Annotated in this window: 76 protein-coding genes and 1 pseudogene (1 of these 77 only partly in view); 41 read left to right on the forward strand and 36 right to left on the reverse strand. The window is 52.5% G+C overall.

Annotated features, from left to right (window positions below; genetic code table 11):
• Positions 1-617: 617 nt before the first annotated feature.
• Entirely contained in the window at positions 618-1,079 is a 462-nt protein-coding gene (locus tag CCY01nite_RS21695; RefSeq protein ID WP_146866164.1) for a hypothetical protein, read from the forward strand.
• Between the two features lie 255 nt (positions 1,080-1,334).
• Positions 1,335-1,562, forward strand: a complete 228-nt coding sequence (locus tag CCY01nite_RS21700; RefSeq protein ID WP_146866166.1) for a hypothetical protein — start codon at positions 1,335-1,337, stop codon at positions 1,560-1,562.
• Positions 1,563-2,146: 584 nt separating this feature from the next.
• Here the strand turns inward: CCY01nite_RS21700 and CCY01nite_RS21705 are convergent.
• From CCY01nite_RS21705 to CCY01nite_RS21720, 4 genes are all read right to left on the reverse strand, one after another.
• A complete protein-coding gene (locus CCY01nite_RS21705; RefSeq protein ID WP_186831195.1) occupies positions 2,147-4,015 on the reverse strand; it encodes a RagB/SusD family nutrient uptake outer membrane protein in 1,869 nt (622 codons plus the stop codon).
• Positions 4,016-4,117: 102 nt separating this feature from the next.
• Positions 4,118-7,513 (reverse strand): TonB-dependent receptor, encoded by a 3,396-nt coding sequence (locus tag CCY01nite_RS21710; protein WP_186831196.1) that lies wholly within the window; start codon positions 7,511-7,513, stop codon positions 4,118-4,120.
• 100 nt (positions 7,514-7,613) lie between these two features.
• The gene (locus CCY01nite_RS21715) at positions 7,614-8,516 is read right to left on the reverse strand and encodes a FecR family protein (RefSeq protein WP_146866172.1); all 903 of its coding nucleotides are present in this window, start codon (positions 8,514-8,516) and stop codon (positions 7,614-7,616) included.
• Positions 8,517-8,579: 63 nt separating this feature from the next.
• Positions 8,580-9,140, reverse strand: coding sequence for an RNA polymerase sigma-70 factor (locus CCY01nite_RS21720; protein WP_146866174.1), 561 nt, complete (start codon positions 9,138-9,140; stop codon positions 8,580-8,582).
• Between the two features lie 136 nt (positions 9,141-9,276).
• Between CCY01nite_RS21720 and CCY01nite_RS21725 the strand changes: the two genes are divergently transcribed.
• The 3 genes from CCY01nite_RS21725 to CCY01nite_RS21735 all read left to right on the forward strand — a co-directional run bounded on the left by CCY01nite_RS21725 (position 9,277) and on the right by CCY01nite_RS21735 (position 12,138).
• Positions 9,277-9,660: a rhodanese-like domain-containing protein gene (locus CCY01nite_RS21725; protein WP_146866176.1), complete on the forward strand. Its 384-nt coding sequence runs from the start codon at positions 9,277-9,279 to the stop codon at positions 9,658-9,660.
• A gap of 94 nt (positions 9,661-9,754) precedes the next feature.
• Complete coding sequence (locus CCY01nite_RS21730) at positions 9,755-11,560, forward strand: glycoside hydrolase family 97 protein (RefSeq protein WP_146866178.1); 1,806 nt, start codon at positions 9,755-9,757, stop codon at positions 11,558-11,560.
• Between the two features lie 107 nt (positions 11,561-11,667).
• Positions 11,668-12,138, forward strand: coding sequence for an NUDIX hydrolase (locus CCY01nite_RS21735; protein WP_146866181.1), 471 nt, complete (start codon positions 11,668-11,670; stop codon positions 12,136-12,138).
• A 30-nt stretch (positions 12,139-12,168) separates the two neighbouring features.
• Here the strand turns inward: CCY01nite_RS21735 and CCY01nite_RS21740 are convergent, their stop codons facing one another.
• The 14 genes from CCY01nite_RS21740 to CCY01nite_RS21805 all read right to left on the reverse strand — a co-directional run bounded on the left by CCY01nite_RS21740 (position 12,169) and on the right by CCY01nite_RS21805 (position 35,397).
• Positions 12,169-13,131, reverse strand: coding sequence for a 3-keto-disaccharide hydrolase (locus tag CCY01nite_RS21740; RefSeq protein ID WP_146866183.1), 963 nt, complete (start codon positions 13,129-13,131; stop codon positions 12,169-12,171).
• A gap of 56 nt (positions 13,132-13,187) precedes the next feature.
• Positions 13,188-13,928, reverse strand: a complete 741-nt coding sequence (locus tag CCY01nite_RS21745) for a 3-keto-disaccharide hydrolase (protein WP_146866185.1) — start codon at positions 13,926-13,928, stop codon at positions 13,188-13,190.
• Between the two features lies 1 nt (position 13,929).
• On the reverse strand, positions 13,930-16,599 hold the full coding sequence (locus CCY01nite_RS21750; protein WP_146866187.1) for a c-type cytochrome: 2,670 nt from the start codon (positions 16,597-16,599) through the stop codon (positions 13,930-13,932).
• Positions 16,600-16,704: 105 nt separating this feature from the next.
• Positions 16,705-19,854 carry an error-prone DNA polymerase gene (locus CCY01nite_RS21755; protein WP_146866189.1) on the reverse strand — a complete coding sequence of 1,050 codons (3,150 nt, stop codon included), beginning with the start codon at positions 19,852-19,854 and terminating at the stop codon, positions 16,705-16,707.
• A 7-nt stretch (positions 19,855-19,861) separates the two neighbouring features.
• Positions 19,862-21,445: a Y-family DNA polymerase gene (locus CCY01nite_RS21760; RefSeq protein WP_146866191.1), complete on the reverse strand. Its 1,584-nt coding sequence runs from the start codon at positions 21,443-21,445 to the stop codon at positions 19,862-19,864.
• Position 21,446: 1 nt separating this feature from the next.
• Positions 21,447-22,190, reverse strand: coding sequence for an ImuA family protein (locus tag CCY01nite_RS21765; protein ID WP_246130000.1), 744 nt, complete (start codon positions 22,188-22,190; stop codon positions 21,447-21,449).
• A gap of 55 nt (positions 22,191-22,245) precedes the next feature.
• Positions 22,246-24,816: an alpha-amylase family glycosyl hydrolase gene (locus CCY01nite_RS21770; RefSeq protein ID WP_146866193.1), complete on the reverse strand. Its 2,571-nt coding sequence runs from the start codon at positions 24,814-24,816 to the stop codon at positions 22,246-22,248.
• Between the two features lie 28 nt (positions 24,817-24,844).
• Positions 24,845-26,224 carry an alpha-amylase family glycosyl hydrolase gene (locus tag CCY01nite_RS21775; protein ID WP_186831197.1) on the reverse strand — a complete coding sequence of 460 codons (1,380 nt, stop codon included), beginning with the start codon at positions 26,222-26,224 and terminating at the stop codon, positions 24,845-24,847.
• Positions 26,225-26,235: 11 nt separating this feature from the next.
• Positions 26,236-27,321: a SusE domain-containing protein gene (locus CCY01nite_RS21780; RefSeq protein ID WP_146866196.1), complete on the reverse strand. Its 1,086-nt coding sequence runs from the start codon at positions 27,319-27,321 to the stop codon at positions 26,236-26,238.
• A 23-nt stretch (positions 27,322-27,344) separates the two neighbouring features.
• A complete protein-coding gene (locus CCY01nite_RS21785) occupies positions 27,345-28,925 on the reverse strand; it encodes a RagB/SusD family nutrient uptake outer membrane protein (RefSeq protein ID WP_146866198.1) in 1,581 nt (526 codons plus the stop codon).
• 21 nt (positions 28,926-28,946) lie between these two features.
• A complete protein-coding gene (locus CCY01nite_RS21790; RefSeq protein WP_146866200.1) occupies positions 28,947-31,877 on the reverse strand; it encodes a SusC/RagA family TonB-linked outer membrane protein in 2,931 nt (976 codons plus the stop codon).
• 198 nt (positions 31,878-32,075) lie between these two features.
• A complete protein-coding gene (susR, locus tag CCY01nite_RS21795) occupies positions 32,076-33,740 on the reverse strand; it encodes a SusR family glycan utilization regulator (protein ID WP_146866202.1) in 1,665 nt (554 codons plus the stop codon).
• Positions 33,741-33,800: 60 nt separating this feature from the next.
• The gene (locus CCY01nite_RS21800) at positions 33,801-34,502 is read right to left on the reverse strand and encodes a hypothetical protein (protein ID WP_146866204.1); all 702 of its coding nucleotides are present in this window, start codon (positions 34,500-34,502) and stop codon (positions 33,801-33,803) included.
• A 49-nt stretch (positions 34,503-34,551) separates the two neighbouring features.
• The gene (locus tag CCY01nite_RS21805) at positions 34,552-35,397 is read right to left on the reverse strand and encodes a hypothetical protein (protein WP_146866206.1); all 846 of its coding nucleotides are present in this window, start codon (positions 35,395-35,397) and stop codon (positions 34,552-34,554) included.
• Between the two features lie 228 nt (positions 35,398-35,625).
• On the opposite strand from CCY01nite_RS21805, the gene CCY01nite_RS21810 reads away from it, so the two are divergent.
• The 4 genes from CCY01nite_RS21810 to CCY01nite_RS21825 are packed head-to-tail and all read left to right on the forward strand — an operon-like array spanning position 35,626 to position 39,127.
• Entirely contained in the window at positions 35,626-36,930 is a 1,305-nt protein-coding gene (locus tag CCY01nite_RS21810; protein ID WP_246130001.1) for a spondin domain-containing protein, read from the forward strand.
• Positions 36,931-36,978: 48 nt separating this feature from the next.
• A complete protein-coding gene (locus CCY01nite_RS21815; protein ID WP_146866208.1) occupies positions 36,979-37,836 on the forward strand; it encodes a helix-turn-helix domain-containing protein in 858 nt (285 codons plus the stop codon).
• A gap of 10 nt (positions 37,837-37,846) precedes the next feature.
• Positions 37,847-38,512 (forward strand): peroxiredoxin-like family protein, encoded by a 666-nt coding sequence (locus tag CCY01nite_RS21820; RefSeq protein ID WP_246130002.1) that lies wholly within the window; start codon positions 37,847-37,849, stop codon positions 38,510-38,512.
• A 48-nt stretch (positions 38,513-38,560) separates the two neighbouring features.
• Positions 38,561-39,127 carry a hypothetical protein gene (locus CCY01nite_RS21825; protein WP_146866212.1) on the forward strand — a complete coding sequence of 189 codons (567 nt, stop codon included), beginning with the start codon at positions 38,561-38,563 and terminating at the stop codon, positions 39,125-39,127.
• Between the two features lie 47 nt (positions 39,128-39,174).
• Here CCY01nite_RS21825 and CCY01nite_RS21830 read toward each other — a convergent pair whose 3' ends face one another.
• Positions 39,175-41,736 (reverse strand): TonB-dependent receptor, encoded by a 2,562-nt coding sequence (locus CCY01nite_RS21830; RefSeq protein ID WP_146866214.1) that lies wholly within the window; start codon positions 41,734-41,736, stop codon positions 39,175-39,177.
• Between the two features lie 162 nt (positions 41,737-41,898).
• On the opposite strand from CCY01nite_RS21830, the gene CCY01nite_RS21835 reads away from it, so the two are divergent.
• The 26 genes and pseudogenes from CCY01nite_RS21835 (at position 41,899) to CCY01nite_RS21955 (ending at position 81,210) form a co-directional block, all read left to right on the forward strand.
• Positions 41,899-43,131 carry an FAD-dependent oxidoreductase gene (locus CCY01nite_RS21835; protein WP_146866216.1) on the forward strand — a complete coding sequence of 411 codons (1,233 nt, stop codon included), beginning with the start codon at positions 41,899-41,901 and terminating at the stop codon, positions 43,129-43,131.
• 30 nt (positions 43,132-43,161) lie between these two features.
• A complete protein-coding gene (locus CCY01nite_RS21840) occupies positions 43,162-44,298 on the forward strand; it encodes a serine hydrolase domain-containing protein (protein ID WP_146866218.1) in 1,137 nt (378 codons plus the stop codon).
• 163 nt (positions 44,299-44,461) lie between these two features.
• The gene (locus tag CCY01nite_RS21845; protein WP_186831198.1) at positions 44,462-45,022 is read left to right on the forward strand and encodes an RNA polymerase sigma-70 factor; all 561 of its coding nucleotides are present in this window, start codon (positions 44,462-44,464) and stop codon (positions 45,020-45,022) included.
• A gap of 64 nt (positions 45,023-45,086) precedes the next feature.
• Positions 45,087-46,256 carry a FecR family protein gene (locus CCY01nite_RS21850; protein ID WP_146866222.1) on the forward strand — a complete coding sequence of 390 codons (1,170 nt, stop codon included), beginning with the start codon at positions 45,087-45,089 and terminating at the stop codon, positions 46,254-46,256.
• A 264-nt stretch (positions 46,257-46,520) separates the two neighbouring features.
• Positions 46,521-49,850, forward strand: a complete 3,330-nt coding sequence (locus CCY01nite_RS21855) for a SusC/RagA family TonB-linked outer membrane protein (RefSeq protein ID WP_186831199.1) — start codon at positions 46,521-46,523, stop codon at positions 49,848-49,850.
• 18 nt (positions 49,851-49,868) lie between these two features.
• Entirely contained in the window at positions 49,869-51,323 is a 1,455-nt protein-coding gene (locus CCY01nite_RS21860) for a RagB/SusD family nutrient uptake outer membrane protein (RefSeq protein ID WP_146866226.1), read from the forward strand.
• Positions 51,324-51,359: 36 nt separating this feature from the next.
• Positions 51,360-52,559: a serine hydrolase domain-containing protein gene (locus CCY01nite_RS21865; RefSeq protein ID WP_146866228.1), complete on the forward strand. Its 1,200-nt coding sequence runs from the start codon at positions 51,360-51,362 to the stop codon at positions 52,557-52,559.
• Between the two features lie 16 nt (positions 52,560-52,575).
• Positions 52,576-54,168 carry a serine hydrolase gene (locus CCY01nite_RS21870; RefSeq protein WP_146866230.1) on the forward strand — a complete coding sequence of 531 codons (1,593 nt, stop codon included), beginning with the start codon at positions 52,576-52,578 and terminating at the stop codon, positions 54,166-54,168.
• Between the two features lies 1 nt (position 54,169).
• Entirely contained in the window at positions 54,170-55,870 is a 1,701-nt protein-coding gene (locus tag CCY01nite_RS21875; RefSeq protein ID WP_146866232.1) for a serine hydrolase domain-containing protein, read from the forward strand.
• Between the two features lie 149 nt (positions 55,871-56,019).
• Complete coding sequence (locus CCY01nite_RS21880) at positions 56,020-57,039, forward strand: dipeptide epimerase (protein WP_146866234.1); 1,020 nt, start codon at positions 56,020-56,022, stop codon at positions 57,037-57,039.
• Between the two features lies 1 nt (position 57,040).
• Positions 57,041-58,303, forward strand: a complete 1,263-nt coding sequence (locus tag CCY01nite_RS21885; RefSeq protein WP_146866236.1) for a DUF819 family protein — start codon at positions 57,041-57,043, stop codon at positions 58,301-58,303.
• Between the two features lie 69 nt (positions 58,304-58,372).
• A complete protein-coding gene (locus tag CCY01nite_RS21890; protein WP_146866238.1) occupies positions 58,373-59,476 on the forward strand; it encodes a Fic family protein in 1,104 nt (367 codons plus the stop codon).
• 237 nt (positions 59,477-59,713) lie between these two features.
• Positions 59,714-60,895 (forward strand): acetate/propionate family kinase, encoded by a 1,182-nt coding sequence (locus CCY01nite_RS21895; protein WP_146866240.1) that lies wholly within the window; start codon positions 59,714-59,716, stop codon positions 60,893-60,895.
• Positions 60,896-60,903: 8 nt separating this feature from the next.
• Positions 60,904-62,595 (forward strand): annotated as a pseudogene (locus tag CCY01nite_RS21900) (phosphoketolase family protein); the annotation flags it as partial.
• Positions 62,587-63,255: a phosphoketolase family protein gene (locus CCY01nite_RS26940; protein ID WP_246130019.1), complete on the forward strand. Its 669-nt coding sequence runs from the start codon at positions 62,587-62,589 to the stop codon at positions 63,253-63,255. The pseudogene CCY01nite_RS21900 and the gene CCY01nite_RS26940, both read left to right, overlap by 9 nt.
• 102 nt (positions 63,256-63,357) lie before the next feature.
• Positions 63,358-63,948, forward strand: a complete 591-nt coding sequence (locus CCY01nite_RS21905) for an RNA polymerase sigma factor (protein WP_146866242.1) — start codon at positions 63,358-63,360, stop codon at positions 63,946-63,948.
• A gap of 148 nt (positions 63,949-64,096) precedes the next feature.
• Positions 64,097-65,290: a FecR family protein gene (locus CCY01nite_RS21910; protein WP_146866244.1), complete on the forward strand. Its 1,194-nt coding sequence runs from the start codon at positions 64,097-64,099 to the stop codon at positions 65,288-65,290.
• A gap of 208 nt (positions 65,291-65,498) precedes the next feature.
• Positions 65,499-69,038, forward strand: a complete 3,540-nt coding sequence (locus CCY01nite_RS21915; RefSeq protein ID WP_246130003.1) for a SusC/RagA family TonB-linked outer membrane protein — start codon at positions 65,499-65,501, stop codon at positions 69,036-69,038.
• An 11-nt stretch (positions 69,039-69,049) separates the two neighbouring features.
• Complete coding sequence (locus tag CCY01nite_RS21920) at positions 69,050-70,420, forward strand: RagB/SusD family nutrient uptake outer membrane protein (RefSeq protein ID WP_146866248.1); 1,371 nt, start codon at positions 69,050-69,052, stop codon at positions 70,418-70,420.
• 15 nt (positions 70,421-70,435) lie between these two features.
• Positions 70,436-71,374: a discoidin domain-containing protein gene (locus CCY01nite_RS21925; protein WP_222614464.1), complete on the forward strand. Its 939-nt coding sequence runs from the start codon at positions 70,436-70,438 to the stop codon at positions 71,372-71,374.
• A gap of 34 nt (positions 71,375-71,408) precedes the next feature.
• The gene (locus tag CCY01nite_RS21930) at positions 71,409-72,545 is read left to right on the forward strand and encodes a TlpA disulfide reductase family protein (protein ID WP_146866250.1); all 1,137 of its coding nucleotides are present in this window, start codon (positions 71,409-71,411) and stop codon (positions 72,543-72,545) included.
• A gap of 194 nt (positions 72,546-72,739) precedes the next feature.
• A complete protein-coding gene (locus CCY01nite_RS21935) occupies positions 72,740-73,339 on the forward strand; it encodes an RNA polymerase sigma factor (protein WP_146866252.1) in 600 nt (199 codons plus the stop codon).
• 96 nt (positions 73,340-73,435) lie between these two features.
• Entirely contained in the window at positions 73,436-74,632 is a 1,197-nt protein-coding gene (locus CCY01nite_RS21940) for a FecR family protein (protein ID WP_186831200.1), read from the forward strand.
• Between the two features lie 223 nt (positions 74,633-74,855).
• Positions 74,856-78,284, forward strand: coding sequence for a SusC/RagA family TonB-linked outer membrane protein (locus tag CCY01nite_RS21945; protein WP_186831201.1), 3,429 nt, complete (start codon positions 74,856-74,858; stop codon positions 78,282-78,284).
• An 11-nt stretch (positions 78,285-78,295) separates the two neighbouring features.
• A complete protein-coding gene (locus CCY01nite_RS21950; protein ID WP_146866258.1) occupies positions 78,296-79,663 on the forward strand; it encodes a RagB/SusD family nutrient uptake outer membrane protein in 1,368 nt (455 codons plus the stop codon).
• Entirely contained in the window at positions 79,663-81,210 is a 1,548-nt protein-coding gene (locus CCY01nite_RS21955) for a TlpA family protein disulfide reductase (RefSeq protein WP_146866259.1), read from the forward strand. The genes CCY01nite_RS21950 and CCY01nite_RS21955 overlap by 1 nt, the downstream gene beginning before the upstream one ends.
• Positions 81,211-81,286: 76 nt before the next feature.
• Here the strand turns inward: CCY01nite_RS21955 and CCY01nite_RS21960 are convergent, their stop codons facing one another.
• Positions 81,287-81,895 (reverse strand): RNA polymerase sigma-70 factor, encoded by a 609-nt coding sequence (locus CCY01nite_RS21960; protein WP_146866261.1) that lies wholly within the window; start codon positions 81,893-81,895, stop codon positions 81,287-81,289.
• A 193-nt stretch (positions 81,896-82,088) separates the two neighbouring features.
• Between CCY01nite_RS21960 and CCY01nite_RS21965 the strand changes: the two genes are divergently transcribed.
• From CCY01nite_RS21965 to CCY01nite_RS21980, 4 genes are all read left to right on the forward strand, one after another.
• On the forward strand, positions 82,089-83,255 hold the full coding sequence (locus CCY01nite_RS21965) for a FecR family protein (protein ID WP_186831202.1): 1,167 nt from the start codon (positions 82,089-82,091) through the stop codon (positions 83,253-83,255).
• Between the two features lie 323 nt (positions 83,256-83,578).
• Complete coding sequence (locus CCY01nite_RS21970; protein WP_186831203.1) at positions 83,579-86,863, forward strand: SusC/RagA family TonB-linked outer membrane protein; 3,285 nt, start codon at positions 83,579-83,581, stop codon at positions 86,861-86,863.
• Between the two features lie 16 nt (positions 86,864-86,879).
• Entirely contained in the window at positions 86,880-88,313 is a 1,434-nt protein-coding gene (locus tag CCY01nite_RS21975) for a RagB/SusD family nutrient uptake outer membrane protein (RefSeq protein ID WP_146866267.1), read from the forward strand.
• Positions 88,314-88,330: 17 nt separating this feature from the next.
• On the forward strand, positions 88,331-89,680 hold the full coding sequence (locus tag CCY01nite_RS21980; RefSeq protein ID WP_146866269.1) for a TlpA family protein disulfide reductase: 1,350 nt from the start codon (positions 88,331-88,333) through the stop codon (positions 89,678-89,680).
• 84 nt (positions 89,681-89,764) lie between these two features.
• Here CCY01nite_RS21980 and CCY01nite_RS21985 read toward each other — a convergent pair whose 3' ends face one another.
• From CCY01nite_RS21985 to CCY01nite_RS22010, 6 genes are all read right to left on the reverse strand, one after another.
• Entirely contained in the window at positions 89,765-91,114 is a 1,350-nt protein-coding gene (locus tag CCY01nite_RS21985) for a TlpA family protein disulfide reductase (RefSeq protein WP_146866276.1), read from the reverse strand.
• Positions 91,115-91,140: 26 nt separating this feature from the next.
• Complete coding sequence (locus CCY01nite_RS21990; protein ID WP_146866278.1) at positions 91,141-92,520, reverse strand: RagB/SusD family nutrient uptake outer membrane protein; 1,380 nt, start codon at positions 92,518-92,520, stop codon at positions 91,141-91,143.
• A 12-nt stretch (positions 92,521-92,532) separates the two neighbouring features.
• Complete coding sequence (locus CCY01nite_RS21995; protein WP_186831204.1) at positions 92,533-95,775, reverse strand: SusC/RagA family TonB-linked outer membrane protein; 3,243 nt, start codon at positions 95,773-95,775, stop codon at positions 92,533-92,535.
• A 261-nt stretch (positions 95,776-96,036) separates the two neighbouring features.
• Positions 96,037-97,203 (reverse strand): FecR family protein, encoded by a 1,167-nt coding sequence (locus CCY01nite_RS22000; protein ID WP_146866282.1) that lies wholly within the window; start codon positions 97,201-97,203, stop codon positions 96,037-96,039.
• Positions 97,204-97,257: 54 nt separating this feature from the next.
• Positions 97,258-97,833 (reverse strand): RNA polymerase sigma factor, encoded by a 576-nt coding sequence (locus CCY01nite_RS22005; RefSeq protein WP_146866284.1) that lies wholly within the window; start codon positions 97,831-97,833, stop codon positions 97,258-97,260.
• A 93-nt stretch (positions 97,834-97,926) separates the two neighbouring features.
• On the reverse strand, positions 97,927-98,913 hold the full coding sequence (locus tag CCY01nite_RS22010) for a GlxA family transcriptional regulator (protein WP_146866286.1): 987 nt from the start codon (positions 98,911-98,913) through the stop codon (positions 97,927-97,929).
• 126 nt (positions 98,914-99,039) lie between these two features.
• Between CCY01nite_RS22010 and CCY01nite_RS22015 the strand changes: the two genes are divergently transcribed.
• On the forward strand, positions 99,040-99,474 hold the full coding sequence (locus tag CCY01nite_RS22015; RefSeq protein ID WP_246130004.1) for an SRPBCC family protein: 435 nt from the start codon (positions 99,040-99,042) through the stop codon (positions 99,472-99,474).
• 102 nt (positions 99,475-99,576) lie between these two features.
• Here the strand turns inward: CCY01nite_RS22015 and CCY01nite_RS22020 are convergent, their stop codons facing one another.
• The 10 genes from CCY01nite_RS22020 to CCY01nite_RS22065 form a co-directional block, all read right to left on the reverse strand.
• Positions 99,577-101,019 carry a TolC family protein gene (locus tag CCY01nite_RS22020; RefSeq protein ID WP_146866290.1) on the reverse strand — a complete coding sequence of 481 codons (1,443 nt, stop codon included), beginning with the start codon at positions 101,017-101,019 and terminating at the stop codon, positions 99,577-99,579.
• Positions 101,016-104,081, reverse strand: coding sequence for an efflux RND transporter permease subunit (locus CCY01nite_RS22025; protein ID WP_146866292.1), 3,066 nt, complete (start codon positions 104,079-104,081; stop codon positions 101,016-101,018). Before CCY01nite_RS22025 ends, CCY01nite_RS22020 begins: the two co-directional genes overlap by 4 nt.
• A 46-nt stretch (positions 104,082-104,127) precedes the next feature.
• Positions 104,128-105,255 carry an efflux RND transporter periplasmic adaptor subunit gene (locus CCY01nite_RS22030; RefSeq protein WP_146866294.1) on the reverse strand — a complete coding sequence of 376 codons (1,128 nt, stop codon included), beginning with the start codon at positions 105,253-105,255 and terminating at the stop codon, positions 104,128-104,130.
• A complete protein-coding gene (locus CCY01nite_RS22035) occupies positions 105,245-106,735 on the reverse strand; it encodes a glycosyltransferase family protein (RefSeq protein WP_146866296.1) in 1,491 nt (496 codons plus the stop codon). Before CCY01nite_RS22035 ends, CCY01nite_RS22030 begins: the two co-directional genes overlap by 11 nt.
• Before the next feature lie 29 nt (positions 106,736-106,764).
• The gene (locus CCY01nite_RS22040) at positions 106,765-108,609 is read right to left on the reverse strand and encodes a hypothetical protein (RefSeq protein WP_146866298.1); all 1,845 of its coding nucleotides are present in this window, start codon (positions 108,607-108,609) and stop codon (positions 106,765-106,767) included.
• Positions 108,606-109,268: a hypothetical protein gene (locus CCY01nite_RS22045; RefSeq protein WP_146866300.1), complete on the reverse strand. Its 663-nt coding sequence runs from the start codon at positions 109,266-109,268 to the stop codon at positions 108,606-108,608. Before CCY01nite_RS22045 ends, CCY01nite_RS22040 begins: the two co-directional genes overlap by 4 nt.
• A gap of 4 nt (positions 109,269-109,272) precedes the next feature.
• On the reverse strand, positions 109,273-110,493 hold the full coding sequence (locus CCY01nite_RS22050) for a DUF4934 domain-containing protein (RefSeq protein WP_146866302.1): 1,221 nt from the start codon (positions 110,491-110,493) through the stop codon (positions 109,273-109,275).
• A gap of 136 nt (positions 110,494-110,629) precedes the next feature.
• Positions 110,630-111,118 (reverse strand): hypothetical protein, encoded by a 489-nt coding sequence (locus CCY01nite_RS22055; protein WP_146866304.1) that lies wholly within the window; start codon positions 111,116-111,118, stop codon positions 110,630-110,632.
• Between the two features lie 69 nt (positions 111,119-111,187).
• Positions 111,188-112,549 carry a glycosyltransferase family 39 protein gene (locus CCY01nite_RS22060; RefSeq protein WP_146866306.1) on the reverse strand — a complete coding sequence of 454 codons (1,362 nt, stop codon included), beginning with the start codon at positions 112,547-112,549 and terminating at the stop codon, positions 111,188-111,190.
• A gap of 166 nt (positions 112,550-112,715) precedes the next feature.
• The gene (locus CCY01nite_RS22065) at positions 112,716-112,958 is read right to left on the reverse strand and encodes an HTH domain-containing protein (protein ID WP_146866308.1); all 243 of its coding nucleotides are present in this window, start codon (positions 112,956-112,958) and stop codon (positions 112,716-112,718) included.
• 120 nt (positions 112,959-113,078) lie between these two features.
• On the opposite strand from CCY01nite_RS22065, the gene CCY01nite_RS22070 reads away from it, so the two are divergent.
• On the forward strand, positions 113,079-115,343 hold the 5' portion of the coding sequence (locus CCY01nite_RS22070; RefSeq protein WP_146866310.1) for an efflux RND transporter permease subunit. 891 nt of this gene lie beyond the right edge of the window; the window shows 2,265 of its 3,156 coding nt (coding positions 1-2,265); it begins with the start codon at positions 113,079-113,081; its stop codon lies off the right edge, out of view.

Raw genomic sequence — 115,343 nt, forward strand, 5'->3', positions numbered from 1 at the left:
GGAAAAAAAGTCATTGACTAAAAGGATAAGCTGGTCAAAACAGATTCAGAAAGCGATAAATCAAAAATTGATGGAAATGGAAACTAAAGCTATTGGTAAATATATTTTGATTGCATCGTTGTTAATAATATTTCTTTTCTTGTATTGGGGATAAAAGATGCAATAGTGATTAATGTATCAGTTGAGGATATTTTATTTTTAATTATTCTAGGTTTCCCCTCGGCTTTCATTCCTTCTTTTTTTATTTTCTTTTTGTATCTAGGGTTGAAAAGGCTAGTCAATAAGGTGAAAATAAGAAGCCTTTATATTTCTTTATTATGCATACTCTCGACAGGCTTTTTTCTATTGGTTGTTTCATTGAATTGGTATATTGTTAAGAATAGATACTTTAATTTTTTAGATTTTGTCACAAAAGACAATTTCTATTTCGTTTTTACAGCGATGTCTATGATAATAATACCGTTCGTTGATAAAAACACTGGCAGAGAACCAGTATAGTTTATACACTTATACCGGCTGGTTTTTAAAGATGGATAGCAGTATTGAGTTTTTAACAAGCTGTAGAATATGAAAAATCTCTAAATGTAAAGGTTCAATTAAACGTAGTTAAGCAGTTTATGAAATCTTGTATTATTTATAAAACATTTAAGGACGAATATAAAATAGTGGCTCAATGCGAGACTTCAGCCGGCTATTTATTGGCTGTTACACCTGTATTTATTATTCCTGTAAATTGCTCCGATGAGGACTTGTTTTCTACTATCTTGAAAGTGCTTAATAACAGCACTGAAAAGGTTAAAGCTCCTGCCAGGGATGATTTTCCAGAGCTTCAAAAAAAGATGCTCATTGATTTACAAGAAAAATCATTCACGAAATTATATACAGGTTCTACGAGTTGTGAAATCAGGGTGAAGGATAAGATACTGTGCATATACCCTAATACATTACTAACGGCAGGAAAACCCAGGGATGGCTTATCTTGGATAGAGGAAGACAAAGTTGTAATTGAAGAAAATGCGGTTAATGTTGATAACTTGGTTTTGCAAGTGAAAGAATTACTTGGCCGGAAATATTATTAATGAGGCTCTCGCAGTTATATCTACCATGAAACTGTTGGGAAGTAAAGCAGAACAGGAATTCAGGCAAGAATTTGCACGATCACATAAACATTTGTTTGAGTCCATGGGAGGAAAGTTCCTTTCAAGCGTGATACAAAAGATACTTTGCTAAAGATCGGCAAAGAAGAAGGTTGGAGTAAGGAAGCTATGAATGAAGTAAGAGCCGCGAAGGCAAGTTGGGAGCGACAATTGAAAAAGAAGGTAATTAATTAAGTTATGGAAGTAGTAAGGAAAATACGGGTGTTGAAAATGGACAAATATGAGCCTGTGGGAATTATTGCAACAATTTGTTTTCTTGATGGAGAGCCACCTAAAATAGGAGACATTGTAGAGTACAAGGACGACCGTTATAAGATTAATGGTGTGATTGTTTCTGGTAGTTCTGAAAAGATTAAAGATAATTGGTCGAATGGGTTCTATGATTGCAATATGGAAAAGGTTTAGTCCGGTCTTAAAGTCCAGATGTTCAATTTTATTATCCCTATCGAGTGCCTCGAGTTAATGTACTAAGAGTAGTATATAAAGATACGCTTGTCTTCGATATGATTCAGAAACATCTTACTCCTGTGGATGAGAAAGCTACTAGGCGGTTAGCTCTATTTTGTAAAAAAGGCAATTGAGAGTGTAGATTTGAGGTCGAGAATTATTTCACAGATTAGGTTACTCCGGTCTAAAGGCATACATTCATTTGTCAAGGAGAACGCTTATTGGGTTGCGACGACTACAAGTATTGATTCCTTTTATCAAGAGCTTAAATCAGTCCATCAAGATTATATTGAGTCTGATCTGGAAGAGTTAGATAAGAACACGGCTAAAGGTGCATTTTTGATTTCTGTTTTAAAGTTCAAAGTTGCGAGTCATCCTCCTGGTGATTTATTTAGATGGGTCATAATACATGTATTTGTGTCTTGTATACATTTTCTAATACATTTGGCAGTTGTAATATTCAGAAAAAGTAGAGGGACAATTTAACGCATAAAAAAGGGGCTGACCAACAATGGCCAGCCCCAAACATTTAAAAAACATCGCTACCGCTCCCACCCAAAATTCTGCACCAACACCCCGGGCGCTTTCGTGATCTCTACCGTAGGGATCGGCATCAGGTAATGATAGATATTGAACACCCTCGCCCCGCTGCGCACTGGCGTAGGCGTATAGAACGCTTCACCGCTGCCGTTGATGTTCAGCCCCATCAGTTCCGTGCATTCCGGTGTGTGGGCGATCAGCCAGCGGCGCGTGTCAAAGAAGCGGTGGCCTTCCATGGACAGCTCTATTTTCCTTTCATTGCGGATGCGCTGGCGCATGCCTTGCTTCGTGAGGTCGACGGCGCGGCCGGCGACAGGGAGTGGCGGCATTTTTACGCGGTTGCGCACTTCGTTGATGTAGTGATAAACTTCCGTGGTAGGGGATGGCAGGAACTCGTTCATGGCCTCCGCGTACCAGAGGTATACGTCAGCAAGACGGAAGATCGGGAAGTTGCGCATATTGGTGTTAGGCCGGTCGCGTGGGTTCTGGGTGGGGTCTACCCATTTCTGCACGTAGTACCCGGTGCGGGTGTTCTGGCCGGTCTTGTTGCCCCATCCGTCGTTGTTGCTGCCAACGTTCGTTACAAATTCGGTGATCACGTTGCGGTGCAGCAGCGGCATGCCGTTGAAGTATACGTCTGTGTAGAAGCGCGGGTCGCGGTGATGGTACATGCCGCGGATGCGTACATTGGCGGTTTTCCATGCTCTGTCGCGGAATACGCGCATGGTGGTGTCTACCCAGGTGTCGGGCGTATAGCCGGAGTTGGGATCGTCGATGGGGAGGCCATTGTCCATTTCATAGGAGTTGATCATGGCGTTGGTGAGGCTGAGGGAGCCGGAGCTGCCATAGTCGGTGCCGTTGGGCATCAGGTTCCGGTCCCACTGCTGGGCGTTGTAGGAGCCGCCTTGTTTGTGCCAGATCACTTCCGTGAGATTTCTTTTGTAGAACAGTTCCTGTTGCACGGGATGAAGATTGTAACGACCCAGGTTGATCACCTCCATGGCTGCGTCCGCGGCGAGCTTCCATTTATTGGCGTCGTATTGCTGGTTGAACAGGGCGGTGCCGTCGCTGTTCTTTACGGCCAGCAGGGTGCTTTTAACATTCTGGCCATTTACGCTGATAGGCTGACCGTCTACTTCTCCGCCGTTGAAAAGCGGGCTGGCGGCATATAACAGCGTTTTTGCTTTCAGCGCCAGTGCGGCGCCTCGTGTTACACGGCCGATCTCGTTGGGATCATCTTCATATGATAGCGGCAGGCCCGGTGCGGCTTCGTCGCAGAGGTGTACGATGAACTGCACCAGCTCGTTCACCGGCCGCCGGTCTTTTTTCAGCAGTTCGTCCATTTCCGATACCTGGTAATAGCGGTCTACGATCGGCACGGCGCCGTAGCGCTTGAACAGCTCGAAATAGTAAAACGCCAGCAGGAATTTTACTTCATTCTTGTAACGGGGGATGACGATGGTTTCATATTGCTCGCGGATGCTGGCTTCCAGCACCGGTACTTTGTCGATGTTTTCGAGGAAGTGGTACGCGATGCGGATGTTCTCGTACATGCCGTTATAGTTGCCGAGGGGATTGGATAACGGGTTCCAGGCGCCCTGTTCATAGAGGCGGGCATTGCTCTGGTCCCAGTTATGATAGGCTTCGTCGGAACCGGCGGAAAGCAGTGTGCCGTTGCTGCCGTCGCCGGCATTGAAGTCCCAGGGCAGGCGGCTGTACAGCACCGCGATCTCTTTTTCCGCCTGTTTGATATCCGTGAAAAGATCATCTTCCTGGTGAAACTCCCTCGGCACTACGTCGAGAAATTTGTTGCAGGCCGCAAACAATGAAGCGGACAGCAGCATCAGTATATAAATATTTAACTTTTTCATCCGTACAAAATGTTTCTTTAAAGGCCGGATGGAAACCCGCTGCCCAGCCCCCTGTATATTATATGTTATGCTCGTTTTCATACTGATTATTTTTCAAAACGATTAAAACCCTACGTTGATCCCGAAATTGTAGGTGGACATCAATGGATAGGAAGGAGAGCCATAGTTTTCTTCAGGATCAAAAAGCTTCACCTGATCCCAGGTGTACAGGTTATTGCCGTTGGCATAGATGCGTACATTCGCCATGCCCAGCCGTTTGATCAGGTGCACCGGCAGGGAATAGCCGATCTCCATGTTCTTGAGCCTTACGTAATTGCCATTGCGGAGATAATGTGTGCTGCGTTCAGTATTGTTAGGTGTTTTCTGGCTCATGGCGCGGGGAAATGCGGCATTGGTGTTTTCGGGCGTCCAGTAGTCTGTGCCTACAGCGTACATCACCTGCCTGAACTCATAGTTGGTGCCGAACATGGTAGAGCCGTCCGTGAAGAGCCATCTGCCGAAGCCGCCCTGGAAGAGAATGCTGAAGTCGAACCCGCGGTAGGAGAAGCCCGCGGAGGCGCCCATGATGGAGGTTGGTTCGGAATCCTTACCGATGTATGTTCTGTCGTAGGAATCGATGATGCCGTCGCCGTTTACGTCGAGGTAGCGCACGTCGCCGGGCTGTACCGTGCCGAAGAATGCCTGTGAGGGTGCTTTGTCGATCTCGTCCTGGCTCTGGAAATAGCCGGTGGCCACATAGGTCAGGATGTCGTTAAGCGAGCGGCCTTTGCGGGTCTGCCAGGGGCGGTCGGAGGTAGGTTCTTCGAGGTAGTCCAGTATCTTGTTGCGGGCGTAGGTATAGTTGCCGCGGATGAAATAGGAGAAATAGCGGCCGAGCTGCTTCTGATGTTTGAGGTCTACTTCAAACCCTTTGTTCTCCACCATACCGGCGTTGATGGTGGGCAGGTTGCCGGCGGGAATGCCCATCAGCGCGGAGGTGATACGGGAGGAGGTGGTGAAGATGCCCGTCCGTTTTTCATAGAACATGTCGGCGGTGAGTGACAGCAGGCTGTTCTTGATGTTGAAGTCAAGACCGAGATTGGTCATCCGTGCGGTTTCCCAGGATGTGAGCGGGTTGCCGGTCTTTCCTTCCAGCGCGCCGGGTTTGTTGTTCTGGTAGTCATATCCGAAGTTGTAGCCGCCGGCGGAAAGGTTCCACTGGCTTTGATAAGCGAAGCGGGTGCCGGGGTCCTGGTTGCCGACCATCCCGTGGGAAAGCCTGATCTTCAGCAGGTCTATCCATCTAACTTCTTCCATGAACGCCTCGCGGTTGATCACCCATCCCACGGAAAAAGAAGGGAAGAAACCAAACCGTCTGCCGGTCATGAAGTTTTCCGATCCGTTATAACCGAAGTTGGCTTCCGCGAAATATTTTTCATTATATCCGTAAGCGATGCGGCCTACCAGCCCCTGTTCGCGCCTTGGCAGCCCGTCTACGAAGTTCGTAGCGCGGCGGGATTCGTTCTTCAGCCGGTAGAGGACCATGCCGGAAACGTCGTGCTTGCCGAAGCGGCGGTCGTAGTTGATATAGAACTCGGGATTGATCTGCGTTTGCCAGTAGTCGTTCATCGTGGAGTAGTTCAAAAAGTCCTGGCCCTGCTTCACCTGCGTATATTCTCCATTTCCTTCATAGAGGAAAGACCAGTAGTTCTTCGAACGTTCAAAGCCGCCATTGCTCAGCGCATCGTAGGAGAATCGGGTGCGGGCGGTCAGTCCTTTTGTGATGAAACGCAGGTCCGCCGTGAAGCCTACGGTACCCTGCAGGTAAGAGTTCAGCATCCTTTTATAACCGCGCTGCGTCAGCTGCGCATAGGGATTGCTGTTGCCGCGGGCTGGTTCGGCAATGGAGCCGTCCGGGTTGAAGACCGGCATTTCGTAGGGCGCGGTGGTTTTCAGCGAAATGAAATATTCGCCGGCGGGAGGCGTGGGATAATTCCGGTAACGCACAATGGTGGAAAGGCCCAGCTCCGCTTTGAACCATTTGCTGATCTCCATGTCGATGTTGGAGCGGAAGTTGAACCTTTTTTCGTTCGCCTGGATGTTGTAATCCTTGATGGCATCGTCATGATTATAAATACCGTCTTCCGTGAAGTAGGAGCCGGATACGAAGTATTTGAACTTCTCCGCGCCGCCGCGCACGTTCACGTTGGCGGTGGTGCGCCAGGAGTGGTCTTTCAGCATGTAGTCCAGCCAGTCCACATTCGGATAGAGGTATTCATATTCCAGCTCCGCCGGCCAGTCGATGCTGCGGTCGTAGCGGGAGATGAATTCATCCGTATATTTCTCCGCTTCCGCCAGGCGGCCGTCGTTGATCAGCCCGGCGCGGTAATAGCGGAAGTACTCCACGGAGTTGAGGTATTCGGGCAGTCGGGTGGGGGTGTTCATGGCCGATTCCACGTTGAACTGCACGGAGGGCTTGCCCACCGTTCCTCTTTTGGTGGTGACGAGCACGACGCCGTTGGCGCCGCGTACGCCATATACTGCGGTGGAAGATGCGTCTTTGAGGATGGTGATGGATTCCACTTCGTTCGGGTCGATGAATTCGAACCCGTCACGCGGTACGCCGTCGATCATGATCAGCGGGCCGTTGCCGCCGGAGTAAGTGGATTGTCCGCGCAGCCATATGGAAGAGCCGTTGGCGCCGGGCTCGCCGCTGGACTGCCGGGCCATCAAACCGGGTAAGCGTCCTACCAGCGCGCTGGAAAGGTTCGATACGGCGGACTGCTTCAGCTCTTTGGTCTGAATGGAGGCGACCGAACCCGTGAGGGTGATCTTGCGCTGGGTGCCGAAGCCTACGACCACCACTTCGTTCAGTCCTGTTCTGTTTTCCAGCAGCGTGATACGCAGAGGCTGTTGCCCCCTGACGGCCACTTCCTGCGGCACAAAGCCGATCATCGACAATACCAGCGATGCGCCGGCGGGCACCTGCAAAGCGAAGGCGCCGTTTTCACTGGTGCTGGTGCCGGTAGAGGGACTGCCTTTCAGCATCACGGAAACACCGAAGAGGGGCGTGCCGGTTGAATCGGTGACAACGCCGCTGGCGGTGATCTTTTCCTGGCTGGTGTTGTCCGGCGCGGGTGTGGTCACGGCCTTTTTGATGACGATCATGCTGCCTACCACTTCGTACGTCAGTCCGCTGGGTTGCAGGATGTCGTTGAGTATCTGTTCCAGGCGCGCATCGTTGTAGCGCCGGGTGATCGTCGCCTGTTGCTTTACGAGTTTGTCCGGGTACGCGAACTTAACCTTGGATGCGGCGGAAATTTCCTGCAGCGCTTCATCCAGCGGTTTTTCTTTCAGCGTGATGGAAACCCCTTTCCGCAGCACGTCCTGCGCGAATCCGCCGGATGCGTGGAGGAGGGGAAGGACCAGCAATATCAATACTTTTGAGAAAGCCCTGCATCCTTTGGTAAAGGGCAATAGCGGGCATGCTCTACTCTTTGCAGATAGAGTTCTTTTCATAATTTTTAGCATTATAGTTGTACGATAGAAGGTTACCGGGTATTTCAGGTACGTGGAATATTACCCGGCTGGTGATCTGGATATCATAATTTCCCTTGGTTTAGTAGTTGCAGCCTTCCCCGGTGATGCGGTAGCTGTTGGCGGTGCGCACCGCTTTGCCATTGACAAGCTGCGCCAGCACGGCCATGACGCTGTCTACCGGTTCGCTTGTAAAGTCGGCGGATATGGTGCAGTCCGCCAGCTGTGCGTCGGGCCGTATCTCTACGCCATACCACCGTTCCAGCGATGCGGCTACCTGCGCCAGTCGTTTACCGTTGTAGACCACTTTATGATCTTTCCACAGAATAGCTTCCGCGGCATCGATCTGTTTGTTGAACGCCACCACAGCGCCGTTTTGCGTGCAGGCGGCCTGCTGCCCCTGTGTGAGTACGGTATTGCCGAGGCTAACCTTGCCGGTGAGCACGGTCACTTCCACCTGCCGGTCGCCCGGATAAGCGGTTATATTGAATGAGGTGCCCAGCACTTTTGTGACCACGTCCCCCGTATGCACTGAAAAAGGTCTTGCTGCATCCTGGCTCACTTCCAGGTATGCTTCGCCTTCAATGAATACCTCGCGTTTGTCCGCCGCAAAAGTGGCGGGGTAGCGCAGGGTACTGCCGGCGTTGAGCCATACGATGGTGCCGTCTTCCAGCTGCACCTGCAGCGTACGGCCGATGCCGGCGGATCTTTCCGTCATGGCGGCGACGGAACTATGGCCGGCCGGCCCTTGCTGCCAAAGGAAAAGTACGCCAAGCAGGGCTGCAATGCTGGCCGCCGCGGCCCAGCGCATCCATATGCGTCTTTTTTGTCCGGCTATGTTGCGGGAGATCCTGTGGAATACTTTTTCACCGTCAAATTCGCCGCTGTCTTCCACACCGGATGCTTCCGCCTTTTTAAAATACCGGCCAACCAGGTCGTCCAGCTTGCCGTCTTCTTTTCGCTTTATGGATCTTTTTCTTTTCATGGCCGATATACATTAAGATGCAGGAAAGGGTGGCATCCCCCAAAAGCGGAGGAAAATTTTTTTTCAGAGAAAGAAGGACATGAAGTCCCCAAGGGAAGACCGCAACCGTTTGAGCGCGATGGTCATCTGGTTTTCAACGGTTTTGGAGGAGATGTTGAGGTAGCTGGCGATCTCTTTATGGGAGAGCTTTTGCTCCCGGCTGAGGATGAAAATGGTGCGGCATTTCTGCGGAAGCTGCGCCACGTTCCGGTCGATGCATTGTAGCAGCTCTTTTTCCGTGACGGCGTCCGCGGCGGTGCTTTGTTCCACGAGCTGTTCCAGTTCGGAGATATTGACCTTTACTTTGCCGGAGCGGATGGTCATGAGCACGTTGTTGCGGGTGGCGGCGAAGAGGTAGGCTTTGAGGTTGTGAATAAGGAGGCGATGCCGTTTGCTCCAGAGGTCGGTGAACAGTTCCTGGATGATGTCTTCACAGGCTTCCCTGTCCTTCAGGATAGCATGGGCGGCGTGGAAGAGTTGCGCCGCATATTTATTATATACAGCCTCAAAGGCGCCGGCATCATCCTGCCTGATCATTTCGACCAGCGCATCGTCCGGATGGAATGCAGCTTCCCCTGTTTTCATAAATGTTGTTGGTATTTCATGCCGTGGCGCAAAACTGGTTGTCGTAGTCCTATGCGGGGTTAATTTATAATAATTTTTGGATATTCCCTACATTTGCATTGACACCCCAAATCGTTCAACCTCAAATATTCATTCCATGACAGCTAAATCTGCCGCTGACCTCGTGAAGGAAGCCAAACAGCACATTGAGAACCTGACGCCGCAACAGGTGCAGGAAGAATTATCCAACGGTCATGCCACATTGATAGACATCCGTGAAAGCGAAGAACTAGCGCAAAACGGCAAGATAGCCGGCGCCGTACATGCGCCGCGGGGCATGCTGGAATTTTATGCAGATGCTTCCCTGCCTTATCACAAACCGGCATTCGACAAAGGGAAACGGCTCATACTGCATTGCGCGTCCGGCGGCCGCTCCGCGCTGGCGGTGCAAACGCTGCAACAGATGGGTTATGAGAACGTCGCGCATATGGACGGCGGCATCAAAGCCTGGAAAGAAGCGTCTTTGCCGGTGGAAGAATAATATTTGGGAGCATTCCCGCAAAATGGGAACGCTCCCATGTCGTTTGTTTGCCGGTATATGCACAGGATATTTAGCGGTATTATTATTTTGAACGATGAGCCACAAGATAGTTCCCGTTATATTCCTGTTTCTGCTAAGCGCCTGCGCGCAAAACAACCTTCACTTTTCAGATCCCTCCGGCAAAATATCCGCACAACTGCACGTCACCGACGGCAAACTGTTATGGTCCGCCACCGCCGGCGAAAAGATGTTCGTTGAACCGTCCGCTGCCGGTATACAACTCTCTGATGTAGCGCTGGGAGAAGATGTACGGGGCATTACCGTATCGCGGGAAACGATCACCGGCGAAAGCCGTGTATATGATGTGACCGTGAAAGGAGAGCAGTACACCTTCGGGATGGAATTCCGCCTGTTCCCCGATGGCTGCGCTTTCCGGTATAAGCTGCCCGGTGAAGGAGTAACGCATGTCCGGAAAGAATTCACGTCATTTACCATACCGGCATCGTCCCGCGTATGGTTTTTTGAAAGGAACAGCGCCTGGAAACTGAAATCTTATGCGGGATGGTGGACGCATACAGTGGTGGACAGCCTGCCGGTGATCTCCTCATCCGGCCCGGTGCAGGGCAAGCCGCTGGTGATACAGCTTGATGACAAAAGTTACACAGTGATCACCGAAGCCGCGCTGTACGATTACAGCGGCATGCGGCTCGAGGCGACGGGCGGCCGCAAAGTGCAGGTGAATTTCACCGAAGGTGATAAAGGGTTCGATGTGCAGGGCGGACAGTATACGCCCTGGCGTGTGGTGATGTATGCGAAAGACCTCAACAGCCTCGTGAACAACCAGATGATCGTGGCATTGAATCCCCGCCCGGACAGCGCATTGTATAGCGACGTATCCTACATTCAGCCGGGGAAAGCGGTATGGAGCTGGATCACCCGGAAGGAAAATTATATGCAGCCGGAAGAAGAAAAACGTTTCATCGACGCCGCATCCGCGCTAAAATTTGAATACACTTTGCTGGATGAAGGCTGGGAAACCGTGTGGCCGGATAAATGGGCGCAACTGAAAGACATCTGCGGTTATGCCGCCGCGCGGCACGTGAAAGTATGGGTATGGCGCGATTCCAAACGGTTGCGCGAGCCCGCGCAGCGCGATGCGTTTCTCGACAGCCTGGTGCTTTGCGGCGTTGCCGGCGTGAAAACGGATTTCATGAACAGCGAAGCAAAAGACCTGGTGGACTTCGAGACCGGTTTTCTCAAAGCTACCGCCGCACACAGGCTGATGGTGAATTTCCACGGATGCCACGCGCCCACCGGCGAAAGCGTCACCTATCCCAATGAAATGACCCGGGAAGGCATCCGGGGTCTTGAGCTGAACAATATGAACGAACCGATCCCCGCCTGGCACAACGCCGCGCTGCCGTTCACCCGCTTTTTATGCGGGCATGGCGACTATACGCCGGGCTTCTTTTCCAACAAAGGTCCTACTACTTACACGCACCAGCTGGCATTGATGTACCTGTTCAATTCACCTTTTCAATGCATGGCCGAAAATCCCGTAACGATCTTGCAGGATTCATTGTGCGCACCGGTCATCCCTTTGCTGCAAACATTGCCGGTCACCTGGGATGAAACGCGGGTGCTGGAAGGCAGCGAGATCGGCAAGCTGGCGGCGCTGGCGAAAAGGAAAGGGAACGAGTGGTATGTGGCGGTGATCAACGGAACGGAGCAGGCGCAGGAGTTTGTATTGCGGCCTTCTTTCCTCGGTGGAAAAGATCACACGGCGCTGGTGGTGAGCGATGGGGAGGGGTTTGTGCTGGAGGAGAAAAGCATGAAGGCAACGGATACGGAGAAATTTGTGATACCCGCAACAGGTGGGTTGGTGATCAGGTTCATGTAAACGCGATAATTTCCAATACGCCGGCATGATGCTGGCAGCGGGCTATTCCCGGCACCTGAACTGGTTTGTAGGCCTCTGGGCGGCATGCATTTTGAGCGCGGTATAACATGAAGCGGAGTGCAGGTATTTTGTTATACAGGATCATGGACGGGCAACTGCAATTCTTCCTGGTGCATCCGGGCGGCCCGTTTTTTGTTCGCAAGGATGATGGGCACTGGACGGTGCCCAAGGGCGAGTTCCCGGCGGACGAAGATCCGCTGGACGCGGCGGTGCGCGAGTTTGAAGAGGAAACCGGTTACCGGCCTTCCGGCGATTTCATACCGCTGCATCCTGTTGTGCAGAAAGGAGGGAAGAGGATACTTTGCTGGGGCATGGCGGGAGATCTGGATACTGCAGCTCTTCGCAGCAATACGTTTGAGCTGGAATGGCCGCCGTCGTCGGGCAAGAAGAAAGTGTTTCCGGAAGTGGATAGGGGAGGATGGTTCAATATGGAGGATGCGCAACGGAAGATAAAGGCAGCGCAGATACCTTTGCTGGAAGAGCTGGCGGGAGTGTTGGGAATGCATAAACCGGGCTGACCATTACTTCTGGCCAGCCCGTTCTATTATTTATTTCGCAGGCGTGATCACGATCTTTCTGAATTCGATCGGGCCGTGGTCGCCCTGGATGTAGATCGGGCCGGGTTCGCCTTCGTTGCTATCCAGTGCGCCGCCGGTGATGCCGGGGATCTCCTGGTTGCTGATCACGGTTTTCCCGTTCGCTACGATCGTTACCATTCTTCCGATCAGTGTAATATCATAGCGCTGCCATTTGTCCGGCCCCAGCGCGTTGATCTCGCTCGGTGCGAGGAATCCATATACGCCGCTGAACAGCACGCTCGAAGGATGCGCGTCTTTCGGGCTGTCTTCGATCTGTACTTCGTGGCGGCCTCTCAGGTACACGCCGCTGTTGCTTCCTTTCTGGTATCTGAACTCCACATGCAGCTTGAAGTCGGTGAACTTTTGTTCGGAGATCAGGTTGGCGCCGGAATGCGGACTGGTGAGTATACCATTTCTTACTTCCCACTGGTTTTTACCCATGGCTTTCCAGCCGGAGAGGTCTTTACCGTTGAACAGGTTGATGGCTTTGCCCCACACCGGCGCGGTTTCCCGTTTCAGATAGGGCGCCTTCACGCCTTTCCAGTTATACTTCTGGCCGGTGTTGGTCGTGATGGTCCCCTCAATGCCGGAAGCCGTCAGCTGCCCTTCGATCACAAAATACCCGTCGCCGCTTTCCCATTGGGGGGGAATGGAAAAGCTGAACTTACCGTTATCAAACTTCACTTCCGCCACGGGCCGCGCGCTGCCGGAGGTGCCCACAAAATATCCCACCAGCGTTTTGTGGCCGGACAGCTTTACTTCCAGCCAGGAGGGGGCGGATTTTCCGTTTTCATCGACCGTAATGTCCCAACGCCCGATGAGGTCTTTGGCGTCAGCCACCGTGTGGGTTGCCGCGGAAGCAGCGAACGCGGGCACAACAGCGCCTGTCATCAACAAACAGCTCATACCCAGTACAAGAAATTTTTTACGCATAACAACAATTGATTTTTTTTCTGTGCTTATCAGGTAACAAGATAAGCATTTATTATCTATTCCTCTTTCAACAGGATGTTCCGGTACTCCACTTTCATGGGCGGGCCTACGTGCACCTGCACGCCTATCCAGCCTTTCGTTTTCCCGTTGACGGTATCGTTGTCCGTTACATCGCTCATCAATACGCCATTAACGTAATGCTGCAGGCGGTTGCCTTTCACGATGAGGTGATATTCATTCCATTCATCTCCGTCCTTTATATTCATTTTCAACGAATCCGCGTTGCCCAGCGAGCGGGTTACCTGCATGGGGCTCCACGCATTGTTTTTGATGCCGTCCGCGAGCGTTCCGGTGGAGGGAGGGATGAGCGTTTGCTGCCCGACGTATGCCAGTGTGGTGCGGCCCTTTTCCTCGTAATTCTGACCGGTGTAACGTTTGCCGCCGTCCATATCCGCCTGGTAGCCTTTTAATGCAAAGGGCACATCATCCAGCCTTTCACTGCGGTAGTTGATGCCGCTGTTGCCTTCCGCGGAAATGCGGAACTCCGCTTTCAGCTCAAAGTCCGCGGGCTGACCGCCTTTCCAGATAATGAATGTATTTCTTTTCAGCAGCGTGGCGGGTGTTATTTTCCCAACGATCGCGCCGTTTTCCACGCTCCAGTAAGTAGTATCTCCTTCCCATCCGTTGAGCGTTTTTCCGTCGAAGATGGGTTTGAATTTTTGGGTGCTGTCGGTATTGCTGCAGCTTGCCAGGGCCAGTGTTGCCTGCAGAAGCGCCAGTGAAACAAGTTTGAGCATGTTATTTTTTTTCTTTGATGGAATAAATGGTATCCTTAGGATTGCCGCCTGCTTTCAGATAGGCGAGCAGGTCTCTCAGCTCTTCCGGGTTCAGGGTGTTGATCATGCCCGGCAGCATGGGAGAAACTTCCGACACTCTTGTGCGCAATACATTTGCTTTGCTTACTTCCTTTCTTTCCAGCGGAGCGAAGGGGTTCTGCGAGATGTAATATTGGGTTTCATCCTGGTTGACGAGCCGGCCCATGGTGGTGCCGCCGCTTTTCAGGTAGAAGACCGTAGCGCCGTATTGGTCAGAAATTGTTTTACTCGGCTCGATGATGGATTCGAGGATGTCTTTATTACTGAAGCGGGAACCCAGCTGCGTCAGGTCCGGACCAGCGATGCCGCCTTCTCCCTGCATCGAGTGGCAGGAGGCGCAGAGCGTGGCGGTGAACATGGCCTTTCCGCGTTCAAAATTACTGTTGGCGAAACTCAATTCGTCTATCGTCTTCAATGCCTCGTCCACTTTCCAGTTGCGGCCCGGGCCTTTGGGCTGCATGCTGGCGGTGGCGCTGTTGACGGTGTTCAGTAAGGAATCGCCTGATATGATGTTGAAATGATCGAAACGGTCTTTCGGCACATGCTGCAGGGCGAGCTTGCGCGCTTTGTCGATATACCCGATGAAGCTGAAGCCTCCCTTATAGCTGAATGCTTTATAGAACCATGAAAAATAGGCTTCCTGCAGTTCGGGCGTCCAGCCTGTCTTTGCCTGCGTCAGCACATTGGCGTAATAAGTTTGTTGTGCCGGGGGGACTTTCGACAGTACGCTGGCAATGGTCATGCCGTACTGCGGGTTCCGCATGATGAGGTCTGAAGACGCGGTCATGGTATGTTGTGTGCTGTCGTCTTTCGCGGTTTCCAGCAATGCCACGGTTTTCTTTACGGCATCGGGTGCTTCCAGGTATACGAGCACTTTGCTCAGCATGCGGTTCAGCTCGTTGGTGGGAGCGGGATAGTGCGGGCCCAGGTAAGCGGTTATTTTTTCCAGTTCACCGGAAGATGGTTTTCCCATGCGGGAGAGCACCAGCTCGAAAGCCCGGAGGATGTCTACCTGCTGCGGTCCGGAAAGCTGTTGATAGTGCACGCTCATCAGCTGCTGCAGCAGCCTGTCTTTGACGGCAGGCTGTCCCTGCCGTGCCAGTGCGATGGCGGATTGAATGATGATGACAGGATCTTTTTCCGCGAGGGCGCGTTCCTGCCACTCCGCTACCGGCTGATGTTCCAGCGCTATGCGCGCGGCGTAGCGGATAAAGCGGTCATTATGCTTCAGGTAGGGCCAGGCAACATCCACCGCGCCATTCTGCGCTTTTCCGTGATATTGCTCCAGCTTTTTGCGTATCTGCTGGTCTTCTGTCAGCGCTTCGGCTTGAAGTGTTTCCGTATTGCCGGTATTATCGCCGTAGTACACACGGTAAAGATCCGATTCAAGCCTGCGGCCGCCGGTGAGGAAATACAGGGCGCCATCCGGGCCGATCACGCCGTCCGTTAAAGGCAGGGAGGAGCCGGATACGAATTCTTCTCCTGTTGCGCGGTAAGATGCGCCGTCCGGTTCGAGCTGGACCGCATAGATGATGCCGAAGCTCCAGTCAAATGCAAACAGCGATCTGCGGTATTTTTCCGGGAACCGGGCGTTGCCGCCGTATATAACATTGGTCGGCGATCCCTGCCCGATGTTGAGTATAGCCGGCAGGTTATCCGGGTATGCGGGCGACCATTTGCTGTTGCCGGTGCGCCAGCCGAATTCGCTGCCGGAAGTAGCGTGACAGATGCGGGTGGGGCGGTACCAGGGCAGGCCGATGTCCCACTCCATATCGGAATCGTAGACGAACATTTCACCGGCATCGTTGAATGCAAGATCGAATGGATTGCGGAAGCCGGCGCTGATCAGTTCCCAATGGCTGCCATCAGGATCGACTTTTGCGATCCAGCCTCCCGGTGCTTTGCGGTTAGCGGCATGCCCGTTAGGATCTACGATCAGCGGAAAGAGATTATCTTCTTTCCAGTTGGAAGGCAGACGGTAGGCGTCCATTGGCGGGATGTCCGTATGATTGCCGGCGATCACATAAATGGATTGTTTGTCCGGCGAGAGCACCACGCTATGCGGGCCATGTTCTCCTTCCCCGTTCAATGCTTTCAGCAGGGTGATCTTGTCGAACTGATCATCTCCGTCCGTGTCCTGCAGGCGGTAAAGCCCGCTGCCTTTGTCGAACTCGTCGTTGCTGCGGTGGTTGACCATCACATAGAGGCTGTTGAAGGCGTACAGCAGGCCCTGCGCGTATCCCATGGATACTTTCTGCCGCACGGAATCGGTGCCGGGAATGGTATCTGTTCCCATGCCGAGGTTTTCGATCTTTGGCTTTGCGGAGGAATCGGCGCCGACAGGCGGCAGCTCCAGCCGGTATAAAGCGCCGTACTGGTCGGATACGATCATCCGGCCTTTATCGTCAAAGGTCATGGATACCCAGGAGCCCTGGCCGTTATCAGACGGGCTGTACAGATGGTCGGCGTGAAAGCCTTCGGGAAGTTTGAGCTTGGCGACCCTGGGGTCTGTAGCAGATGTTTCCGGATGTCTGGTATTCGTACAGGCTACAAGGATGAGGGCGGCAGCCACCCATAGTGATCTGACATTCATAGTATCGTTCTGTGGAAGTTTGGTTGACGGAAAATAATAAAACGCGGGGTATTTGTCCGGATAATTGCCCGAACGGTTAAAATAGCCCATGACCGGGAAGGGTGCTTATTTAAAATTCCTTCCTTTATAAAAAACATCATCCTCTTCCGGACTGGCTGCCATCGCCTGCCGCAGCAGGCCGTTCAGGTTATAACAACGCTTCACGACCACATGGATCACTTCGCCTTCGCGCTGCAGCTGGCCTTCCACCATCAGTAACCTGGATTGCAGGATCTCTTTCCGGAATTTATCGAACAGATTAGGGAATACAACGAGGTTGGCGCATCCGGTTTCATCTTCGATGGTAATAAAACAGATGCCGCTGGCAGTGCCGGGTCTTTGCCGCACCAATACAAGCCCGGCTACTTTTACCTGTTCGCCGTCGCGCATGGTGCTGAGACGGGCTGCCGGTACAATGCGCAACAGTTCCAGCTTTTCCCGGGTGAAGCTGACGGGATGGGCTTTTAATGACAGGGATATGGATGCATAATCCTGTATCACATGTTCGGGGGTTGACATTTCAGGTAAGGTGATCTGTTTTTCAGCGGGGCTTTCGGAGGACTGACCGGTAAACATAGCGACCGGCCGGTCGTGGAGCGCGGATACTTCCCATAGCGCCTTGCGCCTGTCCAGCCCCATCGATCTGAACGCATCCGCATCCGCCAGTTTTTCCAGCGCGGTGTGCGGCACGCCGGCATCGCGCACGGCGGGGATGCTGGTATAGCTGCCGGGGCGTGTAGTAAGGAGCGCCACTATATCTTCCTGGCGCAAGCCTTTTACCTGCCGGAAGCCGAGGCGTACCACGTGATATTTGCCGGACATTTCTTCCAGCGTATTGTCCCAATCTGAATGATTAACGTCCACCTGCCGGAAGCTCACGTCATGCTTTTTCGCGTCGATCACGATCTGCGCGGGTTGATAGAAGCCCATGGGCATGCTGTTGAGCAGGGCGGTTGCAAAAACATCGGGGTAGTAACATTTGATCCAGGACGATACATATACCAGCAGGGCGAAGCTGACGGCGTGGCTTTCGGGGAAGCCGTAGCTGCCGAAGCCTTCCAGCTGCTTGAAGATCCGGCGGGCGAATTCTTCGGTGTATCCTTTGGCGGTCATGCCTTTGATCAGCTTTTGCTCGAATTTCGTTACCGTGCCTATTCCTTTGAAGGTGGCCATGCTGCGGCGAAGCTCGTCTGCTTCCGTGGGGGTGAAGCCTGCTGCGTCGATGGCGATCTGCATGGCTTGTTCCTGGAAAAGGGGGACGCCCTTGGTGCGAAACAATATTTTTTCCAGTTCTTTAGAAGGATATTCTACTGATTCAAGGCCGTCGCGGCGCCGCAGATAAGGATGTACCATATCTCCCTGGATGGGGCCGGGCCGCACAATGGCTACTTCGATCACAAGATCGTAGAACTCTTTGGGTCTTAACCGCGGCAGCATCGCCTGTTGCGCGCGGCTTTCTATCTGGAAAACCCCGATCGTGTCCGCATGACTGACCATTTCATAAACGGCGGGATCATCCTGCGGAATATTGGCGAGTGTGCATTCACGGCCGTAATGTTGTTTGATGAGATCGAAAGCTTTGCGGATACAGGTGAGCATGCCCAATGCCAGCACATCGATCTTTAGAAAGCCCAATGCATCGATATCGTCTTTATTCCATTCAATGCAGGTCCTGTCTTCCATGCGGGCATTCAGTATCGGGCAGAGGTCGGAGAGCTTGCCCTGCGTGATCACGAATCCGCCGGTATGTTGACCGAGCTGGCGGGGGAAGCCCATCAGCTGTCCGGTTAGTTGCAGTACTTTGCGGAGGATGGGGTCGTGTGGGTTCAACCCCTGTTCAATCAAACGTGCTTCATCAAACCAGTCTTCCGAAAAATCCCACATGGCTTCGGAAAGATGGTTGATGGTGTCTACGGATAATCCCATTGCTTTTCCCACATCACGCACGGCGCCCTTGCGGTGCAGCTGCGTGACGGTGGCTACGATGGCGGCCCTGTCCCGGCCGTATTTCTGATAGATGTACTGGATCACTTCCTCGCGGCGCTCATGTTCAAAATCCACATCAATATCTGGCGGCTCGTTGCGCGCGGATGAAATGAACCGTTCAAACAGGAGGTCGAATTTAGTGGGGTCTACGGATGTAATGCCGAGACAGTAACAAATGGTGGAGTTGGCTGCAGAACCGCGCCCCTGGCAAAGTATTCCTTCTTTTCTCGCATAACGCACAATGTCATGCACGGTTAGAAAATAGGCTGCATAATTCATCTGGTTAATGAATTTCAGCTCATGCCGGATCGATTTATAAATCTTTGCAAAGGCTTTTTTTGACATGGCGCGACTTAACCGCTCCCTTGCGCCCTTCCAGGTGAGAAATTCCAGCTCTTCCTGCGGTGTACGCCCTCCCGTGGTAATTTCCTCCGGATATACATATTGCAGGGAATCCAGCGAGAAGCGGCAGGCTGCCACAATTTCCTGTGTTTGCCGGATGGCGTCGGGATAACGGCGGAACAGCCGGAGCATTTCGTCTATTGGTTTCAGATGTCTTTCCGCGTTGGGATGCAGGCGGAAGCCGGCGTTGCGGATGGTGCATTTTTCCCGTACACAGGTGAGCACATCCTGTAATTCCCGCCGGGAGGGATGATGATAGTGTACATCATTGGTGGCTGCCAGCGGGATGTGCAATGCTTCGGCGAGCTGTGAAAGGCGGAACAGCTTTTTGGTATCATCGCCCTGATAAGAGCGGGATGCGGCGAGGTAAAGATCGTTTCCCAGCATGTGCCTGTATTCTTTCAGCGTCTCCTGGAAAGCCGGTTCAAAGTTGAAATCAGCGGTGAGGGAAGGAGGGGGGATGATGATGAATTTCATCCCTCCGGCATGCTGGTATACATCTGCTTTATACAGATCGCATTTGCCTTTTTCCGTTCTCAGGTTGCCTGCGGATAACAACGCGGAGAGGCGGCTGTAGGCTTCTTTATTCGTTGGATAGGCTAACAGGGACGGGCCGTCCAGCAGATCGAGGCGGCAGCCGGGGATGATGCGGATGTTATGTTTTTTTGCCGCCACATGCCCGCGTACGATGCCTGCCAGCGTGTTGCGGTCGGTGATCGCGATCTCGCTGTAGCCATAGGCCGCTGCCTGCTCAACCAGTTCTTCAGGATGCGAAGCGCCCCGGAGAAAACTGAAATTGGTCGTTACCTGTAATTCGGTGTAGCGCATAATTTTTTTACGCAAAGAATCCATGAATGAACCAGCCGGTGGATCTGTCCGCGTCGTAGTGCCCTGACCGGAAGAGCCAGTAACGCCGGCCTTCTTCATCTTCCACGACGTAATAGTCCCGGTGCTGGCCTGCTTCCAGCCACCATTCCCGTTCGATGCGTTCGGGGCCGTCCGCCCGTTTTATCCGGTGCAGTGTGCCTTTGTAGCGGAACAGCATGGGTGGATAATCCGGTATAGGCGCTGCTACTTCTACCGGCTCGGGCTTCGGCAGGAGTTGTACGGGCCGGGGATGGTCTTCCCGCCAGGCCGTGGTGGCTTTTTCAAGCAGGTCGGCGGTCTGCCGGACGGAACGTTCCGGCCAGTAATGTTCATCGGGTAAATAACGGCGGATGGCATGTGCGCCGACCCTATTGATCAGCCGGTCCACCAGTTCCGCCAGGCGTATGCTTTCCAGGCTGCAGCCACTGGTCCACAGGGTTTCCTGTTGCGCGGGCAGCTCTTCCGTTTTCGGTGCTTCCAGCACAAACAGCTCGATGCCGGGTCCGGGTCTGAGCGTTGCTATTTTATTTTCAAACAGCCTGAACAGATGTTGCGCATGATGGGATGCGCGGTTCGTACCGATCGTAACCTGTTCGGTTCTTCCATCTATCCGGAAGCACTTCAGTAGGGCGGTACGAAGACCTTTCCCTTCCTGCTGAAGCCTTGCGCAGAGCGTTTCCAGCAATCGTTCCAGCGCGATCTCAATACCTGTGCGTGTCAATATCGGTTCGAGGCATGGCAACCGTTCTTCGTATGGCTGAACGGGTTCCAGCGGTTCTATCGCTTCCTCTTCATATCCCAGCGCCTGATCCAGCCGGAGCAGGATCTCCTGCCCGAAACGCCGCCGCAGGGCATGGCGCGGCATGGAGATAAAGTTGCTGATCCTGTAAAGGCCGAGCTTTTGCAACCGCTCTACAATACCTGCTTCCAGTCGAAGCGCGGCGGGTGGCAATGGCAGCAATGCTTCCAGCTGTCCGCCATTGGAGATGACCGGCACAGGCTGAGGCAGGTTAGAGATAACCGGCGCAGATTGTGACAGCGATGCCTGCGGCTGTCCACTGCCGGGGGAAACAGGCGCCACCTGCCCATATCGCGTCACCGCCCATGCCGTACCAATGGTATCGGCCATGGCTGCACGAACATCGTAGCCGTATGCGCGCAGCCGTGTTACGATCTCTTTGAGATAAGGCTCTTCGCCGCCCCAGAGATGCGCGCATCCGCTTGCATCGAGGATCAATCCATCCGGTTGGTCTATGGCTACAACAGGTGTATACCGGATGCACCATTTGCCGAGCGCTTTCAACAACCTTCCGGCCATGCCGGGTTTTTCATCAAATACCTGCAAACCTGCAACGGCCGCCTTTGCATCCGCTACTACCATGCCTGTACTGATCCCTTCTTCCTGCGCGGCAGCGCTAGCGGCGGTGATCACCATCCGCCCGTGTTCCGGCGCCGCTACCACAAAGGGCTGTTCTTTCAGCGCCGGCTGGCGGATGATCATCCAGTCCGTTATCAAATGACGGAACCATATCGTAACAAAACGCCTGCACATATCAACCTGTTTTCCGTATGACCGCTCCGTGTTTTACTATTTTTTCATCCACCGTTCTGAACTGCCCGGCAGCCCATTCCAGTTGCCAAACGCCCGGCTTGCCATTACGGGCTTTCAGCAGCTCTACTTTCCAGCGCGGGAAACCTACGCCGGGCATGTCGTCCACAGGTTCGCTCGCTATGGGCGTGATCCGCCAACGGGCGATGCAGGCGATGGCATTGCGGTCGCGGGGCTGATGGCGGAGCATAAACCCGGTCACCCTGCTTTGTTCCACCGCCAGCTGGAACCGCCGCGATGATGTAAGGCTGATGTCCCTGATCTCGCCGATGACGGCCGCCAGCCCCTCACATTTCAATGCTTCCTCCATGGCCCATAGCACATCTTTCTCCCGCTCAAGATCAATAAAAATGATCCGGTCCGGCGACACACCGAAAGTGCTCAATGCAGGCGGGAATACTGTTCGTGATGCGCTGATCCATACGCAAACGCCGCCCTGCCGCATGAGCGAAGCCAGCAGGCCGGCAATAAAGCCGCCGGTAGCCGCTGTATGCTCTGTGGTATCGCTTAAAAATTCATGCATCGCCCCAACAGGAAAAACCGCATTCGGAAACGCCGCCACTACTGGTCCCAAACCCACATCCACCGGATGGGCGGACGGCGGGCTGTATCCTTGCAGCAGAAGAAGGTCTTTCTGCAATTGCTCAATGATCTCTCTTTTCTTCGCTGCCTGCATGCCTGATGTCAAACTAATATTTTTAGCAAGTTATACTAAAAATATTAGTTTGACAAATCTGGAATCATTACTGAACGATCAACTTTTTCCTGACGGCGGTTGCTTTCCCTTTCAGTTCTATGATATAAAGGCCGGTAGGCAAATGATAACCAACGGAAGTATCGTTATTCACCCATTCTGTTTTCACCTGTTTTCCCTGCATGTCATAAATAGTCAGCCGGAACATTTCTTCGCCTGTAAACCCGGAAAGATTGATCCGGAATGTTCCGTTGATGGCCGGATTGGGGAAAATGTTCATGGTAAGCGAAGGCTGCATGCCGGGTTTTACAAAACTTTGTTCGTTAAGTAACAACGAAACGGTGGTGGCTTCCAGCTGCCATTGCGCGCTCCACCAGCCGTCCTGCGCATTGGCATATTGCGCGGAGCCGGTCTGGTTTTCCACATGGATGATATGACCGGTTTGCCACCTGTTGCGGAGCCGCTGCCATACGCCGTCCGCCTGTTCCTGTGACCATTGTGCGCTCCACCAGTCCTCCCCGGCTGCGGTACATTGCACGGAGCCGGTCTGGTTTTCGATGTGCATGTATTCGCCGGTGCCCACATTGCGCAGCAGGAAATATTGGGCGGTGACGGGCACTTTTTCCCATTTGTAATTATTGTTGGCTACACTTGTACCGTAGCCGGTGTTGCCGCCCGCATCGTAGAGGTAAGTGCCTTTCCATCTGTTTTTGATCGTGACATAATTTCCCGTACCGGGATTGGTGGGCTGGCTGCCATACCATGTGCCATTCATATACCATCCGTTTTCATCCCGGTTCAGGTCAGCCGTCTGGTTGCCGCCGTCGTTGAAGATGAGGTTGGTGGATGTTATATTGACGAAGGTGTGGCTATACCATCCATCGCCATCGTCCTGCATGGCTACGCCGGGCCATGTGCCGTCCGCCAGCGTGCCTGAAGGTTGTGCGTTCCACCAGTATATGCGGATGTTGCTGCCCCAGGGAGCGGGCTTGTAAAAATGCACGGTGAAGCTGGTAAGGGGTGTTGCCTGTATAGCGGAAACGGCGGTCTTTTGTCCGTCTGCCGTGGTAACGGTGATGTTGGCTGTTCCCGGTGTTATCGCCGTCACCAGTCCGCTGGCATTCACGGTGGCGACGGAGGTATTGCTTGATGACCAACTGACTGACTGGTTCGTGGCGTTGGAAGGAGCGATCGTGGCGGTCAGCTGCAAGGTTTGTCCCGCGTGAACGGAGGCGTTGGCGGGAGCAACGCTCACACCGGTTACGGGCACCGGCGCCACGTTCGCATTGGTGAGCACCAGGTATCCGAAGCCGTTCAGTGAACGGGTGGCGCCGGCCACGAGGTTCACGTCTGTTCCGTCAAATGCATTTGTGTAAGCGCCTGCCAGTGCGGCGGGTATCACGTAAGTGGACGTGCCGCTGCGGAGATTCGCGATCACCACTACTTTTTCACTGCCGGCGGTTTTGGTAAATGCGCAAACGTTGGTATTCGAATAGTTGGTCATCGTGCCGCGGCGGATGGCCGTGCTGCTGTTCCTGAACTGTAGTATGTCCGTGAAATCCGCGGCGGCGGAGGGATTAGTGTTCCAGTTGATCTTGACGGAAGTGTAAGGCCATGGGATGGTCCGGTTGAAATCGACTTCCTGTCCGCTCGTCAGAAAAGGCGCTCCGCGCATGTAAGCAGACACCAGAAAATTAACCACCACGCCGTTATGCCCGCCGAACACCTGTAGCGGTGTTTCATTGCCTTCGGTATCGTGGTTCGCGGTGTACCTGATCACCTGCTGGCTGCTGTTGGCATGCACATATTCCGTGTCTGTAGTGGTTTGTATCTGCGCTACGGAAGTGCCGTTGCGAATGGGTTTCAGCGCATCGTAATACCATTTGTCACCAAAGGTGAAATCAAAACCCGCCGTGAAATTCTCCTGCCGGTCGCCTTCCGCGAAGAGCAGGAGCTGGCGGCCGCTGATGCTTCGGAGGTTGCCGATCACCTGCGTCCAGAAATTCAGCGGAGGATTGTTGGCGTAATCGCAGCGGAACCCGTCGATGTTCGCGGTGAATATCCAGTACCGCATCGCGTTGATCATTTCGGTGCGCACGGCGGTGTTGTTCAGGTCGAGTGCGGCAACGTCGGGGAAGGGGTTCAGCGGTTGTATCACACCGTTGCCGTCGCGGATATATCTTTCGGGATGCTGGGTGATCCAGGGATGGTCCCAGGAGGTCTGGTTCACCACCCAGTCCATGATAACGGCCATGCCGCGGCTGTGCGCTTCGTCTACCAGTGTGCGGAGATCGGCGAGGGTGCCGTATTCTGTCGCCACCGCCCTGAAGTCTTTGATGCAATACGGTGAGATCGAGCTGCGTGCATCCTGACCAACAGGGTGGATGGGCATGAGGTAGACCACGTTGATGCCGAGCGCCTGTATCGCATCCAGCCGCGCTGTTACGCCGGCGAGGTTACCGGCTGCGCTGTATGGCCGGATGTGCACCTGGTAGATGTTCACATCGCGCGGGTCCGGGACGTTCGCGAAGGGTGTGCCGTACTGGGGCGGGTCTTGTGATTGCCCGGTAAAGGGCAACAGGAGGACCATCCATAAGATGAGTAATGGAAGCTTTTTCATGTGGAATGTATTGAAGGTTAAGACAAGGCTATTCTTTCAGTATGTAATATGTGTAAGGTGAAAGGGTGATCGTTGTGCCGAGGGTGGTGGCTGCTCCGTTCATGATATTCGTCCAAGCCGTGTTTTGTAAGGGTGCCGGGATGGTGTAGCTGACCGCCTGGTTGCGCAGGTTCGCGATGATATATACCCGTTCTCCGTTCAACTCTTTCGTGAACGCACACACGTCCGTGGTGCTGTACGAAACGAGCTGTCCTTTCCGGATGGCGGCACTGCTGTTCCGGAAAGCAATGACCTTTTTATATTCCTCCGTGATCTCCGGGTGTATGCCCCAGTTGATCTTCGTGGAGGTGAACGGAAAGGTGAGCCGCACCGGCGTACCGGCTTCCTGGCCGTTGTAGATCATGGGTACCCCTTTCATGTAACATGCGACCACAAAGGCGGCCATCGATCCCTGCTCTCCGCCGAAAAGCTCCAGCGGCGTGCCTTCCGCGCCGTTTACATCGTGATTTGTAATGTAGCGCACTACGTGTTGCGTGGAAGAAATGGCTTCGTAGTCGGTCGTGTTCTGTTCGTCGATGGACTGTACGGAGCGGTTATCGTGGTATATTGCCTTGAGGGTGTTGAAGAAACCGAAACCAAAGCTGTAATCGAATCCGGCGGAGAAGTTAGCGGCGCGGCTTCCTTCCGCCAGCAGGATGAGCTTGCGTTGCGGGATCTTCCGCAGGGTATCGATCGCCTGTTTCCAGAAATCAACTGGCGGGCCGTCTGTATAATCGCAGCGGAATCCGTCGATGTTCGCGGTGAGCACCCAGTATCTCATCGCCTTGATCATGGCCTGCCGCATGGCGGCATTGCTGAAGTTGAGCTGCGCGACATCATTCCAGCCCATACCGGGCGGGCTCACAACGTTCCCTCCATTGTCCTGCATGTACCAGTCCTTGTGATCAGCCATCCACACATGGTCCCAGGCAGTATGGTTCGCCACCCAGTCCATGATCACGCTCATATCCCGGTCGTGCGCTTCTTCCACCAGCTTGCGCAGATCGGCAAGGGTGCCGAACTCGGGGTTCACGGCGGTATGGTCTTTAATGGAATAGGGGGAGTTGATGCCGTTCAGTACACCGACGGGATGCAGGGGCATCAGGTAGATGACGTTCGCGCCGAGCGCTTTGATGGAATCCAGCCGGTTGATGACGCCGGCGAAGTCACCGGCGGCGCTGAACACGCGCATGTTCACCTGGTAGATGACGGCGTCCGGCCTGTCCGGCACATTGTTGAACGGCGTGCCGTACTGCGTGACCGCGGCGATGCTGTCTGATGGAACGGGCGGCGGGGTGAAGGGTGGAATGGTTTCCTTGCTTCCGCAGCTCATCATCATCCAGGTAAAGAGCATTGACAATATATGCATCACTGGTTTCATTAGTTTTTGGTCAAGGTGTAAGTGTACTGTTGCGAAATGTGCAGGTCCAGCGTAATGGTGTAATTCCCGGATGAGGGAACGGAGAGGTTCCAGAGGTCTGGCGTATACCCGAGCAGGGGGTGGTCCGCATACACCAGCTTGCCGGTGGCGGGGTCCATCCCGAAGTCGATCGCCCATGCGTTGTTCGCCCTGAACTTGAAGGAGCCGCCGGCCTGCATGTCGCAGGTGAGCGTCCACGTCTGCGTGTCCGGATCATAGGCCATTTGCGTATCTGTATCCCATCCGCCGGGCGTGGCGTCGCCGATGATGCTCCAGCTGGTTTTGGTGGCGGTCCATTTGTTATTGTTCAGGTCTGCCGTCAGCTGGTAATAACCGCCGTCCGGCACGCTCAGGCCCGCCGCGAGGCCGTCGGTGCTGAAGGTGCCGTTGCCGCCGTCGCCATAATTGGTATGGTCCCAGTCCGGCGCATTGGTATATTTGAAATACTGCGCGCCGCTTCCCGGCATGTATACATATCCTTCGTACAGACCCGGTTTGCCTTCCACGGGATTGAGGAGGGGCGCGGCGGCGGGGTTCCAGCCCTGGTAATCGCCGGGGATGTACAGGCTCAGGCTGTAGGTGGTGACTTCCAGCAGCAGCGTGTTGCTGTAAACGGGCTTTATCGTAGAGGCGGTGCCGTTATTTTGCAGTACTTCCGCTTTGATGCGCACCGCTATATCGCTGGGCGTTCCGGCGGCGAGGCCCATGGCATTGAGCATGTTGTTGAGGTCTTTGCCGATGAAGGCGTAGCCGGTTTTGCCGGCGCCGGCCGAGAAGCTTTTGGCGTTGCTCCAGCTGTTGGCGGTATCCACGGCCAGTTGCAGGGTGTACTGCACTGCGGGTTTCTCCCCGAAATCGGCCGCATCCCAGCTAAAGCTGACCGCTTCCTTCTCTTCATCGGCCTGTGCCAGTACAATTGCGGCGGAAGAAGCGGATAGCGCGTTGCCGTTAAAGCTTCCGTCTTTCACCTGGTAAACATCTCCTTCTTTCTTGCAGGACATGGCCAGCAGCAGAAGACAAATAATATATGAGATCGCTTGACGCATATGTTCAGTTTAAGATGAATGGATCAGTAGCCGTGGTTTTGCACCAGGTTGTTGTTGGAAATGATTTCAGCGGAAGGAATGGGAAAGACGTTGTAGTACTCCGGCGCCCCGCTGCCTTCGTCCACGCCGGCTTTCCACGGCCATAGCCAGGAAGCGGACGTAAAGCGTTTGAAACGGATGAGGTCTGTGCGCCGGAAACCTTCCCAGTACAGTTCCCGCATCCTTTCCTGCAACACATCATCTAACGATACGCTGCCAACATTTCCGCCGGTTCCCTTGTAGGCGCGCTGCCGCAGGAGGTTGAAATATTCCAGGGCCGTGGCTTCGCTGCCGCCGGCGGCGCCGCGCTTTACAGCTTCTACGTAGATGAGGTACATTTCCGCAAGCCGGAACAAAGGGAAGTCGATGCTCACCAGCACGCCGTTGGGTGAGTAAGGCTGCATGCCGTCCGCCGCGTTGATGTTGCTGAATTTATGTACGCCAAGCCCTTCCCCGAATGTCAGCGCATTACTGATCTCCAGGCTGCCGCTGCCGAACATGGCGCGTGTGTCCGTATTCCCGCTGTAGTCGCCGAATGCGAGCGGAAGGTTCTTCGTGCTGCGGTTGCCCTGCCATCCGCCGCCCGGTATGCCATATGCCTTGTTGATCTCCGGGCTGGTGCCGTGCGCGGCGCAGGTGAGGAAAGTAGTGCCGCCGTAGTTCTGCGATTTGGTGGCGTCGTAGGCAATGGCGAGAATGGTTTCGGTATTGTTGCGGTTGTTGTCCGCCATGAAAAGATGTTTGTATTCCGGCATCAGCACGTAGCCCGCATTGATCACGTTCGATGCGTAGGTGATCGCTTCGGTGTAAGCGGCGGTACCGGTATATACTTCCGCGTTGAGGTACAGCCGCGCCAGCAGCGCCCATGCGGCTGCGCGGTCCGCCCGTCCATATTCATTCTCCCGCGGAGCGGCCAGTTCCGGTTCAATCGCTTTTAACTCGGCAATAACATAATCGAACAAATCTTTCCGCACGATCCTGCGGGGGATATGCTTACCGATCGGGTCCTGTTCTGTTACGAAGGGCGGATTGGCAAAGAGGTCCATCAGCACCCAGTATTGAAATGCACGGAGGAACCTTGCCTCCGCGCGGAAGCGGCGTATCTCGTCCGCATCATGGCCTGTCATGTTCCTGCTGTTCAGTTTTTCGTCCGCCGATTCGCGGATGAATTCGTTGCAAACGGTGATCTGGAAAAGACTTCGGGCGTACATGGCGTTGATGAGGATGTTGTTGGCCGTCCAGCTGAAGTTGTGGAAGCTTTGCAGGTTGGCGTCGTTCCATGCGCAGATCGCTTCGTCTGTGGTCAGTTCCTGGAGGTTCCACCAGGCGCGCAGGAAATCCGTGTTGGCGGCGTCGGTGATGCCGGGCACATTTACATCGGAGTTGCCTACGCCGGTGCTGCTCACGAGGGAATAGCTGCCGTAAGCCTTTGCCAGCACCTGCTTGTATCCGGCCACCGTACTGTATTGCAGGTCTGCAATGTTGGCGTTCAGCGGCTTCCGGTCAAGGTCTTTCGTGCAGGCGGCAAGACAAAGAACGAGCAGGAGATAAGTACATTGTTTCATGTATCGGATAATTTTTTTGAATTAGTACTGAAGGTTTACGCCGAGGCTGTAAATACGCGGGCGCGGATAAAGCGCATTGTCCACACCGCCGTTGATCTCCGGATCAATGCCGGTGTACTTCGTGATGGTGAACACATTCTGGCATACCGCATTCACCCGCAGACCGAGCTTCTGTTTAATGATCCTGCCGAAGTCGTAGGAAAGGGACAGGTTGTCCATTTTCAGGAAGGATGCGTTCTGCACGTAGTAATCGGAATACTGCTGGCCGTAGTAGAATGCGCTGTTGTTCACTTCCGTGAGGGAGTTGGCAAGGTAACCGAGCGTGTTGAAGATATTCGACTGCGTGGCGCCGGTGGCCAGCGCATTGTACATGTAGTTGCCGATGCTGCCCCTCAGCACGGTGCCCAGCGCCCACCTGTCATAAGTGAATTGCGTGGAGAAGCCCAGTATCCATTTCGGGGCGGGCGACTGGTACCGGTAGAGGTCTTCGGTGTTGATGATGCCGTCTCCGTTCACATCCACATACACGCCCTCGATGGGTTTGCCGTTCTGGTCGTATTGCTGGTGATAGGTATAGAAAGAAAAAGGACGGTAGCCTACGCTGTGTATCTGTATGGTGCCCACCATCGAGCCGGCATAGGTAGAATCCTTTGTGGCGGTAAGATTGGTGATCCTGTTATGATTGTAGGCGGCGTTGAAGCTGAGGTCCCAGGAGAAGCGCGGGCTTTTTACCGGGTTGAGGTTGATGAGCAGCTCGATGCCTTTGTTTTCGATATTGCCCACATTGGTGAGGATGGTGCTGCTGAAGTTGGAGCCTGCCGGTACCGGGATGGTGTTGAGCAGGTCTTTTGTTTTCTTGAAATACAGGTCTACGCTGCCGTTGATGCGGTTGTTCCAGAAACCGTAGTCGATGCCCGCATTCCAGGTAGCGGTTTGTTCCCATTTGATGCCTGCATCGTAAGCGGCGGGCGAGCCCATGTTGTAATATTCATCGCCGAACTGCACCATGGAGCTGTTGTCGCCCAGCGCATAAACGGGGAGATAGGGATAATTGTAGATGCCGTCCTGGTTGCCGGTGATGCCGTAGCTGAGCCGGAGCTTCAGGTCAGATAGCTGCTCCGGTCCCGCCAGCCATTTTTCGCGGTTGGCGAGCCATGTCAGCGCAACGGAAGGGAAGGTGCCCCAGCGTGTGCCCGGCGAGAACCGCGAGGAGCCGTCTGTACGCACGGAGGCGGCCAGGATGTATTTCGAATCAAATGTATAGATCAACCTGCCGTAATAGGATGTGAGGGTGCTTTGCGGCTTGTCCATCGGGAACTTCGGTTCGCTGCCGGGCGCAATGTTGCCGTTGGCTCTTACGAAGGGATAGTTGTAATTGGTCGCCAGGTTATCGTAATATCCGTAGCCCGCGGTAGCATTGATATTGCTTTTGATGGCGGGGAAGGTCTTGTTGTAGTTCAGGTAAAATTCGCTCACGAGGTTCCGCACTTTGTTGCCGTACTGGTTGTGCTGGCCGGAATCGAGGTAGTTTTGTCCCGCGTAGGCCGGCACGTCAATGGTGCCTTCGCCTTTTGCCACATCGTAGCCAAGGTTCAGGTTGGCGTGCAGTTCGGGCAGGAAGGGAAGTTTGTAGTCGAATTGTACATTGCCGTAGCTGCGTTGTACGTGGCCAATGTTGCGGTAAAGGTCCAGCAGCGCTACCGGGTTGCGGGGCGCGAGCTTGTTCAGGGTGATGCCCCCGTTGCCGGGATCGGTGGTGTACCATTCCCAGTACCCGCCGAAAGGCGTGTTGGCGTGCACGGGCTGGGTGGGATCAAAGTAAACGGCGGAGCTGATGGCGGCGTTATTCGCAAATCTGCTGCGGTTGACGGCGCCTTTCAGGTTTACGTCGATCTTCAGGTGGTCGTTCAGTAACGATGGACTGAAGGAGATGCCGGCGGACACCCGTTTCAGGTTGTCGGTTTTCAGGATGCCGTCCTGGTTGAGATAGCCGCCGGAAAGGCGGTAGGGGATGTTCTTCCAGAAGCCGGCGATGCTGAGGTTGTTGTCAGTAGTGATGGCGGTGGTGTAAATTTCTTTTTGCCAGTCTGTTTCGGTGGCGCCGAGTAATGATTTGAAGGTTGGCGTGCCGAGGGAATCCACATATCGGCGGAATTCCGCGGCGGACATCACGTCCGCCTGCCGGGCGATCTGTGAAAGGGACACGAGGGAAGAAAAATTGAACTGTGGCTTGCCGCGCGTGCCTTTTTTGGTGGTAATGATGATCACGCCGTTAGACGCGCGGGAGCCGTAAATGGCGGTGGACGCGGCGTCTTTCAGCACGGTGAAGGATTCGATATCGTTGGGATTGACGAGGCTCAGCGGGTTGGAGGCGCCGTAGATATTGGTATTGTTCACCGGCAAACCATCGATCACGATCAGCGGATCGTTGCTGGCGTTCAGGGATGCGCCGCCACGGATGCGGATCGTGCTGCCCGCGCCGGGCGCGCCGCTGTTGGAGGTAACGGCCACCCCGGCTATCTTGCCGGCGATCAGTTGCTCCGGGGTGGTGATCGTGCCGCGCTGAAAATCTTTCGCGGTAACGGTAGACACGGCACCTGTCAGTTCCTTTTTCCGGACGGTGCCATAACCGATCACCACAAAGTCCCCGAGCGTCCGTGCGCTTTCCGTCAATATCACCCGGAGCGGCGTATTGTCTGTGATAGCCATCTCCTGGCTGGTAAAACCGATGTTGGAAATAACAAGTATCTGTACGGAGGGCGGGACCGTCAGCGAAAATCTGCCGTCCGGACTAGTAGTGGTACCGGTAGAAGTGCCTTTGGCGATCACGGTGGCGCCCGGCACCGGCGCTCCTTTTTCGTCCTGTACCGTTCCCGTTACGACTTTTGTCTGGGCAAAGGACAGGGATGCAAAAAGGAGCAGCATAACATGGAACATCAGTTTCAATTTCATAAACGTGCGTTAGTTTTTAAGGAGGGATTTTGGTCATACAAAGGAAATACAAGAATCAGATGCCGGGAATTAATAGTCCGGAAATCAAGAAAATAGAAAGGGCTGGATGAGGCGGTTGGTTTGTTACTATTTAATAATCAAATAGTTGAAAACATATTATATAATGTTTCATATATCGATATAAGAATAATAAACCGCTTAAATGGATTTGATCTCCATCACTTTTTTATCGAATTCATCGCGGGAAACGATGGCACGGTTCCTGATCCGGGTTTTGTAGGCATAGATGGATTTAACGGAATATTCGAGTATCTCCGCTATTTTTTCATTGTCTTTGATGCCGAGGCGTATGAGGGCGTAAATGCGCAGGTCAGTGTTCATCAGTTCTCCGTCCGCCAGGTTGATCCTGTTCTCTTCCTCAAAAAGCGCATTGAAGTCGTCAATAAAATGGGGGAACAATTTCAGGAAGGCTTTATCGAAGCTTTTCAATAGTTCCTCTTTCCCGTTTTCGATGCCCAGCTTTCCAAGTACGTACTTCAGCTCGTTGAATTTGCCATAGTGGATCTTTTCTTCCACATCTTTCCTGAATTTTTCTATTTTCTGGAACAGCGCAGCATTGGCTGTGAAGAAATAGCCGACGTATTCGTCTTTTATCTTGTTGGCTTCTTCGAGTTTCACGTTCAGGTCGAGCAGGGAGGAGTTGGCGTTTTTCAGCTCGGCGTTCAGCGCTTCCAGGCGGTTATTGGCGTCGTGCAGCCGGGCATGTGCGTCGGATATCTCTTCCTTCGCCTTTTTCAGCCGCCTGTTTTGCCGGAAGATGATGATCAGCAGCAGGGCGAACAGCAGGATGAGCGCGGAAGCGGCGGCGGCGTATATCGCCCAGAGCTTCCTTTGCCGGTCTATATAATTGACCTCGCTGCTCTGGATAATGGGCATGATGGTGCTAAGCTGCACTTTCCGTTGCCGGGCGCCGTAGGAGGTGGCGTCGTCGATCGCTTTCCTGATATAAAAAGACGCGCGTTTGAAGTCACCCTGCCCGAATAACATCTGCGCGAGGTTGAGCACGGCGAAGGTTTCCTTGGTAGACGAGCGGATGTCCGCCATCACGGCGCTAGCCTGGTAGATGATGGCGGTGTCCGTATGTCCCGCGGAGGCATAAATAAAGCTCAATGTGGAGGCGGCGACGGCCAGCTGGTGATCGGTCAGATCGTTCCGTTGCAGCAGCGTCCGGAAATTTTTCCGGGCATTGTCCATGTCGCCGGTCTTCATTTGTCGTAGCCCGGCGTAATAAATATGTTCAAAGGAGGATGGCGGGAGGAGTGACAGTGCCGTGTCCAGGTATTCGCCCGCTTTTTTGAAATAGATGGGATAGAAGAAGGCGTCATCATCATAATCGGCCAGATCGTAATAATAGCGGCCGCGTTGCAGGTAATATTCCTGTTTCAGGTCATCCGGCAGGCTGCGGGTGTCGATCTGCTGCAGCACGTTATTCGCTTCTCCGTACATGCCGGCGGACAGCAGTACGAACGCCAGCTTGAGGGCGGACTGCATTTTCCGGTGCGGGTCGTTTTGCGCGGCGGCGATCTCTTCCAGTTTTTTGGCATATAAAAAAGCGGTATCGAAGCGGAATACCTTGTATTCTTCGTAGAGGGCGAGGTAGTGCTGATATTGTTCCGCGGGGTTGGAGCGTTGGGCTTCACTGGCGATCCTGCTGATCCGCATCGCTTTCTGATGATCGTACCAGCCGGCGCTGTCGATCGTGCGGTTCAGCTCCTGCAGGATCTTTTCCGGTTGCGCCTGGGCAAACAGGAGGGAGGATGAAAAGGAAAGGATGATATACAGGAACGTGCATTTTCGCTTCATATTCATTAAATACGTGGAGGTATTAAGGATGATGAATGAGCGAATATAATCAATAGATGGTTATTGCGCGAGCTGTTTCAGCCGCACATTGATTTTGGTGTAGTATATCGTTGTGACGCCTTCAAATCCTGAATCTGTCCCCACGATGAGCCACAGCTTTCCTTCCGCGTCCGCCGTTGCGGAAAATGTTCCTGTCCGTTTGATCAGCCTGTACACATATTCTGAACCACCATTGGCAAGATTCCCCGCCACGATCATGTCCGTGCCATCCGTACAGCACTGGTTGATCTTGTCGATGTTCATGCGGTAAAAATTATTTTCATCCGGCGCGGCTACCGGTTCTTCGACGGTCATGCCAATACCTACACCAACACCTTCGCCGGGCGCTCCGCCGGCGCCAACACCGCTATCGGGCGCACTGGAAGCGATCTCCACTTCAAAATATGCTTCATAGCGGGCATTGGGCTGCAGGCCGGAGACCTGCCTTTTCAGATACATGAAGAGATCATCGCTGCGGTTTGAGCCGGATATCCGGTAGGATTGTTTCGTTTCGTCGAGCGGAGCGGGAAGCGGGGCCAGCCCTTCTTCCATTTCATATATTTCCGGGTTGTTGCCGCTGTATTCCGCGAAGGCGGCTGACCAGCCCTGTTTTCCTTCGGAAAAACTGGTGTTGATGTTCGTTTCCATGGAGGAGTCCTTATCTTTCTTACACGAATATGCGAGTGCGCATAAAACGAGCGTCAGCAGCCATGGCCGTTTCATAATGCTTGTTATTGATGCGGTATAACGGGCACAAATCGCGTGCCGCGCATCATTCCGCTGGAATATATTCATACCGGATATCGTGATAGCGGCGGCCGTTCGAATACGGTTCCGAAACATGCACGATCGCCGGCAGCCCTTGCGCGTTCATCGTTACAGAATCTACTACCATGTTTTGAATTTCGAGGGAAGTTTCCCACTGGTTGCGCGAAATCCTTACCGGGGCTTCCAGCGCCAGGGGCGCGGCAATGACAAGGCCATTGGGTATATTATGGAACAGGAGGGGATTCACCACGTCCGTATAGCTTTGGTAATAATGGGTGATGCCGTATTGCTCTACGTAGTTCATGAAATTTCCGTTCTCATAATCATACCAGGAGGAGTCGATGCCGTGTACGCTGGTGGTAACGGCGAGTACGTCTTCCGGTTCGTAAAAATATTCTTTGGTGGAGAAGAGCTCGAGAACGGCGAGATTTACCTGGTAATACTCCATTTTCGCGGGCAGGGTGTCCTGCGCATTATAGCTGTACTTTGTCATATATTCCAGGCCATGTCCCAGGTATCCGCGCAGCTCCGCCACACGATGCTGATCGTCGTAGAAAAAGGAGTCCACGTAATTTTCATACAACTGTAACGTATCGCCTTCAAGAGTGGAGCGATTGAGCTTTCTGACGGGTTTGAAGAGGCTGTTGTAGTGGAAGATCGCTTCCTGTTTCCGGAAGGGGACTTTGGGTGCGGTGAGCGGAAATTGTTCCGATGTGATGACCGTCCAGGAAGATACGACCCATCCGGGGGCGGTGGGGCCGGGATCAGGATCGGAAGGATGCGGGTCTTTAAGGCAGCCGGTGGCGAGCAGGATGGCGGCGAGTGCGGCCATGGTGAGGGGTGTTTTCATAGTGGTGGTATTTACTATTAAGTTAAACCGAATATCTGATCACGGCTGTTACTTGTTTGAGTAGTTTTAGCGCTTGCAGCGGCGAAATCCATTCCTGAAATAATTGCCGTTATTTCCCGGGGCTTCCCCCGGTCGGGAAATATTGACAACTCATCGGGAACTACGGGCATTGCCGGGCCTCCGGATACCGGATACTTTTGTTCATCACTTATCCTAAAAAGAATATCAATGAAAAAGATGAACAATAACAAACTGAGATGGTTCCTGCCGGTGGCTTTACCACTGGCGCTGGCTGCATGTCATAAAGACGATGATAACAAACCGCCTGTTCAGCAAAGGACCATCAGCATCGAAAATGTGCTGAATGCGCGAACGCTCGTAGAATCGGGCACTTTTCAGAACACCGGCGCTTCCCCGGTGATCATGCCGGGAGCATCCATATCATTCAGCTTCTCCGCATCTATCGGGCAGACCCTCACCTTTGCGTCCATGTACGGTTTTTCGAACGATCTGTTCTTTGCGCCGGATAATCCGGGAATAGCGTTGTATGACGGTAACAAGCAGCCGGTAGAAGGCGATGTGTCCGCCCAGGTAAAGCTCTGGGATAACGGCACCCGTGTGAACCAGGTTCCCGGCCCCGGCGTAAGCCATCCCGGTGTGGCCGCAACGGATATGGTGAAAGAGGTAAATGGCACGGATGCGCAGGGGAATGCTTATCTGCCCGCTTCCTCCCTGGTGAAAGCTACCTTAAAGTATGACGGCGATTCCTATTTTACGTTGACGTTGCAGAACATTTCCGGGGGCACGGCTAATGAAACACCGCTCAGCCCGGGCGTATGGGCCGTTTCCTACATTGCGGGCGGCAACCTGTTGAACCCGTCGCCTGTTTATGCAGCGGGACAACCAACGGCCAACGGCCTCACCGCGTTAGCGGAATCCGGCGACAACTCCCAGTTGTATGACTACATTGAAGCCAATACCGGAACTTTTACGCCGTTGTCACCTGTACTGGTGGTGGTGTACAATGGCATTGCGAACCCCGTTTACAAAGCCGGTGAGCCCGATGCGGGAAAAGGATTGAAAGAGCTTGCCCAGAAGGGAGACGCCAGTATCCTTGCAGCTTCGCTGGAAAAAATGGAAGGCGTCAAAAAGGTGTATGTGTTAGCCGCGGCGAATACCACCGTATTGCTGCCGATGATCGGTGAGGAGGCGGGTGGCAGCGTGTCCCAACAACTTGAAGTGGCAAAAGGCGACCGGCTGGCAATCGCAACGATGTACGGTTTTTCCAACGACTGGTTCTTTGCCACTGCGGATGACGGCATCGATCCCACCATGAAAGGCGACGTTTCAGCTTCCATCAAACTGTTTGACAACGGTACGGCGGTAGACCAGTATCCGGGAGCGGGCAATACGCAATTTAATCTTGGCGGCAATACCGCAACGGAAAGCAAAGCCATCGCGGAAGTGCCTAACCCTAACGCATTTACCACGTTGCCGGCTATTAAAGACATCATAAAAGTAACAATTCAATAGACCGGCTGTCATTTTTTGATACTTTTGAATAACATCGGAGGGCAATATATGAGATGGGTATTTGAAAACAGCGCAACCGGCGGCAGGTTGATCATGATCGCGGATGATGACATGATGAAGGGAGAAGGTATGCTCAACGGTCAGCATGAACATTTCAACACGATCGTTATCAATAAGTCCCCGGAACCGCAGGCGGTGATCATCGATCAGATCGCCTACACGATGCCGGGGCATTCTCTCCTCCCGTTGGTATCCAACCAGTATTTCGTTTTCGAAAAGCCACAGGCACTGGTGTCCTGGCAATTCAACAGGGATTTTTATTGTATTGTGGACCATGATGCGGAAGTCAGCTGCGTGGGTTTTTTGTTCTTCGGCATCCATCATCCTATGTTTATCCGGCTGAATACGGATGATCTGAAGAACATCGGCGTTATAGAGCAATTGTTCCTGGAAGATATGGACGAAAAAGACAGGATGCAGGGCGAAATGCTGCGCACACTGCTGAAGCGGCTGATCATCAAAAGCACGCGCATGGCCAAAGTACAGACCAATGGATGCCTGCAGCTGACCGATGAAAGGCTGGACGTGATCCGACAGTTCAACCTGCTGCTGGAAGTGCATTACCGGCAGGAACATGAAGTTGTTTTCTATGCCGGTCTGCTGAATAAATCCCCCAAAACGCTGGCCAATCTTTTCCGGCTCTGCAATTATGCTTCGCCCTCCGCTATCATTCATAACAGGATCATCCTGGAAGCCAAACGATACCTGTATTACACGAACAAATCCGGTAAGGAAATAGGGTACGAACTGGGGTTTGACAGTGCGGCGCATTTCAGCCGCTTCTTCAAACTGAAAACAGGCGCCAATCTTTCCGATTTCCGTGATGCTATTACAAAACAGACATAATTTATTTACGGTGTATAAGATCTTTCTATCGGCGCTGGCCGTCGTGTGTTTGTCCGGTTTCGGCAAACGCAGTATAACAAGTGCTCCTGCTCCCGCTGACACGACCATTACCATGGCTGGCGTACCATTGAACCCGGAGGATGTCAGCCCGCTTTTAACCGGGGAGAACATTCCCCGTGCTCAATTGCCTGATGCGGACGGCAAATTGACGGACCTGCATGCGCTAGTCGCTAAAAGGCCGTCTATCCTGGTGTTTTACAGGGGCGGGTGGTGCCCTTACTGCAACCGGCAACTATCGGGATTACAAGAGATTGAACAGGACCTGAACAAAATGGGATACCAGCTGATCGCCATCAGTACAGACAGCCCGGAAAACCTGCGGCAGACCGGGGAAAAGCAGCATTTATCTTATACGCTGTTGTCAGATGCCGATCTGGCTTTGTCCAAAAAATTCGGGATTGCATATAAATCTCCGGAGAACTACGACAAATTTTTGCCGGCCACCTCCGGCGGTAAGAATACGAACAAACTACTACCTGTTCCGTCAGTATTTATTGTAAACAGAAAAGGCAACATCCGCTTTGAATACATCAATCCGGATTTTAGAGAACGCTTGAACCCCGGTTTGTTGAAAGCCGCCGCAGCAGCGCTGATGAAAGAGGGGCTGCATGAATAATCGCGGAATATCGCATAAATACCTTAAATTTTCTCCCAAAAAGGGACGATGATCAACAGGATAATGTTTTTCTTTTTGCTGGTATTCAGTGTGAATGCGAACGCGCAGGCGCCTGCCGTGACGGATGTTACGGACGGCCTGCTGACCTGGGTGAAGCGGCTGGACAGCGATTTTTCTAAGTACTACAAACAGGAAAAAAGCGCGCAGCTGAAAGAGAGCCTGGGATTTTTGAAGCAGGACCTTGAAGATTATATGAAAACGCGGAAGCGGTTGTCCGACAGCCTGTTCCGGCATAATGTTCCTTCCGGGAAAAAAGATCCGGAAAACCTGGAAGCGCTTAAAATAAAGATGGGCGCGGTAATGGGCCGGATGCGGGAAGTAACCGATCTGACGAACAGGGAATTGCAGGCGGAAGGCGATAAGCTGAATGATGCTATCTATAATGTTTTATACGGGGAATCCAACCAGTTCCTCTCGCATCTTGAGGCTTTCCTCGCAGGCTATGAAGTCACTAAAAAAGATATGGCGCTGGACGGCAGCACCTGTTACTCCCGCTTGCAGACATGCCTTGGTTTGATCAACGGATTGCAGGATAAAATCGACAGAAAAAAATAACAGGCCCGGCAGGAATACTGCCCGGCCCGTTTTTTCTTTCGGAGGGACTAGTTTGCCGGGCTGAAATTGTAACGCAACGTTACGCCATATGTGCGCGGATCACCAAGCACTGCGGCATAGTGGCCGGCATTACCACCCGCTACGAGCAGCTGTTCGAAATAATCTTTGTTGAACAGGTTACGTCCCCATATAAATAACGATACTCCTTTGACCGCACGGAAACCCAGCCTGCCGTTGAACAAAGCATAGCCGTCCACGTTCAGGTATGGAGAAGGTGAGGAGCTGGAAGAAAATTCAGAACGGTAATATCCGTCCAGCGCCAGGAAGTACCTGCCGCCCTGCCCCAGGAACTTGCCGCCGGTGGATGCTTCGCCGCCAAGCGTTACCGTCCATTTGGAAATACCGGGCAGCCTGCTGCCGGAGATATCTTTGAAGGTGTTCGGGCCTCCGGTCTCTTCGAGCGGCACAGGCGCGTTTTTGAACGATTTGTATTTACCATCTGTATAAGCAACCGCACCGAAGAGCGAGAAGTGATCGTTGAACCGGATATTACCGTCCAGTTCTGCGCCGCGCACCTGCACCTTTTCCGCGTTGGCGAGATAGCCGCGGTTTACGCCCAGCTCAGCCGTTTGCACCTGTGTCTGGAAATCCCTGATGTCTGTATTAAAGATAGCCAGGTTGAGGGTAGAAGATGCAGAAGGCGTTGTTTTGATGCCTACTTCAAAATGCTGCACATATTCCGGTTTGATCTCCGCCAGTTCCAGCATGGGTTGTCCGTCTGAAGTGGGAAGCCCGCCCAGGTTGAGGCCAACCGGTTTGTAGTTGGTGGAGTAGGTGGCATAGGTGTTGATGTTGTTGCTGGCTTTGAAGGAAACGGTCAGCTGGCCGGAAAGATTGGTATTGTCCGTATTGGCGAGAAACGCCTGGTCCGAGTACACCGCCTTCTTCAGCGCCAGCAGGGCGGGGTCTGTGGTTTCCAGGCCACCATATGTCTGGCGGTTGAAGTCCACTTTTTTATCATCATAATTATACCGCAGGCCGGGCAGTACATGCAAACGGTTGGTGATAGCCCAGTCCAGCTGCCCGAACACGGCCGCGCTCAGCGTCTGCAAGCGGGAGGTGGTACGGATACCGTAGCCTTCCAGCAATCCCGGGGTCTTCCATAGCTCGCTGGTGGAGTTCTGTGAAAAACGCCATTGCGCCGCACCGGATTCTTCGATATGCACAGGATCGGTTTTGAGGTCCTGCCCGATCACGAAAACACCCACCACTCCGCTCAGTTTGGAGGAGAACTCACCCGCGTACCGCACTTCCTGCGACCATTGCTGGTGTTTGGAAGTGGCCTGCGAGAGCGTTAACACCGGCAATGCGGTGAAGTCGCGGTCGTTGGACGGGTCCCAGTGCCAGTAGCGCCAGGCGGAGGTAGCGGTCAATGTGCCGCCGCCGAGCTTCGCGTCTACGTTCAGGGATACGCCGCCCAGGTCGTTGCCAGAGCGCCAGGTGGTATTGTGGTCGATCAGGCGGTCGAATGGATTGCGGCTGGGCAGCTCGTAATGAAGATCGGCGATGATGTTGTCGAACTGCCGGTAATCCGCCCGTTGTGTTTTCACAACGCCGGCTACTACCTGCGCATAGCCTTCAGGGCGCTGCTGCGAAGCATCACCGGTGAGCGTGATGCTCACCCGTTCGCTGGGCGTATACAGCAGCTGCGCCCGCGCGCCGATGTTATTGATATCGTTCACATAATTCAGCGAAGAAACATTATAGATAGTGCCGTCGCGCTGTGTGCCGGAGAAGGCGATCCTGCCTGCCAGCTTGCCGGCGATCGCGCCGCCAACGGAGGCTTTCGCCTGTATGTAGCCGTAATTGCCATAGCTCACTTCCGCGGTAGCGGAAGGAGAGAAGGATGGTTTACGGGTGGTGATGTTCAGCGCGCCGGCAGTGGTGTTCTTGCCAAACAGTGTACCCTGCGGGCCGCGCAGCACTTCTATCTGCTCCACGTCTACAAAATCAAGCGTGGTGGCAGCGGGGCGCGCATAGTATACGCCATCGAGATAAAATCCCACGCCGGGATCAATGCCATCGTTCGTCAGGCCGAAAGTAGAGCCGAGGCCGCGGATGTTGAGCGTAGTGTTGCGCGGATTGGAGGAGTACAGCTGCACGGTGGGTATCAGCTCTTTAACCCGGTTTACGTTAAATGCGCCCGCGTCTTCAATAACGCCGCCGCGCACAACGGAGATGGCAATGGGCACGTTCTGTATCTTTTCATTGCGGCGCCGCGCGGTAACGGATACTTCGTTGAGCTGGCGGTTGTCTACCGTGAGGATGATTTCCAGTGCGCCGAGGTTTTGTTCGGTCACTTCAATTTCGCGGGGTGCAAAGCCAATGGAGGTGACGCCCAGCACGAGGGGGAGCGGTGCGTACGTTGTCAAGCTGAATTGGCCTTTGTTGTCTGCAATCGCATGGTTGGTGGAACCTCTGAGGCTGATGGTGGCGCCGGGTACAGGGGAACCTTTTTCACCTTTTACAACGCCTTTGATCACCTTTTGGGCAAATGCGGCATTGACCAGGAGGATGTTGAAAAACAGGAATGGGAGTACTTTTTTCATGATCTTATAGTATGGATTGGTTTATAGTCTACTTAGTCTACTGGATTTGTAGACAAATATATTTCAGTATTTTAACTTTTTCATATTTTTTTTGAAAGGGGGATGGAAAACGTAGTTTTGATATACCGGAAGACAGATTATCTGACCTGAAAACCGATCGTCATGCTGCATCACAGAACAGTTAAGGAACAATATGAACAGGCTGCTGCGCGGGACCAACTTAAGATATTGATAGTGGGAGCGGGGATAGCGGGCGTAACGGCGGCGCAGCTGTTGCGAAAGGACGGTCAGTATCCGGTGTTGATCGAACGTCATGCCGGCAATTCGCATCCCGGTTACATGCTGGCGCTAATGCCCATGGTGGACTCTGCATTGAACGATCTCGGCGTTCGTGATGAATACCGGGAGAACAGTACGGCGTTAAAAAGCTATGGCTTCCACGGGCACAAGGGAAAGCTGATCCGGGAAGATTCGATGTCTGCGATACTGGACCGTTATGGCGATTATCGCGGGATTGCCCGTGGGGAGCTTTTGGATGTATTGACGTTGGGCGGTTGCGATGTAGCGTTTGACACGACGGTAACAAGGATAGCCGAGATGGACGGCGGCACACAGGTAACCTTTCAATCAAAAGATGAAACCCGTCAGTTCGCATTCGACCTTGTCATCATTGCCGACGGCATTCACTCCTCTACCCGGAAGCTGGTCATGGGGGATCTGCCTGTAGATATTGTCAATACAAAATGGGGCGGCTGGGTGGTTTGGGCGCCGGAAGACGATAACATGGGATTGGGTGAAGAACTCTGGGGAGCGGGCTTCTTCTATGGCGTCTATCCTGTGAAGGGAAAATTGGGTGTTTTTTTAGGCGGAGCAATTGATGATACGCAAAAGGGCCCTGCTAAGTTCGTATCGGAAGTGCAGAAGAAATTGACGGTTATCAATCCGCGCATGCAAAGTTGTCTTAATGAAGTGGCGCAAACGCCCGATGCCTTTTTCTGGTCGCTGGATGATTGCCGTTGCCTGCAATGGGCGTTCGGCAATACTATTTTACTCGGTGATGCGGCGGCCGGATTTTTGCCTACGGCGGGCATTGGCGCGGGTATGGCCATTGAGTCCGCCTGGGTGTTGAGCCGGATGCTCCGGTATGCGGACGGAGGGAACACAGGCGCGTTACTCAAAGCATATGAAAAGGCACAGCGGCCAAGGGTGGAGGCTGCGCAAAAGACTTCCAGGGGGCTGGCTAAGATTATGTTTCGTCAGAGCCGGTTGCTTGCGGCTTTGAGGGATTTGTCCATGCGCCTGGTGAGTGTGGAAATGGCGCTCGGGCCGATTCAAAAATTGGTGGCCGACAGGCCGGACCCCGACAGCCTGGCGAAGCGGGCTTTGGAAAAATAATCACTATTACTCTTTTCTTATTCTGAACACATGCTATTCAAAACAAGGTTAACTACGATCGTTGTACTATTATTGTCCATGCAAACCTTCGCGCAGCAGGACAGCCTGCAGGGTAAGGCGCAAAGCAACAATCCACTTAAAAACGGTCTTGATAAGGAAGTTGAGAAGCTGGTACGCCCCTACATCCAGAAAAGCAATACCGCCGGGCTCATACTGGCCGTGATCCACAAGGGAAAGGTTTACCGTTACAGTTACGGTACTGTTGACAAAAAGCGTAAAGAGCTGCCAAAGCCCTCCACACTTTTCGAGATCGGCTCGATCACAAAAACTTTTACCTCGCTTTTGCTAGCGGAGCAGGTACTTGAAGGAAAAATGTCGCTGGATGATCCCATCAACCGCTACCTGCCGGATTCTGTAAAAGACATCAGCGCAAACGGAATGCCGGTGCGGCTGGTGCATCTTGCCAACCATACATCCGGCTTTCCGCGCCTGCCCGCTAACATTTTCCAGATGAAGGTCGACCGCAATGATCCCTACCGGAATTATGTGCATGATTCCTTATACAGTTACCTGGTCCGTTATCAGGCTACAACGCCGCCGGGACAGGTATATGCTTATTCGAATTTCGGAGCGGGGTTGCTGGGCGTGATCCTGGAAAGGCAACTGGGCGCGGGATTTCAGACGCTGGTAGAAGAACGTATCTGCAAGCCGCTGAAGATGTTCCATACCTTCATCGATATACCAACCGGCCAGGCCGCAGCTTTTGCCCAGGGCTACAACGAACTGGGATTACCCGCCAGCCCCTGGGACCTGGGCTCGTTAAAAGGGGCGGGCGCGCTCCGGTCCACACTGGATGACATGGTATTGTATCTCAAGGCGCAGCTGGGCGCCGGCAATGATCTTGCAAAGGCTATTGTATTAACCCACGAGCCAACTTTTACGGGGCCTGGTCAGCAAATGGCGCTGGGCTGGTTGATCGGCCGGCATGGGGAGAACGTTTATTATCAGCATTCCGGGGGCACGGGCGGATACCGGTCTTTTGCCGGCTTCAGTCCGGAGCAGCAATTTGCGGTAGTGATCCTGTCGAATGCCGCCGAAGATGTGACCCCGATAGGGCAGGCATTGTCTGCATTCGCAGAAGAGGCCACGCATGTTGCAGAACGTTGAAAAGCCTTTGGAGGATTTGTTGTGGAGATTGATAAAGATAAAGAAGGTATTTGCAGAAAACTTGCACACACATTCGCGGATGTTGCGGATTTTTTATATCTTATCGCTGATTTGAGGATCATCAACCAGACTGACCGTTATTGAATACCATTATCAAACTACAGTGACGCTTTACCATTCTCATACCGACGAGCAGTTATTTTCCCTGCTGCAGAACGGCGATGAGACAGCTTTTACGGAGATCTACCAACGCTACTGGAAGCTGTTATTCGCTGTGGCCGCCAATAAAACGGGCGTGCTGGCTGACGCGGAGGAAATTGTGCAGGAGATATTTGCCGATCTCTGGAAGCGGAGGGAGGTGATCAGTATCCGTCACTCCCTGAAATCGTTCCTTGCGGGAGCGGTGAAATTCCAGGTATATATTTATTTCGACAAACAGAGCCGGCAACGTACCTGTCAGCAGGAGGCCATCCACAGCGACTCCCAGGTAGATCCGTCGTATGAATACAAGGCGCTGGAAGAGCAGGTGCACCAGGCAACGGCGCAGCTGCCAGAGCGCTGCCGGCTGGTGTACGAGTTGAGCCGCAACGCGGGCCTTTCACATAGGGAGATCGCGCGTACGCTTGACATCTCCGAAAAAACGGTGGAAAACCAGATCACCAAGGCGCTGAAGCATCTTCACGCAGCGCTGCGGTCCCTTCTCTCTCTCATAGGGATTTTTTAATTTTTTTTTTGACGGCATGGGGGGAAGCCTCCCGTTTTCTTACTTATAGGAAAACAAACACGTTATGCCCGGTAACCCTAGGGAAGATATTACCTATTATCAGCAGCTGATCCGGAAGCTGATGGACGGATCTATTGAGGAATCAGAACGGCAGCAGCTGGAAGACTGGTACAACAGCGGACTGGAAGATCCTGTGCACATACCGGCGGCTTTTGTGGCCGGCGAAGAAGAACAGGAAAAGCGGCTGCTGGAGCAGATCAGGCATAAAGCCGGTTTGCCGGTTGCCAGGCGGGTCATTGCGTGGAGGGGAAGAAGCTGGTGGGCCGCGGCGGCGGCGGCGCTGATCATCATAGCAGGTACGGCATCCCTGTTATATTATAAAGGTAGTAACAACGAAGCGGCGCCGCGGGTGATAGCCCGTGATGTGAAGGCGCCGCAGACCAACCGCGCTACCATCACGCTGGCGGACGGCACGGAACTGGTGCTGGACAGCCTGGCCAGCGGCACACTGGCATTGCAGGCGCATGCGCAACTGGTGAAGCTTGCCGGCGGAGAGATCGCTTATAAAGATGAAGGCGGCGGTACGGTAGCGCCGGTATATAATACGCTTACAAATCCGAGGGGCAGCAAAGTGGTGAGCATCGCGCTTTCAGACGGCTCACGGGTATGGCTGAACGCAGGCTCTTCTATTACGTATCCCGTTGTGTTCAACGGAAACAAACGCCAGGTGGAGCTGAAAGGAGAGGGATATTTTGAAGTGGCGAAGAAAGCGGGACAAAGGTTTGTAGTGACGGCGCGTGGTGTGCAGACAGAAGTATTGGGTACGCATTTCAATATTAACGCTTACGATGAGGAAGCGGAGACCAGAATCACCTTGCTGGAAGGAGCGGTGCAGGTACAGCTGCCGGGCGCTGCACGGCAGGTACTGAAGCCCGGAGAACAGGCGTCTATAGCCGCTGCCGGAAAACTGGCCACCTTGCGTCCGGACCTGGACCAGGTGATGGCCTGGAAGCAGGGCGACTTCTATTTCAGTGGTGCGGACATCGAAACCGTGATGCGCCAGGCGGCGCGCTGGTACGATCTGGACGTGGAATACCGCGGCAGCGTAACAGGTACTTTATCCGGTGATATTTCACGGAGCGTCAATGCCTCCGAGCTGTTCCACATGCTGGAGCTTACAGGGCGCGTAGCGTTCGAGATACAGGGAAGGAAAGTGATCGTCATTCCTAAATAAATCAGCGATATTATGCAACACAACCAACATCTATTTTGCCGGAGCATACCGCCGGCATGGGCAGCGAACCAGGGAGCTTAAAATAAAAGCCGTCTCGTGGTCAGACGAGACGGCCGGAATTTGGGTAAGCTTCCGAAATTCAATCCAGCATGACTGTTTTTCATTTATTCACCCAAACCAGTCCCGGGGTTACCGGGACCCGGCAAAGATATGACTTTGACTAAAAAGTTGCCTGAGATTCTTAACTACAATGTGATCCGAGCGATGAAACTGTCCACGATCTTATTACTGATCGGTTGTCTTTCCGCCAGCGCCAGGGGATACACGCAGACGCTCACCATCAATGAAAAAGACGCACCGATCTCGCGGGTCTTCCGGGAGATAAAGAAACAAACCGGATACAATTTCGTGTATTTCGACAGCGATATACGGTCCACGCAACGGGTGACGGTGCAGGTGCACAACAGTTCCCTGGAAGATGTGCTGCAGCTCTGCCTGAAAGACCAGCCGGTGACTTACAGGATCGTGAACCGGTCTATCATCCTGTCGAAAAAGAACACCTCCTCCTTCCGCCAGAACGCCGCGCAGGATTCCGCAAAAAGAGATGTTTCGGGCAGGCTGATCACAGCCGCCGGAGATCCGGTATGGGGCGCCAGCGTTTTTATCAAGGGGATGTCGAAAGGCACGCAGTCCAATGAACAGGGCCGCTTCCGCCTGCCAAACGTTCCTGAAGGCGCGGTGGTAGTGGTATCCTATGTGGGATACTCCACCCTTGAGCTGACCGCCCGCTTTCAGCCGGACGGCGCTGTCCGTTTAAGCGGCGGATCGGTTTCCAGCTCTTCCGGCGGCGACGTGACCATTATCATGCAGCCGGCGACGCGGCAGATGGATGAAGTGCTGGTAGTGCCTTACGGCACGCAAAGCCGCTCTTCCTATACCGGATCGGCCGTTACCGTACAAAGCGAACAACTGGAAGACCGTTCCCGTCCTTCTTACCAGCAGTCCCTGCAGGGCAACGTTGCCGGTTTGCAGGTGATGGAAGCAACCGGCCAGCCGGGCGCGGCGCCCAGCGTAAGGCTGCGCGGCATCAGCTCTTTCAGCGGCATCAATACGCCTTTATATGTGGTAGACGGTGTGCCGATGCTCACGCAGGAAATTACCACGCTCGCTACTTCGTCCAACTCCGGCGCAGGCATCAATCCGAATGACATTGAATCCATCACCGTACTGAAAGATGCGTCCGCCGCGGCTATTTACGGTTCACAGGGCGCGAATGGCGTGATCCTTATCACCACCAAAAAAGGATCGGCGGGCAGAACAAAAATATCCGCATCCGCCAACTACGGCATCAACCAGATGGCTACTTCCGCGCGTAATAAACCATTGAGCACGGAAGAGATGACTTCCATGCTGGTGGAGGGAGTGGTCAACCGCCAGGTGAACGGCATTACCACGCCCGAAGCGGCCCGCGAATACCTGGTCAGCCAGGGGCTGAATCCGGATGTGAATACGGACTGGATGGATGTGATCACGCAAACCGGTCAGTACCAGCAATACAACCTGTCCGCTTCCGGCGGCAATGAAAAAACGAAATTTTTCCTCTCCGGAGGATATTATAAACAGGACGCCGTGACCCGTGGTCAGTGGTTCGACCGTAAAACGGGCCGGCTTTCCGTGAACCATAAAGCCAGCAAAAGACTGAGCTTTAACGGCTCCATGAACCTCGCATCGCAGCGGCTGAGCACCGTGCCTGCCGCGGGCCTGGGGCAAAACCCCGTGCGCAGCCTGTACCGCCTGGTGCCCTGGCTTTCCCCCTATACGGAGAACGGGGATTACAATCCGCTGATCACGCATAACCCGGTGATCGTGCAGAACGAGAACAAATACGAAACCAGCATTTACCAGGCCATCGGTAACCTGGGCGCGCAATTACAGCTGACGGACTACCTTTCCGCCGAATCAAAGCTCGGTATCGATCTTCACTATTCTGATGACTACCGTTACTGGAGCCCGCTCTGGTCAGACGGCAGAGGCTCGAACGGCCGGGGCGCGGAGTACAGCACCTTGTGGCATAACTGGACGATCTCCAACCTGCTGAAGTTCAACAAGCAGATCGGAGGGCTGGGTATCAACGCCACCGTAGGGCAGGAAGCCGCCCGGCGCAATCTGAAGCGCGTGAGCACGCAGGCGAACAATTTTGCGGCGGAAGACCTGTTCACACTTTCCAACGCATCGGAACCGTACGTTGCCTGGAGCTACAAAGCGGCGGCCACGCTGGCTTCCTACTTTGTGAACACCAGCTTTAACTACGATCAGAAATATTACGTGAACCTCACCGGCAGGAGAGACGGTTCTTCCCGCTTCGGCAGCCTCGTGCGCTGGGCCAACTTCTGGTCAGCCGGCGCGGCCTGGAACATCGACAAGGAAAACTTCATGATGAACGCCGGCTGGATCGACCGGCTGAAGCTGCGCGTCAGCTACGGGTTAAGCGGCAGCCAGCTTGGTGATTACTACGGCGCGCAAGGCTATCTGCTCGGCGGCAATAACTATATGAACAATCCCGGTTTCATCATCGCGCAGATCGAAAGCGGTACGCTTACCTGGGAAGAGAACCGCCCCCTCGACATAGGGCTTGAATTTGAATTCCTGCACGGCCGGCTTTCCGGCGCGATCGACTGGTATACGCGCCGTACGGACAAACTGTTCCAGGATATGCCGGTACCGATGGAAAACGGTGTGACCTCGCTGAACTTCAACGTAGGCGCCATGAAGAACTACGGCTGGGAATTCACCCTCAACGGCCAGGTGATCAAACCCCGGCAGGCCGGTGGATTCGAATGGAACAGCAGCTTCAACATTTCCACACAAAAAAACAAGATCCTCAAATACCAGGATTCCAGCATGGTGCAGGGCGTATACCTGCGCGCGATCGGTGGCGACTTCTACCAGTATTATCTGCGCGGATACGCCGGTGTAGATCCGGAAACAGGAGAAGCGCTCTGGTACACCAATGCTTCCAAATCAGCCACCACCAATGTATTCAGCCAGGCAGCGGCTTTCAAGCAGGAAGGCAAAAGCGCACTGGCCAGCTTCTTCGGCGGCTTCACCAACACCTTCTCGTACAAAGGTCTTTCGCTGTCAACGCTTATCTACTTCAACTGGGGCAACCAGATATACGACACCTGGGGCCAGTACACCCAGTCAGACGGCTCCGGGGGCCTGTCTGAAACAGCGCAGATGAGCCGCATGACGTACGAAAACCACTGGAAGAAACCGGGTGATATCGCGCAGTATCCCAAGATGATGTACCGCGGCAACCAGTCCGGGCTCGCCGGCCAGTCCTCCACCCGTTTCCTCTACGATGGCAGCTATATCCGCCTGCGGGAAGTAACGCTCACTTACCAGCTTCCGCTGAGAGGCCGGATCACAGAGGCCGTGAAAGGCGCGCAGATATACGTCAGGGGCAACAACCTGTTCACTTACATCCGCGATCCATACCTGCCCTATGATCCTGAAGTAGGCATAGACGGCATCCTCGACCAGAACCTGCCCATTTCACGGCAGTTTGCGGTGGGCGTCAACTTAACACTATAAACCATCAATACATTGTTTATGGAAACAATTTCAACCAGGGTAGTACTTACGCTATATAAATGTGTGTTGCTTGTGATCGCCGGGGCGGCGCTGCTTTTGTCCGGCTGCGGCAAAAGTTTTCTGGAGCTGAAGAACCCGCAGGCGATAGACTTTGATCATATCTCCGACCTGGAATCGCTGACAACTGCTTCCACCGGCGTATACAGCCTGTTCAAGCAATCGAACTACTACAACCGCACCTTCATCCTCGTTCCCGAACTGATGACGGATAATGGTTTTATCAGCATTAAAAATTCCGGCCGGTATCTCAACGAAGACCGTTTCACGGTTACTAACGGTGATTCCTATATTACCGGCGCCTGGCGCCTCATGAGCCAGGTAGTGACCAATGCCAACCTCGCACTGGCGGCCAGCCGCGCCATCGAGTTTCCCGCGGCGGACCAGGAAGACGCCAACCAGATAATTGGTGAACTGTACGCCTGCCGCGCGCTGGCGTGCTTTGACATGCTGCGGTTCTATGCGCAGCCCTACAATTTTACGGCGGACGCTTCTCATCCCGGCATTCCCATCTATACGGAGCCGGCCAACCAGATCATTTATCCCGCCCGCGAAACCGTCGCCAAAAGCTATGACCAGATCATCGCCGATCTGAAGCAGGCGGAATCGCTGCTGGGCGATATCAAAAAGAACGGTCATTTTACCCTGGCCGCGGCGCAGGCGCTGCTGGCAAAGGTATACCTGTATAAAGAAGACTGGGTGAATGCGGAATTATATGCCACCAAAGCGATCGATAACGGCAACTATACCCTGTTGTCCAATGGAAGCTATGTATCCGGCTGGGCTTCGAAGTTCACCGCGGAATCGCTCCTGGAGATCGGGAATACGCCTAACAGCAACTCCGGTTCCGATGGTATCGGATATTTTACTGAACAGAATGGTTATGGCGATTTCCTGGCGACAGAAGATCTGTACAACATCTATGCCGCCACGGACGTGCGCCGGAACCTGATCGTGCCGGGCGTGCGCGCGGGCGGCGAGCCGCAGGCTTATTTCATCAAGAAATATCCGAATGGCGTTAGCTCTCGGGACGACAATCCCAAGGTGCTGAGAAAATCGGAAGTATACCTGATACGGGCGGAAGCCCGCGCGGAACAGGCGCTCACGAACGATTCCCACCGTGCCGGCGCACTGGAAGACCTGAACAGGATCGCTCAACGCGCTGACCCATTGGCGGCAGACGTGGACCTCAGCGGCGAAGCGCTGATAGACCGCATCCTGCTGGAACGGCGGAAGGAGCTGGCATTTGAAGGCAACCGCCTGTTCGACCTGAACAGGAAAGGGAAGGATGTCACCAACATCCAGTCGGATGCCCAAACCACCTTTGAATATCCGCACAACCGCTTCATCATGCCGGTGCCGTACGATGAAATGAACGCCAATCCAAATATGGATCAGAATCCGGGCTGGCGTTAACCTGTCAGCCATTTGTTCACCCGATAAATCAATGTTATGCGTTGGTACTATTCTAACCGTTATATAAAGTTATGCCTGCTCTGCCTGCTGCTGGCGGCCTGTTCCAAAAAAGACATCACGCCGCCGATACCGCCCGATACGCAGTCAGACACAGACGAGGAGCAGCATATACAGGATGTTGACATGCCGGTGATCGATACGCAGATCACCAACTTCATGGCGCTGTACAATGTGCCGGGCGCCTCCATCGCCGTTACCAAAAACGGCCGGCTCGTTTATGCCAAAGGATATGGCATGGCCGATGTGGAGGCGTTGGAAGCGGTAGATACTTCCAGCCTTTTCCGGATCGCCAGTCTTTCCAAATTCATTACGTCCATCGGTATTATGAAGCTGGTGGAGGATGATCAGCTGGAACTGACGGATAAAGTATTCGGTGATGACGGCCTGCTGGGCGATACATTGGGCTCCCTGCCTTATCCCGTGCATGTGGAAGATATCACCGTGGAATACCTGCTGCGTCACGAAGGCGGTGGCTGGGGCAACTCTTCCAACGATCCCGCGTTTGCGCAATCCACCCTGAACATCGATCAGCTGATCGGCTGGGCGATCGATAACCGGCCGCTGGCAAATCCACCCGGGACCAATACGGATTATTCCAACCTCGGTTTTATGATATTGGGAAGGATCATTGAAAAGGTCAGCGGGCAAAGCTATGTAGACTTTATCGAAGAGAATGTGCTTACGCCGGCGGGTGTAACGAACATGCAGATAGGCGCGTCCTCACTGGCAGGCAGAAAGCCCAACGAGGTGAAATACTACGGCCAGAGCGGGCAAAATCCTTACGGATATAACAGCAACACCTTTTCTAGGTTGCGCGCGGCAGGTTCGTGGATCGCAAGCGCGATAGACATCCTGCGTATCATGGTGCATGTGGACGGCTTCAGCACCGTGCCGGACATCCTGGCGCCGGCTACCATCACCACCATGAGCACGCCATCAACGATATCGCAATATGCATTCGGCATCCGCATCAGCAGCGTCAACCACAACTGGTGGCACGGCGGTTCCTTGTCCGGCACCCGCACCTGGATGGTGCGCACGTACCATGGATATTGCTGGTCGATATTACTGAACACAAGAAATACAAGTTCCGCTTTCACCACAGCGATCGATCACCTGATATGGCCGGCTGTCAACAGCAGCAGCACGGTATGGCCGGATCAGGACCTGTTTTAACTTTTATTCAATCAATATGAAATGGATGATATTCGGCAGTAAAACCTGTCGACAAGCATTGCTTTTTTGTTGCCTGACGGTATCCGCATGCGCTTACGGTCAGCAAAAGACATCATCGTTGCCGCCCGGCCTGGATGCGTATGTTGAAAAAGTATTGAAGACCTTCCATGTGCCCGGCCTGAGCATCGCCGTGGTAAAAGATGGGCAGACCTTGCTGGCGAAAGGATACGGGGTGAGGAAAATGGGACGCGATCTGAAAGTAGACGAGCATACATTATTCCCCATCGCTTCCAACACCAAGGCATTCACCGCTACGGCGCTGGGCATTCTCGCCGAGCGCGGCAAGCTGCAATGGAACGACAAGGTGATCGATCACCTGCCCTGGTTCCGTTTGTCCGACCCCTATGCAACAAGAGAGATCACTATCAAAGACCTGCTGGTGCATAACAGCGGCCTGGCGCCCTATGCCGGCGATCTGCTGCAATTCCCGGTAACTACTTTCACCCGCCGGGAGATCGTGGAAAGGATACGGCATCTTCCGCTGGTGAACAGTTTCCGGTCCGCGTACGCATATGATAACGTGTTGTACCTCGCTGCGGGGGAACTGATACAGGCCGTCAGCGGAATGGAATGGGAAGAATTTATCCGGAAGGAAATACTGGAGCCTGCCAATATGAAAGAAACGCTGCACCGTTTTTCTTTATTCGAGAAACAGCCCAATATCGCGTACTCGCATATTCCCGATAGCAAAGGCAACATCAGCGTGCTGGAAACATTTTTTGAAGAGGGGATGAGCGACAAGTCCAGTCCCGCCGGAGGTATTGTATCCACTGCCGCGGACATGGCAAAATGGATGCAGATACAGCTGGATTCCGGCAGAACGTTGTTCAGACCTTCTACCGCGGCCCTGTTGTGGCACGGCGTTAACCCGATGCCCGAACTGAACGTGCCCGCGTGGATAGCACCGTCACGTTCATCGCTGAATGCTTATGCGCTTGGTTTCCGTGTGTACATGAACCGCGGCACAAAGGTGGTGACGCATGGCGGCAAGCTGGACGGCTTTGTGTCCTGCGTGATGATGTTCCCCGAGATCAATTTGGGCATCACGATATTGACGAACCAGGAATCCGGCAACGCCTACAATGCCATCATCCAGCATATCGCCGACTATTATCTTAAAACTGGTCCGTTCGACTGGATAGCCGGTTTCCGCAAACAGGAAGACGCGAAGTTTGCTCGGTTCTCGCAATTGGAGCAACAGGCGCTGGGCAAGCGGGACAGCAACTCCCGCCCCGCATTGCCGCTGGAAAAATACTGCGGCACTTACCGCGATCCCTGGTACGGCGATATCGATATCACCATGGAAAATGGCGCCTTGTACATGCAATTCAGCCGCACGCCGCTGTTCCATGGCAAGGTGGAGCACTGGCAATATGAAACCTTCATCGTGCGCTGGGACCACCGGGAAATACGCGGGGACGCTTTTATCACTTTTTCTCTGACGCCCGAAGGAAAGATCGATGCGGCGAAGATGAAAGCAGTTTCACCGTTGACGGATGTCAGCCTCGATTTTCATGACCTGGATTTAAAACCCGTTAAAAGGAATTGATATGAATTTGAAATATTTCAGGATAGGATGTTGCCTGGCCGGCGCGCTGCTGTGCTCGCAGGCGCAGGCACAGCAGGCAGACAGTATTGTGCAGCAGCTTGGCCGTCTGGTGGGGTCGTACCCGGACAATGAGCCCGGCGGCGTGCTGATCGTCAGCCGCCAGGGAAAGGATATTTTTCACAAAGCCTTCGGTGTAGCTAACCTGGAGCAGCCGCTTCCGATCACGGACAGCACCGTGTTCGAAGCTGCTTCCGTTACCAAGCAGTTCACCGCAACGGCTTTGCTGCTGCTGGTACGGCAGGGAAAGCTGTCGCTGGAAGACGATATACGAAAATATTTTCCGGAGCTGCCTGATTACGGCCGCACCATTACCATCCGGCAATGCCTTACGCATACCAGCGGGCTGAAGGACTGGCGGAACGTTACTTACCTGACCAGCTGGCCCACGGGCTACCGCCTGATGAACCAGGCTTTTGCACTGGATATGATCTTCCGCCAGGCTAACCTGAACTACGAGCCGGGAGAGCGCTTTTCCTATACCAATGCGGGGTACGACCTGGCGGCCAGCCTCGTAGAAAAGCTGTCAGGCGTTTCCTTTTCGAAGTTTGTGCAGGACAGCCTGCTGATACCCGCCGGCATGACGCGCTCGTTCATGCGCAAACCCTTCCGGTCCGTCACCTCCAACAAGGCCACCGGCTATTACCGCAGCGGCAAAACATTCCACGCCGGCACCGTTATGGATGAGAACTACGGGGCGGCGGGACTGATCACAACAGCCGGGGACCTGAAGAAATGGCTGCTGTACGTCAATCATCATTTTGGTCCAAACGATCCTTTTACGAAGATGCGCCTTGAGCGGTACGTGTACAATAACGGCGATACCTGTGATTATGCGAACGGCGGGGTGTATGTAAAAGACATCAAGGGTGTTACGCAGATCACGCATTCGGGATTCCTCGGGGCTTTCCGCGCGCTGACCACTTACTATCCCGGGGAAGACATCACCGTGAGCTACATGGGCAACAACCAGGAGATCTCCACGGTGGAGCTGAATAACGATGTATTCAAAATACTGTTCAACCGCACAGTTACAGATCCGCTTCCTTATTCCGAAAAAGATACGGTTCCCGTGCAGCCGAAAGACCTGGCGGGGAAAGCCGGCAGCTATATGAACGTCAAGGACAGTTCGGAAGTAATGCAGTTTTTCGTCCGCAACCAGCAGCTGCTGCAATACCGGGCGCGGCTACACGCTCTTCCCGGCGGTAAGTTTTTGTACGACAAGGCGGTCTATCATTTTTCCGATAAAGGAAATTCACTGGCGGTGACCCGCAGCGGTGCAACGACCAACTATGTGAAACTGGCCTCCCGTCCCGTTTCCCCGGCTTTGCAGCAACAGCTTTCAGGAGCTTATCATAGTGAGGATTGTGATGTAACCATATACCTCCAGTCACATCCAAAAGGGCTCATGATGCACCGCGCGCCGTCAGATTCCGTGGTGCTTGAAAATGTTTATAACAACGGCACGCATGTAGGATATAAGGGCTTCGATCACGGCCTCCGGGCGATCTACGACTTTACGGTCATCAAAGGAAAAGTCGTGCGCCTGTCCATCAGCCTGCCAAGGGCCAACCGCATTTATTTCTACAAAACAAACGAAAAGAACGGCCTGACGCGCTCGCTGGCTGCGGCAGGCGCCCGTTGATCCGCATGCCGGCATGCGGGTGCCCGCTTCAGGTAACGGCGGGCGCGCGTTGATCCGGATGGGGATATCCGGGTTTTGCCCGGCAGCACCGCTGGCTTGATGTTGCGTTGCCCGAAACTCGTTTTAAAAAATTGAAAAAACAGATACGAATGAAACTCAGCTTTGAAAAATTCGAACTAAAGAAAAAATACCCGTTCACTATTTCGGGTCATACCATGCTTTCCCAAACGGTTATTTATGTAACGCTGGAGCATGAAGGATATACCGGCACCGGCGAAGCCAGTCCGGGCTACTACTTCAATGAAACGGTTGACGACGTGGCCGGTTTCTATACCTCCCTGGTGGCCGATTTCGCACGCTTCAACGACATGAGCAACCGCCAGGCGATCATGGATTTCGTGGAACGCAAACGCCCGGGCTTGACCGCCGCAAAGGGAGGCATCGATATCGCGCTCAACGACCTTTACGGCAAGATGACCGGACAGCCCTGCTACAAGCTGTTTGGCGCCAACCCCGCCACCATGCCCGTTACATCATTTACCATCGGTATGGACGAGCCGGACATGATCCGCAAAAAAGTGCGGGAAGCCACCGATTTCAAACTCCTGAAAATTAAGCTGGGCGGGGACAACGACCGCGGGATCATAGAAGTGATCCGCTCCGAATCCAACCAACCGCTGACCGTAGACGCCAACCAGGGCTGGACGGACCGGCAGGAGGCGCTGGACATGATCCACTGGCTGAAAGAAAAAGGAACGGTATTCATTGAACAGCCCATGCCCGCTGACAGGTGGGACGATAACGCCTGGATCACCGAACACAGCCCGCTGCCCGTGGTGGCAGACGAAGCCGTGCAGCGCCTGGCAGACGTGGAGAAAGCGAAAGGCGTGTACCATGGTATCAATATCAAAATGTCGAAATGCACCGGCATGCTCGAAGGATACAAGATATGGCAGAAGGCGCGGTCATTAGGACTAAAGGTGATGATCGGCTGCATGGGGGAATCGTCCGTTGCCATACTGGGAGCCGCCGCCATCGCGCCGTTATGCGACTGGGTGGACCTGGACAGCAGCTGGCTGATGGCGAACAACCCGTATCATGACCCGGTGTTGAAAGAAGGGAAAATTATTTTATCAGATGAACCGGGCCTGGGCCTGCGTAAACGATAGTATGGATCTATTAACTGTCCGCACCCCGCTGATCACGCAAGACATTGTTGTATTCGGGTTGCTTGCTGTCATCGCCGCGGTGGTGCAGCTTACCTCTACTTCACAGAACAGGATACTGAAACGATTTTATTTTTTCTGTCCGCCTTTACTGGTGATGTACTTCCTGCCGGGCATCCTGAACACCACGAACGTGATCAACGGCAACGACTCGCGCGTGTACGAGATCATTTCCAAATACCTGCTGCCCGCGGGACTGGTGCTGTTCACGCTGAGCGTGGATATCCGGGAGCTATGGAAGCTGCGTAAAAAGGCAGGCAGCATGTTCCTGGCCGGCGCGGTGGGCGTGATCATCGGGGGACCGCTGACAATTCTGATCGTAAAACAGTTCGCGCCCTCACTGGTGGGAGGCGAGGGTGCCGATGCCGTGTGGCGCGGACTGGCTTGCGTGTCCGGCAGCTGGATCGGCGGCAGCGCCAACCTGGCGGCGTTGAGCGAAGTGTTCAAGCCTAGTCCGCAGTTGTTCTCTTCCATGGTGGTGCTCGATACGATCATCGCCAATCTCTGGCTGGCGATCCTGCTGTACGGGGTAGGGAAGAACCGGCAATTGAACCGTTTCTTCCGCGCGGATGACCGCGATGTGGATGAGGTGCGGGAGAAGATCGAAGCTTACCAGATGGCCACTGCAAAAATCCCCGCGCTGCGGGACGTGTTGCTGATCCTTGCTATCGCATTCGGCGGCTGCGGGTTTGCATACCTGGTTGCAGAGCCGCTGGTGGCTTATGTGCAGCTGCATTTCCCGGTGCTGGAGCGGTTCAGCCTTACTTCTTCTTTCTTCTGGGTGGTGATCATCTGCACCACGCTGGGCGTGATATTGTCATTTACACCGTTGCGCCGGCTGGAAGGCGCGGGGGCTTCGCGTACGGGGAATGTGTTCCTGTACCTGTTCATTACCGCGGTGGGGATGCAGATGGATATTGTCAGCGTAGTGGAGAATTATGGGTTATTGCTGGTAGGATTGATCTGGCTGGTGTTTCACATCCTTGCGATGGTGATCGTGGGGCGGCTGATCCGCGCGCCTTACTTTTTCTTTGCCGTTTCCGGTGAGGCGAACCTCGGTGGCGCGGTGCAGGCGTCGCTGATCGCGTCTGCATTTCATACCTCGCTCGCGCCGGTGGGGGTGCTGCTGGCGGTGCTGGGGTATGTGTTCGGGAATTATGGGGGGTATTTGTGCGGGTTGCTGATGCAGTGGGCGGCGGGTTCGTGAGCCGGATAAATGGATTATTCGGCTCATTTTTTGCGTATATTTGAGCCGAATAACCAGAATAATCGGCTCATGAAGTACAACTGGCAGCAAAAAGACTGGCCGGATTTCAGCTACGATCTTCAAACTGTAGAAGATACCCTTTTTGCCTTTGCGGAAGCAACCGGGCATATTACCGGTGTGTTGAAAGCCATGCCTGAAGACCGGCAGATGGAAGCTATTATCAGCACAATGGTGGCTGAAGCAGTAAAAACATCGGCTATAGAAGGAGAGTTTATCAGCCGGCAGGATGTTGTTTCCTCTATCCGGAACAAGATGGGGCTCAATAAAAAGCCGGATACGGTCAAGGACAAACGGGCTTTGGGCGCAGGGGAATTAATGGTAGATGTACGGAATACCTATGCTGAAAAGCTAACGCAATCGAAGTTGTTCGAGTGGCATAAGATGCTGCTGAAGCAAAGTAAGGGTATCAACGCGGGGGCTTGGCGGAAAGGTACTTCGCCCATGCAGGTAGTATCCGGAACTATTGGAAAAGAGAAAATCCACTTTGAAGCGCCGCCATCTTCCAGTGTATCCAGAGAAATGAAACGGTTTATACAGTGGTTCAATGATACCGCTCCCGGCGGAAAAAAGGAGATCAAAAAAGCTCCCGTCCGCTCCGCTGTTGCGCATTTGTATTTTGAATCCATTCATCCCTTTGAAGATGGGAATGGCCGTATAGGAAGGGCGATTGCGGAAAAGGCGCTATCGCAGACCATAGGCCGGCCGGTTTTGTTAAGCTTATCCCGCACCATTGAAGCAAACAAAAGCACTTATTACGCAGCCCTTGAAGCAGCACAACGCAGCAATAAAATCACGGACTGGATTGCTTACTTTATTGCAACAGCGCTTGATGCCCAGCGGCAGGCAAGCCAGCTTATTGAATTTACACTTCAAAAAACCATCTTCTTTGACCGTTTCAGGGATGCCCTCAATGAGCGCCAGCTGAAAGCCATCAGGAAGATGCTGGATGCCGGGCCGGAAGGTTTCGAAGGGGGCATGACGGCTAAGAAATATATGTCTATTACCAAAGCATCCAAGCCAACAGCTACCAGAGATTTGCAGGCGTTGGTGGAAATAGGGGCTTTGATAAATGAGGGTGGAGGGAGGAGTACGCATTATATACTTGCACTGTAGTTTGTTTTACTCCCGAGCCCCCGGATAGGGCGGCGCAAAAAACTGGATGAAGATCGTGGCATTACCGTTACACGTTGTGAAGAAATATTCATCTGTAAATACCCGTCAGCGGCATAAAAGTGTAAAGTTGTTTTGTTCGTAGCCCCCGTAACCCCCGTAACCTTTGTTCCCCGATAAAAAAGCCCCGATTCCGCGTAGCCCCGCCCAGGCTGGCATGGAATTTACGCCTCTCTGTTAATGGATCTGAAGCCGAAAATGATATTTGCCGTTAACTGCGGATCTTCCTCCCTGAAATGCGCCGCATTTCTACTGGAAGAGGGGGCTTTGCAAGAGAGATACCGTTTCGTGGTAAAAGATCTTGCTACGCCGGAGGTGGAGGTCCGCGATCCCCGCACCGGTAACGTCATACGTATAATATCACGCGAAACGGACCTGGTGGAGGCACTTGACGAAATACTGGACTTCCTGGAAGAAGAAGGGCTTCTTTCAGCGATTGCCTGCATCGGCCACAGAATGGTGCATGGCGGAGTTCATACCGCTCCCGTGCATGCAGGGCCGGATATACTTGAAGAACTGGAGCAATATGCCGGCGCCGCACCGCTGCACAATCCTCCCGCCATGGCCTGCATCCGCTATTTATCAGAAAGATTGCCGGATGTGGACCAGGTGATCTGCTTTGATACACAATTCCATCATGAAATGCCGGCGCTTTCTTCCCGCATACCCATTTCCGCAAAACTTACTAACGGCTTCATCAAAAAGTATGGCTTTCACGGGCTTTCCTGCGAATCGGTGCTGCGGCAGTTAAAGGAAACACGGCCGGAGCTGGCAGATAAAAAGATCATCATTGCGCATCTTGGGAACGGCTGTAGCCTGACTTCTGTAGTGCAGGGAAAAAGTACAGACAACACCATGGGGTTTACGCCGTTCGGCGGCATCGTCATGAGCAGCAGGCCCGGTGATCTGGATCCCGGCGTCCTGTTTTACCTGCTGAAGGAGAGAAAGGCCAGTGTAGAAGAGATGGAAGAGCTATTGCAGCGGGAAAGCGGATTAAAAGCGCTCCATGGAAAAACGGGCGACCTCTCGGAGTTGGTGAAGGAAAGTGAGCGCGACGCGGGGGCGGATTTCGCTGTGGAGTATTTTGTAAAAAGCGTTTGTGCGGCCATTGCTTCGCTGACGGCCGGTATGGGTGGGATAGACGCGCTGATATTCACCGGCGGCATCGGTGAAAACAATACGGAAGTGAGAAGAAGGATCGCAGTCAGGATGGGCTGGATGGGTTTCACATTGAATGAGAAACAGAACGCCCGGCATAACGATAGCATATCTGAAACAGGAGCGCCGGTATATATCGGGATCATCAGGACCGATGAGGAAAAAATAATAGCGGAGCAGTCATTTAAAAAAAATACAGGCTGATGAAAGACATGAACCCGAACGGACTGGAAGCAGTGCATGCATACTGGCAGGCTGCTAATTATCTTTCAGCAGGACAAATATTCCTGAAGGCTAATCCGCTGCTGCGGGAGCCGTTGCAGGCGGAGCATATAAAGCCGCGGCTGATGGGGCATTGGGGAACCTGTCCCGGACTGAACCTGGTATGGGCGCACTGCAACAGGCTGATAAGAAATACAGGCATGCGGCTGGTGTTCATCGCCGGGCCTGGTCATGGAGCGCCGGCAGTGCTTTCCTGCGCGTATCTGGACGGCAGCTTCACTGAACATTATCCCGCTGTTACGGAGGATGCGGAAGGCATGCGCCTGCTTTTCCGGCAATTCTCATCACCGGGCGGTATGCCTTCCCACGTTAGTCCGCTTACCCCCGGATCGCTGCACGAAGGGGGAGAGTTGGGGTACTGTCTTTCCCACGCTTTTGGCGCAGTGTTCGACGATCCCGGGCTGGTAGCGGTTTGTGTGATCGGCGATGGAGAGGCGGAAACCGGCCCGCTGGAAGGAAGCTGGAAGTCCATTCATTTCCTGCATCCGCAACGGGACGGCGCGGTCCTTCCCATATTGCACATGAATGGTTACAAGATCGCTTCTCCTACCATATTAGGCCGGTATTCCAACGATGAGCTCATTAAAAAATTCAGCGGCGAAGGCTATGCCGTCAGGATAGTAGAAGGGAGCGATCCGGAGGATGTGCATGGTCATATGGCAGCTGCCATGGATGAGGCTTACGACAGGATCATATCCATCAAACGCAGCGCCGGAAAAGAATTTAATTCGCACGAAGCCGGCTGGCCGCTGATCATCCTGAAAACCCCTAAAGGCTGGACCGGCCCTGAAACGCTGAGCGGAAAACAGGTGGAAGGCAGCTTCCGTTCACACCAGGTACCACTGGAAGAAGTGAAGCATGACGATATAGAACTGGCCGCATTGGAAAAATGGCTGCGCTCTTACGAGCCTGAAAAGCTGTTTGATCCGGCAGGAAAGCTGACCGCGCCTGCTGCTTCCAATATTCCGCCGGCCGCGCTACGCATGGGCAATTCTCCTTATGCCAATGGCGGAAACAATCCCCAACCATTACGCCTACCCGAAACGAACAGATATCGCATCAACGCACACCCGCCCGGAACGCGAAAAGCCAGCGCCACAAAGGAGGTGGGAAAATTCCTGCGGGACGTATTTGTGGAGAACCGCGAACACAATAACTTCCGGCTGTTTTGTCCGGATGAGGCAAGCTCCAACAAGCTGGACGCAGTTTTTGAAGTAACCTCCCGCTGCAGCATGCTTCCCGTTCATGGCCCGGATGAACACATCGGGCCGGAGGGGCGGGTGTTTGAAGTATTGAGCGAGCACCTGTGCCAGGGCTGGCTGGAAGGCTACCTGCTCACCGGCAAGCATGGCTTGTTCGCCACGTATGAGGCGTTTGCGCCCATCACCGATTCTATGCTCACCCAGTTTGCCAAATGGCTGAAAGGCTGTAGGGATACCCCATAGAGAAAGCCGCTGCCTTCTCTGAACTACCTGCTCAGCTCCCATTGCTGGCGGCAGGACCACAACGGTTACTCGCATCAGGCGCCTGGCTTCATCAACAACCTCATCACAAAGAAAAGCGGGCTCTTCAATGTATATGTTCCCGCCGATGCCAATATGCTGATAACGGTGATGAGCAGATGCCTGTCTTCCACGCACCGTATCAACGTTATTATTGCAGGCAAGCAGCAGGAACTGCAATGGCTGAACATGAGCGGGGCGGAGGAGCATGTGCGCCGCGGCGCTTCGGTATGGAATTGGGCCTCCACCAGCGGAACGGAGCCTCCCGATATTGTACTGGCCTGCTGCGGCGATGTGCCTACGCTGGAAACCATAGCGGCGGCAGCCATTTTACGGGAGCGCGCCCCGGAAATGAAGATACAGGTAGTGAACGTGGTGAGCCTGATGTGCCTTGCCACGGAACAGGAACATGCGGCAGGCTTGCCGCATGAAGCGTTCATCACGCTGTTCGGGGAAAACACGCCGGTGATCTTCAATTTCCACGGATACCCCGGCGTGATCGAAGATATCCTGCATCGCCGGCCACATCCGGAACGGTTCTATGTGAAAGGATACCGCGAAGAAGGAACCACTACCACGCCATTTGATATGACGGTACTGAACGGCATCAGCCGTTATCATGTTTGCATGGAAGCGGTTGAAAAGAACCAGGCTATGCCTGAGCGGCACAAGGAGCCGCTGCTGGAGATGTGCCAGCTGAAGCTGCAACAGCACCACGCCTATATCAGGGAACACCTGGAAGACATGCCCGAGATCCGGAACTGGGAATGGAAGTATTAAACGGCCGGCTGCGCCCGGCATCTGCCATTTCCGCATTTGCCGGAATTCCTTTCTTCAGGATTTTTATTTAAACTTGCAGTTCAAGTCAAATGCTGATAGTTATTGTCAGAAATCCAGTCAAATCCTGAACGCGAATTATTGCTGCTGGTGTCCCGGGGGGACGAGCAGGCTTTTGAGAGAATGATCTACCTGTACTCGGAGCGCGTTTTTTTTCATGCCCTTACTTTCATCAAATCATGGCATCAGGCGGAAGAGCTGGTGCAGGATATCTTTATGCGGATCTGGCAGAAGCGGGACAAGCTGGGGGAGGTGGAGAACTGGGATAAATATCTTTTCACGGTCAGCCGGAACTTCCTGATCAATGCGGTGCGGCGCGCCGGCGCGAAGTTCGAGCTGGGCGAGGCGGATGATGTTCCCGATCTGCTGACGCCGGACCAGCAGCATGAGAACAAGGAGCTGCGCACCTTGCTGGATAAGGCCATTCAGCAGCTGCCGGACCAGAAACGCGCCGTTTTTACCATGATCCACCTGGAAGGCGCCAACCAGGAGAAGGTGGCCCGGGCGCTGGGGATCGCTACCCGCACCGTACGCTGGAACCTGGTTTCCGCGATGAACGAGATCCGGGACTTCCTCCACCGGCATGCTGTTGACCCCCTTCCCGTTATTTTACTGCTCTGTCTGCCCGCGATCTAGCGGGATATACCTCCTCAAAGGGTTTTGCGCTGCCTGCCCGTGATCCGGCAGGACGCCCCTCAAAAAAAAAGTTGCCATTGCTGTTGCCGCTTTTTTCCTTTCCGGGTGTCTATAGGTATGTGCCGCCTCATGTGCGCACCATAAAACTATGCATCAGCAACAATCTATTGCCGACCTCGTAGAGAAATATAACAGGGGATTATTGTCCGCCGCGGAAAAGGAAGCCTTCTTTCAATTGTTTGAAAGGGATGATCTTGATCCGGAGGTAGAGGATTATCTATGGCAAAACTACCGGCAGCAGGCGGAAACTGCTGCCTGGCCGGAGGAGTTCCGCAAGATGTTCGCGGAGCGCATGGCCCGGCGTATCATTCGATCTGCACAACCTTCCATTTCAAAAGAGGTACGCATGACGCCTTTCCTGCAAAGACGCTGGTGGCGCTATGCCGCCGCGGTACTGATCGTAGCGGGAACAGGCGCGTATCTCTGGAATGCCGGCCGTAACCAGCAGGTGGTGGCGCCCGCACAGTCCGCCCGGGCGGAGGTATTGCCCGGCACCAACGGCGCCGTGCTCACGCTGGCGGATGGCACCCAGGTGGTGCTGGACAGCCTGGGCAACGGCGTGGTGGCCTCCCAGCGAGGAACTAACGTATTGCTGAAAAACGGGCAGCTGGAATATCATACTACAGACAGCCGCATGCAGGTGAGCTACAATACGCTGGAAATACCCCGTGGGCGGCAGTTCCAGCTCGTGCTGCCGGACGGCTCCAAAGTATGGCTGAACGCTGCCAGCTCCATAAAATATCCCACTATTTTCTCCGGCAGGAACAGAACGGTAGAGATCAGCGGTGAAGTGTTTTTTGATATCGAGCAGGATAATGCCAGGCCGTTCATCGTGAAAGTAAGCGACAGTTCCGTATTAGAGGTGCTGGCTACGAGTTTTAACGTAAACGCCTATGAGCAGGAGCAGGCGGTGAAAACAACGCTGGTGGAGGGCGCGCTCCGTGTGAATGCGAACAACGGCCGGCAGCTGCTGAAGCCTGGCCAGCAGGCGCAGGTGGCCGCGGGCAAGCCCATCAGGGTAGTGAACAACGTCAACATCAGCCAGGCTACCGCCTGGAAGAACGGATATTTTGATTTTAATGATGTGGACCTTCCGGTGATGATGCGCCAGCTGGAAAGATGGTATGATATAGAAGTGATCTACGAGGGAACCGTGCCGGAGGTTACATTTAAAGGAAAGATGGACAGGAACGTACAATTGTCTGATGTAGTGGGCTTCCTGAAGAATTTCGGGATAAACGCCAGCCTGAAAGACCGGAAATTATTGATCTCCGGTTCCTGATAATGCAATAGAAATCCAGATAACCCCGAAACTTTCTGAACAAAGAAGCCGCCACGATTGCAGTCGCGACGGCTAAACGGTCCGGATTGCTTGAAGATATTACTAGTACTCTTTACAACCAAAACCAATGCAATTTATGCAAAAATTCGCTTTGGGTTACCGGGCTGCCTTGGGGGGGCGCCGTAACCTTTTTAAAATTCTTCTGGTGATGAAGCTCACGATGATTTTACTCACTGCTTTTTTACTGGACGCCAGCGCCAAAATCTCGGCGCAGACGGTCACCTATTCCGGAACGAACGTTTCGCTGGAAAAGATATTCGCGGACGTTGAAAAGCAGACCGGCTACTTTATCCTGTATACCGAAAAAACATTGGAAAGTACCAAACCCGTTACCGTATCGGCAAAGGATATGGAGCTGCGGGACTTCCTGGCGGTTATTTTTCATGGCCAGCCGCTTAAATACGCTATCGCCAGTAAAACCATTACCGTATCCGCATCCGCACCGGAAAAGGTTTTGCCATATATTCCAAAGGAGCAAAGTGCCGTCGCAATGATCACCGTGCTGGTGAACGATTCCCTCGGAAAGCCGCTTTCGGGCGCTTCCGTGGCTGTGCGGAACAGGAACATCTCCGGCATTACAGATGCCAGGGGCATGTATAGTTTGAATGTTGTGGAGGGAGATATCATCATGGTTTCTTATGTAGGATACCAGACAAGAACGGTGGTGGTCACATCTTCCATGCTGTCTTCCAACAGCCTCACTATTTCGCTGACGCCGGCCGTTACCACCTTGTCAGATGTGGAGGTGACGATCAATACCGGCTACCAGCGCATCCGCCCGGAACAAAGCACCGGCGCCGTTTCCCGGATCAGCACCAAAGAATATGAATCCCGGATCAGCACCAACTTCATAGACGGGCTGGTGAACAGGATGCCGGGTCTGATGATCAACAATGATGTGCCGTTTGTAAGCACCGGGCCGGACGGCAGGTCCTCCTCCCGGAGCTTGTTCAATATCCGCGGTATCAGCACTATGTCCGCCAACCAGAATCCGCTGATCGTGGTAGACGGCTATCCCACAGAGCTGACGCTGGACATGATCGATCCGAACGAGATCAAATCCGTGACCATCCTCAAAGATGCTGCCGCTGCCACCGTGTATGGCGTGCGGGCTTCCAATGGCGTGATCGTGATCGAAAGAAAGCAGGCGTCGCTGGGCAAGCCGAGATTCGCCTTCAGGGCAACTACCGGCATCACGCCGAAAGAAAATTACAACCGTTACCGGTGGGAAGACAGCGCTTCTGCCGTTGTCGCCAATTATCAGAAAGCCGTGAGCGGCCCAATCGCCACAGAAAGCGCCTGGGATCAGCTGCATACGCCCAACAGTACGCTGCCCCGCAACAGGGTATTTTATATCCTGGCGCAGCAGGCGGCAAAAATAATTACGGACGAGCAGGCAACGAGGGCGCTGGCCGACCTGTACAGCTACGACAATACGGACGACTACAGCCGGTTGTTCCTTCGTTCTCCGGTCACGCAAACCTACAACCTGAACGTTTCCGGTGGCAATAGCAACGCGCTGTACTACATTACGGCGAACCATACACGCAACCGGGAAACCTATAAAAATAACGACAACAACAGAACGCTGCTCAGCGCCCGCAGCACATTGAGATTTTCCCAAAAGCTTTCCCTGGAACTGACGCTGGACTACCAGGAACAAAATGATAACAGCGCGCCCGTGCCGTCCTTCACTTCCATAGCGCCCTACGAGCGCTTCCAGAATGTGAACGGAACGCCAGCGTATATTGTAGCAGACGGCATTTCACCTTATTACAATGATGTGCTGATGGCGCGGGGATTGTACGACCAGTTGTCTTACCCCCTGGTAGACGTTAACGAGATCAGGGACAAAACACGTACCATCAATAACAAGATCATGGCTAATTTCAGCTATATGATCGGTGGCGGTTTTGATCTGACGTTCGGTGGTATTTATGAAACTTCCCGGTCAGACTGGCGCTCCCTGGCCTCAGAGCTTTCTTCCGACACCCGCCAGATCGTGAACGCTTATGTTGCCGTGAACCCGGACGGAACGCTCAAGTACAATATACCCAAGGGCGGATACCTCCAGCAGCAAGCCTCCACTACATCCAGCTATACCGCCCGCGCGCAGCTGAATTACAACAAAAGGATCGGCAGCCAGCATTCCGTTAACGCGATACTGGGTGGAGAAGTAAGGAACCTGGTAGACAAAAGCAACCTGGCCAGCTATTTCGGTTATAATGATGAAACATTGCTGCAGCAGCCGGCAGACCTTGCTTCCATCAATACAGGAGCGGTAAGAGGCTCCTTTGGGTTGACACAACCTTTACACGATGCATATGAAACCCTGTTCGGCCAGGTGTATGCCGAAGACAGGTTTTTATCCGCCTATGCCAACATTGTATATTCTTTCAAAAACATCTATTCGCTTACCGGCAGTATGCGTATAGACCAGTCCAACCTCTTCGGCACGAACCCCAAGTACAAATACAAACCGCTCTGGTCTGTCGGTGCGGCATGGAATATTCACCGGGAAGACTTCATGCGGGAGGTTTCGTGGGTCAATATGCTCAAGCTGCGGATGGCTTACGGTTTCAACGGGAACGTAGCCAAAATGTCCCTCCCTCAGGTGATCGCCGAAGCAGGGATGAACCCGTACACTTCACCCGCCAGCCCTTCGCTGGAGCTGCTTTCATATGCGAACAGCAGCCTGCGCTGGGAGCAGACGAACAACTTCAATATCGGCCTGGATTACAACATTTTCAGGAACATCAACGGTACGGTTGATTTCTATACAAGAAAAAGTACAGACCTGTTGGGCAACGCGCAGATCGATCCTACTATCGGTGTAAGCCCTTCGCTGATCAACACGGCGACTATCAGCAACAGGGGCATTGAAGTGGGTGTGAATGCGGACTGGATCAAGAAACGGGATTTCAACTGGAACTCGGGTATTGTGGTCGCGCACAATAGCAGCAAGGTGCTGGAGGTGTTCCAGAACGGCCCCTACAATCCCGAAACACTCAGCGCACTGGGATACGTAAAAGGCTATCCCGTAGGCGGGTTATTCGCTTACCGTTTCGCGGGGCTTGACAGCACCGGGCATCCGCTGGTGCTGAATACAAAAGGGCAGGCGTATCATACGGACAAGCGGGGTTCCGGCACACCTACGGCACTGGCTATGAAAAGCGATACCTCGGGTCTTACCATGTACATGGGATCTGCTATTCCTACTGTCAATGCGGGTTTAAGCAACCGGGTAGATATCGGCAACTTCTATGTTTTCTGCATGATCAACTATTACGGCGGTTTTAAGGTAAGGGTACCCCGGCCCAGTCCCGGTTCACTGAGGCCGCAGGAAGGTGCGGGCACTTACTGGAAAGCTCCCGGCGATGAGTTTGTAACAGACGTGATGGCGCTGCCGGGATATAACAATGCTACTGCTTCCAATCCGTACAACTATGCGGACAAATACGTGGTCAACGGAGATTACATCACCCTGGGCGACCTGACGGTTTCTTACAGCTTTGACAATGCTCCGTTCATCAGGAAAGCCGGCTTCAGTCATTTTGAAGTGAAATGCCAGGCATCCAATCTGCTGACGGTTGGTTTGAACGAATACAACTACAGCGTGGCTACCGGCAGTTATCTCAAACGTTATATGACGCCTACCTACACCGCCGGCATTTTTACCAACTTTTAAACTGTACATGCGTGAAACACTTTAAATATATCCTGATTCAGTTAATACTTGGCAGCCTGTTGCTTACGGGATGCGATAAATACCTGGATGTGACCCCGAAGGGCAAGAAGCTGCTTTCAACGGCTGCGGATTACGATCAGTGGCTGAACGACCAGTTGCTGGCAAGAGGGTCCGGCGAGCCATACTGCTGGTCTAACTATTTTGGCGATAACGCGGATATTGCGGCTATTACTACACCTCCTACACAGCTTTATGAGCTGATGTATACATGGGCGCCGCAGTTCTCCGTAGACCTGAATGCATCCACTGCTTTCTGGGGAGAGCATTACGCCCGTATCAACCAGTTCAATACGGTATTGCTGGGAATAGATGACGCCATCGCCGCCACCGGCAGCCAGAAGCGGAGCCTGAAAGCGGAAGCGCTGCTGGGCCGCGCGCTGGAATACTTTTATCTGGTGAATGAGTACGGCAAGCCTTATGATTCCGCTACTGCCGGCGAAGACCAGGCGGTACCCTTCGTTACCTCCAATGACGTAACGCAGGAGGTACCGGCGCGAAGCACCGTTGCCGAAATTTACAAGCACATCATCGATGACCTGAATGCCGCCATTCCCGATCTGCCGGTGGATAACAGCGGCAACCGCTTCCGCGGCTCTATGGCAGCGGGTTACAGCGTACTGGCCAGGGTATATTTTTATGCGCGGAACTATACGGAAGCGCGGAAGAATGCAGAACTGGCATTGACGATGGGCAAGGCGGAGATGATCAATTTCAATGGGCCGCTTCCTTCAACGAACCTGCTCAGCACGCACCCGGATGTTATTTATGGCCGGATGGTCATTGGACAAGTGGCGGCTGATCTGGATTTCATGCGTTCTTTTGCCGGCAATGATCTCCGCGTCAGGATGTTCTATCAGAGCACAGACGGTTTTTCTTTTACGACCAGGGGCGCCACCGTGTACTTCCCGCCACAGGTCAATTCCATTTTATACTATACCAATGCCGGCACCTCCGTGCAGGAAATGAAGCTGATCATCGCGGAATGCGCGGCGCGCGCCAACGAACTGCCGGAAGCCCTGCAGGCGCTGGACGATGTCCGCAAGAACAGGTTCCCCGCCGCCAGCTATGTGCGCTTCGAATCAGCAGACCCGGAAGAAGTGTTGCAGGAAGTACTGCTGGAAAGAAACCACGAGCTGCCTTTCTGCGGGCTGCGCTGGTTTGACATGCGCCGGCTGGACAAGGAGAACAGGATGGCTGAAGTAGTACGGTACGATGCGCAGGGCAACGTGATCGCCACGCTGCCGCCGCATAGCGAACGTTACACCCTGCAGATACCCATACAGGTGACGCGCTTCCATCCCGATATGCCACAGAACCCATAATCAAAAACATCAACAATGCGTACTATTTATATCCAGATATTCTGTTCGTTCATTTTATTACTGGCCGCCTGCCGCAAGGACGACAGTCCCGCGCCTTTGCCCGGAGGCAGCATTTCGTTCCAGCTGCCCGCGGATAAAGACACTGTGCAAATACCTGTTTCCATATTGAAGGATTCAGCTATGGTGGTAGGACTGAAAGCGGCCTTATCCGGCCACACATCATCTTCAGACCATTGGGTCAGCTTCGCCGTGGATACCGCCAGGATCACGGCGTACCGTGCCGAGTACGGAGATGCGATGGTGATGCCGAAAACTTCCTGGTTGTTCTACAAACCCACCACACGCATCGCGGCGGGTTCCCCGGTTTCCGAAGACGCGGAGCTGAACATCGGCCTGCAGACGAATTTGATGGAGTATTCTACTTACGTGCTGCCGGTGGTCATCCAGTCGGTAGACGGCAATCCGGACGGCATCGCTACCAGCAGGGTGGTGTACCTGGTATTCAAAACCGGTAAGCCGCTGGTGATCAGCAAAACCGGCTGGACGATCGATGGCGTATCTTCCGTATTCAACGCATTTGCCGCCGCCAATGTGCTGGACAACAATAATCTCACAACCTACTGGGCCAGCAATATCACGCAGCAAATGCCGCAGTGGATCTCCATCAATTTTAACCGGGATATCACCTTCACGGCGGTGAATTACTATTTACCTCCGCTGTTAAGTTATCCTACTCTGGGCGGTTATCCCACCTCCATCAGGATAGAAACGAGCATGGACGGCGTCAGCTGGACGGACAAAGGCGTATTTGAAGGCAACGTCGCCGATAATATGCAAACGATCGATACCGGCGAAACCACCGCCCGGTACCTGCGTTTTACTTCGCTGGCATCTGTTAAATACGCCTCCATGTACGACGCCATTTTCATCAGCGGCATATCGCTGGTGCCATAACATTATTTCCTTCATTAATGAACATAATATCGCAATGAAAAAGAGTATGATCCTGGCGGCAGCCTGCTGCCTTCCGTTGAGCTTGTTGGCCCAGAAGGGATTTACCATCCGTGGAAAGATCGGTACGCTGGATGCGCCCGCCAAAGCTTACCTGAATTATAAAGATGACGGTAAGGAAGTCATCGATTCCGTTATACTGCGTAAAGGCAGCTTCACCTTTAAAGGTGCGCTGGCCGCTCCCACGATGGCCGTGCTCACTGTAAAGCACGATACCGTTACCCGGCCGAGAAATGCGGAGCGCGACGCGCTTTATTTCTATATAGAAAATTCCAGCATCACCGTCACCGCGAAAGAATATATCCGGCAGTCAGCAGTGAAAGGCTCCGCTACAAACGATGACGACAACGCGCTCAAAGCCCTGCAGAAGCCTTACCGCGACAGCGCCAGCGAACTGATGGCCAAATACAATGCCGCCACGCCGGAACAGCGGAAAGACAGCGTTTTCCTGGCGCCGATCAGGGCCATCATGCGCACCACGCAAGCCGGGTACGACAGCGTTAACCGCGCATTCATCGCCGCACATCCCAATTCCTACATATCCCTCATTACCTTTCAACAGCTGGAACTCGGCTACAATTTCAATCCCGATACGGCCGCGGTGAAGTTTGCACGCTTCCCCGCCAGCCTGCGGGAATCTTCCGCCGGAAAAAAGATGGCGGCCATCATCGCCACCAGCAAGAAAACCCAGATAGGCGTTCCGGCGATGGATTTTACACAGAAAGACACCACCGGAAAATCCGTCAGCCTGTCCGATTTCCGCGGGCAGTATGTGCTGGTAGACTTCTGGGCTTCCTGGTGCAAGCCCTGCCGCGCGGAGAACCCGAACCTGCTGAAGGCTTATAACAAATACAAGGAGAAGAATTTCACTATACTGGGTGTGTCGCTCGACGATGAGGACGGCAGAAGGGCCTGGCTGGGCGCTGTGAAGAAAGACAGTCTGCCATGGACGCAGGTGTCTGACCTGGAAGGGTTTAAAAGCAAGGCTGCGGTGATGTATGGGGTGAGTGCGATTCCTTCCAATTTCCTGGTGGACCCGAAGGGGGTTATTATTGCGAGGAATTTGCGGGGGGAGGAGCTGGAGAAGAAACTGGGCGAGTTGTTCAGGATGTAGGCATGTTCCGCTACGCGGAATCACAGGAAGAGGCTGTACCGTACCGGTACGGCCTCTTGCATTTGAGGCCGCCGGGCATGGCCATGTGCGGCGGCTATCAGCGCTCCTGCAGGGAAGCATTGTTTGTCGGCAGGAAGGAGCATTTGATAAACTTAGGGGTTTTTATTAATTCGCTTTACTTTTGAGGCGGAGATTTGGAAAACACAGCGTTAATATATCGACACGAAAAAGCACTTTTTGAACGCATCGCCGAAGGCGATGAGGATGCGTTTAATGCCCTGTTCCATGCCTATGTGCCGCTCCTGCACGAACTGGTGATGAAAGTTACCGGTAAGGAATGGATGGTAAAGGACATTATCCAGGAAGTGTTCCTGTACCTGTGGTTAGACCGCGAAAAGCTCATCCATGTGGAAGTACCCCGCAACTGGATATTTAAAATAGCTTATAACCGTTCCTATAGCTGGCTGGCCCGTCAGGCGGCGAGGGACCGCAAAGCGCAGGAATGGGCGCCGCTGCAGGAAGGTGCCGGCAACGAAGCCACGGAGCATGAGCTGGCTTTCCAGGAAACCTCCCGTCTTATCCGCGAGGCTACGTCATTATTACCCGTACAGGCCCGCCGTATCTTTCAACTGAGCCGCGAGGAAGGGCTCCGGCCCGGGGAGATTGCAGCAGAACTGGGGCTTTCTGTGCAGACGGTCCGCAATTCCCTTGTGCGTTCTGTTAAATCCGTCAAATCCTATCTTGCCCGTAAGGGAATCATATTGCCCGCATTACTGATAATGGGCCTGCTATAATTTTTTCTCCGAATAGGTATATTCCTGCTTTTCGATGTACATATAGATAGCGCCATGCGCTGAATGGTGTTTTTTAAATCCTTTTCCGGAATTCTTATGGAGGATGCTCAACATACCGAATGGCGGCAACTGCTGGCCAGAACAAGAAACGGCCCGGCTTCTGCGGAAGATTATAACCGGCTGATAGCGCTTTTGAACGCAGATGAAAGCGGTACGCTGCAGGCGGAGCTGGATGCCTGGCTGGCATCAGCGGAGGTGACGTCGTATAAGCATGTACAGCCTTACGACCGGGATTACTGGCAGCAGGCATTTATGGACATGCGCGCTGCCGCCCGGAGAGAGCGCAGGTCAACGGGCCGTTGGGTGCGTATAGGATGGGCTGCCGCTGCTGCCATACTGGTGGGCATATCGGGATTGCTCCTGTGGCCTGCAAAACAACCGGCATCCGAAAATGCATCCGCCAACGTAGAAAACAAGCAGGACGTACCGCCCGGAACCGAGGGGGCCGTATTAACACTGGCGGATGGCACAAAGCTCACGCTGGATAGCCTGAACAGCGGTTGGCGGACGCTGCAGCAAGGTACGCAGGTAAGCCTGGAAGATGACCGCGTAGTATATGACCAGGCGCCCGGCGCTCAACAGACGATGGCATACAATACGATGCAAACACCCCGCGGCAGGCAGTTCCAGGTAGTGCTGCCGGATGGTACGCGCGCATGGCTGAATGCGGCCAGCAGCATTACGTTCCCGGTTTCGTTTGATGACCGGGAAAGGCGTATCAGGATAAGCGGCGAGGTTTACCTGGAAGTGGCGGCAGATGCCCGCCGGCCCTTTTATGTACAGGTGAATGAGCTGGCGGACATAGCGGTGCTGGGTACTTCGTTTAACGTACATGCCTATCCCGGTGAAGCCGCGATACGGGCCACATTGCTTTCGGGCAGGATACGGGTATCCCGTACCGGTGTGCAGGAACCGGTTACTCTGCTTCCCGGCCAGCAGGCGCGGGTACCGGTTGCGGAGCACACTGCGTTGAAAGTAGTGGATGTGCCGGATGTATCCACGGTCATTGCCTGGAAGAACGGGCTTTTCAATTTTGAAGGGCTGCAGCTGCCGGAAGTATTGAAGCAGCTGGAAAGATGGTACGATATCCGGGTGGAAATTAAAGGAACGGCATCAGGCAGGATCTTCCGGGGAAAGATGTACAGGAACGTAAACCTGTCCGACGTACTGGAGATCCTCCGGAAAATGGGCGTGCAATATAACTGGGATGGAGAAACGCTGACTGTTTATTAATATAAAAATCTGCTATTGACACCAGGTGGGCCTGGAAAAAACAAACCGGAAGTGCTGGAAACACTCCCGGCGATGTTAAGGCTGCACCAATGACGACGAATCATTTTTTTACAACCAAAACGGATCACAATCTATGAAAAAAAAGGCGAATGCCAACGGCTTCGTTCCGGCTTCCGGCACGGAACGGCCGGGTTGTCACTTGATCAACCAAATCAGGAGGATTATGCGATTGACGGGATTGCTATTGACGGTTTGTCTGATGTCTGCCAGTGCTGAGGGACTGGCACAACGGATCTCGGTAACAGGCAAACAACTCACCTTAAAACAGGTTTTTGAAGCGATTGAACGGCAGACCGATTATGTAGTGCTTTACTCAGACCCAGTTCTTCAGCTGTCCAGACCTGTGGCAATGCATGCGGACAAGATGCCGCTGGATGAGTTTTTGTCCACCGTCTTTGCGGCGCAACCGCAACTCAGCTACGGGATCAAAGGGAAAAGCATATTTGTTATCGAAAAACCTGCCGGGTTTACAGAAATCGCGCAACAGGTGGAAATACAGCTGACGGACTCCGCCGGTCACGCATTGCCCGGGGCAACGGTGCATAACCGCAGCCGCCAGCAGTCCGTTATAACCGGTCACGACGGACGGGTGACGATCAGTGTGTTTCCCGGTGACGTCCTTGTTATCCGGTATATAGGTCACGAGCAGCTGACCCTGAAAATAACGGAAACGCATATCCGTGAAAAAGTGCTCCGTCTGCAGCTCAAGGGGGAAACGGTGGTACTCCGGGAACTGGCGGTGGTAGCCACCGGGTACCAGGAGATTCCGCAGGAGCGCGTAACCGGCAGCTTTACCCGGATAGGAAGGGAAACTATTGAACGGAGCACCGGCATGAGCATTCTCTCCCGCCTGGAAGGCGTATCCAACGGGTTGTTGCTGGACCGTAATGCCGGCAACCCGGATCAGATCAGCATCCGTGGGCGAAGCACGATTTTTTCCAATACGCGCCCGCTGATCATCCTTGATAATTTTCCTTATGAAGGAGACATCAATCTCATCAACCCTAACGACATCGAAAGCGTTACCCTGCTTAAAGATGCTACGGCGGCCTCTATCTGGGGCGTACGTTCTGCCAACGGGGTGATCGTTATCACCACCAAAAAGGCTAAACGGGGTTTCCGGCTGGAACTGAGCACCAATCTCGGCATTTCCGCAAAGCCCGATGTATACTATACCAAACAGATGACTTCCGCGGAATATGTTGATGCGGAAAGGCGGCTTTTCGCATTGGGCGAATATGATCGCAACATCAATAACGGTTATAGCCCATTGTCGCCCGTAGTGGAGCTGCTGGCACAGGTGAGGGCAGGCCGTCTGCAGGCAGACGAGGCGGACCGCCGGATCGCGGAGATTGCGGGGCATGATGTACGGGACGACCTGGACCGGTATTTCTACCGGAAAAGCGTTCAGCAGCAGCATTTGCTAACACTTTCATCGGGCGGGGAAAAACTGAAGAATATCTTCTCGATAGGCTACGACCGTGGACTGAATAACCGGGTAGATCAGCGTTCCAGCCGGTTTAACCTGCGTTCCGCCAATGAGTGGACGATTTTAGGCGACCGGCTTAAAGCTAACCTGGACGTGCTGTTCTCCCAGTCCCGGGAAACAACCGGCAATGCCGCAGGGTATATGCCCCGCACGCCTTACGCCAAACTGGCCGAGAACGGAGCACCGCTGGAGGTAATGACGCTCAGCACCCTGCGGTCTTCTTACACGGATACGGCAGGGCAGGGGCTGCTGCTGGACTGGAAGTACAGGCCGCTGGATGAAATGCAGCGCGAACTGAACCGGTATGATCAGCAGGACCAGCAACTGCGTATCCAGGGCAGTATCAGTTCGAGGATATACCGTTCATTTGAGATAAAGGTCAGCTACCTGCACAGCCTGGGCAGGACCGACGCTTCCACGCTTTATGATCCGGCATCTTTTTACGTCCGCGACCTGGTCAATCAATATTCGCAGGTAGATCACGCCAACCGGACAGTACAGTACGTGGTGCCGAAGGGAGCGATACTGAACGAGAGCTTCTATCGCCAGCGATCACAATATGGGCGCATTCAGCTGAACTGGGATGAGCGCCTGGGCACGATGCACCGGCTCGGCGGAATGATCGGCGCCGAATGGCGGCATGACGAGCAGACGGCGAATAACCCGCCCAACCTGTATGGATATGATGCTGAAACAGAGAGCCAGGTAAGTATAGATGACGTTAACTTTTACGAGATTTATCACACCGGCTTCTACTCCCGTCTGACCAATACTGCTAGCCGCTCGAAAAGTACAGACCGTAACCGCTCTGTATATGCCTTGCTTTCCTACGATTATAACAGCCGATTGATGTTGACCGCCAGCGCCCGCAAAGACGAATCCAACATCTTTGGCGTGGCTTCCAATCAAAGAGGGGTGCCATTGTGGTCACTGGGAGCGGCTTATAACCTGCATACCCTTCTGCCTGACAGGAAAGAGGTGCTGGATTATCTGAAGCTGCGTACCACCTTCGGTTATAACGGGAATGTTGATAAAAACACCACCGCCTTTCTCACCTCGAAGCTGGATCGCTCTACCAGCCTCTGGAATATGCCGATAGACGTTATTTTGAATCCGCCCAATTCCACATTGCGCTGGGAACGGGTGCAGAATATGAATATAGGAATGGACTTCAGCCTCTGGAATGGCCGCGTTGGCGGTGTGGCGGAATATTATATAAAAAACGGCAAGGATCTGATGGGGTACAGTCCGGTTGCGCCGCAAACCGGCGTAGTACAGTTTTACGGAAACGTGGCCGCCACGCACACGGCGGGGCTGGACATGCAGCTTTGGTATAACTGGACCCCGAAACGGGCGGTGCGGCTGCGCACAGACCTGATACTGAATATCAGTAAAGACCGCGTAACGGAATATTACATTCCTCCCGGTTCCAACACGGATATTGTAAGCAGCCTGGGCATCGTGCCGATCGAAGGTTATCCGATCAACGCGCTTGTCATGTATGCCTTTGAAGGGCTCAACGATAAAGGTGATCCGCTGGGCCGCACCAGCCGGGGAGTTACAGATGATTGGGGAGATATCCAGAACGGGCAGGACCGCAATAGTATTGTGATGATGGGATCTAAAGTGCCGGTACAGTTTGGCAGCCTGCGCAACACCATCAGCTGGAAGCAGCTGGAACTGTCCTTTAACCTGCTGTTCAAGTTCGGGTATTACTTCAAACGCACCAATTCCTTTTACACCGGCGGCCTGATCGGCGGCAGTTACCAGTATTCCGATTACGCGCTGCGCTGGCAGCAACCCGGCGATGAATTGCATACCACCGTGCCGGCATTTCTGTATCCGGACAATGTCAACCGTAACACCTTTTATCAGCATTCCACCGTACTCGGGCTGCGGGGTGATCACATACGTTTCCAGGATATCCGCCTGGCCTACGATTGCCAGCCCCGTGTAAAAGGTATTTCCGGTTTGCAGGTATATGCTTACCTGTCTAACCTGGGCATTATCTGGCGGAAGAACAGCCAGGGGCTGGACCCGCATGTGTTGTCCGGTTACCCGGTACCGTTGCAATTGTCCATCGGAGCACGTGCTCATTTTTAAATCAGAACAACATGAGAAAACTATTATACATACTGATGCTGCCTGTGCTGGCTTCCTGCTCGGATAAGTTCCTGGACCCGAAGCCCAATAGCAACATCCTTACACCCAGCCGGCCGGAGGATTTTCAAAGGCTGCTCGATAACTACGAAATACTCGGCAGAAGCGCTTCCCTTCCTGATCTGGCGGCGGATGACTACTTCATCAACAGTTACAGCTTCTGGCAAAGTTCCCGTTCCGCCGTAGAAAGGGCATCTTACGTCTGGGAGCAGGACGTGTATGGCGGGGAAGCAGAGATCGAAGACTGGGAAGGCCCCTATGAAGCGGTCTTTTATGTGAATAATGTGATAGCCGAGCTCAACAGGCAGGAAGGTCCGCTTACCGGCGATATGCGGGATATTTACGGGCAGGCGCTCCTGCACCGCGCTAAAGCTTATTATGACCTCGTGAGCAATTTCTCCGCGCCCTTCGATCCCGCCACACAGGAGCAGGACCTGGGCGTTCCGCTGCGCCTGGACCCTTCTATTGATTACACGGTACAGCGTTCCAGCGTGAAAGCCTGCTACGATCAGATATTCGGCGATGTGCATGCTTCACTGGAATATCTTTATTACAATGTGCCGCTGGCGCAGCGGAACCGTCCCACCCGGCTGGCCGCATTTTCACTGCTGGCACGTATACATCTCAGCCGCCGGGAATATACACAGGCGCATCGGTATGCGGACAGTGCACTGCGCTATTATGATGTACTGATCGACTATAATACTGTCAGTACTACGTCCAATACTCCGTTTACCCGCACAAACGACGAACTGATCATGTATGGAACAGGCGTGCGGTATAACAATCTTGCCCGCCGTAATACTTCAGGAAGCGTATTTGTAGACACCGTGCTGATAGCGATGTACGACCAGAACGACTTGCGGTTGCAGGTTTATTACCGCAGGGAAGCAAGCGGTTATCATACGCACAAAACAGGATATAACGGTACCGGTCTGTACGCATTCAGTGGATTTGCGGTGGACGAACTGTATCTCATCAAGGCGGAGTGCCTCGCCCGTGAGGACAAACTGTCCGAAGCGGCGGGGTGGCTGGACCGCCTGCTGGTAAAGCGTTATAAGACCGGCACGTACACATCCCTGCAGTTCGGCAATAAAGCAGAGGCCTTGCAAAAGGTGCTGGGCGAAAGACGAAAGGAGCTGGTCTGGCGCGTACTCCGGTGGAACGATATCAAACGCCTGAACAAGGAAGGCGCTAACATCACCCTCAGGCGAAAGCTGGATGACCAGCACTTTACCCTGGCGCCTAATTCTCCAAGATACATTTTTAACATTCCTCAAAACGAGATCAACCGCAGCAACATCACTCAAAACCAACGATAATGAAAATCATGCTTAATTACCTGAAGGCAGCGGCCATTGCCGCCTGCCTGGGACCCCTTTTCCCTGCCGGCAACCTGCTGGCACAATCGTCCTCCACATGCACGATGAAAGGAACCGTTTCGCCGGAGATGGATATGGAATACTTAGAGATACAGGCGCCCGTGGGCTTATATGAAGAATATGATCCAACAGATGTGCCACGGCAGAAAATACCGGTAAAGAACGGCCGGTTCATCATCGAGTTAAAAGCCGGTCAACCTTTTGTATTGTATATCAGGCTTCCATTGGACAGGCAAACGGCAGCATGGCGCGCCAATTTCTATTTTAGCTGGGTGCCCTGGCGGCTTGCGCCCGGCATGGACGTGGAGATGAAGCTGGACACTAACGGCATGCATGTGAGTGGAAAAGATGCCGCCCTCCTGGAATGCCAGCTTGCCCTGAAAGACATCTATGTGCAAACAAATAAACGGATAATGGCGCTGAAGAATGCAGCCAGGCTTTCCGACAATCATGGAGATTCCACGGAAAACTATCGCAGGATGTATAACCTTTTACAGAGCCATCATAAAGCGATGGAAGAAGGAGAACAGGCTATACGCGGTGTGCTGGCATCTTACAATGGACGGATAGATGAGAGCTTACGCGGGATACTGTTGTACGACTGGATGGGTTTTTCCCGCAACAACATGTCATTGAGTACTTACAACATGAAATACGACATGGGGACCAGCGTTCACAAGCAGGCGGTAAAGGACTTTTACCTGAGGTATATGCTCCGGAAAGACCTGTCTGAAAAACAGAGCGGGTATAAAACACCATCTCATGCTTATGCCAATTACCTGTACAGAAAAATCTTTACGGACTTGAGGTTTATGTTAAGCGCCAGCGGTTACCCGCTTTTGCCTACGTACGATCAGCTGATGAAGTATGCGAGGCTGGTATATACCGGCAGCGTATACGACCAGGTAGCCCTGATGGCGTATATGGGCCGTAACATAAAGGAAAACCTGGATGATAATGTAGTGACCGGTATATTGGCTAACATGCAGCATCCGGAGTACAGGAAACTGATGCAGGATATTTCCTCGCGCAAACGCCGCTTCCAGCCCGGGCTCAATTATTCCCTGGCGGATGATAAAGGCCGCATCCGCACGCCGGCGGACTTTAAAGGTAAAGTGGTGATAATGGATTTCTGGTTTACGGGATGCCACTGGTGCGCGGTACAGCATCAGAACATGAAGCCGGTAAAGGAATATTTCAGCAAAGATACCAGTGTGGTTTTTCTCAGCATCAGCAACGATCGTACAAAGGAAAGCTGGCTGAAGAGTGTGAAAGAAGGAAAATATTCCGATGCTACGGATGTGAATGTATGGGCAGAGGAAACCGATGGCAAAACGGACATCATCCGTTACTATAATATCAAAGCTTTTCCTACGCTGATCATTGTAAACGGGAACAACGAATTGACCACCGTGAATGCGCCCTCACCGTTTAATGAGGCGCGCCGGAAGGAGTTCATTGCGTTGGTGGAAAAGGCAAAAGAATAGTATTTTCACAACAAACGCCCCGGGCCCCCGGGGCGTTGCGTTTCCTGTCTTCGCTTTTTATGCCGTGCTCGACAATTCAATAAACAGCCAGACAATCATTCATGGATATCAGCATCAGGGCCAGCAGCTCATATCCCTGCAAATCTTTTCGTAATATCCTCAAAGCCTTGCCCATGTGCTTTTCTACGGTGTTTACAGATATGTTGAGCTTTACCGCGATCTCGCGGTAGCTTAGCTGATCGTTTCTGTTCAGCAGAAATACTTCTCTGCACTTTTCCGGCAGGCGGCGCAGGGAATTTTCCACCCGTTGCTCCAGTTCTCGAAATTCAGCCAGCTCATTGGCGGCAGGCGCATAGTCCACATCTTCCAGGTGCAGGATGTAGTGCAGCTTTTTCTGTTGCATCCAGCTGCGATAGCGATTGTAGATCCGGTATCGTGCCGCGGTGAAAAGATAGGCATGCAGGGTTTGCTGAATTTGGAGTTGCTCCCTTCGTTCATATAGGGAAATGAAAATTTCCTGCACTATTTCTTCGGCCTCCGCTTTTTGCTGAAGCCTTTTATAACAGAATTCCGTGAGGGGCGCCCAGTATTTCTCATAAATCGCCGCCAACGCCCCCTGCGCATTGTGTTGCAGCTGCTGAACAAGGTGAAGGTCCGTATCGTTATCGGGAGTGCGTCTCGTCATCAGGTACCGGCATATATCGGAATAAAAGTAAGAAACAATTTCCTAACCTCTTTGCAAACCCCGGCTCCGGTTAACTTTTCTGTAAAATTTTTTTAGATAAAGATGGCGGTAATGATCATTTGGCGTGACATATTGATATAGCGCCATATCATTTATGGCCTGTTATCCATATTTAAGCAGGAAATATACCAGCATGAAGCAGCAGGAACTAAAGATACTTCTGGACAAATACCTTGATGGGCAGCCGTTGAGTGAGGAAGAGCAGGCGCAGCTGGCGCAGTGGGATACGCGGTTTGACGGGGAGCAGGGGCTGTTGGAGCAACTTACAGATGTGGAAAAGGAGCATCTGCAGCAACGTATATGGCAGAACGTGGCGCTGGCGGCTGCCCCCGGCACGCAGGGCCATCGGCCCCGATATCGCCGCATGATACGGTATGCCGCTGCGGCGGCTATACTTTTACTCCTTGGAATAGGGGGCGGATGGTTGCTATTGACAGACCGGCAGGAAGCGCCTGAACTGGACAGCCATCATATATCGCCGGAACAGATATGGCCCGGTACAAAAACGCCGACGTTAACACTGGCAGATGGCCGGAGTATCCGGCTGGATAGCCTGAAACAGGGGGAACTGACAAGGGAAGGCGCCGTACAGGTGGTTAAAGAAGAGGACGGGCAGATCACCTATAAGCCCGGCAAAGATGCCGGGGACCAGTTGTTGCAGTATAATACACTATCCAATCCCAGAGGAAGCAAGGTTGTGCAGATCATGCTGGCGGACGGTACGGCGGTATGGTTGAATGCAGGTAGTGCTGTCACATATCCCACCGCTTTTACGGGGAAGGAACGCCGGGTAAGGATCACAGGAGAAGCCTATTTCGAGGTTAAGCCGGATAAAAAAAGACCCTTCATCGTGAGCTATAACGAATATACCGCGGTACATGTGTTGGGCACCCGCTTTAATGTAAATGGGTACGAGGATGAGCCTGATGTAAGGGTGACCTTGCTGGAAGGTAGTGTGCTGGTACATCACCGCAACGAACAATTGCGCCTGCGGCCCGGAGAGCAGGCACGCATCGGAACAACGCTCAGCCTCGCCGGAAATGTGAATACAGACGAGGTAATGGCCTGGAAAAACGGGTATTTCAGCTTTAATGGTACGGATATTCGCGTACTGATGCGCCAGATTGCACGCTGGTATGATGTGGATGTGGTGTATGAAGGAAACGTCCGGGAGATGCGTTTCGGCGGGGAAATGCCCCGTAACACCAGCCTCGCCCAGGTACTGGAAATGCTTCGCACCAGCGGGGTGAACTGTAAAATGGACGGCCGTCAATTAATTATAAATCAAAATCGCTTTTAACTAAAATCAACCAGCATCAATTTCATGTGATATTTATTAGCGCAACAGCGCGCACAAAAGTAAACAACCGGCTATGAAAAACCCCGCTGTCAGGCGGGGCTGGCTACCGGTGCGCTAACACCGGAAGCTTTTATTTGGCCGGTTAACCGATAAGACAAGATCCCGGAACGGATTGTTTATTGATTAACGTAAACCAGTACAAAGTTATGGATTTTAAGGAATTCACGGTTCCATCAGGGAAGCTGTGCCCGCAAATTATTTGGTGTAGGACAAGACCGCCTGTTATCAGGTGGACTGCTGCCATAAAAACGATGTTGAATGTTATGAAGCTTACTACTTTAATGCTGCTTGTAACCTGTTGCATGGCCAGCGCCCGCAGCTTTTCACAGAAGGTAAGCCTGCAGGTGCAGGAGGTTTCACTGAAAGCGGTAATTGCCGATATTAAAAAGCAAACCGGTTATACTTTCTTTTATAATGAGGAATGGCTGGAAAAAGGGAATGCCGTAACGCTCAACCTGCGGAATGCAGACTTGCACACTGTGCTGGATGAGGTGTTCAAAAATCAGCCGCTGCGTTACCGGTTGATCAACAAAACGATCGTGCTGGCATTGAAAAGTGAACCCGCACAGGCCACCGTACCTTTGCCACCGGTAAAGGTACGGGTGATGGATGCTACAGGCAAACCACTGGCCGGCGCTTCCGTGCTGAACCGCAGCACACGTAAAACCGGGATTACTGATGCAGAAGGCATGTGCACAGTGGAAGCCGTAGCCGGTGATGTGATAGAAGTGTCGTTTATTGGCTACGCCACGCAGGTTGTCACACTTCCGGAAGGCCGCATGAATACATGGGATATTCTGTTGAAGCAGGCAAACTCCAAACTGGACGAAGTGCAGGTGATCGCATACGGCACCACTATCCGGCGTTTTTCTACAGGATCGATCGGCACGTTGAAAGCGGCGGATATTGAGAAACAGCCGGTGGGCAATCCGCTGGCTGCATTGCAGGGCCGCATAGCCGGTCTGAATATATCTGCAACCGGCGGCGCGCCCGGGGCGGCTATCAAAGTGCAGGTGCGCGGCAAGAACTCGCTGACCAATGGGTCCGATCCCTTATTCATTATCGATGGGGTGCCTTTTGCACCAGGCAATGAAAACATCAACCAGCATTTTTCCCTGGCCAGTACGGGAACGCCAAGCAATTTTGCTACCGTTAGCCCCTCCAGTGTCACACGCGGAAACACCACGCTCACTGCCGGCCTGAGCCCTTTCCAGATCATCAACCCTGCTGATATAGAAAGTATTGAAGTGCTCAGGGATGCTGATGCCACGGCTATCTATGGTTCCAGGGGCGCAAACGGGGTTATTCTGATCACTACCCGGAAAGGTGCGCCTGGCAAGACTGTCTTTAACGCCCAGGTATACACTGGCGCCAGTAAAGTGACCCGTTTATGGAAAATGATGAATACGCAGGAATATGTGAAAATGCGCCGGGAGGCTTTTAGTAATGCCAACCGGCCGCTTACGCCCGCGGATGCATACGATCTGCTGATCTGGGATACGACGGCTTATACAGACTGGCAGCGGCTCCTCATCGGGGGAACGGCACATACCACAGATGCGAATGCCCGCTTGTCAGGCGGGAACGAGCGCACGCAATTTATGCTGGGCGCCGGCTTCAGAAGAGAAACGAATGTATTCCCGGGGGAACATGCCAACGTTCGGGGCTCACTGCAAACTTACATCAGCAACACTTCCCGGAATGAAAGGTTCCAGACGCAGCTACGTATTAACTATGGCGCTACCAGGAATGAATCGGCAGGCAGCATGCCCGGAATTGATCTGCCGCCTAACGCACCTTCTCCATATGATGCCGGCGGAAAGCTGAACTGGGGCCCCGAGGGCGCGCGGTTCGCAAACCCTATGGCAGGCTTGCTGAAGCAGGCAAATATGGATATGGAAAATATGCTGGCTAACCTGCAGCTGTCTTACAAACTGGCCAAAGGCCTGGTGCTGAAAACCAGCCTTGGGCATAACAGCATCCATACAAAAGAAAACAACATTATTCCGGTGGCTTCACTGGACCCGCTGAATACGCAGACCGGTTCCTTTTCCCTCTCCAACAGCCGCCTTAAAAGCTGGCTGGCGGAGCCGCAGCTGGAATATGCTTTCCGGTACAGGGATATGAAAATGACGGCGCTGGCCGGCGGTACATGGCAATATAATAACCGTACTTCTTCTTCTGTTACGGGAAGAGGTTATACGGATGATGCATTTATAAGTATGCTGAATGCGGCAGACGGGTTGTCTGCCAGCAATTCCTATGTACGGTATAAATATGCCGCCGCGTTCGGAAGGTTTACCTGGCGCTGGCATGACCGGTATCTGCTGAATTTATCCGGCCGGCGGGACGGTTCCAGCAGGTTCGGAGATGGCAGAAAGTTCAGCAATTTCGGCGCCGTAGGCATGGGATGGATTTTTTACCAGGAACCTGCGCTGAAGCATGCGCTGCGTTTCCTGAGCTTCGGCAAGCTGCGGGGCAGCTACGGTATTACGGGAAGCGACCAGATCGGGGATTATATGTATCTCAATACCTGGTCTCCCGCCGCCGCCAAAGCAGATGGCCTGCCTGCGCTGATGCCGGATGCGCTGTTCAACGACGCCTTTAACTGGGAACGCAACCGTAAACTGGAAGGAAGCCTGGAATTGGGATTTTGGAACGACAGGGTGCTGACTACCGTTTCGTACTACCGGAACCGTAGTAATAACCAGCTTGTTCAATACAAATTACCGGCTCAAACGGGTTTTGCCGGCGTTATCCGCAATTTTCCCGCATTGATACAGAACAGCGGCTGGGAATTCGAGATCAATGCCCGTCCGCTGGAACGTGCTTTTACCTGGAATACAGCAGCCAACCTCTCCTTACCGCGTAATATATTAAAGTCTTTCCCGGGTATTGAATCTTCCAGTTACAACAACATCTATGTAGTCGGGCAATCCATTAATCTTATCAGGGCCTATGTTGTAGAAGGAGTAAATCCGCAAACCGGAGTATACACGCTGAAGGATGTGAACCGGGACGGCACCGCCAACCTGCTCGACCAACAGGTGATCGGCCATACCGACCCCGCTTTTTTCGGAGGATGGAGCAACAGCTTCGCCTATAAAGGCGTGGAACTGGACGTTTTCCTGGAGTTCAAGAAAATTTTCGGATATAACCAGTATTACGCCAGCGCCTATGCCGGCGACATGCAAAACCGTCTCGCCTCGCTTACCGACCGCTGGCAGCAACCCGGCGATGCGGATGCGAAGTTCCAGCAAGCTACCGCCTTTTCCAGTCCCGCCTTTACCATGGCTTCCCGGATTAGGTCTTCTGATATCGCTTACGGTAACAATTCATATATGCGGCTCAAATCCCTCATGCTTTCATACAACCTGCCTGCAGACCGGCTGAAACCGGCCGGCATAAAGGCATGCAGAATTTATTTCCAGGGATATAACCTGTTTACCTGGAGCAGCAACAGGGAAGGAGATCCGGAAGCACCGATCAGTACACTGGGCATCCCACCGTTGCGGACGGTTACGGCAGGGCTTAACATTACTATTTAATTGAAAAAATGAATTTATGATGCGTAGGAGATATTATACCGTTTTGCTGATATGCGCTCTTTCGGCAGGCGCCGGATGTAAAAAGCTGGTGGACGTAGGGCTGCCGGAAGGCAAAGTGGTGAACGACCTGGTGTTTACTGATGAAAAAATGGCCGAAGCCAGCGTCAGGGGACTGTATTCACCCAACATCATGCAGCTTACCAATACTGCCGCGCTTTACATCACGAACGGAGGCGTGACGGTATTGGGCGGATTGTCTGCTGATGAAATGGCATATACCGGAAGCAGCAATAACTATTTACCCTTTTATACGAATGACCTGAACGAGGACATATCCGCACTTTCCACCTTGTGGACCCGGGCGTATATGGTGATTTACCACGCTAATGCCTGTATAGGAGGGCTGGCGGACAGCGACGGGATAACGAAAGCGGCAAAGGACCGTCTTACCGGTGAATGCCTGTTCGTGCGTTCTTTCTACTATTTCTACATGGTCAATCTGTTCGGGGATGTACCGCTGGTTACAGGCACAGATTATACCGTCAATGCCACCATGCCGCGTACCCCCGCCGCGGAGATCTACCGGCGGATCAGGGAAGACCTGACTATGGCGGTGGAAATGATGGATGATATAAACCCCGTAGAAAAGAAAGTGCGTCCCAGTAAATGGACGGCGGCTGCTTTGCTGGCACGGGTGCATCTGTATCAGCGGGAGTGGGAACAGGCGGAGAAATATGCAACACAGGTACTGACGGCTCAGCGATATGCATTGCTGGACGATCTCACCAAGGTATTCAGGCATAACAGCCCTGAGGCGCTCTGGCAGATTTCCGGAGCCACGCCGTCTAACCCTTACAGCTATACAACAGAAGGGAACTCTTTTACAGCCGGAGCTGCGCTTTCCACTTATCTCTCGGAGCAGCTCATGGCATCCTTTGAGCCGGGCGATGCGCGGAAGGACCATTGGGTATTGATGCGCACTTTTGCCGGTATTGAATATCCACATCCTTACAAATACAGGGTGAATTACGCGAATGGTACCAGCGAAAACGAAGAGGGTTATATGATGATGCGGTATGCGGAGATGTACCTCGTAAGGGCAGAGGCGTACGCCCGTAGCAACCAGGTACAACTGGCGCTGGCGGATATTGACAGCCTGCGGCAGCGTGCAGGGTTAACGCTGCTTAGTACACAAACGCCGCTGCCTTCACAGGAGCAAACGCTCAGGCTGGTGGAGCAGGAAAGAAGGACAGAACTGTTTTGCGAATGGGGGCATCGCTGGCTTGATCTCAAACGTACACCGGGCTTCGTGAAACCGGCCCTGACACGGGCGGATGAAGTATTAGGCCCGCTGAAGCCGCTCTGGAAAAGTACGGCAGTACTATTTCCCATCCCTGTCAGCCAGCGGCTGCTGAATAATAACCTGGACCAGAACCCGGGATACAATTAATCAATAAAAAATATGGAATGATGAAATGGACACTTACACTGGTAGCAGTGCTGGGCTTGCTATGCCCGGCACTGGCCCAGGATACGCAGCTCCGGCCCCTGGCCGTGGGAGATCAAATGCCGGATATTCCCTTCCGGAATATTCGCAATTACCCCACTGCCGCATCCGTAGCTGATTTTCGCGGAAAAGTGGTAATACTTGATTTCTGGTCTACCGGCTGCTCTGCATGTATCGGCGCTTTTCCAAAGATGGAAGCCCTCCAGCAAAAGTTTCCCGGACAGCTACAGGTAATACTTGTGAACCCGCATGAATCCGCGGAAGTGGTGGAAGCCCGTACCCGGCGCATGTACCAGTATAAACCAGGAGTAGGTCTTTCCGTTTTACCCCAGGTAACGGGGGATACGATCTGGAAGCGGCTGTTCCCGCACCGCACAGTGCCGCATCACGTGTGGATCGGCCCGGATGGAAAAGTTGCGGCAATCACCCACGGCCACAATGCCACACCGGAAAATGTACAACAACTGCTAAAAAATCAGCTGCCGCCCCTGGCGGAGAAAAAAGACCTCAGCCTCACAGGATACCATATCATACAGGGGCTGATCAGAACCACACATTCCGATCTGAAAACGGTGGGCTATTCCGCACTGACCCATTATCTGCCCAATTCTTCCGGTGGACGGTCCAACAAGGTGGATACGGCATCCGGTACAAGGCAAATATCACTCTATAACTACGCCGTGCCCAGGCTTTTCCTGGACGCCTTTCAGCCGGCAGATGCAAAAGATAAATTGCGATTCATCATTGAATCGGATAAGAAAGCACAGCTCCTTCCGCCAGAAGATAAGAACCTGCTTGATAAATGGCGTATCCCGCATGTATTTTCCTATGAGATCGTAACACCACTGGTTACAGACGATGAATTGCACCGTTACATGCAGGAAGACCTTAACCGCTATTTTGGACAGCTTTGGGGTATAGAAGCCCGCATAGAGCATAGAAAGATGTCCTGCTATGTGCTGGTGCAGAAAGACAAGTCTAAATTACCTCCTTCTGATACCAGTAAACCTTATGTAGCGTTCCGTACGGACTCCACACAGGTCTTTCAGCAATGCGTTTTTCCTGATATCTCCAAACGGCTGCGGTTATTGCTGGAGAACCTGGAAACGCCTTTGGCTTTTATAGATGATACGGATATGGCCCACAACTACATGGTCCGTACCTCCATGATAATTGCGCTGGGCAAACGTAGCGATCAACTGCCGGAAGCACGCCGGTTGCAGGCCCTGCGGAAATCACTGCAAACCTACGGCCTGGATATCAAAAAGCAGAAACGCCGTATACCGGTGTTGGTGATCCGGGACAAATAGACTTTCTAATGAGTATTGAGTCTGGGTTGGCGTTAAGATGGGAGTATGCCCCATCTTAACGCCTTTATATGCAAACTGCATGATTTATTCCGGCAGGCCGGACAGATCATTCTCCCGCACAACCAGTACTTCCAGCTCGTAGGGTTCCACACTTAATTCCAGTCCGTAGGGCTTCAGCGCTTTCCGGAGGTTTTCGATGCCGGGATTCCGGATCACTGTTCCTTTGAGCTTCAGATCAATATTACCGGAATATCCCGTTGCGTCTACAAATGGATATTTGAGCTGGTATTCTACATAGTTTGCCAGCCGGGATGCAAACATCCCGAAAGGCGTATTCCGGAATACTTCTTCTTCCCGGAAGTTATCGTCAGCGGAGATGGTACCTGTGGAAAAAGATCCCAGCTGCTGTTCTCCACCCCTGGTAGCCAGGCGGTCACGGCCGTCTGCTTTTCGCATCACTATGCATTTCACGTACCGTTTTTCCACATGCGCGCTAAGATCAAAGAACCGTTCCAGATCCTGCTGCATATACTTGTACTTCCGGTGGAGTTTTGAGGGCGGTAGATTCAGGGCATAAGCATAGATGTTCCGGCGGCCCCATTCATAACGAAGCGCTTTTTCTTCCGGCTGGAAGTATGGAGTGCTGTCCTTTACTTCCAGGATCATCCGTCCAATACGGTGAAATGGATATTTGCTTCTTCCGTTTGCGTCCGGCTCGCCATACGCCAGTTGAAACAGCATGGGGATCGTATTATGCGATACGCTGATCGCCTGCTGTCCTCCGCCCGGGTTTACCCCTGTGATATAGCGGGAGAAGTAGGAATGGTAACCCACATACTCCTCATATTGCGGATCAAACAGGGTCTTGACGTACCGTTGACGGCCGCGGTAGGGTTCTATTTCAACGGCCTTCCCATCCAGCATACGCTGAACATTAGGAGCGTTGATGCGGCTGCTGATATGCCGGATCACCCGGTTGCTGTCCATCCATACAATACAGGGCAGGCCGAGCGGCCGGATCAGGTTTGAAAGTGAAGAATCCTGCGTGATGAACGGAATGGCCGGTTTGTGCAATTGGCTCCTTCGTTCAAATAACTGATGGGTTCTGGCCGGGCCGAAAGTATGATTGCTTTTTAATTCCTTATTCACCATAATGAACTGTACTTTATCCCCGAATTGCTGCCGCAGCTCATCCATGTGGGAGAAAGACGCCAGGCAGGCAGAGCAGCTGGTAGACCAGAAATCGAAGATCACGGGTTTGCCTGCCAGGTCCGACAGGCGAAGGGTATCGCCGGTGTAATTGTACATGTGCGGAAATACCAGGTCCGGCAGGGTGTCTCCCACATTGAGTTGTTGCTGGCCGTTCACCGGAGAACAAAGGAATATCTGCATCCATACCAGTAGTATGGCGGATGCGGCATGAAATTTACGCATGGTCAGATGAATTTAATCAGGACAGGTTAATCGTTATATCCCGGGTTTTGGTCAAGAAATACATTTATTAAACGCTCGGCAGAAGGGATGGGCAGAAGGGCCGCCTCTTTTCGCCATCCGGATTTCAGCGGCTCCAGCACGGCATCGGCTCTGCCGGTGCGCTTGAGGTCAAACCAGCGGTGGCCCCATTCGCAAAACAGCTCGAGGGCGCGTTGTGATTCAATCTCGGTCAGCAGCGCGGGTATATCCGTTGCCGTTGTTCCACCGAGCCCGGCTCTGTTGCGGATCACATCAACATCGTCTTTGGCATCTTCCAGATTCTCCAGGCGGGCCCGGGCTTCGGCCCGGATCAGGTATTGTTCGGCCAGGCGGAAAATTACGGTGTACTCTTGTACGGGCAACCCGCTGCGGATTTTGTATTTGTACGGATAGTACAATGGGTTATTGTCAACCGTATTATACCCGGTCCAGGCTGCTTTGCGCTGGTCGTTTCCCTCAAAACGCTGCATCAGCTCATGGGTGAGGATCAGGGGCGGCGTTGCCGACGCGGATAGCGGAATAAAAGCAGCGCCATCGGAAGTGTTCACTGCATCTCTGTATAACTGCCAGATCGTTTCTGTGCTGGCTATCTGAAAAACTTCAGACAGGTCGTCCTCCCTTTGATACATTCCGCCATCGATTATCGCTGTGGCCGTTTTTTCGGCCTGCTCCCATTGGCCGGTGTATAAATAGGTTCTGGACAAGAGTGCCAGGGCAGTATAATAATTAGGGCGTACCCTGTTCTGGGAAACATAAGGCTGGGGCAGTAAAAGCGCGGCCTGTTTCAGGTCTTCGATAATCTGTGCATATACCTCGTTTATTTCGGAGCGGGGCGCAATGGCATTCTTGCGATAGTCTGTTTCCACGCTCAGGGGCACTTTGCCAAAGAGATTCACGAGGTAGAAATAATTGAAGGCCCGTACAAAATATGCTTCGCCCTGCAGCTGTTTACGGGTGGCCTCACTAAGTCCGGTGGAATGGTCTATGCCTTCTATGATCGCATTACAGCGGTACACGGAACGATATAAATATCCCCAGAGGTTAAGATTGACGATGCCGTTGGATTCCGGTACTGCATTTCTGTAAAATACCTCGTAATTGGTATTGCTTCCCCCGGGATATATCTCATCGGCCGATAGCGCGCTGTACACAGTGATGCCACCGTTCATGGCGGACATATTGAGGGTGGTCATCTGGTTATATAATCCTACCACGGCAGAAGTAGCCACCTCATCGCTCCGGAATAATTCGGCAGAATTGATCACTAACGGCGATGCATCGATCTTCACGAAACTGTTGCAGGCGGAAAACACGCACATGATCATCGCGCAAAGCAAGCCTGCATTATATTTTAATATTTTTCTCATGGGTCGTTCGGTTTAAAAATTAATGCTGAGCCCGGTGGTAATCGTACGTACAAGGGGCAAAGCAAATACATTCTGAATTTCCGGATCGGTGTCTTTATACCCCGATATTACAAACAGGTTCTGCGCCTGAACATTCAATTCCAGCCCTTTAATCCCCAGCCTTTTTATTTCCGGCAGGCGATAGGCCAAAGCCACATTTTTCAGGCGCACATAAGACGCATCCCTATAAACCGCATCGGAACTACGGATGTAGCTGTATCCCGGCGTAAAGGCGGGGCTGGACGATACTGCCACATACCGTTGGAGATCGGCATCGTCACCGGGTTGCTGCCATCGTGATAAGACCTGTACCGGAAAGTTATAGGGCAGGTAACCAGGCGGCGTGCTGAAGGAGTTCAGGAAATTAACGCCTTCGCGTTTTCTGAACTCGAACAGGAAATTGAGTGTAAACTGGCGGTAGGAGAGGGTGTTGAGAAAGCCTCCGTAGAACTTCGGATCAATATTCTTTAGGATGATACGGTCCCTGATATTGAACAGCCCGTCATGATCTACGTCATGGAAGGTATAGATACCGGTAGCCTGATCCAGGCCCAGGTACTCGTATGTGCGTTTTACCGATAGCGGTTGACCGATCACGTAAACATTGGCATAGGAAGATATCTCCAGGTTCGGGAAATCTTTGAGCCGGTTACGGGGGATTGACAGATTGATGCTACCGGTCCAGCGCAGGCCATTGCTCCATTTCGCTTTTGCGCTCAGGGCAAATTCCAGCCCCTGGTTTTCTACCAGCGCGGCAGAATTCAGCAGCATGGAGGTGAAACCGGTTTGTATCGGTAAGGGATAATTGATCAGCTGATTGCCGCTTCTGTGCAGATACCAGGCTGCCGAGAACATCAACTGCCCTTTCAGAAAACCAAGCTCCAGGGCGGCTTCCAGCTTTTTGTTGGATTCCCAGTTAAAGTCCGGGTTGAACAGGCGGCTGGGCTGCAATGCCGGGATACCCTGGAAGGTAGGAGACGTAGCGGTCCAGGTATCGAGGAACGCATAGTTCCCGATCTGGTCGTTCCCGGTAATGCCATAACTGCTGCGCAGCTTCCCGAAGCTCAGGAAAGGCAGGCTACGGCTTACAAAAGGTTCCTGGCTGAAAATCCATGCAGCACCGACGGCGCCGAATTCTTCGAACTGGCGGCCAGGTCCGAAGCGGCTGGATCCATCCCGCCGGCCGGTAAGGTTGAGCACATATTTATCCCGGTGATTATAATTGATCCTGCCGAAAAATGCGCCATACTTGTAAAGCTCGTAAGTGTTGCTGCTGGTAATGCTCCCTGCTGCGGCGATAGAACCCAGCAACGCATCATTGGTATAATTACGGCCGACCATTTGCGTACCTTCCGACAGATTTTGCTGGAAGCTCCCGCCTACAAGCACGCTCAATTGCCCCTGCCGGGTGAAGAGGTTGTAGGACGCCTGCGGTTCCAGTATCCATCCGGTTTTGTCGTTGTTGGCAAAGTACGCATAAGGCTGATCGGCGGTAGAAGGATCAATGGCCGCAGTAGGGTGCCGGGAATGATCACGGGAGAACGATGCGGTATATCCTCCGCTCAGCTTCAGTTCCAGCCCTTCCAGCACACGGTATGACAATTGCAGGTTACTGACCAGGTTCTGAAATCTTCCTTCGTATACACTCTTGCTTTCCGCCAGGGGATTGGTGAGCCCCAGGCTGCGGTAGCTGATTCCGCCTACGCCCCAGACCAGGGAGCCATCGTCATCCACCAGCTTCATGTGAGGCGGCATATTGATCAGTCCTGCCAGGTCGCGGGTCGTAAGATTATTGGACCTGTTGGCGTAATTGCCGGAAAGCTGGAGCCGCAGCCGGTCATTCGCGGAAGTGTGCGAGATGTTAAAATGCAGGGAAGCCCTGCGGTCCGACTGGTCGCCCGGTGAAAGGCTGGTTTCCCGGTGGTAGCCGGCGCCGATGAGGAAGCGGGTACGGTCATTTCCACCGGTAGCAGACAGTTGAGCATCGGAGGTATGCGCGGTATTATCAGACATCAGCTTCACAAAATCCGTGTACTGTGTAGTATCCCAGGTGAACAGGTCAGGAGCATTCAGGGGAGTCGGTTCTACGCCATCGTTGCGGAACGCTTCGCGGCGCATTTCGATATATTGCTGCGTATTCAGCATTTTGGGTCCCCGTGTGGCGCGGTTCCAGCCATGATATACCGATGCCCGGTAGCTGGTCTGCCGGTTATCTCCTTTGTGGGTGGTGATGAGGATCACTCCGTTGGCGCCGCGGCTGCCATAAATAGCTGTTGCATCCGCATCTTTCAGCACTTCGATGCTGGCAATATCGGCCGGGTTAATGGAACTGAGCAGGCTGATACCGTTCCAGGTCCCGGTGGCATTGGAGAGGTTGCTGATACCCTGGTCGTTGCTGGCAATGGGCACGCCATCTACAATATAGAGCGGGTCGGAGCCTTGCAGAATGGAATTTTGTCCGCGTATCTGTACCTTGAAGGTAGCCCCCGGCACCCCGCTGCTGGCGGTTACCAGCAGTCCCGGTACCCTTCCCTGCAAAGCAGCTACGGGATTAGCCACCGGCTGGGTACTGATTTCTTTTGACGTTACTTTACTGACGGAGCCGGTAGAAAGCAGGTTGCTTTCTGAATAATACCCCTTGTTGATCACTACTTCCTCCAGCTCTGCCGGTGCGCCGTCTATCACAATATCTCCCAGTTCCGGTTGTACGGCCACTTCCCTGGGTTTGTATCCCACATACGTAATGACCAGTACATCCGCTTTGCCGGCCGTCAGTGAGAACCGCCCATCGGCCCCTGATGAAACGCCGGCGCCACGGCCTTTAATGCGGACCGAAGCACCCTCCAGCGGTACGCCGGCAGGGGATACTATGCGGCCGTTTACCCTGATGTCTTCCCAGGTATGCTGCACCAGGAAGTCAGGGGATTTACGGGAAAGAATAATGCTGCGCGAATCCAGGAAGTAGGTGAGCGGTTGCCCTTCCATCACCTTAGCGAGAAAGGCGGGCAGGGGCATATCGCGCACGGAGAGGGTGACGGGCTTTGCCGTATTGAACAGCTCTTTCTTACCAAAAGCAACATACCCCGTCTGCTTCTTCACAGCCGCAAACACTTCTTTTAGCGGTATGTTGTTCCCGGATAAGGTAACGGTTTGCGCTACGCCGGTGGCCCGCACCTCTAACAGCCCGATGATGACGAGTAATATGGTCAGCTTCATTCCCAGCCGGATAAAAGTCCATGTAAGCGGTACAGGCATGACAATACCTGACCGGTCTGCAGATTTTTTAATAAATTGCATTGATTCGGTTGTTTAAATAATTGGTTGACAGACCTGTTAAAACCAGCCGGATTTCGCCGGAAGTGCCGTTAACACTTCCGGTTTTTTATGACTGGTACCTGTTATAATACTGGATTGCAGAAAGACATACTGCCCGGCCGGAACAGTCCTGCATACAGCAAGCTCTTCAGTAAAAATATATTAAGGCAATACGATCAGCTGTTTTCCTTCTATCCGGAATTTTATGTCCGCAGATTCCAGCGCTTTCAGTACACCCGCAAGACTCACATGACGGTCCAGATCACCATAAAACTCTACTTCAGGCACTTTTCCCTGATAAACGATCTCCATATCATACCATCTTCCCAACTGGCGCATCACTTCATCCAGGCGCATCCCTTCAAAGTTGAACAAGCCATTACGCCATGCCATTATTTTGTCGGTCTTCACATTGTCCTTCACTTCCAGTTTGGCGGACAACCGCGCTTGCTGTCCCGGTTTCAACACCACCTGTTCCGCTTTTCCACGGAAACGTACCGCGCCTTCCAGCAGGGTTGCACGCAGGCTTTCTTCCTCTTTATAGGCATTGATATTAAAGCGCGTACCCAGCACCTCTATTTCAGCCCGGTCGTCAATCTGTACCCGGAAGGGCCGTTGCGGGTCTGGCGTCACTTCAAAGTAAACCTCTCCGCTTACCTCCACTTTCCGTTCATTTTCCGGGAAGGGTACCGGGTAACGGACCGCGCTGGCGGCATTGAGCCATACCCTGCTTCCATCCGGTAATGTTACCTGGAATTCGCGCCCATTAGGTGTTTGCATGGTGTTATACCGTGTGCCTGGATCAGATCCGGAGCCGGTTTCATATACCAGCTGCCCGTTATCCAGCCTTGCGCTGTTGTCTCCTTCTGTTGCTACAATACCGTTCTCCAGGCTGTCCAGCACAATCTGCCGGCCATCCGACAGCATAAGCATGGCCCCGTTCCTTCCCGGCGCTGCATCGTTCTGAGCAGTTGCCGGGAGGGATCGTATATCATTCTGTACGGTTCCGTTTGTCCGCAACAGGTAGGCGCCAGCGACACATCCCAGTAGCACAGCAGCGGCGGCAGCAGCCCGCCACCACCTGCGAGGATTACGCGCCACCGGGCGCATCTGCGGTTGATCCACTGTTGTGATGCGGTGTAACAGGGCCTCGTAATTTCGCTCCCGGAAGCCCGGAGCGGGCTCGTGTTGCTCCATTTCGGCAGCGATGGCAGCTTTCACCGTTTCTTCCGATTCATGCAAAGCCCTGTTCAACTGCTCCCGTTCCTCTGCGGAAAGCGACCCCGTTACATATTTCCGTAATAAAAATTGAATGGATGACTGTTCCATATACTGATAAGAAAACCGGGAAAGTAAAAAGCACTATTCGTCTTCAAAAAAAAATCAAACATGCAGGAATAACACTGCCAGCACCCACAGGTCACGGATCGTCAGAAAGTCCCGGATGTTCTTCTGTGCTTCGGCCAGCGTGTTTTTGACGGTGCTGACCGATATGTTCAGCATACGGGCGATTTCCGCCGGCTTCATCCCGGATTCCCGGCTAAGCTGGTAGATCTTTCTTCTTTTTTCCGGGAGGGAAGCGACCGCTTCGGCCACTGCTTTCCGCAGCTCATTATAACTAACCTGGTCCGCGGCCCGCGGTTCCCCGTTATTACCAAGTTCCGTCATCACCCTGGTTTCGATCGTTTTTCGCTTCAGGAAATTATAGCCTTCGTTGGCGGCCACCCGGTAAATCCAGGCAGACAGATGCGTCAGCTCCGGCAGTTTGTCGCGGGAAAGCCAGACGCGCATAAAGGTGTTCTGTACAAGTTCTTCGGCTAGTGTATCCGATTTGGTAAAGCCCGTGAGGTAAGCATGTAGCTTGGGGCCATAGTGGTAAAATAAAGCAGCGAATGCGGCTTCATCGCCGTCCGCTATCTGTAAAAGCAATTCTCTCTCATTCCCGGTGTCGTAATGCATGCCCCGATACTATTCTACCTTTCCAGGTTGGTTGATAGGGGTAAAAATAGTAAATCATCCTGTATTACCATCCCGTTTCTTCAACGAGGAGCGTCACACTGCATCCCTGTTATACTTATTCCTGTACGCCAAAGGCGACATCCCCGTAATCTTCCTGAATACTTCCCGGAACGTTTTCAGGTCCGCATATCCCACTTCATACATCACTTCGTTGATCGTTTTGCGGGTGGTCTCAAATGCCTTTTTCGCTGATTCGATCTTTATCCTTTGTAAATATTCAAGCGGGGTATTGCCGGTAGCTTTAACAAACCGCCTGTCAAAGTTCCGCCTGCCAACGGCAAATCTTTGCGACAGGTCCTCAAATGATATTTTTTCGGAGAAGTTATCCTCAAGGTAGGATTGCGCTTTTTTAACCACCTCGTCGCCATGGGACTTTTGCGGCGTAAATATGGCGAAGTCCGATTGTGTTACCCGGTCTATTTCCACCTGGAAGATCTTGGAGCAATAGATGGCGGTTTGCCTGTCGTAATACTTCTCTATCAGGTATAGCAGAAGGTTCAGGAACGAATAACCGCCGCCATTGGTGTAAAGGCCATGTTCATCGGTAATTAGTTTTTCTGTTTTTATGTTCACTTCCGGGAACAGACTTTTCAGGTTGTCTGCAGAGTCCCAGTGGATGGAGCAGTTTCTGCCGTTGAGCAGGCCGGTAGACGCCAGCATAAAAGCGCCGGAGCACATACTGGCAACTTCAGCGCCGTTCTTATACTGTTCTTCGATCCAGTTGATCAGCAGCAGGTTTCCGCTGACCGCTTTTTTAAATTCGCTGGTCATGGAAGGGATAATAATGAGGTGGGTTTTCCGGATGGATGAAATATCCGTCTGCGGCATGATGGCTACCAGGCCATTGGCAAATTCCGATCTGCCTGACACGCCCGCCAGCTCAACTTTAAATACCGGCCTTTCCCCGTTTTCTTTCCTGAATTCGTTCGCGCGGGTGAAAAAGTCATACGCACCAACGATGCAGGAGATGGTGCTCAATGCGGTTTGTGCGTCCGGCACCAGGATGGTAAGGTGTTTCATGATATTCGGATTCAATACTGTAAAGGTACAGATTCCGGATGTCCAAATCACCCCATGAGAAAGTCTGATTTACACCCTGCCGCAGTCAATTTTAGCAGGTAATTTTGAATTGTAAAAACGATGATCATGAAAAGCATTTATCACAGGCTGCTCATTGAAGCGCCAGCGCAGAAAGTTTACGACGCCATCACCACACAGCAGGGCCTTGCCGGCTGGTGGACGCCGGCAACAACAGCAAAGCCCGAAGTTGATAGTATCAACAGGTTTGAATTTGAAGATGGTTATTATAAAGAAATGAAAGTGGAAGAGCTTCATCCCGCCAGCCGGGTAGAATGGATCTGTATCCAGGGTTTCGAAGACTGGATCGGTACCACCATAACGTTCGAATTACAACCGCATAAGAAAGGGACGGTGTTGCTGTTTCACCACGACGGGTTCAAAGAGTATGATGAGGGGTATGCCTCCTGCAGTTACGACTGGGCGACATTCCTGAGAAGCCTGCGGGCGCTTGTGGTTACGGGTAAAGGGCATCCGTTTCCAAATCATCATGATCTGCTTTGATATTGGAAAAGTAAAAAAAAGTTTCCATACGGTATATCCGAATGGATGGAGGCTGCAGCCTCCTTTTCCCATTTTCGTTGTATCAGGAACAATCCTGTCCAATTACAATTCCCTGCTCAGCGGTTCCCCGGCCTCAAAATCATACAATGTGAGCTTTCGAAGTGTATAATAGCTGCTCCAGAAGTCTCTTAAAGCACTGATATATGTCCGCCTGCCATTATCTCTTTCCGTTTGAGCCAGATATAGTTCAGTAATCGATAATTTCCCGATCTGGTACAAACTGTTGCTGATAGCGAATCGCCGTTGACCGACGGAATCGGCTTTTTTTGCCAGTGCGATATTGGACCGCAGCAGTTCGATATTCCTGACCAGGGTGGCGATCTCCTGGTAAATAGCGGCTTCATCAAGCTCGTTTGTTGTTGCTACGAGCTTTTCAATAGCTTTGGCGGTATTGTACCTCGCATTTCTTCTGCCCCAGTCTACTATCGGAATATGGAAGCCAACATTAAGGCGCTGTTGATCATTTGGGGCGTCATACAACTTCCCTAATTCATCGCTTGTATTATTGAGGCCGTAGCTGGCTACAAGATTGACCTGGTACTTTTCTGCCTTTGCTACAGCAACATCTCTGCGGGCTTCCCTGATCTTTCTTTGAAAAGCAATGAATTCCGGCCTGCTCTTTTTCGCATAACCGAATGCGCTTGAAATATCAACGTTCAGCTGCGGGACCTGTTCAGGGGGGGATAATGGCAGTTCTTTCTCATCCTTCAATCCAAGAAAGATCCGGAGGTTCATTTGTGCGATCTGGCGGTTGGACTGCGCTTTCTTTAATTCCTGCTCGTTGCGTAAGGTTTGTAATTCCAGTTGCAGCAATTTATCTTCCGTGGTTGTTCCGAGAATGATCCGTTTCCGCTCCAGTTCGATATTCAGTGTTGCATTCCGGAGATTGGTCCGGGCGATGTCTATGTTGATCTCCGCGTCCAGCACATCGAAGAAGAGCTGAACAGACCGAAGCGCGATGTTTTCCAGTTCCAGTGCGTACGTTTTTCCCGATTCCTGCAATTTCAGCGGTTCGATCCGTTTGCGCCATTTGAGCGCGTTCACGGCAAACAACGGTTGGGAAAGGCGGAGGTAAACGGGCGTTCCCGCATATTGGCTTGTACCCGATTTAAAGTCATCGAACCGGTTGATCTCGGTGTTGAGCGAAATATCCCCTCCGCTGAAGGGAAGTTTCTGGCTTAACCCCAGTCCGATATTGGCATTGTTCTGGCTGATGGACTGGTATTTGATACTGCCATCCGGTTGTCTTACTTCAAAGTATTCTTTATTGAATACCGGCGCATTGCCATAAAAAGATATCTGGGGTTTTAGCTCGCTGGTGTAAGAAAGATATTGATTGCGGCTCAGTTCTTGCTGAATTTTGGCCAGCCTGTAAGAAGATGAACCGGCATATGCTTTCATAATGATATCACCTAACGAATATTGCTGCTGGCCCCATACGGGAAGCGAAAGGATGACAAAGATGCAGGGTAGTACCTTTTTCATGAGCGTTCGTTTGTTTGGTTAGCCTTTTTGTGCATGCGCCATTTTACGAGATAGTAGTAAGCCAGGGGCGTAAACCAGGTGGTGAAAAATGTGCCTATCGTCAATCCGCCGATGATGACCATAGCCAGCGGTTTTTGAAGGTCATTGCCGATGCCGCCGGTCAATAGCACCGGCACAAGTGCGATGCTGGTCGTTAGCGAGACCATCAGTAGCGGTTTCAGGCAGAGGTCCCCCGCTTCATGGATCATTTTTTTCAGCAGTTCTTCATCCGGTGCCAGGCCCTGGGCCAGATATTTTTTTTCAAGCCGGTTCAAGACCTCCACTTTCAGGATAGGATCATCTACGATCAAGCCGAGAACGACTATAAAACCAATGGCGGACATCGTATTGATCGTTCCGGAGGTCAGCCACAGCAGCAGCATTCCTCCGGTTATACCGAGCGGTATGGTGGCCATTACCACTATTGGCTGAACGATGCTTTCATACTGCAAAGCCAGGATGCAATAGAGCAGGAGCAGCACTAGAAGAAAGACGATCCATAGCTGCCTTAACCGCCGTCCGTTCTCAAAGTATTGTCCATGGTAGTCTACACTGAGCCTGTTCTCTGCTGCCAGTTCATCAAGCTGCCGTTGCAGCGCAGGGAGGTCTTTGGTCTTTTGCCCAAAGAGCAGGGACTGGTAAGCTCCGCCTTTGTCCGCAGTAATGAATTTCGGTTGCGATCCGCTGTTCAGCGTGATGAAGGATTTGATGGGATAGCGGTTACCATCTGCGCCCGGCACGCTCCTGGTCAGTTTTTCTTCCAGTGTATGAAGACTGGTGCCCAGGAGTACCATTTGCGTACTTTGGGCCTGCCTGACCGATGCAATCGGGCGGGCGCCGAATAGCTGATGCAACTCATCTTCGATAGCCGGTTTTTGAACGCCGTAGATAGCCATCTTCAGATAATCCAGTGATACGGTGATATTGGATTCGCTAAGCAGCCCATCGCCCGGTGAGTGATCAGTATGCCGGAATGTATTCAAAACTTCGGCCATAGGCCTCGTTCCGGGTGGATTCGGGCCTTTGGACGGCCTGAAGCGGGCTTCTATGTAAGGGGCTGACGTGCTGAACAGCTGTGTGAAAGCATTGGGTGCGTCGGTGATGCGCACGACGGCTTTCGGGTACCTTTCCGCCAGCCACTGTCTGATCTGTTGATCTGTTTCAAGCTTGCCGGATTCATCCTTGCAGGAGAAATACACTTCTGTTTGCCGGATGGTCCCGGCATCCTGCTGCAACAGGAATTCCCTGACGCCTACCTCTGCCTCCGTTTCAATACAGCGGGGCGCTATGGCTTTCTGCAGTGCGATGGACCTCCGCAGGTTTTCTGTTATGTCAACGGGTGAATTCCAGTCTATGAAAACCAGGCTCTCCCTTTTTTCGATATCGGGCAACGGGGTAGCGGGTATGTTAAGTCCGATCCAGAACCCAATGGGCATCAATAGCAACGTAACTGCAAAGTATGGCCGCCGGTGCCGCAGAATATGATCGATCATGCGGTGATATCCTTTCGATACCCATTTGTACAGGACGGTATCTTCTTTCAGCGTTGCCGGTGCTTTTTTATGCAGCAATTTGTACAACAACGGCGTAAGCAGGAAGGCCACCAGGAGAGAGGTCCCCAGCGAGGCGGTAAGCCCGATCGCCTGGTCGGATATCAGGGTCCCGGCCATTCCTCCCAGCAGCATCAGCGGAGCATATACCGCCACCGTGGTCAATACCTGGCTGATCACCGGCACCACAACATCGTTCGTGCCTGCAATACAGCTGTCCAGCATATGCATGCCGCTTTTTCGTTTGCGGGCGATGCTGTCCAGCACCACGATGGAATTATCTATCAGCATCCCTATCCCCAGGGCCAGGCCGGAAAGGGAAATGATATTGAATGATATTCCCAGCAGGTAGAAGAGCAGGAAGGTAATGATCAGGGAAAGCGGGATGCTGATGCCCATGAGAAAAGGAGAGGCCCAGTTTCCCAGAAAGGCAAATAGCAGCAGTATGGTCAATGCCCCGCCATAGAGCAGATCCTGCCGGAGATTGCTGATGCCGGCGTCCAGCAGATAGGTCTGGTCCTGCGTTAGCCGGAACTCAGCCTGCGGGTATTCTTGCCTGAAGGATTCCACCGCTTTCCTGACTTCCTGTATCAGTTCGTTCATCCGCCCGCTAGCCTGTTTTTGTACGGTAATAACAAGGCCTTCTTTCCCGTTGTATAAATGATACCCGGTTTCTTCTTCCGTTTCCAGCTGCACCCTCGCAACTCTTTCGAGGGGAATGACGGTACCGTTTTCCAAACGGATGGGGATTTTGCCGATGGGCATTCCATTCTCCAGCGCATTCCTGAACTTGATAAAATACCGGTATTGCCCGTCCCTGATGTTCAGGGTTTCCAGCTCCTGGCTGGCTTCTGCAATAGCCCGGGAAATAGCATGTTCGTTCAGCCCCAGGACAGATAATTTTGCATGGTCCGGTTCAACGGTAATGATGCCGTGCCGCTTCCCGTTAATGTCCACCAATGATACGCTCTTTAGTTGCTCAAGCCTTCTTTTTAGTACATTTTCGGCCAGTGCGCTGATATCGAGGCAGTATGAGCTGTCTTTAGGGATAACCTGTATCCTTATCACGGGGATATCTGAAGTATTTATCCGGACTACCTGCGGGCGGGGCATATCGGGGGGCAGCTCGTTGGTGAGCCGGTCGAGTTTTTCATTTACGGTGATATAGGTGAGGTCCATCCGGGTGCCATGTTCAAAGGAAAGATGAATGATCCCGTAGTGGTCAGCGGCAGTGCTTTCCATGTTGGCAAGGTTGTCGAGATTGCCCAGATTCTCCCGCAATGTCCGCAGTATGCTTTCCTCTATTACCTGCGCCGGCGCGTTCGGACGGTTGACCCGGACCACGATTTCGGGCACATCGGCATCGGGCAGGAGGGAGACAGGTATTTTTTTGATAACGGCCAGCCCTGCAACGCAAAGTACTGTGAAGATCAACAGAATGGCAATAGGACGTTGTATAAGATACCTGATCATTATTCGTTGAGATATTTTTCGGGAGTGTACGGTATGTTGGTGTTGCTTATTCCTCGTTCACCGGTGTTTCATGCGCTAACTGCAGGTTGTTGGTCGTGATGGCCTTTTGCCCGTTGCTCAGGCCTTCCAGGATTTCCACTTCTTCACCGTTTTGCCTGCCGGCGACTACATAGTTCCACCGGGCCTTTCCATTTTCCAGGGTAAATACCACATTTTTCCCGTTACGTATCACCAGGGCTTCTTTGGGCACGACCAGCGTTTCCGTAAGCAGTATTTTTATTTCCGCGGTGCAATTCATGCCGGGGAAAAGGTTGTAACGGCCGGCGCCTTTTGCCGGGGACATCTTTTTTCCCTTTGCGCGCTGCATGCTGCCAACCGTCAGCCGGATACTCACCATCCCGTTTTCGTCGACGTAAGGGTTGATCTCTTGTACGGTGGCATTGAACCGCTTATCCGGAGCGGAAATGGGGCTTATTTCCGCTGCAGTGCCGGGTTGAAGCATGTGAATGTCTTCTTCCAGCACCTTCAGTTCCATGAGCAGGTCCCCCGGATCATAGACCCTGCAAAGCACATCACCGGGCTGCAGCTCCTGTCCCTTCTGCACATTGACGTCAGCAAGGATGCCGTGGAAGGGAGATTTGATGACGGCCTTGCTCAGCTCATAATTGGCTTCAATGATATCCTGCTCGGCGCCTGCAAGCCCGGTGCTGATCTTCAGCTTTTGCCTGATATCATTTGCCTCCCCGGGCGTTTTCTCTTTCAGGAGCACTTCATAGCCAAGCAGCTGGCTTTCGTATTCCTTCTCACTGTTGAACCGCTGGTGCATGGCCCGCTGTAAACGATGCTGAACAGGAACCGTTTCCATTTGCAGCAGCGTCTCATCTTTTGTGACGGATTTGCCGTTCTGCAGGTTGCAAAGCAATACTTTTCCGCTGCTTTCGCAGCGGAGCACCTGTTCTCTGCGGGACCTTATTTTTCCGTTGGACAGAATGAAGTACCCGAATGCTTTTCGCACCACCGGAGCAGTATTGACAGTTGTAATTTGCTTGTCTGTTGTTTCATCGCCGGTCCCTTTCGTTTCACCCGTATTGGCAGAAGAAAACTCGCAGGACGCTGTTGCGATGGAAAGGAGCAGGAAGGGAACAACGGCTGCATATCGTCTGTTAGTTCGCATATAGGACAAGTATTTTTTCTTCACTAAACGTACTGATATATGGAAACAGGCGGGGCATCCATGCGGGGATGGTCATTTTTCTTTCAGACAGCCCGAACGTCCGGATAAGCCGTTGCATGTCCGCATCCGCCACCAGGGATTTTCTGGCCACCAGCAGAGGGGTACGGCCCGGCAGAGATGCGATCGCAGAAGGGGACGATAGCTCATTTATATTGATCAGCGTTACATTGCCATCCTTATAGAAGTTCTCGCGCAAGCCGTTCCAGGGATGGTAGGGATTGGAGCCGCTTTCAAAGATTAGGTTGACCTGCTCATTCCTGTAGTGGTCATGTATGAATCTGGTGATCTCTTTAGTGCCGTTCCCGGCGGGTATAAATGAGCAGATGAGCAATGCAAGGGTGTTGATCGTGATGAAAACAGCGATGAGAGGGTACGAGAGTATTTTAAGACGGCGGGCGGGCAACGTTTTTTTTCTTACTTCCTGCAAGGCTAATACAAGCACAACAGGGATAAAATTGACTATCGGGAACAGAAAGCGCATTTCCTTGTGCGGAATAACGGAATGAATGGCAATGAACGGAATAAGCAGCCAGATGAACATGCTGTTCCATTTCAGGAACAAGAGCAGCGGTATAGCCAGTATGATGCTTCCTCCGATCAGGTAAAAACCGCTTTTCATCGTTTCAGTAAAGTAAAAATACCAGGGTGATACACCGAAGCCGGAAGCGGCATCCTGTATAATGTTTGTATAAAAGTAATTCCAGGCGGTAAGCGTATACTCCCCATAAAACCAGCAATCAATGAGAATACCTATTTGAATTACTGCGGCTATCGAAATGAGCAGCGTGAAGATGGCAGTTGCTTTTTCCTTTTTGACCAGCAGCAGCCAGCCCAGTAATCCCGCTATGGCGAACGCTATCTGATAGCGGAATAAAAAACTGATTCCCAGCAGTATTCCGGTGCATACGAACAAGGCATTCTTTTTCAGACGAGCGGATTGAAGCGTTGATACGGCCAGCAGCAGGAATATTCCAGACCATGTTTCCGAGGAGAACCGTACGTTTATGAACGGCAGGAACCACAGGAACCATGATAGCAGTTTATATGCCTCCTGAAAAGGCGGATTGATCAGGGGAAGTGTGCTTTTTATGAAGCGGTATATGGCTGCAAAGCAAAGGCAGGCCGTTAATATCCTGAGCCAACGCATTTGATCGTAGGGATCGGATATGCCGATGCCATTCAGGATGTTGAAGAACAGGTAGCATACGGCAGGCTGGATGGCGGACCGCATTTGCGCTTCGTATTCCCATGCCAGGTCCACCGGGTAGTTCAACCCGGATTTAAGGCCCGCGAACTCGATTATCTGGTAATGCTCGTCAGGATGATAATAGCCTTCGCTATTCCAGGCGGTGACCAGGTAGATGACTATGGCTCCTGTTATAATGAACAGGTCCCGGCTGAGCTTTAATGACTGATGCATGGTATACAGGGCTGCTATTTTAGCATATTTTACTGTTGATGTTCCCGGCTTTTTCTGACGATCTCCTGCAGGTAACCAGCGTCTGCCTGCACGAATATCCGGTCATACTCCTGCCGGTATTCCCCTAACACTTTGAGGAGAAGGGCTGTCCTGATAGCATGCATGTCCGCCAGGATATCCTGCCGGATGCTGCTTTGCAGCACCTTTTTCAGATAGGCGAAGGAAACAGGGGCCGCGTCGCTTTCTATTTTACCGGTAATTTCCACCAACGCCGAAGGATCAGGGTCAGCCAGGGTTATTTCCATGGAAGTGGTATTACAGGGGCCGGAGCCCGGGGGGCAAAGTTGCATTGTATAGCGGTATTTCCCGGGTTTCCCTTTTAACCGGTAACTTCCGTCCGGTTCCATGAACATTGTTGCGCCACCCGGATTTTCAGGATCTGCCACTGGCGAAGCAAAAGTGGGGTACAGCGCAATGCCTTTTCCGTATTTTTTCAGCGAGCGAAGGAAGGTATCGGTGTTGAGCTGATCTGCCCGGAAAGGATAACCATAGGTGACAAACGGTGTATAGATATGCTCAAAAAAATCTTCGAATGTCTGATGGGCTGAAAAGCTTTCGCTTTCCCGCAAGATTGCCCACCCCAGCAGGGAAAGGTAAATGTCGTCAGGAGAATATTTTTCGGAGAGCTTATAGTAAACGTCGTCCCATCCCGCTTCCCAGCTGTTCACCCGGATATGGCCCATGGTCCCGAGGTATCTTATAAGACCGGCGTCACCTGATTTGCGGGCTGTAATAGCAGGAGTGGCATAGACAGGGGCCAGGCCCTGCGTCAGGATCAAGTCCGGCTTGAAGCCCGTTATTTGCTTTCGGATATATCTGGATATGCCATTTTTATCGCTTCGAATGCCATAGGCGGCAGCCACTATTTTTACGTACTTCTCCTTTGCTCCGGCAGGCATTGCCAGCAGGCAACTGCTGCTGTCCGCCTGCACAAGTCTTGCAGCGAAAGGCTTGTCTCCCTTTGTGTATTCCGCCGCCTTTTCCAGCACGAGCGGAAGGATGTTTTTAAGGGAAGACAGGTGGGTGCTGCCTGCCTGGATAAAGACCCTATCATGTTCCCGCAGCGCTTCCCGGAGGCTTTTAATGAAGGAAATATCCCTTTGTACCTGCAGAGAATGGACAATTTGCTGATACAGGGGTACAAGCCTTTGCCTGTTGTATTGTTCCAGAAAGCCTTCCGGTGTGCCGTTAAAGGAGCTTCCGAAGTATGTCTTGTATTTTCTGTAAAAGTACGCTGCCTGCCTGGCTTCCGGCCTGAAATTCCATCCCGCTGTTTCAAGGCTTGCTATCTGCTGGATGTAAAAATCCTCGTACCGGAGATAATCGGCTGGCGTATAGGCAAAGTTCAGGAATGACAGCACCATGGTAAATACCGCTTCTTCAGGGTATTCGTTGATGAGGCAATGGTAAGGCCTGTTCCAGGAGGGGTCCCAGCTTTTTACAGGAATATTGTTCTCCAGGCCTATAAACCGGCAAAATCCCGCATCGCCTGATTTGAGCGCAGCATCTTCTTTTGTTGACTCAACAGGCAAATTGCGCTCTACAAGTATGATGTCCGGTTTAAAACCGGATATCTCGTTGTCAAGCTGCGTAAACATAGGGTGGTTGATGTCATGGAGATCATGGCGTGTCCCAAAGAAAACAACTTCTTTTCCATTGTGCCTGAAATGCTGTACCCCGGTGGCATAAACGCTGTCTTTATGATCCGTCCAGAATGACTTGAGCGGCTGTAATATCGATGGGTCAACCTGGCATTGCGAGAAGCATTGGTACGCGCTCCCGGCTATCAGCCCTGCTATCAGGATCAGTCTCATGATGTTTTGTTTTCTGGCCTTTTGTCAAAGAATCGCCTGGAAATGTATTCCAGATAGACCCTCGTTCTTTCGGTATTTTCCTTCATAGGAAGGAAAATCTGATGCACTGTACCATTGCCTGGAAACAAGATAAAAAGAAACGGGATGTTTTTTTTCTCGATTTCCAGACCCATCTGATCGTGCGGTACCTGAAACACGTTGTACCGGATATTGTTCAATCGTTTCCAGACGAACAGATCCCGCCTGTTGTGATAGCTGGCCATGATGATAACATTCTGTTCACCGATCCTGTCCGAAAACTCAGCCAGTGATGTAAATAATGAATCAACACAGGCGTTGCAATTGACATCCGAGTATCTCACCACCAGTTTTGGCGAAGTAACCGCCCGCGTCAGAAAACCCGGCAGATCGGACTTCCCTGTACTGTCACTATGAAAAGTAAGTTGTGCGTTCAACATTTTGCCGTTGTCGCTCACCGGCCAAACGGCATAATTCCGTTCCAGTGTGCTGAGATAACGGAGGGAATCGATCTCTGCCCTGATCAGCCCTGATGCACGGCTTTCACTATTATGCCCATTTATGAAGCTGTAGATGTTCAATGCCAATGATACCAGCAATGTGATGGTGAATATCGATATAAATAGCCTTTTTAACATCATCTGTTCAGATTTTGTTTTTTTTCAGGTTAAGGAATATCAGCACCGGGTTGTGGTCTGCTTTCAGCGTTTCCGCTATTTTAACAAGCGGATTGGAGGAAAGGTCCGCTCCTGTTCTCTTTTTCTCAGACAGCCACTCCAGCAATTCGTAACTCTCCATTTTAACAACCAGCTGATTTTCCTGGAATCCCTTATACCAGTTAAGGATCGGTATGTCCATGCCGCCAAGGCCTATCATATGGGTGTTGGCCATTGCCTTGTTATGGATTTTGTCCCATATAAATGACCGTTCGGATTGCCGGTAATTATATTTGAAGAACAGGTAATTGGACAGCTCCATCAGCCTGCCGGTAAAGATCGCATGGACATTGTTGTTGGCCTCCTTCAGTTTATCCAGGATCTTGTGGTTATTGACAAAAGCAGGAGGCAGTTTCCTTCTTTTGAAATCTATAATGTACCTGGGCGATACTGTCAGGTTGCTATGATTGAAGCTGTATATGGTATCGTTGAAAAGTTCAAAGAAGGTGGTGTTGTTGTCACTTTGCACAAAATGTTGTTCATCGATGTATGCCTTGCATTTTGCAAGTCTTTTGTCGAAAGGGAAGAACAGGCTTTCCCGCTGGTTTTTTTCTACATCCCATGCAATCAGCTTATAGCCCGCCCCGTTAATAACAGGCTCTCCCGCATTGTAGAAGAGATACTTTTCCGGCCCGTATTTGGCAAAAGCGGTCTTGTAAAAAGGTTTTAACCGGAATTCAGTTTTATAGGCGCCATCTGTGGAGTATCGGAGGATCTTGGACAAACCTGCGTCAAAAACCTCGATCCCGTTCTCATCTGCCGTACAGCGAAGGATGGAGGAGAATTCTCCCGGTCCCTGGCCTGCGGGGGATATCCTGTTAACATATTTCCCGTCTTTCGTAAAGATCAGGATGCTTTTGGAATTATACTTGTCGAATATAATGATCCGGTCATCGATCGCATATAGTGCATTGATGCTCCCGAACAGGCTTTGGTCAGTCGTTTCAAGGGGAATTACCTCGCAGGATTCGATCAGGGAATCTATCTCGGCAAACTTTGATGGATCATCATTGCTTACCGGGATGTGGACCGCATTGTCTGCCGTTCCTTTCTTTCCTTCCTGCGGAGCTGTGTTACAGGCGCCTGACAATAGTACGGCGGAGATTATTGTTGAGGTGAAAAAAGCAGATGTGCTGCAGGATTGTTTCATAGTTTTCAGTTTTTCCAGATGCTTTGAGATGAAATAGGGTATTCTCAGAAGGTCTCTTTCGTGTTATTCGTAAAAAAGGTTCAGTCAAATACCCTATTCCTGCTGCTATCCCGGTTTAAGTACGATGTCGGGCCGATTAATTTGACCCGGAAGTGCAATCTTTGTAGGTACCAACGCTTGCGCCTTCACAGTTGGCCGGCTGGCAGCCGTTGTTGCCGCCGGATTCGCAATCTGCGCGGTACTTGGTCACCGTTGTGGTGGTGTTTGTCTTAACCGTTTTCTTTCTGAATAACCATCCAAGGATGTCTGTGCTGGCGCCGGGCATTACGTTGCCGTCCTTATCGAAAGATACGGTGGTAGTAACAGTCGGGCCTGTGCCGCCGCTGCTTGTTCCTGTTGTATTGGTGACGGAGGAACTGCAGAATACTTCCACTGTTTTCCAGCAGGAGCCGCCGCTGCTTGATCCGCCGCTGCTTGAGCCCCCGGAGGTTCCGGACTGGCCGAAGACAGGTGCGCCCAGGCTTATCTCTTTTATGTCATAATGCAGCGAAGCATATTGCAGGTTCGCCACAAGGGCAAAGATCAGAAGGATGATGCCGCTTATTTTGAAAATCCGTTTTTTCATTTTACCGTTTTTTAAAGTTTAAGTACTTGATTATAGATGTGGGAAGCAGTTGCAGATCAGGCGGGCCTTCTATTTGTATTTCTTTTTCAACTCCTCAAAGTCGGCCCTTTTTTCCAGTTGTTCCTTTATTTCCATCTTCAGGGTTTCGCTATCCCGCCATATTCTTACGCGCTGGGAGGTGTACAACGAAAGTGCCGCTATGTACACGATAAACAGCGCAACTCCCGTTCTCAGGTGTTTACTCCTCAATTCCATGAATTTGTTCAGAAGAAAGCTGATCAGGAAAAAGATGCCAATCGATGATACATAAACATACCGGTCCGCTACGATCGCGTATCTGGCCAGCGGTATGATGTTCGAGACCAGCATGATATGAACGAGAAAGAAGGATATGCCGAAGAATACCCATTTCTGCCGCCAGAAATCGTACAGCAAAACGCTCACAAGCACGATGATGAACGGGTAGAACCAGAACCTCCATGGAAGCTCTTCTCCGATCTGAATAGGGAATGGGTAAATGTAGGACAGGTTAAGCGGGACCACACATTTTATAAGGTACTCAACCACGGTGTAGCAGGCGAACAATACGTTTTGATAGAACGGGTATTGCGCCTGGTCTGAAAGCACACCTTCGTTAGCAACTCCCTGCGATAACATTGTAACGATGCCAAAGAAAAGGGAAAGTGCCAGAAAGGGTATCTTTTCTACCCAGGTACTGATCTTCCGAAGATCCCGGCCCAGTGCATAGTCGAACAGCAACAGGCATACCGGCAAAGTTATGGCCTGCTCTTTTGCTCCGAAGGAGATGATAAAAAAAAGCATGCAAAGCAGGTAGTCTTTCTTTTGGTGACGACTGGCGTACCGCAGATAACAGTGCAATGAGATCAGGTAGAAAAAACTGTACAGCAGTATTTTGGAGGCGGACAGCCAGGCTACGGCTTCTACCAGGAATGGATGAATGGCCATCAGCAGGGCGGTAAAAAATGAAATGCGCCTGATGGACAGGGTTTCGAAAGCCCCATTGTTAGTCAGCAGCTTGTTGATTAGCAGGTACAATAAGACCACATTTGCCATATGGATCAAAAGACTGGCTGTATGGAACCAGAAGGGGCTGTACCCGAATAACGAATACAGCAGGATGTAATGGAACTCATTTACGGGGGCGTATTGCCCGCGATAGAATTCTGTAAGAACGTTCCACAGATTATCTGCTTTCAGGCCCTGGTCGGTATAGTAGTTGATCACAACCCACTGGTCATCCCAGTTTAGCAGGAATTTATGGGAGAACACGGGCCAGTACAATGCACCAATGCACAGAATAAGTATGCTGACAGGGAAATAGAGCTTTTTGTGCCCGATGGGGAATAGCCCGGTTTCCGGGATGGACAGTCTTGATTTCCGGGAAGCTTTATGTAGCTTGATTTGCTGCATACAGGATAAGGATATTTATGATGAACACATCACAGCAATGCGGATATAACAAGCATCCCGTTGTCAGATGAGCAACGGTAGCCAGCTTATGCCGGATCTCAACAGGGCTCCTATTCAATACACATCGAATGTACAAATTCCCACTCCAACAATAATGGAGTGCGGATCAGTTGTTTTGTCTTTCCATCTTGAAGCTGAAATCAAATCCTCCGGCGGCCTGATAATAATAGCTGCTTCTTTCCTTGCTGTAGACAATAGGGGCGCCGGATTCTTTCATGAAAGAGAGGTATTCGTATAATCGGCTTTCAGAAATTCCCAGGCGCTCGGCAAGCTGTTTGGGGGAGCCTGTAGACTTGATCTTGATAAGCCTGTCAATGGTGAGCAGTCGCTCCAGGTAACGTTTGGGCATATAGGGTGAGGGTTAATATGAAAAATCGATTTAGTAGCGGGTTCCAAGTTAATTTATTTTTATTATTTGTCAATTTTTAACATTATTTTTCTGTCATAAACATCCCTTAATCTAACCCATGTGAGGCTTTTTTTCACTCCGTTCCGGCTTCTTCTTTTGTTCTTGATATTATCAGCTTCAGGCGTGGTGGCATGTTTGTGGATACGGATCGATCTGATGCCAGGGGAAGAAGAATCTTCGCTTTTCGTTTCGTTTTCACTGCCAGGCGCTGATCCCGGTACAGTGGAAAAGGAGGTTACATCCTTACTGGAGAGTGCCTGTTCCCAACTTGAGGGAGTAGAAAAGATTGTTTCTGTTTCAAATTATGACTACGGCCATATTCAACTCAATTTTGACCGTTCGGCAGATGTGCAGTTCAAACAGATGGAGCTGTCAGCGCTTATCCGGCGGGTCTATCCTGCTTTGCCTCCTGCAGCATCTTATCCGGTAGTGTCAGGAGGTGGCAAAACGCCCGCTACATCGTTCCCGTTATTGGTGTATTCGATCAGTGCGCCCGTTCGGCCCTACAGTATTAAGCAGCGTATAGAACCCGTTATCCGGGAGGCGCTTGCAGATGTTGACGGTGTAAGGGAGATCAGTATTCCGGGTGTTGAAGATATGCAGCTGACCATTCTCTATGATAAGACGAAATGTGAGGCGCTGGGAATTGAACCGGCCAGTATAGCAGGGGGGCTCATGTCTTATTATACACCGGCCTGGCCCGGAGATGTAAAAACCGGGAGCAACCGTTATTTCTTAAGTATTCCGGCACCGCTTGCCACTGTAGAAACGATAGAGAACATGCCCATTGCTCTTCCTGATAAACAGCGCATCAGATTGAAACAGGTTGCACAGGTCCGCATAGAGGAAAGAGCGCCCCGCAGTTATTTCCGGATAAACGGCAGGGATGCTGTTACCTGTTCCATTTATGTAAACGGGAATGGGAACAGGAGCCTGTTGGCAGGAAGGATCAGGGAATTGATGCATGAGGCAGCCGCGGGTTTGGCGGAGGGTTTTGAGATGCGGCTGGACTATGACGATACCGAACTGATCACAGGGGAGATCAGGAAGAGTATGCGAAGGATCGGTTTATCGTTGGCAATATTGTTGGTCTTCATACTTGCTGCGTACCGGAGTTGGGCCCGTACCGTCATTATCGTATCGAGCCTTTGGGTAGCACTATGCCTTGCTGTTTTATTGGTTTGGCTGCTGAAGATCGATGTTAATATTTATACGGTCGCGGGCCTGGCTATTTCTTTCGGTATTATGACCGACAATGCAATCGTTGTTTTGGACTATTGCTCCCGGGGTCACCGGAAAGGCTTCTCCGGAGGACTGCTGGCCGCTAATCTTGCAACAGCTTCAGCCTTTGTACTGATCTTCCTGTTACCGGATGAAATAAAGCGGAACCTGTCAGGCCTCGCCATGGTGATCCTGATAGCGCTTAGCGCTTCTTTCGTGACGTCGATCTGGCTTACTCCGGCCTTACATCGCCTGTTAAGCCCTGGCCGCAGACACCGGGCTTTGAAAGCAGGGCGTACCATGTATCTCCGGAGGAGGAAATGGAGACAGGTAAAATTGTATTCCTCGTTTATGTCCTTCCTTTCCCTGCACCGCGCAAAATTCCTGGTGCTCGTTGTGCTGGGCTTTGGCTTGCCGGTGTTCCTGCTGCCGCTAAAGTGGGAAGGGAAAGCATGGTACCATAACTGGTACAATGCCTCTTTGGGGAGCGAGTACTATCAGCTGGAGATCAAACCGCTGGCTGATAAGTGGCTGGGAGGGGCATTGCGTTTGTTCATTACCGGTGTTGCTGAAAACAGCGGTTACCGTACCCTTGAGAAAACAACGCTTTTTGTGCGTGCAACCATGCCTTTAGGTACAACCCTGGCGCAGATGAATATCGTGGTAGCAGACGTGGAAGATTACCTCTCCGGCATCGCAGGCATTGAGAAATATGAAGCAAGCATCTATAGCGGACAGCGGGCAGCAATCGCTGTGAGCTTTAAAGAAACATACGAGCAGGCTGGACTGCCTTATCAGCTGAAGTCGGCACTCGTTTCGCGCGCGGTTGATCGTGGCGGAACAGAATGGAATATTTATGGTATTGGATCAGGTTTCAGTAATGCCATGCAAGGAGAGATGGCCGACTTCAGGATTATTTTGCGAGGGTATAACAGCAACAGTCTGGACAGGATTGCAGCCCGTCTGGAGGAGAGATTGCGGCAACAGAAGCGGGTATCGAGGATCAATACCAACGAGAGGCTCGGTTATGATCAGAAGGAAAATAAAGCGTATTATCTCGATCTTGATGCCGCGAAAGCCGCGTTGCATAACACCAGCGGGGCA

The sequence above is a fragment of the Chitinophaga cymbidii genome, from assembly GCF_007992715.1.
GTDB lineage: Bacteria > Bacteroidota > Bacteroidia > Chitinophagales > Chitinophagaceae > Chitinophaga > Chitinophaga cymbidii.

Excerpts from the sequence above, each read along its gene's own strand:
- CCY01nite_RS21695 (WP_146866164.1), top strand. The coding sequence starts at position 618 with ATGAAATCTTGTATTATTTATAAAACATTTAAGGACGAATATAAAATA.
- CCY01nite_RS21700 (WP_146866166.1), top strand. The coding sequence starts at position 1,335 with ATGGAAGTAGTAAGGAAAATACGGGTGTTGAAAATGGACAAATATGAG.
- CCY01nite_RS21705 (WP_186831195.1), bottom strand. The coding sequence starts at position 4,015 with ATGAAAAAGTTAAATATTTATATACTGATGCTGCTGTCCGCTTCATTG.
- CCY01nite_RS21710 (WP_186831196.1), bottom strand. The coding sequence starts at position 7,513 with ATGAAAAGAACTCTATCTGCAAAGAGTAGAGCATGCCCGCTATTGCCC.
- CCY01nite_RS21715 (WP_146866172.1), bottom strand. The coding sequence starts at position 8,516 with ATGAAAAGAAAAAGATCCATAAAGCGAAAAGAAGACGGCAAGCTGGAC.
- CCY01nite_RS21720 (WP_146866174.1), bottom strand. The coding sequence starts at position 9,140 with ATGAAAACAGGGGAAGCTGCATTCCATCCGGACGATGCGCTGGTCGAA.
- CCY01nite_RS21725 (WP_146866176.1), top strand. The coding sequence starts at position 9,277 with ATGACAGCTAAATCTGCCGCTGACCTCGTGAAGGAAGCCAAACAGCAC.
- CCY01nite_RS21730 (WP_146866178.1), top strand. The coding sequence starts at position 9,755 with ATGAGCCACAAGATAGTTCCCGTTATATTCCTGTTTCTGCTAAGCGCC.
- CCY01nite_RS21735 (WP_146866181.1), top strand. The coding sequence starts at position 11,668 with ATGAAGCGGAGTGCAGGTATTTTGTTATACAGGATCATGGACGGGCAA.
- CCY01nite_RS21740 (WP_146866183.1), bottom strand. The coding sequence starts at position 13,131 with ATGCGTAAAAAATTTCTTGTACTGGGTATGAGCTGTTTGTTGATGACA.
- CCY01nite_RS21745 (WP_146866185.1), bottom strand. The coding sequence starts at position 13,928 with ATGCTCAAACTTGTTTCACTGGCGCTTCTGCAGGCAACACTGGCCCTG.
- CCY01nite_RS21750 (WP_146866187.1), bottom strand. The coding sequence starts at position 16,599 with ATGAATGTCAGATCACTATGGGTGGCTGCCGCCCTCATCCTTGTAGCC.
- CCY01nite_RS21755 (WP_146866189.1), bottom strand. The coding sequence starts at position 19,854 with ATGCGCTACACCGAATTACAGGTAACGACCAATTTCAGTTTTCTCCGG.
- CCY01nite_RS21760 (WP_146866191.1), bottom strand. The coding sequence starts at position 21,445 with ATGTGCAGGCGTTTTGTTACGATATGGTTCCGTCATTTGATAACGGAC.
- CCY01nite_RS21770 (WP_146866193.1), bottom strand. The coding sequence starts at position 24,816 with ATGAAAAAGCTTCCATTACTCATCTTATGGATGGTCCTCCTGTTGCCC.
- CCY01nite_RS21775 (WP_186831197.1), bottom strand. The coding sequence starts at position 26,224 with ATGCATATATTGTCAATGCTCTTTACCTGGATGATGATGAGCTGCGGA.
- CCY01nite_RS21780 (WP_146866196.1), bottom strand. The coding sequence starts at position 27,321 with ATGCGTCAAGCGATCTCATATATTATTTGTCTTCTGCTGCTGGCCATG.
- CCY01nite_RS21785 (WP_146866198.1), bottom strand. The coding sequence starts at position 28,925 with ATGAAACAATGTACTTATCTCCTGCTCGTTCTTTGTCTTGCCGCCTGC.
- CCY01nite_RS21790 (WP_146866200.1), bottom strand. The coding sequence starts at position 31,877 with ATGAAATTGAAACTGATGTTCCATGTTATGCTGCTCCTTTTTGCATCC.
- susR (WP_146866202.1), bottom strand. The coding sequence starts at position 33,740 with ATGAAGCGAAAATGCACGTTCCTGTATATCATCCTTTCCTTTTCATCC.
- CCY01nite_RS21800 (WP_146866204.1), bottom strand. The coding sequence starts at position 34,502 with ATGAAACGGCCATGGCTGCTGACGCTCGTTTTATGCGCACTCGCATAT.
- CCY01nite_RS21805 (WP_146866206.1), bottom strand. The coding sequence starts at position 35,397 with ATGAAAACACCCCTCACCATGGCCGCACTCGCCGCCATCCTGCTCGCC.
- CCY01nite_RS21810 (WP_246130001.1), top strand. The coding sequence starts at position 35,626 with ATGAAAAAGATGAACAATAACAAACTGAGATGGTTCCTGCCGGTGGCT.
- CCY01nite_RS21815 (WP_146866208.1), top strand. The coding sequence starts at position 36,979 with ATGAGATGGGTATTTGAAAACAGCGCAACCGGCGGCAGGTTGATCATG.
- CCY01nite_RS21825 (WP_146866212.1), top strand. The coding sequence starts at position 38,561 with ATGATCAACAGGATAATGTTTTTCTTTTTGCTGGTATTCAGTGTGAAT.
- CCY01nite_RS21830 (WP_146866214.1), bottom strand. The coding sequence starts at position 41,736 with ATGAAAAAAGTACTCCCATTCCTGTTTTTCAACATCCTCCTGGTCAAT.
- CCY01nite_RS21835 (WP_146866216.1), top strand. The coding sequence starts at position 41,899 with ATGCTGCATCACAGAACAGTTAAGGAACAATATGAACAGGCTGCTGCG.
- CCY01nite_RS21840 (WP_146866218.1), top strand. The coding sequence starts at position 43,162 with ATGCTATTCAAAACAAGGTTAACTACGATCGTTGTACTATTATTGTCC.
- CCY01nite_RS21850 (WP_146866222.1), top strand. The coding sequence starts at position 45,087 with ATGCCCGGTAACCCTAGGGAAGATATTACCTATTATCAGCAGCTGATC.
- CCY01nite_RS21855 (WP_186831199.1), top strand. The coding sequence starts at position 46,521 with ATGAAACTGTCCACGATCTTATTACTGATCGGTTGTCTTTCCGCCAGC.
- CCY01nite_RS21860 (WP_146866226.1), top strand. The coding sequence starts at position 49,869 with ATGGAAACAATTTCAACCAGGGTAGTACTTACGCTATATAAATGTGTG.
- CCY01nite_RS21865 (WP_146866228.1), top strand. The coding sequence starts at position 51,360 with ATGCGTTGGTACTATTCTAACCGTTATATAAAGTTATGCCTGCTCTGC.
- CCY01nite_RS21870 (WP_146866230.1), top strand. The coding sequence starts at position 52,576 with ATGAAATGGATGATATTCGGCAGTAAAACCTGTCGACAAGCATTGCTT.
- CCY01nite_RS21875 (WP_146866232.1), top strand. The coding sequence starts at position 54,170 with ATGAATTTGAAATATTTCAGGATAGGATGTTGCCTGGCCGGCGCGCTG.
- CCY01nite_RS21880 (WP_146866234.1), top strand. The coding sequence starts at position 56,020 with ATGAAACTCAGCTTTGAAAAATTCGAACTAAAGAAAAAATACCCGTTC.
- CCY01nite_RS21885 (WP_146866236.1), top strand. The coding sequence starts at position 57,041 with ATGGATCTATTAACTGTCCGCACCCCGCTGATCACGCAAGACATTGTT.
- CCY01nite_RS21890 (WP_146866238.1), top strand. The coding sequence starts at position 58,373 with ATGAAGTACAACTGGCAGCAAAAAGACTGGCCGGATTTCAGCTACGAT.
- CCY01nite_RS21895 (WP_146866240.1), top strand. The coding sequence starts at position 59,714 with ATGGATCTGAAGCCGAAAATGATATTTGCCGTTAACTGCGGATCTTCC.
- CCY01nite_RS26940 (WP_246130019.1), top strand. The coding sequence starts at position 62,587 with ATGAGCAGATGCCTGTCTTCCACGCACCGTATCAACGTTATTATTGCA.
- CCY01nite_RS21910 (WP_146866244.1), top strand. The coding sequence starts at position 64,097 with ATGCATCAGCAACAATCTATTGCCGACCTCGTAGAGAAATATAACAGG.
- CCY01nite_RS21915 (WP_246130003.1), top strand. The coding sequence starts at position 65,499 with ATGAAGCTCACGATGATTTTACTCACTGCTTTTTTACTGGACGCCAGC.
- CCY01nite_RS21925 (WP_222614464.1), top strand. The coding sequence starts at position 70,436 with ATGCGTACTATTTATATCCAGATATTCTGTTCGTTCATTTTATTACTG.
- CCY01nite_RS21930 (WP_146866250.1), top strand. The coding sequence starts at position 71,409 with ATGAAAAAGAGTATGATCCTGGCGGCAGCCTGCTGCCTTCCGTTGAGC.
- CCY01nite_RS21940 (WP_186831200.1), top strand. The coding sequence starts at position 73,436 with ATGGAGGATGCTCAACATACCGAATGGCGGCAACTGCTGGCCAGAACA.
- CCY01nite_RS21945 (WP_186831201.1), top strand. The coding sequence starts at position 74,856 with ATGCGATTGACGGGATTGCTATTGACGGTTTGTCTGATGTCTGCCAGT.
- CCY01nite_RS21950 (WP_146866258.1), top strand. The coding sequence starts at position 78,296 with ATGAGAAAACTATTATACATACTGATGCTGCCTGTGCTGGCTTCCTGC.
- CCY01nite_RS21955 (WP_146866259.1), top strand. The coding sequence starts at position 79,663 with ATGAAAATCATGCTTAATTACCTGAAGGCAGCGGCCATTGCCGCCTGC.
- CCY01nite_RS21960 (WP_146866261.1), bottom strand. The coding sequence starts at position 81,895 with ATGACGAGACGCACTCCCGATAACGATACGGACCTTCACCTTGTTCAG.
- CCY01nite_RS21965 (WP_186831202.1), top strand. The coding sequence starts at position 82,089 with ATGAAGCAGCAGGAACTAAAGATACTTCTGGACAAATACCTTGATGGG.
- CCY01nite_RS21970 (WP_186831203.1), top strand. The coding sequence starts at position 83,579 with ATGAAGCTTACTACTTTAATGCTGCTTGTAACCTGTTGCATGGCCAGC.
- CCY01nite_RS21975 (WP_146866267.1), top strand. The coding sequence starts at position 86,880 with ATGATGCGTAGGAGATATTATACCGTTTTGCTGATATGCGCTCTTTCG.
- CCY01nite_RS21980 (WP_146866269.1), top strand. The coding sequence starts at position 88,331 with ATGATGAAATGGACACTTACACTGGTAGCAGTGCTGGGCTTGCTATGC.
- CCY01nite_RS21985 (WP_146866276.1), bottom strand. The coding sequence starts at position 91,114 with ATGCGTAAATTTCATGCCGCATCCGCCATACTACTGGTATGGATGCAG.
- CCY01nite_RS21990 (WP_146866278.1), bottom strand. The coding sequence starts at position 92,520 with ATGAGAAAAATATTAAAATATAATGCAGGCTTGCTTTGCGCGATGATC.
- CCY01nite_RS21995 (WP_186831204.1), bottom strand. The coding sequence starts at position 95,775 with ATGAAGCTGACCATATTACTCGTCATCATCGGGCTGTTAGAGGTGCGG.
- CCY01nite_RS22000 (WP_146866282.1), bottom strand. The coding sequence starts at position 97,203 with ATGGAACAGTCATCCATTCAATTTTTATTACGGAAATATGTAACGGGG.
- CCY01nite_RS22005 (WP_146866284.1), bottom strand. The coding sequence starts at position 97,833 with ATGCATTACGACACCGGGAATGAGAGAGAATTGCTTTTACAGATAGCG.
- CCY01nite_RS22010 (WP_146866286.1), bottom strand. The coding sequence starts at position 98,913 with ATGAAACACCTTACCATCCTGGTGCCGGACGCACAAACCGCATTGAGC.
- CCY01nite_RS22015 (WP_246130004.1), top strand. The coding sequence starts at position 99,040 with ATGAAAAGCATTTATCACAGGCTGCTCATTGAAGCGCCAGCGCAGAAA.
- CCY01nite_RS22020 (WP_146866290.1), bottom strand. The coding sequence starts at position 101,019 with ATGAAAAAGGTACTACCCTGCATCTTTGTCATCCTTTCGCTTCCCGTA.
- CCY01nite_RS22025 (WP_146866292.1), bottom strand. The coding sequence starts at position 104,081 with ATGATCAGGTATCTTATACAACGTCCTATTGCCATTCTGTTGATCTTC.
- CCY01nite_RS22030 (WP_146866294.1), bottom strand. The coding sequence starts at position 105,255 with ATGCGAACTAACAGACGATATGCAGCCGTTGTTCCCTTCCTGCTCCTT.
- CCY01nite_RS22035 (WP_146866296.1), bottom strand. The coding sequence starts at position 106,735 with ATGCATCAGTCATTAAAGCTCAGCCGGGACCTGTTCATTATAACAGGA.
- CCY01nite_RS22040 (WP_146866298.1), bottom strand. The coding sequence starts at position 108,609 with ATGAGACTGATCCTGATAGCAGGGCTGATAGCCGGGAGCGCGTACCAA.
- CCY01nite_RS22045 (WP_146866300.1), bottom strand. The coding sequence starts at position 109,268 with ATGATGTTAAAAAGGCTATTTATATCGATATTCACCATCACATTGCTG.
- CCY01nite_RS22050 (WP_146866302.1), bottom strand. The coding sequence starts at position 110,493 with ATGAAACAATCCTGCAGCACATCTGCTTTTTTCACCTCAACAATAATC.
- CCY01nite_RS22055 (WP_146866304.1), bottom strand. The coding sequence starts at position 111,118 with ATGAAAAAACGGATTTTCAAAATAAGCGGCATCATCCTTCTGATCTTT.
- CCY01nite_RS22060 (WP_146866306.1), bottom strand. The coding sequence starts at position 112,549 with ATGCAGCAAATCAAGCTACATAAAGCTTCCCGGAAATCAAGACTGTCC.
- CCY01nite_RS22065 (WP_146866308.1), bottom strand. The coding sequence starts at position 112,958 with ATGCCCAAACGTTACCTGGAGCGACTGCTCACCATTGACAGGCTTATC.